Annotated in this window: 91 protein-coding genes and 12 pseudogenes (2 of these 103 running past the window's edge); 69 read left to right on the plus strand and 34 right to left on the minus strand. The window is 43.4% G+C overall.

Going from position 1 to position 115,343, the window contains the following annotated elements:
- The 7 genes from wecB to GFC28_RS14085 all read left to right on the plus strand — a co-directional run.
- Positions 1–410, plus strand: partial view of a non-hydrolyzing UDP-N-acetylglucosamine 2-epimerase gene (wecB, locus tag GFC28_RS14055; protein ID WP_044742430.1) — the 3' portion only. Its footprint begins 736 nt before the window's first position; only the last 410 of its 1,146 coding nucleotides appear in the window; its start codon lies beyond the left edge, outside the window; its stop codon occupies positions 408–410.
- 204 nt (positions 411–614) lie between these two features.
- Positions 615–1,010: a hypothetical protein gene (locus tag GFC28_RS14060; protein ID WP_044742431.1), complete on the plus strand. Its 396-nt coding sequence runs from the start codon at positions 615–617 to the stop codon at positions 1,008–1,010.
- Between the two features lie 361 nt (positions 1,011–1,371).
- Positions 1,372–2,706 (plus strand): UDP-glucose dehydrogenase family protein, encoded by a 1,335-nt coding sequence (locus GFC28_RS14065; protein ID WP_044742432.1) that lies wholly within the window; start codon positions 1,372–1,374, stop codon positions 2,704–2,706.
- Positions 2,707–2,819: 113 nt separating this feature from the next.
- Positions 2,820–4,127: a nucleotide sugar dehydrogenase gene (locus GFC28_RS14070; protein ID WP_044742433.1), complete on the plus strand. Its 1,308-nt coding sequence runs from the start codon at positions 2,820–2,822 to the stop codon at positions 4,125–4,127.
- An 11-nt stretch (positions 4,128–4,138) separates the two neighbouring features.
- Complete coding sequence (locus GFC28_RS14075) at positions 4,139–4,846, plus strand: WecB/TagA/CpsF family glycosyltransferase (protein WP_044742434.1); 708 nt, start codon at positions 4,139–4,141, stop codon at positions 4,844–4,846.
- Between the two features lie 10 nt (positions 4,847–4,856).
- Positions 4,857–6,380, plus strand: a complete 1,524-nt coding sequence (gene murJ, locus GFC28_RS14080; protein ID WP_044742435.1) for a murein biosynthesis integral membrane protein MurJ — start codon at positions 4,857–4,859, stop codon at positions 6,378–6,380.
- A gap of 14 nt (positions 6,381–6,394) precedes the next feature.
- Positions 6,395–7,663 (plus strand): oligosaccharide repeat unit polymerase, encoded by a 1,269-nt coding sequence (locus GFC28_RS14085; protein WP_044742436.1) that lies wholly within the window; start codon positions 6,395–6,397, stop codon positions 7,661–7,663.
- A 146-nt stretch (positions 7,664–7,809) separates the two neighbouring features.
- Here the strand turns inward: GFC28_RS14085 and GFC28_RS14090 are convergent, their stop codons facing one another.
- Together GFC28_RS14090 and secA2 are read right to left on the minus strand one after the other, a co-directional pair.
- Positions 7,810–8,703, minus strand: coding sequence for an accessory Sec system S-layer assembly protein (locus GFC28_RS14090; protein ID WP_044742437.1), 894 nt, complete (start codon positions 8,701–8,703; stop codon positions 7,810–7,812).
- A 2-nt stretch (positions 8,704–8,705) separates the two neighbouring features.
- On the minus strand, positions 8,706–11,069 hold the full coding sequence (gene secA2, locus GFC28_RS14095; protein ID WP_044742438.1) for an accessory Sec system translocase SecA2: 2,364 nt from the start codon (positions 11,067–11,069) through the stop codon (positions 8,706–8,708).
- Positions 11,070–11,303: 234 nt separating this feature from the next.
- On the opposite strand from secA2, the gene GFC28_RS14100 reads away from it, so the two are divergent.
- The 3 genes from GFC28_RS14100 to GFC28_RS14110 all read left to right on the plus strand — a co-directional run bounded on the left by GFC28_RS14100 (position 11,304) and on the right by GFC28_RS14110 (position 18,266).
- Entirely contained in the window at positions 11,304–14,762 is a 3,459-nt protein-coding gene (locus tag GFC28_RS14100) for a S8 family peptidase (protein ID WP_044742439.1), read from the plus strand.
- A gap of 285 nt (positions 14,763–15,047) precedes the next feature.
- Entirely contained in the window at positions 15,048–16,667 is a 1,620-nt protein-coding gene (locus GFC28_RS14105; RefSeq protein WP_044742440.1) for an S-layer homology domain-containing protein, read from the plus strand.
- Positions 16,668–16,805: 138 nt separating this feature from the next.
- On the plus strand, positions 16,806–18,266 hold the full coding sequence (locus tag GFC28_RS14110) for an S-layer homology domain-containing protein (protein ID WP_052660932.1): 1,461 nt from the start codon (positions 16,806–16,808) through the stop codon (positions 18,264–18,266).
- A 90-nt stretch (positions 18,267–18,356) separates the two neighbouring features.
- Here the strand turns inward: GFC28_RS14110 and GFC28_RS14115 are convergent, their stop codons facing one another.
- Positions 18,357–19,340 (minus strand): C40 family peptidase, encoded by a 984-nt coding sequence (locus tag GFC28_RS14115; RefSeq protein WP_044742441.1) that lies wholly within the window; start codon positions 19,338–19,340, stop codon positions 18,357–18,359.
- 431 nt (positions 19,341–19,771) lie between these two features.
- Between GFC28_RS14115 and GFC28_RS14120 the strand changes: the two genes are divergently transcribed.
- The 6 genes and pseudogenes from GFC28_RS14120 to istB (GFC28_RS18960) all read left to right on the plus strand — a co-directional run.
- The gene (locus tag GFC28_RS14120) at positions 19,772–23,320 is read left to right on the plus strand and encodes an S-layer homology domain-containing protein (RefSeq protein ID WP_052660933.1); all 3,549 of its coding nucleotides are present in this window, start codon (positions 19,772–19,774) and stop codon (positions 23,318–23,320) included.
- Positions 23,321–23,475: 155 nt separating this feature from the next.
- Entirely contained in the window at positions 23,476–23,664 is a 189-nt protein-coding gene (locus GFC28_RS14125) for a hypothetical protein (RefSeq protein ID WP_044742442.1), read from the plus strand.
- A gap of 38 nt (positions 23,665–23,702) precedes the next feature.
- Positions 23,703–24,969: pseudogene (gene istA / locus GFC28_RS14130) on the plus strand (IS21 family transposase).
- Complete coding sequence (gene istB, locus GFC28_RS14135; RefSeq protein ID WP_044741929.1) at positions 24,966–25,730, plus strand: IS21-like element helper ATPase IstB; 765 nt, start codon at positions 24,966–24,968, stop codon at positions 25,728–25,730. The pseudogene istA and the gene istB (GFC28_RS14135) overlap by 4 nt, the downstream one beginning before the upstream one ends.
- Before the next feature lie 229 nt (positions 25,731–25,959).
- Positions 25,960–27,099, plus strand: a pseudogene (locus tag GFC28_RS14145) (IS3 family transposase).
- 97 nt (positions 27,100–27,196) lie between these two features.
- Positions 27,197–27,843: pseudogene (gene istB, locus GFC28_RS18960) on the plus strand (IS21-like element helper ATPase IstB); the annotation flags it as partial.
- 180 nt (positions 27,844–28,023) lie between these two features.
- Here istB (GFC28_RS18960) and GFC28_RS14160 read toward each other — a convergent pair.
- The 4 genes from GFC28_RS14160 to GFC28_RS14175 form a co-directional block, all read right to left on the minus strand.
- On the minus strand, positions 28,024–29,298 hold the full coding sequence (locus GFC28_RS14160; protein WP_052661033.1) for an S-layer homology domain-containing protein: 1,275 nt from the start codon (positions 29,296–29,298) through the stop codon (positions 28,024–28,026).
- 494 nt (positions 29,299–29,792) lie between these two features.
- Entirely contained in the window at positions 29,793–32,168 is a 2,376-nt protein-coding gene (locus tag GFC28_RS14165; RefSeq protein ID WP_052661032.1) for an Ig-like domain-containing domain, read from the minus strand.
- 236 nt (positions 32,169–32,404) lie between these two features.
- On the minus strand, positions 32,405–32,938 hold the full coding sequence (locus GFC28_RS14170) for a hypothetical protein (RefSeq protein ID WP_044746341.1): 534 nt from the start codon (positions 32,936–32,938) through the stop codon (positions 32,405–32,407).
- Positions 32,939–32,953: 15 nt separating this feature from the next.
- Positions 32,954–33,808, minus strand: a complete 855-nt coding sequence (locus tag GFC28_RS14175; RefSeq protein ID WP_052661031.1) for a tyrosine-type recombinase/integrase — start codon at positions 33,806–33,808, stop codon at positions 32,954–32,956.
- Between the two features lie 906 nt (positions 33,809–34,714).
- On the opposite strand from GFC28_RS14175, the gene GFC28_RS14180 reads away from it, so the two are divergent.
- The 4 genes and pseudogenes from GFC28_RS14180 to GFC28_RS18965 form a co-directional block, all read left to right on the plus strand.
- Positions 34,715–35,728 carry a hypothetical protein gene (locus tag GFC28_RS14180; RefSeq protein WP_044746340.1) on the plus strand — a complete coding sequence of 338 codons (1,014 nt, stop codon included), beginning with the start codon at positions 34,715–34,717 and terminating at the stop codon, positions 35,726–35,728.
- An 822-nt stretch (positions 35,729–36,550) separates the two neighbouring features.
- Positions 36,551–37,159: a type IV toxin-antitoxin system AbiEi family antitoxin domain-containing protein gene (locus GFC28_RS14190; protein ID WP_044744381.1), complete on the plus strand. Its 609-nt coding sequence runs from the start codon at positions 36,551–36,553 to the stop codon at positions 37,157–37,159.
- Positions 37,159–38,004 carry a nucleotidyl transferase AbiEii/AbiGii toxin family protein gene (locus GFC28_RS19820; RefSeq protein WP_231883394.1) on the plus strand — a complete coding sequence of 282 codons (846 nt, stop codon included), beginning with the start codon at positions 37,159–37,161 and terminating at the stop codon, positions 38,002–38,004. The genes GFC28_RS14190 and GFC28_RS19820 overlap by 1 nt, the downstream gene beginning before the upstream one ends.
- Positions 38,005–38,190: 186 nt before the next feature.
- Positions 38,191–38,386, plus strand: a pseudogene (locus GFC28_RS18965) (ATP-binding protein); the annotation flags it as partial.
- Positions 38,387–38,853: 467 nt separating this feature from the next.
- On the opposite strand, the pseudogene GFC28_RS19535 reads toward GFC28_RS18965, so the two are convergent.
- Positions 38,854–39,268: pseudogene (locus tag GFC28_RS19535) on the minus strand (hypothetical protein).
- A 47-nt stretch (positions 39,269–39,315) separates the two neighbouring features.
- On the opposite strand from GFC28_RS19535, the pseudogene GFC28_RS18975 reads away from it, so the two are divergent.
- The 6 genes and pseudogenes from GFC28_RS18975 to GFC28_RS20005 all read left to right on the plus strand — a co-directional run.
- Positions 39,316–39,402 (plus strand): annotated as a pseudogene (locus tag GFC28_RS18975) (zinc-ribbon domain-containing protein); the annotation flags it as partial.
- 547 nt (positions 39,403–39,949) lie between these two features.
- Positions 39,950–40,540, plus strand: a pseudogene (locus GFC28_RS18980) (pre-toxin TG domain-containing protein); the annotation flags it as partial.
- A 502-nt stretch (positions 40,541–41,042) separates the two neighbouring features.
- Positions 41,043–41,351, plus strand: coding sequence for an AbrB/MazE/SpoVT family DNA-binding domain-containing protein (locus tag GFC28_RS14215; RefSeq protein WP_044744380.1), 309 nt, complete (start codon positions 41,043–41,045; stop codon positions 41,349–41,351).
- A complete protein-coding gene (locus GFC28_RS14220) occupies positions 41,351–41,737 on the plus strand; it encodes a type II toxin-antitoxin system PemK/MazF family toxin (RefSeq protein WP_044744379.1) in 387 nt (128 codons plus the stop codon). The genes GFC28_RS14215 and GFC28_RS14220 overlap by 1 nt, the downstream gene beginning before the upstream one ends.
- Positions 41,738–41,794: 57 nt before the next feature.
- Positions 41,795–42,115 (plus strand): hypothetical protein, encoded by a 321-nt coding sequence (locus GFC28_RS14225; protein ID WP_231883393.1) that lies wholly within the window; start codon positions 41,795–41,797, stop codon positions 42,113–42,115.
- Entirely contained in the window at positions 42,112–42,243 is a 132-nt protein-coding gene (locus GFC28_RS20005) for a hypothetical protein (RefSeq protein WP_255357525.1), read from the plus strand. The genes GFC28_RS14225 and GFC28_RS20005 overlap by 4 nt, the downstream gene beginning before the upstream one ends.
- Before the next feature lie 280 nt (positions 42,244–42,523).
- Here GFC28_RS20005 and GFC28_RS14235 read toward each other — a convergent pair.
- Positions 42,524–43,403, minus strand: a pseudogene (locus GFC28_RS14235) (Rpn family recombination-promoting nuclease/putative transposase).
- A gap of 108 nt (positions 43,404–43,511) precedes the next feature.
- On the minus strand, positions 43,512–44,150 hold the full coding sequence (locus tag GFC28_RS14240; protein ID WP_044744377.1) for a Bax inhibitor-1/YccA family protein: 639 nt from the start codon (positions 44,148–44,150) through the stop codon (positions 43,512–43,514).
- A gap of 107 nt (positions 44,151–44,257) precedes the next feature.
- Between GFC28_RS14240 and GFC28_RS14245 the strand changes: the two genes are divergently transcribed.
- Positions 44,258–44,614: a hypothetical protein gene (locus tag GFC28_RS14245; RefSeq protein ID WP_044744376.1), complete on the plus strand. Its 357-nt coding sequence runs from the start codon at positions 44,258–44,260 to the stop codon at positions 44,612–44,614.
- On the opposite strand, the gene glpK is transcribed toward GFC28_RS14245, so the two are convergent.
- The 7 genes from glpK to GFC28_RS20055 all read right to left on the minus strand — a co-directional run bounded on the left by glpK (position 44,607) and on the right by GFC28_RS20055 (position 51,799).
- Positions 44,607–46,097 carry a glycerol kinase GlpK gene (glpK, locus tag GFC28_RS14250; RefSeq protein ID WP_044744375.1) on the minus strand — a complete coding sequence of 497 codons (1,491 nt, stop codon included), beginning with the start codon at positions 46,095–46,097 and terminating at the stop codon, positions 44,607–44,609. The two genes, GFC28_RS14245 and glpK, sit on opposite strands and share 8 nt — an antisense overlap.
- Positions 46,098–46,141: 44 nt before the next feature.
- Positions 46,142–46,972: an MIP/aquaporin family protein gene (locus tag GFC28_RS14255; RefSeq protein ID WP_044744374.1), complete on the minus strand. Its 831-nt coding sequence runs from the start codon at positions 46,970–46,972 to the stop codon at positions 46,142–46,144.
- Between the two features lie 303 nt (positions 46,973–47,275).
- On the minus strand, positions 47,276–47,548 hold the full coding sequence (locus tag GFC28_RS14260) for an HPr family phosphocarrier protein (protein WP_044744373.1): 273 nt from the start codon (positions 47,546–47,548) through the stop codon (positions 47,276–47,278).
- A 24-nt stretch (positions 47,549–47,572) separates the two neighbouring features.
- Positions 47,573–47,965, minus strand: coding sequence for a dihydroxyacetone kinase phosphoryl donor subunit DhaM (gene dhaM / locus GFC28_RS14265; protein WP_044744372.1), 393 nt, complete (start codon positions 47,963–47,965; stop codon positions 47,573–47,575).
- 5 nt (positions 47,966–47,970) lie between these two features.
- Positions 47,971–48,591, minus strand: coding sequence for a dihydroxyacetone kinase subunit DhaL (dhaL, locus tag GFC28_RS14270; RefSeq protein WP_044744371.1), 621 nt, complete (start codon positions 48,589–48,591; stop codon positions 47,971–47,973).
- A gap of 48 nt (positions 48,592–48,639) precedes the next feature.
- On the minus strand, positions 48,640–49,635 hold the full coding sequence (gene dhaK, locus GFC28_RS14275) for a dihydroxyacetone kinase subunit DhaK (protein WP_044744370.1): 996 nt from the start codon (positions 49,633–49,635) through the stop codon (positions 48,640–48,642).
- Between the two features lie 118 nt (positions 49,636–49,753).
- Positions 49,754–51,799: a sigma 54-interacting transcriptional regulator gene (locus GFC28_RS20055; RefSeq protein WP_044744369.1), complete on the minus strand. Its 2,046-nt coding sequence runs from the start codon at positions 51,797–51,799 to the stop codon at positions 49,754–49,756.
- Between the two features lie 384 nt (positions 51,800–52,183).
- Here GFC28_RS20055 and GFC28_RS14290 point away from each other — a divergent pair, with 384 nt between their 5' ends.
- Positions 52,184–53,848, plus strand: coding sequence for a glycerol-3-phosphate dehydrogenase/oxidase (locus GFC28_RS14290; protein WP_044744367.1), 1,665 nt, complete (start codon positions 52,184–52,186; stop codon positions 53,846–53,848).
- A gap of 271 nt (positions 53,849–54,119) precedes the next feature.
- Here the strand turns inward: GFC28_RS14290 and GFC28_RS14295 are convergent, their stop codons facing one another.
- Complete coding sequence (locus GFC28_RS14295) at positions 54,120–55,028, minus strand: LysR family transcriptional regulator (RefSeq protein ID WP_044744366.1); 909 nt, start codon at positions 55,026–55,028, stop codon at positions 54,120–54,122.
- A 142-nt stretch (positions 55,029–55,170) separates the two neighbouring features.
- On the opposite strand from GFC28_RS14295, the gene GFC28_RS19840 reads away from it, so the two are divergent.
- The 8 genes from GFC28_RS19840 (at position 55,171) to GFC28_RS20300 (ending at position 62,441) form a co-directional block, all read left to right on the plus strand.
- Positions 55,171–55,380 carry a hypothetical protein gene (locus GFC28_RS19840; RefSeq protein ID WP_231883392.1) on the plus strand — a complete coding sequence of 70 codons (210 nt, stop codon included), beginning with the start codon at positions 55,171–55,173 and terminating at the stop codon, positions 55,378–55,380.
- A gap of 93 nt (positions 55,381–55,473) precedes the next feature.
- Positions 55,474–56,061 carry an aspartyl/asparaginyl beta-hydroxylase domain-containing protein gene (locus tag GFC28_RS14300; RefSeq protein ID WP_231883391.1) on the plus strand — a complete coding sequence of 196 codons (588 nt, stop codon included), beginning with the start codon at positions 55,474–55,476 and terminating at the stop codon, positions 56,059–56,061.
- 63 nt (positions 56,062–56,124) lie between these two features.
- Positions 56,125–57,036 (plus strand): DMT family transporter, encoded by a 912-nt coding sequence (locus tag GFC28_RS14305; RefSeq protein WP_052660991.1) that lies wholly within the window; start codon positions 56,125–56,127, stop codon positions 57,034–57,036.
- Between the two features lie 546 nt (positions 57,037–57,582).
- Positions 57,583–58,278 (plus strand): response regulator transcription factor, encoded by a 696-nt coding sequence (locus GFC28_RS14310; RefSeq protein WP_044744383.1) that lies wholly within the window; start codon positions 57,583–57,585, stop codon positions 58,276–58,278.
- Entirely contained in the window at positions 58,271–59,275 is a 1,005-nt protein-coding gene (locus GFC28_RS14315) for a sensor histidine kinase (RefSeq protein WP_044744365.1), read from the plus strand. Before GFC28_RS14310 ends, GFC28_RS14315 begins: the two co-directional genes overlap by 8 nt.
- Before the next feature lie 92 nt (positions 59,276–59,367).
- On the plus strand, positions 59,368–60,129 hold the full coding sequence (locus GFC28_RS14320) for an ABC transporter ATP-binding protein (RefSeq protein WP_044744364.1): 762 nt from the start codon (positions 59,368–59,370) through the stop codon (positions 60,127–60,129).
- Positions 60,119–62,053 (plus strand): FtsX-like permease family protein, encoded by a 1,935-nt coding sequence (locus GFC28_RS14325; RefSeq protein WP_044744363.1) that lies wholly within the window; start codon positions 60,119–60,121, stop codon positions 62,051–62,053. The genes GFC28_RS14320 and GFC28_RS14325 overlap by 11 nt, the downstream gene beginning before the upstream one ends.
- A gap of 232 nt (positions 62,054–62,285) precedes the next feature.
- Positions 62,286–62,441: an antibiotic biosynthesis monooxygenase family protein gene (locus tag GFC28_RS20300; protein ID WP_369818729.1), complete on the plus strand. Its 156-nt coding sequence runs from the start codon at positions 62,286–62,288 to the stop codon at positions 62,439–62,441.
- A 397-nt stretch (positions 62,442–62,838) separates the two neighbouring features.
- Here GFC28_RS20300 and GFC28_RS20015 read toward each other — a convergent pair.
- Positions 62,839–62,949, minus strand: a pseudogene (locus GFC28_RS20015) (transposase); the annotation flags it as partial.
- A gap of 3 nt (positions 62,950–62,952) precedes the next feature.
- Positions 62,953–63,108 (minus strand): annotated as a pseudogene (locus GFC28_RS19845) (ISL3 family transposase); the annotation flags it as partial.
- Between the two features lie 283 nt (positions 63,109–63,391).
- On the opposite strand from GFC28_RS19845, the gene GFC28_RS14340 reads away from it, so the two are divergent.
- Positions 63,392–63,574, plus strand: a complete 183-nt coding sequence (locus GFC28_RS14340) for a hypothetical protein (protein ID WP_044744361.1) — start codon at positions 63,392–63,394, stop codon at positions 63,572–63,574.
- Positions 63,575–63,594: 20 nt separating this feature from the next.
- On the opposite strand, the pseudogene GFC28_RS20305 reads toward GFC28_RS14340, so the two are convergent.
- The 3 genes and pseudogenes from GFC28_RS20305 to GFC28_RS14350 all read right to left on the minus strand — a co-directional run.
- Positions 63,595–63,774 (minus strand): annotated as a pseudogene (locus tag GFC28_RS20305) (helix-turn-helix domain-containing protein); the annotation flags it as partial.
- Positions 63,775–64,049: 275 nt separating this feature from the next.
- Complete coding sequence (locus GFC28_RS14345) at positions 64,050–64,394, minus strand: hypothetical protein (protein ID WP_044744360.1); 345 nt, start codon at positions 64,392–64,394, stop codon at positions 64,050–64,052.
- Positions 64,395–64,405: 11 nt separating this feature from the next.
- Positions 64,406–64,870 carry a DUF4879 domain-containing protein gene (locus tag GFC28_RS14350; protein ID WP_052660990.1) on the minus strand — a complete coding sequence of 155 codons (465 nt, stop codon included), beginning with the start codon at positions 64,868–64,870 and terminating at the stop codon, positions 64,406–64,408.
- Between the two features lie 1,073 nt (positions 64,871–65,943).
- Between GFC28_RS14350 and GFC28_RS14355 the strand changes: the two genes are divergently transcribed.
- Positions 65,944–66,933: a lipoate--protein ligase gene (locus tag GFC28_RS14355; RefSeq protein WP_044744359.1), complete on the plus strand. Its 990-nt coding sequence runs from the start codon at positions 65,944–65,946 to the stop codon at positions 66,931–66,933.
- A 216-nt stretch (positions 66,934–67,149) separates the two neighbouring features.
- On the opposite strand, the gene GFC28_RS14360 is transcribed toward GFC28_RS14355, so the two are convergent.
- Entirely contained in the window at positions 67,150–67,512 is a 363-nt protein-coding gene (locus GFC28_RS14360) for a DUF3221 domain-containing protein (protein ID WP_044744358.1), read from the minus strand.
- Between the two features lie 289 nt (positions 67,513–67,801).
- Here GFC28_RS14360 and GFC28_RS14365 point away from each other — a divergent pair, with 289 nt between their 5' ends.
- A complete protein-coding gene (locus tag GFC28_RS14365) occupies positions 67,802–68,302 on the plus strand; it encodes an LURP-one-related/scramblase family protein (RefSeq protein ID WP_044744357.1) in 501 nt (166 codons plus the stop codon).
- 375 nt (positions 68,303–68,677) lie between these two features.
- Here GFC28_RS14365 and GFC28_RS14370 read toward each other — a convergent pair whose 3' ends face one another.
- Positions 68,678–69,115 (minus strand): Fic family protein, encoded by a 438-nt coding sequence (locus tag GFC28_RS14370; RefSeq protein ID WP_082063723.1) that lies wholly within the window; start codon positions 69,113–69,115, stop codon positions 68,678–68,680.
- 352 nt (positions 69,116–69,467) lie between these two features.
- Positions 69,468–69,782 (minus strand): annotated as a pseudogene (locus tag GFC28_RS14375) (Fic family protein); the annotation flags it as partial.
- 340 nt (positions 69,783–70,122) lie between these two features.
- Between GFC28_RS14375 and GFC28_RS14380 the strand changes: the two are divergent.
- The 8 genes from GFC28_RS14380 to GFC28_RS14415 all read left to right on the plus strand — a co-directional run bounded on the left by GFC28_RS14380 (position 70,123) and on the right by GFC28_RS14415 (position 78,185).
- Positions 70,123–71,529: a cytochrome ubiquinol oxidase subunit I gene (locus GFC28_RS14380; protein ID WP_044742374.1), complete on the plus strand. Its 1,407-nt coding sequence runs from the start codon at positions 70,123–70,125 to the stop codon at positions 71,527–71,529.
- Positions 71,520–72,530, plus strand: a complete 1,011-nt coding sequence (gene cydB, locus GFC28_RS14385; RefSeq protein ID WP_044742375.1) for a cytochrome d ubiquinol oxidase subunit II — start codon at positions 71,520–71,522, stop codon at positions 72,528–72,530. Before GFC28_RS14380 ends, cydB begins: the two co-directional genes overlap by 10 nt.
- Positions 72,530–74,251: a thiol reductant ABC exporter subunit CydD gene (gene cydD / locus GFC28_RS14390; protein WP_044742376.1), complete on the plus strand. Its 1,722-nt coding sequence runs from the start codon at positions 72,530–72,532 to the stop codon at positions 74,249–74,251. The genes cydB and cydD overlap by 1 nt, the downstream gene beginning before the upstream one ends.
- Positions 74,248–75,972, plus strand: a complete 1,725-nt coding sequence (cydC, locus tag GFC28_RS14395) for a thiol reductant ABC exporter subunit CydC (RefSeq protein WP_044742377.1) — start codon at positions 74,248–74,250, stop codon at positions 75,970–75,972. The genes cydD and cydC overlap by 4 nt, the downstream gene beginning before the upstream one ends.
- Positions 75,973–76,310: 338 nt before the next feature.
- Positions 76,311–76,490 (plus strand): lipoprotein, encoded by a 180-nt coding sequence (locus tag GFC28_RS14400; protein WP_044742378.1) that lies wholly within the window; start codon positions 76,311–76,313, stop codon positions 76,488–76,490.
- A gap of 537 nt (positions 76,491–77,027) precedes the next feature.
- Complete coding sequence (locus tag GFC28_RS19850) at positions 77,028–77,189, plus strand: hypothetical protein (protein WP_231883389.1); 162 nt, start codon at positions 77,028–77,030, stop codon at positions 77,187–77,189.
- A 246-nt stretch (positions 77,190–77,435) separates the two neighbouring features.
- A complete protein-coding gene (locus GFC28_RS14410; RefSeq protein WP_044745035.1) occupies positions 77,436–77,633 on the plus strand; it encodes a hypothetical protein in 198 nt (65 codons plus the stop codon).
- 66 nt (positions 77,634–77,699) lie between these two features.
- The gene (locus GFC28_RS14415) at positions 77,700–78,185 is read left to right on the plus strand and encodes an MFS transporter (RefSeq protein ID WP_156487541.1); all 486 of its coding nucleotides are present in this window, start codon (positions 77,700–77,702) and stop codon (positions 78,183–78,185) included.
- Positions 78,186–78,351: 166 nt separating this feature from the next.
- Here GFC28_RS14415 and GFC28_RS14420 read toward each other — a convergent pair whose 3' ends face one another.
- Both GFC28_RS14420 and GFC28_RS14425 read right to left on the minus strand, forming a co-directional pair.
- Positions 78,352–78,984: a class D sortase gene (locus GFC28_RS14420; RefSeq protein ID WP_044745034.1), complete on the minus strand. Its 633-nt coding sequence runs from the start codon at positions 78,982–78,984 to the stop codon at positions 78,352–78,354.
- Position 78,985: 1 nt separating this feature from the next.
- Entirely contained in the window at positions 78,986–80,299 is a 1,314-nt protein-coding gene (locus GFC28_RS14425) for a processed acidic surface protein (protein ID WP_044745033.1), read from the minus strand.
- A 753-nt stretch (positions 80,300–81,052) separates the two neighbouring features.
- Between GFC28_RS14425 and GFC28_RS14430 the strand changes: the two genes are divergently transcribed.
- Positions 81,053–82,984: an S-layer homology domain-containing protein gene (locus tag GFC28_RS14430; protein ID WP_044745032.1), complete on the plus strand. Its 1,932-nt coding sequence runs from the start codon at positions 81,053–81,055 to the stop codon at positions 82,982–82,984.
- Between the two features lie 81 nt (positions 82,985–83,065).
- Here GFC28_RS14430 and GFC28_RS14435 read toward each other — a convergent pair whose 3' ends face one another.
- The 4 genes from GFC28_RS14435 to GFC28_RS14450 form a co-directional block, all read right to left on the minus strand.
- A complete protein-coding gene (locus tag GFC28_RS14435) occupies positions 83,066–83,983 on the minus strand; it encodes an S-layer homology domain-containing protein (RefSeq protein ID WP_044745031.1) in 918 nt (305 codons plus the stop codon).
- A 239-nt stretch (positions 83,984–84,222) separates the two neighbouring features.
- On the minus strand, positions 84,223–85,164 hold the full coding sequence (locus tag GFC28_RS14440; RefSeq protein ID WP_044745030.1) for an ABC transporter substrate-binding protein: 942 nt from the start codon (positions 85,162–85,164) through the stop codon (positions 84,223–84,225).
- Between the two features lie 1,604 nt (positions 85,165–86,768).
- On the minus strand, positions 86,769–87,977 hold the full coding sequence (locus GFC28_RS14445; protein WP_052661003.1) for a polysaccharide deacetylase family protein: 1,209 nt from the start codon (positions 87,975–87,977) through the stop codon (positions 86,769–86,771).
- Positions 87,978–88,195: 218 nt separating this feature from the next.
- Positions 88,196–91,150, minus strand: a complete 2,955-nt coding sequence (locus GFC28_RS14450) for an SH3 domain-containing protein (protein WP_231883388.1) — start codon at positions 91,148–91,150, stop codon at positions 88,196–88,198.
- Between the two features lie 584 nt (positions 91,151–91,734).
- Between GFC28_RS14450 and GFC28_RS14455 the strand changes: the two genes are divergently transcribed.
- The 8 genes from GFC28_RS14455 to GFC28_RS14490 all read left to right on the plus strand — a co-directional run bounded on the left by GFC28_RS14455 (position 91,735) and on the right by GFC28_RS14490 (position 101,933).
- The gene (locus GFC28_RS14455; protein WP_231883387.1) at positions 91,735–94,023 is read left to right on the plus strand and encodes a S8 family peptidase; all 2,289 of its coding nucleotides are present in this window, start codon (positions 91,735–91,737) and stop codon (positions 94,021–94,023) included.
- A 180-nt stretch (positions 94,024–94,203) separates the two neighbouring features.
- Positions 94,204–95,706: an N-acetylmuramoyl-L-alanine amidase gene (locus GFC28_RS14460; protein ID WP_231883386.1), complete on the plus strand. Its 1,503-nt coding sequence runs from the start codon at positions 94,204–94,206 to the stop codon at positions 95,704–95,706.
- A 149-nt stretch (positions 95,707–95,855) separates the two neighbouring features.
- On the plus strand, positions 95,856–97,010 hold the full coding sequence (locus tag GFC28_RS14465; RefSeq protein ID WP_044745028.1) for a polysaccharide pyruvyl transferase family protein: 1,155 nt from the start codon (positions 95,856–95,858) through the stop codon (positions 97,008–97,010).
- Positions 97,003–98,115 (plus strand): glycosyltransferase, encoded by a 1,113-nt coding sequence (locus tag GFC28_RS14470; RefSeq protein ID WP_231883385.1) that lies wholly within the window; start codon positions 97,003–97,005, stop codon positions 98,113–98,115. The genes GFC28_RS14465 and GFC28_RS14470 overlap by 8 nt, the downstream gene beginning before the upstream one ends.
- Complete coding sequence (gene pssD, locus GFC28_RS14475) at positions 98,108–98,593, plus strand: PssD/Cps14F family polysaccharide biosynthesis glycosyltransferase (protein ID WP_044745027.1); 486 nt, start codon at positions 98,108–98,110, stop codon at positions 98,591–98,593. The genes GFC28_RS14470 and pssD overlap by 8 nt, the downstream gene beginning before the upstream one ends.
- A complete protein-coding gene (pssE, locus tag GFC28_RS14480; protein WP_044745026.1) occupies positions 98,590–99,072 on the plus strand; it encodes a PssE/Cps14G family polysaccharide biosynthesis glycosyltransferase in 483 nt (160 codons plus the stop codon). The genes pssD and pssE overlap by 4 nt, the downstream gene beginning before the upstream one ends.
- A gap of 29 nt (positions 99,073–99,101) precedes the next feature.
- On the plus strand, positions 99,102–100,589 hold the full coding sequence (murJ, locus tag GFC28_RS14485) for a murein biosynthesis integral membrane protein MurJ (protein WP_044745025.1): 1,488 nt from the start codon (positions 99,102–99,104) through the stop codon (positions 100,587–100,589).
- A gap of 276 nt (positions 100,590–100,865) precedes the next feature.
- Entirely contained in the window at positions 100,866–101,933 is a 1,068-nt protein-coding gene (locus GFC28_RS14490; protein ID WP_044745024.1) for a glycosyltransferase family 4 protein, read from the plus strand.
- A gap of 43 nt (positions 101,934–101,976) precedes the next feature.
- On the opposite strand, the gene GFC28_RS14495 is transcribed toward GFC28_RS14490, so the two are convergent.
- Together GFC28_RS14495 and GFC28_RS14500 are read right to left on the minus strand one after the other, a co-directional pair.
- Positions 101,977–103,023: an LCP family protein gene (locus GFC28_RS14495; RefSeq protein WP_044745023.1), complete on the minus strand. Its 1,047-nt coding sequence runs from the start codon at positions 103,021–103,023 to the stop codon at positions 101,977–101,979.
- 44 nt (positions 103,024–103,067) lie between these two features.
- On the minus strand, positions 103,068–103,703 hold the full coding sequence (locus GFC28_RS14500) for a YigZ family protein (protein WP_044745022.1): 636 nt from the start codon (positions 103,701–103,703) through the stop codon (positions 103,068–103,070).
- Between the two features lie 259 nt (positions 103,704–103,962).
- Here GFC28_RS14500 and GFC28_RS14505 point away from each other — a divergent pair, with 259 nt between their 5' ends.
- From GFC28_RS14505 to flgK, 13 genes are all read left to right on the plus strand, one after another.
- Complete coding sequence (locus GFC28_RS14505; RefSeq protein WP_066329581.1) at positions 103,963–105,141, plus strand: sensor histidine kinase; 1,179 nt, start codon at positions 103,963–103,965, stop codon at positions 105,139–105,141.
- A complete protein-coding gene (locus tag GFC28_RS14510; protein WP_044746297.1) occupies positions 105,138–105,818 on the plus strand; it encodes a response regulator in 681 nt (226 codons plus the stop codon). The genes GFC28_RS14505 and GFC28_RS14510 overlap by 4 nt, the downstream gene beginning before the upstream one ends.
- 253 nt (positions 105,819–106,071) lie before the next feature.
- Positions 106,072–106,914, plus strand: a complete 843-nt coding sequence (locus GFC28_RS14515; RefSeq protein ID WP_044746304.1) for a DegV family protein — start codon at positions 106,072–106,074, stop codon at positions 106,912–106,914.
- Positions 106,915–106,976: 62 nt separating this feature from the next.
- Positions 106,977–107,150, plus strand: a complete 174-nt coding sequence (locus GFC28_RS19370; RefSeq protein ID WP_156487542.1) for a hypothetical protein — start codon at positions 106,977–106,979, stop codon at positions 107,148–107,150.
- A 157-nt stretch (positions 107,151–107,307) separates the two neighbouring features.
- Positions 107,308–108,810, plus strand: a complete 1,503-nt coding sequence (locus GFC28_RS14520) for an ATP-dependent helicase ComFA (RefSeq protein ID WP_044746296.1) — start codon at positions 107,308–107,310, stop codon at positions 108,808–108,810.
- Entirely contained in the window at positions 108,807–109,523 is a 717-nt protein-coding gene (locus GFC28_RS14525) for a ComF family protein (protein WP_044746295.1), read from the plus strand. The genes GFC28_RS14520 and GFC28_RS14525 overlap by 4 nt, the downstream gene beginning before the upstream one ends.
- A gap of 254 nt (positions 109,524–109,777) precedes the next feature.
- Complete coding sequence (locus tag GFC28_RS14535; RefSeq protein ID WP_044746294.1) at positions 109,778–111,574, plus strand: hypothetical protein; 1,797 nt, start codon at positions 109,778–109,780, stop codon at positions 111,572–111,574.
- Positions 111,571–111,828 carry a flagellar biosynthesis protein FlhB gene (locus tag GFC28_RS14540; RefSeq protein ID WP_044746293.1) on the plus strand — a complete coding sequence of 86 codons (258 nt, stop codon included), beginning with the start codon at positions 111,571–111,573 and terminating at the stop codon, positions 111,826–111,828. The genes GFC28_RS14535 and GFC28_RS14540 overlap by 4 nt, the downstream gene beginning before the upstream one ends.
- Positions 111,829–111,840: 12 nt before the next feature.
- Positions 111,841–112,281: a YaaR family protein gene (locus GFC28_RS14545; protein WP_044746303.1), complete on the plus strand. Its 441-nt coding sequence runs from the start codon at positions 111,841–111,843 to the stop codon at positions 112,279–112,281.
- A gap of 28 nt (positions 112,282–112,309) precedes the next feature.
- A complete protein-coding gene (locus tag GFC28_RS14550) occupies positions 112,310–112,729 on the plus strand; it encodes a TIGR03826 family flagellar region protein (protein WP_044746302.1) in 420 nt (139 codons plus the stop codon).
- Positions 112,730–112,968: 239 nt separating this feature from the next.
- Complete coding sequence (flgM, locus tag GFC28_RS14555; protein WP_044746292.1) at positions 112,969–113,238, plus strand: flagellar biosynthesis anti-sigma factor FlgM; 270 nt, start codon at positions 112,969–112,971, stop codon at positions 113,236–113,238.
- A gap of 54 nt (positions 113,239–113,292) precedes the next feature.
- A complete protein-coding gene (locus tag GFC28_RS14560; RefSeq protein ID WP_044746291.1) occupies positions 113,293–113,787 on the plus strand; it encodes a flagellar protein FlgN in 495 nt (164 codons plus the stop codon).
- A gap of 102 nt (positions 113,788–113,889) precedes the next feature.
- Positions 113,890–115,343, plus strand: partial view of a flagellar hook-associated protein FlgK gene (gene flgK, locus GFC28_RS14565; protein WP_044746290.1) — the 5' portion only. The gene runs 127 nt beyond the window's last position; only the first 1,454 of its 1,581 coding nucleotides appear in the window; the start codon lies at positions 113,890–113,892; the stop codon falls past the right edge of the window.

Raw genomic sequence — 115,343 nt, forward strand, 5'->3', positions numbered from 1 at the left:
CCGTCCGGGAAGTGGCGAACGAGATTCTCGGCCAAGATGACCGCATTCATTTGATTGAACCTTTAGGCGTCGTCGATTTTCATAATTTTGCGGCACGCTCGTTCTTGATTTTAACAGACTCCGGAGGGGTGCAGGAGGAAGCGCCGTCTCTTGGAGTGCCTGTGCTTGTGCTTCGCGATACGACCGAGCGCCCGGAAGGAATCGCAGCTGGAACGTTAAAGCTGGCTGGCACAAGCGAGGAAACGATTTATCAAATGGCGTTTGAGCTGCTGAACGATCCAGCGGCCTATGAACGGATGGCCAAAGCGGCCAATCCTTATGGAGATGGAAAAGCGTCCGAACGGATTGTCCAAGCGATTCTTTATCATTTCGGAAGAACGAATCAGCCTCCACAGCCGTTCAGCTGTTAAGCCAGCCATTCCCGCATCCGTGTCGAGCGAGACCATGGTGCGGGGATATTTTTCGTTGTTTATGTACAAAGTAATAAACAAATTCGTCATTCATTGGCAAGCAACGATCGAAAGAGGCCGTTGCCGCTTGGAAATCATTTCGATTGGTAAGGCTATATATACAATCATGTGACAGCACAAAAAAATTTTGGAGGTTTTTTCTTTATGCTAAAAAATCTTCCTCATGGAACAAAAATTAGCATTTCCCGTTCCATTGCTTTCGTTTTTGAAAAATATATGAATCAAATTCAGTGGCAGGAAGAACAGTTTGATCCGGCCGTCTTTATGCAGCACTGGCGGCAATATATTGAAAAACAAGCAGCTTGGTTCCATTCATTAGATGAAGAAATAAAGCAAAGCCCGTCCTTTCATCAAGAATTAGCCGCGAAAATTAATGAAATCATGGAAAAAGTCCTATCAGAAAAGCCGACTGAAGAGCAGTTGCAAACCATCGAGCAGTTGACAAAAGAGCTGCAAATAGAGGATATTCCCGTTTCTTGCAAGGCGGAAGCCAACTACTATATTGAACAGCTTCAAGAAAAGAAAAAGCAGCGCGTGTAACAAGAGAATGCTTTAGAGCACCTATTTCTTCACGTCACAGTCAGGACTAGGAACGATGAGGAGCCATCTATTTTTAATCCACTCGATTTTGGCAGGAGCATTTAGATATCGCAGTGTCAGTCAAAGGATGAACCGGCAAGCCGCCCAACGCATATGCTATAGCTATAATGGCTGTAGCTTTTTTTTGTGGAAAATGATAGATAGCGGATTTTTCATTTTCCTGTAACCTTTGTTTCAGAGAGGGTTTTTAAAAGTAAAATAATGGATGGGGTATGCGGATGACATGTATTTGCTTTCTTTTCCCCTTTGGTTATTATAGAATGAGGGATATGAGATGATGTCATCGTAGGAGGAACATAGTGTGAAAATCACTGTTACAGGTACAGGATATGTAGGCCTTGTTACGGGGGTTTGTCTTGCAGAAATCGGACATGATGTGATTTGTTATGATATTGATGAGCCGAAAGTGCAAATGATGAAGCAAGGAATCTCGCCGATATACGAACCTGGTTTAGACGCATTAATGAGAAAAAACATGGAGCAAGGTCGGCTTTTTTTTACAGCGGATGAAGAAATGGCGTATGGACAAGCTGATATTATTTATATTGCTGTTGGCACGCCAGAAAAAGAGGATGGCTCCGCTGATTTGACCTATGTGGAAGAAGCGGCGTTGGCTATTAGCCGTTATGTTCGCAAACGAGCGATTGTTGTCATCAAAAGCACCGTTCCGGTCGGTACGAATGATCGCATTCAAAGGATGATTCATGAACATAAAGCGGCGGAAGCGGATATTACCGTTGTTTCCAACCCGGAATTTTTGCGGGAAGGCTCCGCTATTTACGACATGTTTCACGGCGACCGCATTGTCATCGGCGCCAATGATCCTGAAGCTGCAACCGTGATCGCGGATATTAACAAACCGTTCGGCATCCCGATTATTCATACCGATATTCGCAGCGCAGAAATGATTAAATATGCCGCCAACGCATTTTTGGCGACGAAAATCAGCTTCATTAATGAAATCGCCAATATTTGCGAAAAGGTTGGCGCCAATATTGATGATGTTGCTTATGGAATTGGGCAGGATCACCGGATCGGGCCGCATTTTCTAAAAGCCGGCATCGGCTACGGAGGCTCATGCTTTCCAAAAGATACAAAAGCGCTTGTGCAGCTGGCGGGAAATCTCCAGTATCAGTTTGACCTGCTTGAAGCGGTCATTCACGTCAATAATAAACAGCAGTTATTATTATATACAAAAGCGAAAGAATTATTCGGTTCACTTGCAGGAAAAAAAGTAGCGGTTCTTGGGCTTTCCTTTAAGCCTAACACAGATGACATTCGCGAGGCTGCCTCGCTTGTTTTCATCCATCGATTGCTTGCCGATCAGGCACAAGTCACCGTGTATGATCCGATTGCAATGGAAAAAGCTAAAGCTATACTTGGAGATCAAGTGGTTTATGCGTCATCTGCTGCTGAGGCGCTGTGCGGCCAAGAAATTGCCTTTATTGCGACCGAGTGGGAGGAAATCAAAGCGCTGCCGTTTTCACTTTATGTGGAAAAAATGAAGGATCCAGTCATTTTTGATGGCCGGAACTGTTACGATATCAAAGAAGCGGAAAGATTTCCGCTCACCTATATCTCGATTGGAAGAAGGCCGATTGTGCAGGCTCCTTCTATGGAGGGCAGCAGAGGATAGGACAACGCCGCAAATGTTTAAAATTCGTTACAAATATATAATCGCAGTTTGTTTTTTGTTATAATAAAGTTTGATTGTAAAAAAGGTACTTCAGTAAAGGAGAAAGACTTCGTATGAGCAAAAAAATTTGTGTCATTGGATTAGGATATATTGGACTTCCAACAGCCGTCATGTTTGCCAATCATGGCTTGCAGGTACATGGTGTTGATATTAACGAAAAAGCAGTCAGCATGATTCAGAAAAAACAATTGCATATTGAAGAAAATGGATTGCAAGAGCGTCTTAATCAAGCGATAGACAGCGGAAAATTGACGGTTTCGACAACACCGGAAGAAGCCGATGTATTCATCATTGCCGTTCCTTCTCCGATTAATCCAGATAAAACAGCGAATTTAGATTATGTTCGCGCTGCTACTCAGTCGATCGTTCCTTATGTCCGCTCCGGAAATTTGGTCGTGCTGGAATCAACGGTACCGCCGCGCACGGTAGAGGATGTCATGCTGCCGATTTTACGGGAAACGGGTTTAGAAATCGGCACAGAGCTTTATGTTTCCCATTCCCCTGAACGCGTCATTCCAGGGAGAATTTTTGAGGAATTAACCAATAACGACCGCATTATCGGCGGCATCAATGAAGAATCAAGCCGTTTAACAGCTGAATTATACAAAACATTCGTAAAAGGAACGATCCATTTAACCGATGCGACAACGGCCGAAATGGTAAAGGTCATGGAAAATACGTATCGTGATGTCAACATTGCTTTTGCCAATGAACTAGCGAAAATCAGCGAAAAAATTGGCATTGATGTGTGGGAGGCGATTCGCTTAGCCAATTTTCATCCGCGCGTCAATATCCATTTTCCAGGGCCCGGCGTTGGCGGCCATTGCATCGCAGTCGATCCATGGTTCCTAGTAGAATTGCAGCCGGAATTAGCGAAAATGATTCACCTTTCCCGTCAGACGAACGACAGCATGCCAGAATACACCGCTTTGAAAATTAAGCAAATTTTAAATGAAAAAGGAATTAAGCACGGCCGAGTGGCAGTGTTCGGATTGGCGTTCAAAGGAAATGTGGACGATATGCGCGAAAGTCCATCGCTGGAGGTCATCCATCATTTAGAGCAGCTGGGAATCGACTACACAGCGTATGACCCGCATATTAAGGAGAATCAGTTAAGCCAGCAGACGCAGGAGCTGGAACAAGCGGTGGCGCATGCCGATATGATCGTTATTTTAACAGACCATCAAGAGTTTAAATATTTGCAGCCTGAGCAAGTAGGCGCTCACATGCGCACGTCCATTATTTTTGATACAAAACATTGTATCGAGCGCGGCCTCTGGGAGGAAAACGGATTTGACGTGCATGTGCTCGGAGATGCCAAACACCGCTCCAAGTATGAAAAGCATACCTTTTCTAATTAGGTGATTACAATATGAAAGAAAAGTTTTTAGGGATTGATGTTTGTACAGATACGTATGATCAGCTGGCTGCGAAGCTGTTAGAGGATATAAACCATAACCGCAAGTCTTTTATTGTGGCGATTAATCCGGAAAAAATTATGAAGGCGCAAGAAGACATGGAGCTTCGCGACCTTTTGAATAAGGCGACCTATCAAATTCCTGATGGCATTGGTGTGATTTTAGCCTCGATGATGAAAGGAGGGAAAATCCGCTCCCGTGTCACAGGTATTGATATGATGATGCGCCTTTGTAAAGAAGCCGCCCTCCATGGGAAAAAGGTCTTTTTATATGGCGCCAAACCTGGGGTGGCTGATGAGGCGAAGAAAAAGCTGGAGGAGCGGTTTCCTGGCATTCAAATTGTCGGCACGATGCACGGATACGAAAAGAACGAAAATGTGATTGTCAACGCGATTAATGCGTCCAATCCAGATATTTTATTTGTAGCGTTGGGGAGCCCGGCGCAGGAATACTGGATTGTGAAGCATATGGATTCGCTCGCCCCTAAAGTGTACCAAGGGGTGGGCGGATCGTTTGATGTCGTATCGGGCCGTTTGAAAAGGGCTCCGTTACTATTCCAAAAATTAGGGATGGAATGGTTCTATCGTCTGGTGAAGGAGCCTTGGCGTTGGAAACGACAGCTTGTCCTTCCGAAATTTCTAATTAAAGCCATTAGAGAGTAGAAGGGATTGTATGTCAAAGTTACGAGTAGCGAGCATCTTGTTTTTACTGTCTACATTTTTTTTGAAATTTTCGAGCATGCTGCGCGATATCGCCATCGCTCATTTATTCGGCGATTCCTATGTCGTCGACGCGTATATTGCTGCCATGACGATCCCTAATGCCATTATTTTGTTTATGTTGACAGGAATGAAGGATGCCTTTTTGCCTAGTTATTATAAATATGAAAAGCTAGGAAAAGGCTTTTCTCATTTAACGAATGTCGTCAAAGGGACCTTTTGGATTTCTTCGGTGATCGCTGTATGCGGAGCGGTTCTTTCACCGCTCCTTATTCGCTGGCTTTACCCAAGCTTTACAGGACATGGGGCGGAGATTGCCGTTTGGACAGCTGTCATTTACTTTCTATCGGTAGCGCTTGTCGGTGTGAACGCAGTCTATGAAGGCTATTTTGATTCACAAAAGAAGTTTTCGTTTTCAACATTTTCACAAACGATTGTCGTATTATGCACGATTGGTGGAGCCATTTTATTGTATCGGCAAATGGGGATTTATTCCGTTCCGTTTGGCTATTTTGTCGGCACCGTGCTTTCGTTCATCATCAAATTGGTGTACTTAAGGCCGCGCCGTTTTTTAATGTGGAGTCAGCCGGCGGATTGGCGGGAAATCTTGTCCTTCTATAAGGTATTTTTGCCGATCGGTCTGACGATTGCTGTCGGCCAGATTAATTTATTTATCGACACGTTATTTTCCGCAAGACTTGGAGAAGGGGTTGTTTCTAACTTAAACTATGCGTTCCGGCTTGTGAATATTCCACAGGCGATTTTTGGCGTGACCATTGCCACGCTCGTCTTCCCATTGCTTGCGGAAGCGAAAGTAAAAGAGGACATGCAGCTGTTTCGAACGGGAATTGAAAAAGGGCTGAACTATATGTTTTTGCTGCTTGCTCCGACCATTGCTGGAATGATTGTGCTGATGAGGGAATTGGTGCAGGTCGTCTATGAACGGGGAGCATTTACCGCCGCTGCGACCGCCCAGACAAGCGAATATGCGATCTTTTTCACGGGATCGGTGCTGTTTTATAGCATCCAAGCCGTCATTGCCAAAGGGTTTTATACGCTTGAAAAGGGCCATTACATCCTGCGGGCCGGCGTGGTATCCATCATCGCCAACGCGATTTTTAACGCGATTTTATCGAATGTGATCGGAGCGATCGGATTGGCTTTAGCGACCTCCTTGGTCGGATTTGTGTATTCTGCCATTACGTTTACGACTTTGTACAAGCTAGCAGGAGGGTTTAGCCTGAACGTCATTGGCAAAGAATACGCGAAGATCACGATGAGTACGCTTGTGATGTGCGCGGTTCTTCTCTTTGTTAAGCATGGCCTCCATGCGGATCACCTTTCCGTTGTTCCGTATTTAGTCATCATGATTATACTTGGAGCGGTCATTTATTTTCTGGCAGCTTGGCTCTTCCGAGTGGAATCATTTAAGGAAATTGTAGCGAAAGGGAGGATTAAACAAGTTTCTGATTCGTAGAAACTGAATTCGTTATGAAGCGTTTAGGAATATTGCAGAATTGGAATAACAAGATTGATACGTTTTCTCCTTATTTTTTCTTTCCGTTTATCTTAATCTTGTATTTTTTTGTTAGTTTATTTGATTTTGGGAAAATAGAGTATTTTGAAGTGAAAAAAAATGTTCTATGGCCCATTTTAGTCGGACTGGCGTCTTATTTAGCCGCCGTCTATTTCGTGCAGAGGCGAAACTGGTCGTTCCCTTCCTTCGGCTTGAAATTTCTGCGGGGAAAAACGACTTACTTCTTGTATGTGCTCGGATTGATCGGGCTTGTCAGCTATATGATTATGTTGTTTACCGGCCAAGTGGGGATCGCTGATGAGTCGGTCCGCCGCCACTTAGATCCGAAGCTGAACTTTTTAAGCTCTTTCTTATGGTTCGCGGTGTTGTTTTTAATTTGTGACCGCGTTGTCAAAGAAAAAGAGCTGACGCGCAGACGAAAGCAGATTTATGCGTTCGTGCTGTTTTTGATTCTTTGTCTATTGGTGCTGATGGGGTATCGCACACCGATTGCGATCATTTGCTTTACATGTTTAATCGTCATCCACTATACGATCAAACGAATTAAGATCTCTTGGTTGCTGGCTTTTTTATTTGTCGTCGGGCTTGCCTTGTCGCTTTTCGGCTTTTTCCGCATGGTGACAGAAGACCAGACGAAGCAATTTAATACGCATGAAGGGCCGGATGTGGAATTAAGCGAGAAAGAAATGAACCGCGATTTAATGCTTGTCCGCAAGATCAATGAAACGCCTAAGTGGGTGCGCGGATTAACGGAAGCCAGCGTCACCGGGAAAATTGTATTAAGCAAATTAATGGAATATACAGATGAGCATGGCTATTTATACGGCAAGCTCCATAAAGGCATTTTCTCGACCATTTTGCCGGGAGAGCAGCTGTCTCCGCGCATGGAAATTACGGAAATGGTCAATTCGATTACAGTGGAAACAGGAAAATATGTCACCCGTCCTGGGCGCACCACGACGCCGACCTTGCTTGGACAGTTTTATGTGGAAGGCGGTTATATCGCGATTATCATCGGATTTGCGCTATATGGAATCATTTTATCCATGCTGTACAATCAAATGAAGCAGTCTGGATTTAAGTCGTATTCCATTATTCCGTATGCGTTCATCACGACGATTTTTATGATTTCCATCCATACAGGCTTGCTTGATTTAGTGTTTTTACTAATGATTGGCTATGCGCTTGTGTCCGGTGGAATCGAAAGAAAACAAAACATTTGAAAAAACAATTGTTATATAAAACTACCGATGGTAAAATATACTTGAAAGAAATATATTATTTCCTTCTGTAGCAATATAATGCAAGGACCTCGGTTGGTAGCCTCAGAAAAAAAACCACCTGCTTTTTAGGTGGTTTTTTTCTGCGTTTATTGGCCGGAAGGAACGATGACCTTCCATGCGCGGAAATCCGGATTTTCCTTGACGACAAGCGCCTTAGGAAAAATAAAGGTCCACGGCTTGCTTGTATTGGCTTTTACTTCAAACTCTTGGAGCGTAAACGCTCCTTGGGCGACAAGATCTCCTGCCGCATCCTCCACTTGCAATGGCAGCTGCTGGATTCGGATGTTTTTATCGCTGCCGTTGCGAATGAGCAGCGTTGCATGGATATCACCGTTTTCAGCCTGTTGAATTTGCAGACCCATGAAATTGATCTCTCCCGGCTTTGGCGGTTGAATCGACTGGACGAGCGTTCGCAGTTTTTCTTTATCCTCATCAGCCAAGCTTTTCTCCCAGCTCTCCGATAAATCAAGAGAGTGGGCGGTTGGTTTGCGCAGTTCGAAGGCGATTTTCCAGTCGACCGCCGGCAGTTCGGCTACCCGCAGCGTCTCGCGCTCGAAAAAGAATTTCCAAGGCCGGCTGCTATGCGGCGGCAGCTCGCCCAGCTCCGCGAGCGGAAAGGTTTTGCGCGCCAGCATTTCCCCGTTCGGTCCGATCAAGAGCAGCGTAGTGTCGGAAAAGGAGATGGCTTTTGCCAAGCTGCTGCGCACAAATGCGGTAACGACATATCCTTTTTCCGTCTGCTTTAATTCAATGCCGGACAGGGAAATCTGGTTTTCCTTGAGCGGCTGCTGCTCATTGTTTAAAAATTGATAATAATAGCGCTCTTCGGCACTGATCGACCAGGATGGATGAATGGAAAGCTGCGGATGAATGTCTTGATCGGCCGAAGAGGTTTCGTCGGTGTCGAACAGCTCGCTGGAATCGACGACCGTATCCAATCCGTCTTGTTTAGATTTTCCTTTTCGAAAAAATGACAGCATGTTTATTGTCCCCCGTTTGTTTGGATTTTATCAGACACATAGTAAGCCAGCTGGCGGCAAGCATCACGCTCAATTTGCCGATACATATGCACAAATAATTCATATCCTTCCCGTTGAAACTGGCGAATCGGATCCTCTTGGCTATAATAGCGCAGCCCAATGCCCTCTTTCAGACGCTCCATCGCGTCGAGATGGTTGAGCCAATGATGGTCAATCGTGGAAAGAAGGAACGCCTTCAATTGCTGGTGCAGCCCGCGATCACTTTCAAACAGCTGAAGTGTTTCAATATAGGCTTCCGCCGCTTCGTTAGCGGTTTGTTTCACTTCTTCCACATCATCAGCAGGAGCGTTCCATTGCAGCTGAGATGTCGGAACGAGCTCCCGCAGCTGCGCCGCTAGCTGTTGCATGTTCCACTCCTCTGGATCGACTTCCATTGGACACATTTGTTCAATTTCATATGGAATATAGGAGCGAAGCATACGGACGGCAATCGAGAGCGAATCCTCTGTTTCCAGCGCTTGATTTCGCAATGTATAGATCGTGCTGCGCTGATCGTTCAACACATCATCAAGCTTGAGATTGTATTCGCGAATGGAGAAGCTGCTGCCCTCACAAATGCGTTGCACGCGATCGACAAACGCATGAATATCCTTGTCGAGAATCAGGCCATGTTCGTCCGTTTTCAGCTTCTTCTGCAGCTTTTCGACCTCTTCTTTGGCAAACCGGCGGAACATGTCATCCTCAAGAGAAATGAAAAATTGTGACCGTCCCGGATCGCCCTGACGCCCAGCCCGCCCTTTCAGCTGGTTGTCAATGCGCCGCGACTCATGCCGCTCCGTTCCGAGCACGAACAAGCCACCCAATTCCGCGACCCCTTCTCCAAGCATAATATCCGTTCCGCGTCCAGCCATATTCGTCGCAATCGTAATTTGCCCTTTCTGTCCGGCTAATGAAATCATTTGCACTTCCTGCTCAATCGTTTTCGCATTTAACAATTGAAACGGCAAATGTTCCTTTCGCAAATATTCCGCTACTTTTTCCGACTGCAAAATAGAAGTCGTCCCAATCAAAACCGGCTGTCCCGTTTCGTGAACGCGCTTCACTTCTTTGGCGACGGCGGTATATTTTTGCTCGATGGTCATAAAGACGCGATCCGGTTCATCGACGCGGATAACCGGTTTATTCGTCGGAATTTGCACGACGTCCATGCCGTATAACGTTTGGAATTCTTTTTCTTCCGTTTTGGCTGTTCCCGTCATGCCGGATAACACCGGGTAAAGCCGGAAATAATTTTGGATCGTGATCGATGCTTGCGTTTTATTTTCTTCCGTGAGCTCCAGTCCTTCCTTCGCTTCGATCGCCTGATGCAATCCATTGCTTAAGCTGCGTCCTTCCATTGGCCGTCCGGTGAACATATCGATCAAAAGGATTTTTCCATCCTTGACGATATAGTCGATGTCGCGGTGGAACAGGACATGGGCCCTGAGCGCCTGAATGATATAATGATACAGCGTTTGATGCTGCAAATCGTAAAGATTGTCGATGCCGAATCCTCGTTCAATTTTGGCGATGCCTTCTTCGGTTAAATTCGTCGCCTTCGTTTCTTCGTCGAAATAGTAATCGACATCTCGTTCCAACGATTTCACGATGCGCGCGCATAAATAGCTTAATTGCGAGCTCGTCTCCGTTTTGCCGGCGATGATAAGAGGTGTCTTCGCTTCGTCGATCAGCACGCTGTCGATTTCATCAATTATCGCGTAATGAAAGGGACGCTGCACCCGCTGTGACACATCGTAGACCATATTATCGCGCAAATAATCGAAACCGAACTCGCTGCCGATTCCGTATGTAATATCGGCGCGATAGGCTTTTTTCTTTTCTTCCCCATCCATCATCGGCAGATTCAATCCGACCGAAAGCCCTAAAAATTCATGAATTTGGCCGATCAGCTCGCGGTCGCGCTTCGCCAAATATTCGTTCACCGTAATCACGTGAACGCCCTTTCCTTCCAGTGCGCGCAAATAGCTTGGCAATGAAGCGACGAGCGTTTTTCCTTCACCTGTCGGCATTTCGGCGATGTTTCCTTCCGCAAGCACTAAACCGCCGATCAGCTGTACATCAAAATGGCGCATGCCCAGCACGCGTTTGCCGGCCTCGCGCACGACCGCAAACGCTTCCGCTTGAATGTCAAACACCGTTTTGCCATCCTGTAGCGATCGCTTAAAATAAGGCGTTTTGGCTTTTAATTCTTCATCAGATAAACGAGAAATCTCGTGTTCCAGTTCGTTAATGCGAGAAACGATTTGCTGATAGCTTTTCAGTCTCCGTTCATCGTAATTGACCAATCGTTTAATATAAGACAACATATTTGCAAGTCTCCTCCAAGCTTGTCGAATAGTCTCTCCATACAGTATAGCATCGTTCGTTTTTGGTTTCACCTGCGCGGAAAATATTTCTTCCTTTTTCTCTTATATGGATTATAATGTCATTATCAGGATAAATTTTTCAAACTATGAAACTTTTTCTTTGATCCGATCGTCTATAGAAACGTAGCTTCTTTTTTACGAGAAAAGAAGAGAATTTCCAGGGGGGAAATGCTAATGAAAAAATGGACAAAAACCGCACTTTCGGTTGGACTAGCCTCGATGGTCGTCCTGCCAAGCTTTGCCCAAGCTGCCGCAACACCGCCGCTTGAGCAATGGAAAAAGCAGCCGCGCCATGTGTTGAAAGCGCCGCTGGCTTACAAGCAGCTAGAACAAGCGCAAAAACAAATCAGCACCGATACGCTCATCGTCAAGTACAAAGAAAAAATCCCTGCGAGCGTTCACCGCAGCCTAGGCGCGAATGTGAAAAAGTCATTTCCAGCGCTTGGCTATGATGTGGTGACCGTGCAAAAAGGAAAGACGCTGCAGGAAGTGGCGAGAAACTATGCCCAGCTTAAGGCGGTGGCAAGCGTAACGCCGAGCTTTACATATCAAAAGCTTGGAACAAACGATCCGAAAAATGAAAAAATGTACCCGCTTTCTTTGCTGCAAATCGATAAAGCGCTCGAGCTTGCCGGAAAAAATAGCGTAACCGTCGCTGTCATTGATACAGGAATGGATATGAAGCATCCGGATTTACAAGCGCAGCTGCTTCCATCCTATAACGCAGTCAATCCGGCAAGTCCTGGCGTGAAGGACACCCATGGAACACACGTAGCGGGCATTATTGGCGCGGCCGCGAACAATGGCATCGGTGCGCATGGCATCAACCCAAATGTGAAAATTTTGCCGATTGATGTATTCAATGGCGGTTCAGGAGCGAGCGACTATACGATCGCCCAAGGAATTTTATACGCGATCGAAAAAGGCGCAAAAGTCATCAATATGAGCCTTGGCGGCTACTTTAGTTCACCGATTCTCGAAGAAGCGGTGGAAAAAGCGATCGCTGCCGGCGTAACGGTCGTTGCCGCCGCAGGAAACGACGCAACCGATCTATATTCCATTCCTGCCGCTTACGAAGGGGTGATCAGCGTCGGTGCATCAGACAGCAAAAAACAGTTGGCGGACTTTTCAAACTACGGTCCTTCCGTGGACATCGTCGCGCCTGGAGTGGATGTGTACAGCTCCATCTATGATCCGGCAAAAGGAGCTTCTTTCGCGGAGCTAAGCGGAACGTCGATGGCTTCTCCGGTTGTTGCCGGTGTGGCCTCGCTTATTTTGTCAAAACATCCAAACTTAAAGCCGTATCAGGTTGAAGCGATTTTAGAGCGGACGGCGACCGACTTAGGAGCGAAGGGGTATGATCTCAAATACGCGAACGGCCTCGTGAATCCAGTAGCCGCGCTGCAATACAATATCAAAAACTTGCCGACCAAACAAGAATGGACGGATGAAACGATTTTAGCGAAGGCTTCTCCGCTGCAATTGGGCACTGAGCCGTTAACGAAAAAAGGCAGCTTTACAACGCCTGATGAAATTCATTGGGTGAAAGTCAGCCTGAAAGCGGGCGAAAGCGTGCAATCCGTTCTGGATGGAGCGAGTGATTACGATTATAAGCTCATTCTTCGTTTCTATCCGGAAGGGAAAAAACAATCGGACAAGCCGATCAACGTCAATGCTACCCGCGCTGGCGAAACGGAAGGAAAGCTTTTCACAGCTGAGACGGACGGCACGCTTGTCATTGGGGTCAAGGATGTCAACGGTCACTATAGTTTGGAAGGAAAATCAAATTATACGCTGAAGCTGCAAAAGCTCGCACAGCTTCCGGGCGATGAAGCAACCAAAACAGAACCGTTCAACATCAGCCAATTCCCATTTGACAGCGGTTCATTAACGTTTGTTCCCGACAAGAACGCTCAAGAAGCCGATAAAGACTATTTCAAATTTACGGTTGCCGAGCCAACCATTGTGAAGTTTCAGCTTTCCGCTGTTCCAGGCGTTGATTCGGAGCTAAGCGTCTACCTTGCGGATGATTTAAATCGCTCCACGAACGCAACGAAACAGGAGCCGCCTATGCCGATTGTCGCGGCAAACAACAATGGAAGCGGAAAGGGAGAAACGCTGACGTTTGAAGCGCAGCCGGGGACGGAATTTGTGCTGGAAGCCTCCAGTGAGCCTGTCAATGACTTTTATTTCTATGATCCAATGAGCAGCGCCAATACAGGAAGCGGGCTGCCTGCTTCCGCGATCCCGTATCATGTCACGGCGGAGACAGTCAAACTGCCGGCCGATGAAGACGGCTATCCATCCTTTGATGATTCAGGGGAAAAGGGAGAAACACAAGAAGGCAAAGAAGCAGCGATCCAGCAGCAGCGCAGCCAAAATGCGAAGCGGCCGAACGACTTGATTATCGTGGAAGATGGGACATGGCGCTATTTTGAAAAAGAGGATATCCAAAAAATTAGAGAACAAGCCCTTCCTTACCATTTCGGCAGCCAGCAGTCCGGATATATTCAATTCAGCGATGATCGCGATTTTTATAAAGTGGCTGTGAACGCAACGGCGATTTATCAATTTACTTTTCATACGCCGGACGGAATGGCTCCGTGGGCGACGATCTATGAATATGATGCGAAGCAAAATGATTTATTGCCGATTGCCGAGTATTACGGCTATGACTATTTCACCGGCCAAAAAACGTCGGAATTCACAACCGTTCTAGAAAAAGGCAAGGAGTATTATTTATCGATTGCCAACGACCGCTACCAACCGGTTTCTGATCCATATACATTTACAGGGAAAAAACAAATGGATGCGCCAAAAGACGCCAATGAGAATAATAACGAGCCGATCCGCGCAACAGTGGTTCAGCCAAATAAAGCGGTAACCGGCAACTTTGTCCTTCCGAACGATACGGACATTTATTATTACAAACATCGCAAAGCCGATGAAGTCTTTTCTTTCTTTGCGCGCCCGAACAAGCTCGATCACGCGGAAAGCCTGCCAGCGGCGCTGCGCGGCACATTAATTCCGTACGTGACAGTGGTGGAAGATACTAACGGCAATATGAACATCGATGAAAGCGAAGCAGGAAAAGCGATCGATTTTTGGCCGACAGGCTGGAGCCCGCTGTACGATGTGAACGGTTCGTTTAAGGCGAAAAAAGACACGGGCTACTTCTTTATTACCAGCAGCATCCTTTGGGACGGCTTGTCACTGCAATCGTATCGCTTTGGCATCGAATCGTTCCAAGCCAAAGATGAAGATGCCGGATCTGTCGTGAAAAACAACGTGCCATCCAAGCCGCTCGGCTTCAAGAAGGAAGGCCGCGCCTATAAAGCAACCGGCTACTTAAACGCGGGTGTCGATTATGGCGATAAGGACTATTACACATTGACCGTGACAAAGGAAGGCGCATTTACGCTGAAATTAGACGGATCCAGCACATTCGATGGCATGATTTCCATCTATAACGAAAAAGGCGGACTTGTGCAAACAATCGATTATTACGGCGAAGGCGACAGCGAAGTGGCAACGGTGACGCTGAAAAAAGGAAAATATTATTTTGCGGTGGAGGATTCGTTCGCACGTCCGAATACCCAGCCGTACACACTGTCCATTTCCCCTCAAAAATAATCGATGAAAACGCGCTGATTCATTCAGCGCGTTTTTGTTAGAAATCGCAACAGCGGTTGATGTTTGGTGGACGCAGGCTGATAGGCATTTTTAAAACAAAAGTCCGCCAACGTCTATTTTTTGTTCGACTGACGAACGGCCATCATCCGAAAGTCCTGGCTAGGAAAGCTCATTTTGCTTGCTGACGTTTAGCCGTTACATAGCTAGGAAATCAATGGGTCACATTCTACTGGCAATCTATGATACTATAAAAAATAGAAAATATAGATAAGGGAGAAAAAGAGAATGCGTAAATATGCGGTCGCGGTTTTCTTACTTTTTGCGATGTTTCTTGTCGGCGGAAAAACAGCCGATGCCCATGTGATTGATTTAACGAACAAAGCGCAAATCCAAAGCTACGAAGATTTCTATCCACTAATTGCCCGCTACAAAGGAGCCAGCGGCGTAACGATCGAAAGCTACAGCAGCAAATGGCGCACAACGGCGCAGCTGAAGGCGCTGGAAGCGGAATTGCTCGCGAATAAGCACGGCCCTGAGCTGTCCCTGCTTGGAAAAGTGATGATTTTTCCTGATTATCCGGCGGGCGCCAATGTGCTTGGCCAATATTTGGCTGAATATCAAATCAGCGGCACAAAACTGTCGCTTTCGCCCAATCGCGTCATTCAGCTATACGGCGGCAATGAGTTCACGACCGTCGAGCAGCTGGCGACCACGCTATCCCATGAATACGGCCACCATTTTACTTATTATTATTTGATTAATAAAGAGCAGCTGCAGCCAAATGCCTGGCTTCGCTCGAAATACGCGGCTGCGCGCGAGCTGTTCCGCTATCCGTCTGTCCATGTCGATGACGACGGAGCGTATGAATGGTTGCTTCCTGAAATTTTAGCCGAGGATTATGTGCAACTATTCGGCTCCAGCCTTGCGCTAAAAGGACATATGCAAATGAATCCGGCGCTGCCGACTCCGTTCGAGCTGTCGGGAGTGGAAAATTACTGGCATCAGCAGTTGGGCAACGACTACACGGTTCAAGCGCCGCTCTCTCTTTTATTAACGGGATATGCAGCCGATACATTGGATCCTTCGTACCATCATTTGCGCCTCTATTTATACAGCCCGAAAACGAGCGCCTATATTAACGCGCAGGATGGAAAAGGCCGGTACGCTTCCGTCTATTTAGACACGCTTTCCAGCGGGGTGACGGAAAAATGGTACGACCCGCAAAAGCTGAGTGATGATGTTTCTTGGCTGTTCGAAAAGAACTGGAACGACAGCGTTTTATTCCGCGCCGTCCAACATGCGCAAAAAGGATTCAACCGCGGCTCGACCACGCTAAAAATCAACTATAGCAGCATCGACTCGGCGGTCCGCACCCGTCCGCTTTTCCCGGATCTTGAGGATGAAGAACTCAAGCAGGCGGTGCAGCGCCTATATGAGCGAAGCATCGTGACCGGCTATCCTGACGGAACCTTTCGCCCAAATGAAAAACTGCTTCGCCGCCATGCCGCGCGCATGATCGTAAAGGAGCTGGGGCTCAAGCTCCCAGAAGGCTATCAGCTCAAGGCGACCGACATGAAGCCGGGCGACGCCGGCTATGAAGACATGGCGATCGCTGAAGCTTACGGCCTATTGGGCCAAGACGGAAGGCTGCGGCCAAACGAGTATTTGACAAGGGCGCAAATGGCGGCTGTGCTCGTTCGCGCGTATGAAAATCTCTATCAAAAGCCGGCGGTGAACCATTCCTTTGCGGATGTTGCTCCGTCCTTTTGGGCTTATCAAGAGATCAATACGCTCGCCGATAATCAAATCACCGTCGCCAATCCATTCCGGCCGAACGAGTATGTCACACGAGGTCAAATGGCGCTATTTTTAAAACGAACCATCGACAAAAGACCTGCACCGTAGCCCCTATGCATCCATCGCAAAGACGAACGGAAAACCGGCATCCGTAGGCAAGCATCTGATTTAGACGTTGCCGAAGCGCATAGGCCAGCCGTTGCGCTGGCGATCTATGAATCTATAAAACCGAGGAGGAAAATAGAAATGAAACGTGCGTTCATCCAAATAGGCGCCGCTTTTAGCCTTTTGCTTGTTCCGCAAGCAGCCGCCCATGCCGAGTCCAGCGATCCGGTGAAGCCGGCCGCCGCTCTTGATGCGGTGAAGCAGCTGACAACGGCGGAAATCAAGCAGCGGCTGCATGAAGCGGCGGACCGCTATGGCATCCCGGGGGAAATTTTAAAGGCGATGGCTTATGTCGAAACGGGCATGAAGCAATTTGACGAAAACGGCAACCCGATTGTGACAAGCGATGGCGGCATCGGCATCATGCAGGTGACATTAACGGATGAGGAAATGCGGGCAAGAAACATCGATAAAGAAAAGCTGTTGTACGACACGGAATACAATATCGACATCGGCGCGCAAATTTTAAAGGAGAAATGGGGCTGGGCAGGCACGCGAATTCCGAAAATCAATGACCAAAACCCGGATATAATCGAGAATTGGTATTTTGCGGTGATGGCCTATAACGGTTTATCGAAGCGCAACGACCCGAACTTGCCGCATGATCAAAAACCGTACCAAGACCGGGTGTTTGATGTGATTCGCGACCATAGTCTTGTCGATGTGAAAAGGATTCCCCGCTTTCAGGCCGAGTATTCGGATGAAAACCAGCCGGATATTATGTACTTTCCTGTGAAACAATATCACTGGCCGCAGCTGGATACGAAGACAACCCAGCATTACCATGCGGGAGACAAGCTATATACATGGAACAGCCAAGCATCGTACTCCAACATCCGCAATGGAGTCGATGGCCCGATTATTCTCAAAGCGCCTCACTATACGCCGCTTGAAATCGTCGGCGGCCCTTATGAATCAGCGGCCAATCCGGCAAATCATTATGTCTTTTACCGCGTAAAGGGCAATGGAATCGACGGCTATGTCGCTTCCTCGAATGTAGTGAAAGCCGATGTGAAAATCTTTTCCGATCTATCGGATCGCGAGGTCGTCTCAGCTGTGACCTATCTTTATCTAAAGAACGTGATTACCGGGTATGAGGATGGGACCTTTCGCCCAAATGACCGGCTGCTTCGCCGCCATGCCGCAAAAATGCTCGTCAATGAGCTAGGCTTGGAGCTTCCTAAAGGCTATGTTCCAAAGGCGAAGGATATGAAGCCGAGTGATCCTGGCTATAAAGAAATGGTCATTGCCGAAGCCTATGGACTCATGGGCCAAGACGGAAGGCTGCGGCCAAACGAGTATTTGACAAGGGCGCAAATGGCTTCGATTTTAGTTCGCGCCTATCGCGCTTATTACGATGCGCCGAAAACGCAGAAAGCCTTTAAAGATGTGCCGCTCCATTTCTGGAACTACAATGATATTAACACGCTCGCTTATAACGGCATTACCGTCGTGGACACCTTCCGCCCGAATGAAAACGTCACGCGAGGGCAATTTGCTTTATTTTTAAAGCGCACGCTCGACAAAAAGCAAGAACAATAAAAAGAGGCTGAGTCCAAAGGTCATGAAAAAATGACGTTTGGACCCAGCCTCATCTGCCTTTTTGAAAAGAACAACGCGGCCGTTTGCCGCTTATTCGTGAGCCGCGCGATAGAGGAAGACGGCAAACTGCGCGCGCGTGACGGTATCTTCAGGACGGAACGTGCCGTCTTCATATCCGGTCGTAATGCCCGAAGCAGCGAGCGCCTGAATATCCTTATAAGCCCAAAACGAAGGCGAGACATCGGTGAAGGACTGATCGACAGCCGGCTGCTTTAAGTCAAATACTCTTGTCAAGATGGCCGCCAGCTGGGCGCGCGTCAATGTTTCTTCAGGACGGAAGCTGCCGCCGCTGCCGGTAATATAGCCTTTTTTCTGCATGGCGTTAACCGCCCCGACCGCCCAATGCTCCAAAGGCACATCGCGGAAAATGGCGGAACGGTTCGAAAGGTCGAGCTGTAAATATTCCCCTAGGTATGAAGCGACCTCCGCGCGGGTGATCGGTTCGTTCGGCTTAAAGTAGCTGTTTTCATACCCGAGGATCAGCCCGTCCTCGGAAAGCGTGCGAATTTCCTCATAGGCCCAATACGAGCTTGGAATGTCTTGAAACCGTCCCGGCTGCAAGCGATACGCGAGCACCCGCTTGGCGCCGACATATCGTTTTCCCCAATAATACGGATCATTCACCGAGGAAACCATAACCCCTTTCGAGGACGCGGAATGGATAAATTGGCCGTCGCCTATGTATATTCCTGCATGGGACACGCCGCTGCCGCTGGTGTTGAAAAAGACGAGATCCCCGGTGCGCAAATCGCTTTTCTTCACGCTTGTCCCCATGCGGTACATCTCCGTTGTCGTTCGTGGAACGTCAATGCCGAGCGAACTGTACACATGGCGGATAAAGCCGGAGCAATCGAAGCCTTTCGCCGTCGTGCCGCCCCATTGATACGGAACGCCGATGTATTTCTTGGAGGCGGGAATAATTTTGTCATAATTCACCGCCGCGTGCGCCGGAGAATGGCCCATCCACCAAACACCCCCGCACATGAGCATCGCCAAAAGCAACTTCCGTCGCATATCGACATATCCCCCCTGATGCATAAAAAATTCTCCGAATTTTGTCACTATTGGTAGTCTAACATATTCAGCTTTTTGCGGACTTTACATTTTTGTAACAAATTTTAAGTCATGAAACAGAGTGAAAAGTCATAAAGTAATCGTGTTGGAAAAGGAGGAAAGAAGTGGAGATGAGAAAAAGACAAATTTTTATGAAAAAACCTTGCATAACATGAGATTTTTAGTAGAATATTAGCTAGAGAGATAGAAATTTGTCCATTTTTTGTGTGGAATATAGGAACACATTGACAAATGGCTTATTAAAAACTATACTAGTAATTGTTTGGTAACTAAATTTAAGAGTATTGGGGAAACATATAGAGAAAGCGGTCTCTTAAATTTAGTTTAAAATAATTATAGAAACAACTATAACAAGGGAGGAAATAATACAGATGGCTTACCAACCAAAGTCTTACCGTAAATTTTTGGCTGGCTCTGTGTCTGCTGCGTTAGTAGCGACAGCAGTTGGCCCAGTCGTAGCAAGCGCTGCGTCCTTCAGCGATGTAAACCCTAACGACTCTCATGCTGCAAACATTGAGAAATTAGTCGAAAAAGGATACATCAAAGGCTACGAAGACGGCACATTCAAACCGTACAACAACGTTACACGCGGTCAAGTAGCGAAAATTTTCGCTCGCATTTTAAAAGATAACGGCTTCCAAGTTCCAGCCGACAAAAAAGCGTTCGACGATGTTCCTGTTGACGCAAAAGACCAAGAATTAGTCGAAGCGGCTGCCATCGTGAAAGCGGCAGGCGTGATGACTGGAAACGAAGGCAAATTAAATCCAACTCAAACGATGACTCGCCAACAAATGGCGAAAGTGCTTGTAGAAGCATTCGACTTAACAAAACCAGCAGACTTCACATCTAAAATCACAGACTTAGACAAAGCGGACGAATGGGCTCGCGACTACATCAAAACATTAGAAGCAAACGGCGTAACAGTTGTAACAGAGTACAATCCAAAAGGAACGGTCACTCGCGCAGCGTTCGCTTCATTCGTCGTTCGTGCGTTGGAAGCATCTTCTCAAACAACAGCACAAGACATCCAAGGCGTTCAATATGTTGACCAAAACACATTAGAAGTGACATTCAACGGCGAATTGAAAGATGTGAAGAAAGAAGACTTCGCGATTGAAGGCGTTGAAATCGACTCTGTTTCAATCAAAGCAGCAGCAGCTGAAGAAGCAAAAACAACAGTTGTTGTGATCAAAACAAAAACTCCTTTAGAAGAAGGTAAATCTTACACAATCTCTTACAAAGGCCAAACAACTGACAAAACAAAAGTTGACGTGCCTGTTGTAACTCCTAAAGTTGAGAGTGTAAGTGCGAATAACCTTAAAACTGTAAAAGTTACATTTAACAAAGCATTAAACCCTGATGCTTTAGGCACTATCCAAATTAAGGATGCTAATAACAATACAGTAACATTAGATTCTACACAAGGTACTAAGCTTTCTGCTGATGGTAAAGTGTTATCAATTACTGCATCAGGTTTATTTACTCAAGGAGCAGAGTATTCTTTAAAAATCGAAGGTGCTAAAACTGTAGATGGTAAAGAAGTAACTGCTTACGACGGTAAATTCACAGCTCTTGATACAACAGTACCAGTTGTTGAAAGTGCAACAATTACTTCACCTAAAACTATTGAGATTGCATTCTCTGAACCGGTAACAAGCAGCCTATTCACATCTGGTATCGATGCTTTTGCTGGTGTATTAACAAACCTAGTTCAAATTGACGGTGTCAATGCATATGTAGATGACATCAGCTTTGACTATGCAACAAACAAAATGCAATTGAAACTGAACACAGCTCTTACTGCTGGTGAGCATACAATTAAAGTAATGGGCTTTAAAGACCATGCTGGATTCCCTGTGGAAGCTAAAGAATTTAAATCATCTTTAGCAGCTGATACAGCAGCTCCAACTGTAACAAGTGTTCAAGTTCTACAATATAACAAAGTACGAGTAACTTTTGATGAAGTTGTTAGCACACCTGTAGCTGCAAACTTTACTATCTCTGTTGGTGGCACTAACTACACTGTAACTCAAGTGGATGCTGTGGCTGGCGACCAAAAATCATACGATTTAACAGTATCTCCAGACCTTGGATTAGGTGCAGTAGTTGACGCTACATTAAAATACAAAAATATCAAAGACTTCTATAATAACGAAGTAACAACAGAGAAAACATTCAGCTTTAAAGCTAGCGATGAAACAACAGCTCCAACTGTAGTTTCTCATACTTTAAACAGCGATAATACAGTTGAACTTACGTTCTCTGAAGATGTCGAAGGTTTACAAGCAGCTGATTTTGAGCTTCTAGACAAAGATAATAAAGTAGTAACAGGTGGAGTTACAAACGTTCAGGCAAAAACTATTAACAACGTTGTTAGCAAAAAAGTTTACACTGTAACTCTTGCAAGCAGTGTGAATGCTGGTTCTAACTATACGTTAAAACTTAAGAAAGATAGTGTTAACGACTTCTCAATCCGTAAAAACACTAACGCTGAACAAACATTTGCTTTATCAACTAAAGACTTGGTAAAACCAAATGTATCTGCTGTTCTTCAAACACTTGAAAATGCTAATACAACTGTTAATACAGATACAGATGCATTAGATACTAAGTTAGTTATTTACTTTGATGAAGCAATGGATAAAACTACTCTTGAAAATAAAGCAAACTATCTAATCAACAATGCACCAATTGGTTCTAACGTTACAGTTACACCAGCTCAAGATGGGAAATCTGTAACTCTTGTGATTAACAGAACAGCTCCAGAGACACAACAAAACTTTACTGCTGGTGGAAACGCTACTATCAAAGTATTAAACTTAAAAGATGTTGCTGGTAACTTAGTTGATGATTTCAACGTAGATTTAACAGTAAATAACTATTCTTCAACTACTAACATTATCAGCGATGTGCAATTAGTTGCGAAAAACCAAATTAAGATTGTGCCTAACGCAGGACATGTTATTTCTGCTGTTGACTTAAATGATATTCAAGTAGTTGACAACGATAGCCAAACTGTATATGCGCAAGCTACTCGTGTAGTTTCTTATAACTCTACTGATGGTTCTGTAACTGTAGAATTAAGCCGCAACTTAGGCTCTGACGTTTCAGCAGCTACAGCTATTGGAACTGATATTGCAGTTGGTGATTCTTTACGTGTTAAATTTACTGGCGATGCAGTAACAAATGCACAAGGACAAACTCAAGCATTAACTGCTGATAATGGCACTGCATTCTATGATGCAACAATTACAGATAAAGTAAAACCATCTCTAGTTGTTACTGATACTGACAATGATGGATTAATTGATGTAAATGATACGAACAACACAATTACTCTAACATTTGATGAAAATGTTTATGCTTCGACTGCTGAGCTTGAAGCAGCTTTAGTAATCAAAGACAAAGACGGTAAACGTCTAGGAACTAGTGCGTACGATGTAACTGTTGATACAGATACAAACGCTCCTCATTCAAAAACAGTGGTAATTACTTTATTGCCAGGTGCAACTGAGTATGTTGGTAACTACACTATTACTCTTTCTGATAACGTATCGTTGAAAGATATTGCTGGCAACTTAGCTAATGACATTGCTACTGTAACAACTGAGAGCTTAACTGTTGAATCACAGGCATCTGCTGATGCAGCTGCTGTTGCTGCTGCTAAAGCGGCATTAGCAATTGGTTATGCTACTGGTGATTCAGCTAATAGTGTAACTCAAAACTTAACTTTACCAACTACATCTAATGGAGCTACTATCACTTGGGCGTCTGACAATCCTTCAGTTGTTGCTACTGATGGTAAAGTAACTCGTCCAGCTACTGGGCAACCAAATGCTACAGTTACTCTAACAGCAACTATTACAAAAGGTTCTGCAACAGATACTAAAACATTTACTGTTACTGTTAAGGCACAATAAGCATAATGTTAAAATGAGATAGATAGGTGCTGTCACTGCCATAATTTTGTCGAAAAGCTCTGTAGAGAGAAAACTCTACGGGGCTTTTCTTGTGTAGACGCAATTTTATCGAATGGTACAATAATGAAGTAGGATAATGAATGGGGGTATACATAATGAAATTAAAGATATGGTTCAGCCTATTCCTAGTGTTACTGTTGGCGGTTGGTTGCTCAGCAAACGAAGAAAAGAAAGCGAATGAACCAAAGAAGGAAGAAACAACGGTAAAAAATGAGCAAACTGTAATCACCGGTGATAAAATCCCCAATAACAGCGGTTTAAAATTCCCCAAAAATAACAGATAATCGTTTCGAAACAACATCTTAAATGGAGTGGAGAAACGATGCTGAAGGTAGGGGAGTTTTTTATGATTCGAGAGTTATATCAGAAAGGCTGGACTCAAACAGCGATTGCCAAAGAAACAGGTTTTGATCGGAAAACCATTCGTAAGTATCTAAAGGGGGACAAGCTTCCAGAGCGTAAAATCAGTGAGAAAAAAAGAAAAAGCAAACTAGATCCTTATAAAAGCTATCTTCTTCAACGAATACAAGAAGGTACGACGAATTGTGTTGTTCTCTTTGAGGAGATCCAAGCGATGGGATACACTGGCAAGATGACGATATTAAGAGATTTTGTTCGACCGTATCGAGAACAGCCAAAGAAACAAGCTACCTTACGGTATGAAACACCACCAGGCAAACAAGCTCAAATGGACTGGGCCTATGTGGGAAAGTACTTGGTGGATGGTCAATATCAAGATATTTATGCTTTCGTGATGGTACTTGGTTATTCCCGAATGAAGTATGTGGAGTTTACGACCAATATGAATGTAGAAACATTAATGAAATGTCATATGAACGCATTTGCTTACTTTAACGGCATTCCTGAACAGATTCTTTATGACAATATGAAAACCGTTGTTCTGAAACATAGTCCCATCGAAATTCGATTTAACCGGACGTTCGAGGATTTTCTAGCGTATTACGGTATTGTTCCAAAAGCATGTCGGCCGGCCGAAACGTCCACAAACAAAGGGAAAAGTAGAAAGAGTGGTAAAGTATTTGAAAGATAATTTCTTTCAGCGAAAACACGAACCTACTCTCTATGCATTAAATGAAGCTGTTCGTACATGGCTGGATCAAGTGGCCAATCGAAAGCCGAATCAAACGACGAATGAACCGCCAATTCAACGTTTGGAACAGGAACAGAAGTTCCTTCAAGCATGGGGAGTCAAACCATTATTCCCGACATGTCGCTGGGAGACACGAGAGGTAAGTCGAGATTGTTTTGTTTCATACAGAGGAAAAAAATATTCCGTTCCGTATCGCTATGCAGGACAGGTTGTAAAAGTGAAAGAAACTCTCGACCATCATATCGAGATTTATGATGAACAGGAGTGTATTGCCAAACATCCGATTTTGACAGGAAAAGCAACTGCTCATATTCAAATGGAACATTATGAGGGCTTACATACAAAAGAAAAAGGACAGAGAAGAAAAGGCGTTCAAGGTTTGGCGACCAACGACCTTTCTTCTTCTGCCCCATCTCCTAAAGTAGAACAACGCCCTCTCGCTGCTTACGCAGCATTGGAAGAAGGTGAGACTGTATGATGAACGAGCTGTTAATCGAACGCTTAAAAAAGCTTGGTTGGCACCACACAGCCCACCAACTAGATAGTTTATTAGAAGACGCTTCTAGAGATAATGTATCATATTCTGAGTTTCTAAACACTATTGTTTTACAAGAAATTGAATATCAAGAGTCTCAACAACTAGAAAAGCGAATGAAACGAGCCAAATTACCTTCTATCAAAACGATTCATGACTTTGATTTTTCCTTTCAACCGAGTATCAGTGAAAAGAGAGTCAAAGAAACGCTGACCTGTCGGTTTATTGCCAACGGGGAAAATCGAATCTTACTAGGCCCACCGGGTGTTGGAAAAACGCATTTAGCGATCTCCTTTGCGGTGGAAGCTATCACTCAAGGGTATACCGCTTTATTTTTAACCGCAGACGATGTAGTGGCTGAATGCCGAAAGGCAAACGAAAAAGGGACTCTCCAGCGATTAGTGAATCGTTGGAGTCGTCCAGATGTACTCATTATGGATGAGGTCGGTTACTTTCCTTTTGATGAGCTAACGGCGAATGTCTTTTTTCAGGTCGTATCGAAACGATATGAACAAGGCTCTATGATCCTCACATCGAATAAATCCTATCTCGAATGGGGGAAAGTATTCGGTGATGATGTACTAGCGACAGCGATTTTAGATCGCCTATTACATCACGCTATTACCTTTAATATCAAAGGTGTTTCTTATCGTCTACGAGAAAAGAAAAAAGCAGGAGTTTATCCTGCCCAGTTGCCTAATTAAACGTTCATAATGGGGAATTTCATTTCGTTGAAATTGGGGAATTTTAAATCGTTATTGACACGTATATTTTGAAGCTTTGTTCATAACCAGATGGATTCTTTTGGTTTTGATATTTTTTAAATGTTACTTTCCTTCCATTCGGGCAAATAAAACAATCATCTTGCTCACAATATACAATGAACCCATAGAGTGCGACACAAGGAGGAGATAAATAAGTTATACTGAAGCTATGGAAAAACGGAATCGATACACCGCAGAATTTAAGACGAAGGTGGTCATGGAAGTGCTGAGAGAAGAGCAGACAGTGAATGAGATTGCTGGGAAGTACGAAATTAGTCCGGTGATGCTAAGCCGGTGGAAGGCGGAGTTTGTGGAGCGTGCCTCCATGGTGTTCGGCCGTGAAACCAAAGAAGCCGAGAAAATGAAAAGAAACTACGAGGAGAAGCAAGGACAATTAGAAAAACTGGTTGGTCAACTGACGCTAGAGGTCAGTTGGCTCAAAAAAAAATCTGGCCTCTAAGGTATCGACAAGAGATCGGGAAGCGATGGTGGAACGAGATCATCCAAAAATCAGCATCAAGCGTCAGGCGGAGCTCTTGAGTATCCAAGTATCCATCGCACGAATGTGTATCGGCAGCGGGAGCCGAGGCAAGAAACGCCGGAGAATGTACAGCTGATGCATGAGATTGACAAGTTGTATACCAAACATCCGTTTTTTGGCTACAGGCGGATGACCAGCAAATTGCAGGAACAGGGATGGCGCGTCAATCGCAAGCGCGTTCAGCGGCTTATGCGCGTGATGGGAATCGAAGTGATCTACCCGAGCCCGAACCTGAGCAAACGGTACCATGCCCAGTATATCCGTCCCTACCTGCTGCGCGGGTTGAAGATTGATCGTCCGAACCAGGTCTGGGGCATTGATATTACGTATCTACGGATGGGTAAAGGCTTCATGTATCTGTTTGTGATCATTGACTGGTACAGCCGCAAAATCATCGATTACGAGCTTTCCAGCACGTTGGAGAAGGCGTTCGTGCTGACGTGCCTGAAACGGGCACTGGGGCGCTGTCAGCCCGAGATTATGAACAGCGATCAGGGCAGTCATTTTACGAATCAGGATTACTTGGACTTGTTGATCAAGCACAACGTAAACGTATCGATGGATGGCAAAGGCCGGGCACGGGATAACAGCCGTACGGAACGCTTCTTTCGTTCGCTCAAATATGAGGAAATCTATCTGAATGAGTATGAGAACCCTCGGGCGCTTCGCAAGGCGATTACAGCTTATCTACGCTTTTACCATACCGAACGCCCCCATCAGGCGTTGGGTTACGCCAAGCCGGCAGATGTGTATGCGCGGACTGCTTAACGGCATCCGCTCCCCATTACAATTGAAGGAGGACTTAACTTATTTTTTCCGAAATTGTGTCTTGACAATGGGGGGCATTACACAATACCAGACAGCAGAAGATTTCTTATATCATGCACTAGTGCAAGAAATGGAAGATCGAGAAGTACGAGCTAAAGCGAATCGGATACGATCTGCAAATTTCCCTGAAAAGAAACTATTAACTGAATTAGAGATTGAGAGATTACCGCAAAATGCGGCCTCTCGCCTCCCACATTTAAAGAAATTAGACTTCATTCAAAAAAACAAAACGTCTTACTAATTGGGTCACCTGGAACCGGAAAAACCCATATAGCAATAGGTTTAGGGATTGAAGCTTGTTTGGCAGGATATAAAGTGTTTTTTACAACGGTAGCATCTCTAGTAAACCAATTAAAAGAGAGCCGTTCTGAAAGAACGTTACGTTCATTTGAACTGAAGTTTGAAAAATATGATTTAATAATTATTGATGAATTAGGTTATATCTCCTTTGATAAAGAAGGAGCCGAGTTATTATTTACCCACCTTTCTCTACGGGCAGGACGGGCATCCACCATCGTTACGAGTAATTTATCATTCGATCGATGGGAAGAAATATTTCATGATCCAGTTTTAACAGCTGCTTTAACGGACCGACTAACACATCGAGCCTACATGGTGGACATGGTAGGACCATCTTATCGAATATTAGATACAAAAGAATGGTTGGAAAATAGTCAGGTTTAAGTGGCTCCGTTTTTAATTAATAAATGGCTCAATTTTTACTTGCGAAATACAATTTTATACTGTCTACTTTTCGGATCGCTATGCACAGGTACCGTACCAATATGAAAAGAACAAACCTATTTATTAAAAACGAAAAAGCCCCGCGGAAATGCACACGGAGCTTTTGGGTATTATTTAATCTCAGTATGTTGAAGGTATATAATCGGAATCAATCGCTCTGCACATAAAAACTGAAAATTGTGCTCTAGTTACAGATAGATTCGGCTTATAAGTTCCGTCGCTATATCCCGTAGTAACGCCGTTAGCTGCTAATCTTTGAATGTAGCTATAAGCCCAATGGGTCTTAGGCACATCTTTAAAGCTACCATTATACTGCCCCTGTAAACGATAGGCATTGACTAACATGCGTGCCATATCGTCTCTTTTCAGCGGCTGTTCTGGATAAAAATATTCTCCTTTTGGATAAATCCCTTCATCAACTAGTGTCGCAATTTCTTTATAAGCCCAATATGTTTTAGGTACATCCTTAAACTTTGGATCAGGGTGATTCTCTGTGTTTAATCCCAATGATCTGACCAACATTACTGCAGCTTGTGCCCTTTTCACGGAGTCATTTGGCTTAAACATGCTATGAGCATATCCTTTAATAATGGTTAAATCAGATAAGTAGTTGATTTCTTTTACAGCCCAAAAATCTATTGGCACATCCTTAAATTTTCTAGTAGCAATTTCAATATCATAATAATTCTCTTCATACACACTACTAACCTTTAAATAGTATTGTCCAGCTGGTAATTGCAATTGCCAAATGTCATCATCTAGATATTTTGATGTAACTTCTCGCCCGGAAAAATCTAATATACTCACAGATTTGCTTGCTGAATAAGGCGTAGTTAAACGAATCCCAATAACTTGGTTTTCCAGTAACTCGAATTGATAAATATCATATTCCCATCTACCATAACCATAATATTTCTTATTTAAAGAAATGGGGTTGGCTTGCGTGATCGTATCATTTGGCTCTTGTTCGAATGTGCCTTGCTTCATTGCAGTTAAATCAAGTTGATATGATATATTATCCCATGTAGACGCATCAACTGAAAGGAAATACTTCCCTTTTTTTAAACCTATAGTTTTATTCAAATTCTTAGTATAGCCTATGTTGAAAGAAAACAATTCATTTCGGTCCTCATCGTATATTTCAATAGTCGCAGAACTAGTAGCCTCAAACTGAATATTAATTTTTTGGTAATCATCAACTTGGAAATAATAGTAATGAATTCCTCCATCATTTATATAATTTTGCTCAGAAGCATGGGCTTCATTCCCATTTTTGATGAAAGGAAGTTCTTGCGCCAAATAAAAATCAGTTGGTTCTTCCCCCATAGCAAAGGAAGACAAGGGAGAAAACAAAAAAGCCATTACAGCTATGAAAGATAAAATCACAGATTTCATAATACTCCTTCTCTCCTCCACAAAAGTTGATAAAAACGTACTATTGCAATCCTACTAGAAAGTGAATGCAAATCTAGCAATCAATCCCCCTTTGGTAACGAAATACAAAATATCGTATATTTTTCCTTAATGATAGTATAAAACTTTTTTTTTACAAATTGTTACAAAATATTTCGACATCTTTCGATAAAAAAGATTGGAGAACAATCTTATCAACTAAGCTTATAATGATAGGATCATTGAGTGGTATTCTTAAAGAAAGTACTACAACCAAGCCACGCATATACAAATACAGTCGATTGTAGCAAAATAGGATTTTATAGTAACAGAATGAATGATTTGAACGAACTATTTGGCCGACATCTAACCCATCTTGTTGTTCTGTATTATTTTGAGAAATTGATAAGCACGTAGTCCAAAAAAGAAAAGCCCCACAGAGAAAAATCTCTACAGAGCTTTCTATAAACACACAAATAATCACCATTAAATTAAGATTATTCCTCAGCAGGAACAGTTAGATTTACTGTTACATCTTTAGTGAATCCATTCTTAGATACTGTAAATACTACGTCACCAGTAGCCTCTTGTTGATCTTGAGTTACCAGACCATCAGCCGCAATTGCAGAGTTATTTGTCGACTTAAGTGTAACTGTGTATCCTTGAGCAACAAGTCCTTGAGCAATGGTTACCACATTCTTGCCTGTGGTTAAACCATCACCTTCAACAGCAGTTTTAGTAATTTTGGCAGCTTCTGCGTTAACAGCTGCTTGTAAAGCACCTTGTGCAGCAACTGCTGTTAATGCATCTTGGGAAGCCTTAACGTTACGAGCTGTATCCTCCACTGGACCTACCAAAGCCACTTTAGGAGTTGCAGCTAAGTCGTTAGTTGTTTTCTCTTCAACTTTAATAGTTACAACACTACCGTTTACAGATACTTCTTTAACAGTGTAACCCTCAACAGTGAAGTCAGAATCGTTTACAGATGGTACATATAAGTTTTCGCTGAATGTTACTTCAAATGTGTCAACGAAGTTGTCTCCATCTGTTTCTTTTGCTACAACAGCTGTCATTTCTGGTGCAAACTTGTCAGCAACTGTTACACCATTAGTACCTAAGTCTACTGGTGCACCGAAGCTGTTCTTAGCATCAACGTTAGAAGCTGCTGTTCTTATTTTTACGTTTTCAACATTTGTTGGAATATCGTTAGTAGTAGTTAAAGTAACTACAGACTTACCATCTACTACTTCATTTGAAAGTCCACCAGCCGGAGCCCAAGCACCATTATTAACGCTAACTTCGAAGTCATCTGCTTGTGCACCTGTGATAACTTCTTTGAAGTAAAGTTTAACTGTATTTTTACCAGTTGCTTCTGCTTTGTCAAATAATGGAGCAGAAACAGCAGATGGAACTTTAACATCTGTAGAAGCTGCAGCAATTGGGTTACCAGCAGCGTCAACAACACGTAACACTTGAAGTGTTGCTCCCGCTGGAGTTTGTTGAGCTGTTGTTTCAGCATTTGTGAAGTCAAGGATTACTGCTTTGTTTCCGTCTACTGCTGTTACAGTTACTTTGCTATCTAACGCAGCGCCGTTGAATAAGTAGTTAAGTTTGTTTTCAATAGAAGCTTTATCCATTACTTCACTGAACACAATCTTAACTTTCTTATTAGATAATAGTTGTGCTTGAGTACCATCTGTATTGCTATCTAAGTCAGAAACTGTAGGAGGTACAACATCCTTAACAGCTACTGTTGTTGTGTAATCAGCAAGTTTATTTTCATTGATAGAAGTATCTTTTACATTTTTAATAGTTAATGTATAAGCACCACCATTTAATACTGGTGTAGTAAGAGTGTACGTTTTGTTATCAATCTTCGCTACAGAAGTTGGGTTAATCGTATTACCTGCTGCATCTTTAAGTGTGTAGTTAGCTAATACATCTCCACCAGTTACATCTTCGCTGAATGTTACTTTAATTTGAGTATTTGAAACAGCCTCAACTTTTGTTACTGTTGGAGCTACTGTGTCCACAGTTATATTACCAGTGATTGTTTGAGCAGGTACTTTGTTACCCCAGAGGTCAGCAATTTGAGTACCTTTCTCGTCAGCATAGCTTAAGAATAATTTGAACGGACCTTCTGGAAGTGGATTAGTAAAGTTTAATGTAAGTTCTCTACCATTTAAAGTTTTAGTTGCTTTATATGCAGCAACACCTTTGTAAGTATGATAAAATTCAACGTTTGCATCTTCAACATTCGCTACATCTTCGTTAAATTCAAGGACAATTTTGTTAGGAGATGCAGATTTAACCACTACAGTCGGAGCTACTGTGTCTGTCGCGAATGTAAATTCTTTAACTGCTTCCTCAACTTTGAAACCAGCGTAGTCAGCACCGTCTTTTACTTTTAGTTTATGAGTACCTGAAGCTGGTTGAGTACCAAGAGTTAATACTGCCTCATCAGAACCTGCAGTAAACGCTACATTTACAATAGCAATTGTTCCATCATCCAATGTGAAAGTTGGAACTGTTGAAAGAACTTCAGAGAATTTTACCTTTAACGTCTTAGGTCCAATTGCTTCAACACTAGTAACCGTTGGAGCTGTTACGTCTAAGAATTTAACGGATGTAGTAGTTTTGCCAATCACTTCACCGCGTACAGTTTTTACATTTTCAATTGTTAAATCTGCAGTTTGTTGTTGAGCAGCACCGTTGATTGTTAAAATAACTTCTTTACCGTTCGCTTTAGCAGAAACTACTGTTAAGCCACTAGCAGTTGGGAATGTATAGTTACCAAGAGTCTCAGCAGTTGCTACATCTACATCTTTATTGAATTTAACTTTAACTTGCTTAAGGTTAATCGCACTTACCAAACAACCCCTCTTTCCCATCCCTCCAGCGGTTTAAAGTCAAGTCATATCAAGGTTTTCCGGCAGGAGGTGAATGATGATGTTGCTATTTTGCTCGTATCTTCTGGCGATCTTATCTTGATCGTAGGGCATCTGCTGAACAGATAGCTGCATATGATGGAATACAACTGAATACACAGGGAGGAACGGAATATAGCCCATTTTGCGTCAAAAGACGATGCGGCCGGAAGCGGCTTGTTTTATACGTTGGTGTGAAATTGGCTGATAAAGTAGTCCAATGCTAAGCACATGACTTGGGTTTGGGTCAGGTTGGTTTGTTCTCTGAACGTTTGGAGCTTCTCGTATAATTCAATCGGCAACCTCACGGAAGTGGTATAGGAAGCCTTTTTTGTATAGGCAAATTCCTGCGCTTTTTGCCAAAGGTTGTACGATGGCTGGGTATTCGGACGCGGGAACGGTTCTTGATTCTCAATGAAATCAAGGAGCTTGTTGGATTGCTGGAGAAGGCGAATGACTTCGGCGTTTTCCAGTAAATCCAGCGGGTTGAATGCTTCCGGGCCGGAAGTGTCCATCGCTTGCTCTGTTTTGGGAGAAGGGGGATGGTCGGGAATATAGTTATGCAGATGAGCATCCCAGCGATAGTTCATTTTGGTCATAAACCGCGACAGGCTTCGCGGGTTGGAGTAGCCGACTTCCATCGCGATTTCTTTGGCTTCTTTTTTCTCTGCATACATGGCGATGATTTTTTTGATTTTCTCTTCTTTTTTTGTCATCTTCCTCATCCTCCATTACAATTTTTCCACCGCCTCTTGCAGCTCTTCGCTCAACAGATGCAAATAGATTTCTGTCGTTCGCAAGGAGCTGTGGCCAAGCAATTGCTGGATTTTATATAAATCAATTCCCTTGCGAAGCAGATTTGTCGCAAAGCTATGCCGGAACGTATGGCAGGTCACCTGCTTATCCCAGCCGATCTCGGCGACGAGTTCATGGATTAAATACCGCGCATAAGAGGAGGAGAGCCTGCCTGTTTTTTTGGTGCTAAATAGAAAGGGGCTGTCGCTTCCTCTGAGATGGCGAATATAAAACGATAGCTCTTTTTTTAGTTTCGGATGCAACGGGCACATTCGCTCCCTTCGGCCTTTACCAAATAGTGTGATTTGATTTTTTTCAAAATGGATGTCAGATAGCTGCAGGCGGCATAACTCGCTAATGCGGGCTCCCGTATAATACAAGGTGTAAATTAATGTTTTCGTCAGGCCATGAGCGTGCTGGAATAATTCTTCGATTTCCGTCTCCGTTAATGGCTGTCTTTCTTGGCGAATGGATGGGAATGGCGCGACTTTTTCACATGGATTCGCCGTGATGTTTCCTTCGCGTATTAAGTATTTCATAAATGAGCTGAGAGAATACAAATGTCGCTTTCGGCTGGCATCGGCAAAATTTCGTTGTTCTTTTAAATAGTACAAATAACGTTCAATCATTTTATGATCAATGGGCTCAATCGTGGGAATGCAATCATATTCGTCAGCCATCCAATCGTTAAAGCTGCATAGATCTTTTTCATATCCCTTGATCGTTTCCTGACTTCTATTGAGCATGGGGAGATAATGATGAATAAATTCGTGAATATGCTTTAATAACAAATGGTCTCCTCCTCTATGCTGACAATCTTGACTGTTCCACCTTTGCATGTGCGCCATGGATTCATTTGCGTGTTGGAAAATGATAAGTGGAAAAGGGGCCGTGATAATTCTTTCTTCTCTGGACTCTGTCAATGGCTCGCTTCGTAAACGCTGCCATTGTTTTCTTTTGGGACTATCGTCTTTCTCCTAGGTGCTAGCTAGAGCTGTGTGCGCCTTCATGATGAGGAAGCGAGCTTTTGTTGGCTATGGGATTTCTCTTGGGTTATGCATAAAATTATGAAGGGATCGTGACGCTTTCGGTTTTGCGCGACAATAAAAAAGCGGGTTTAGTTTCTTAAAGGATGGTGAGTGAGACGCGGTGTTTCACGTAAAGATGATGCCTCTCTTGCGTCCAAGAATGATTGAAGTGCTAAGCTCTCATGCCGCTTTTTCAGTGTTGACCCAATGGCTCTTGTCCTGATTATGGCTATTCACAGGCTAAGAGTGTAGAGTTATTATAACAAATTTTTAATGCTGATGCTTGATAGAGGCATCTCAAAGGCGCAAATGTTGTTCCTTTGTTTCGTTTTACCTATATAGAAAATTGCGAGGGGCAGAGGAACTGAAGATTGTTTCTCTGTCTTTTTATATTGGAATATGAGTCTGGCATTTTGTGGAATTTGTCGAAGAATAAGTAATTGTCTGTGAATAAAGAAAGGGGTACAATAGACATACAGAACTAACGTTTGGTTTTAGGGGAATAATGAATGGGCATTTCAAATTTTATTGGGGAACAGCGGTTGTTTGTAGAGGGTTATTAACACAACACTCAATCAGTAATGATTGGCATGATCGAAAGGAACTATTAGATCATTTGAGCTATCTGTCTATATGAAAATAAAGAAAGGAATAATGGGATTATGAAGGATGGAGAGTATAGACAGAGTGTCGCGGTTGGGGGCGACACTCACTTTATTTGGAAGTGTAGTCTGGATTACATTAAAAACCTCTTTTACGATATGGTTTCAAACTTTTACTAGTTTTGTCTATTTGAAGATTATTTTCGGAATCGAACATTGGCTTACTTTGATTTTATTGGTAAGTGCTGTGATTCTTTCTTTTAGGGTTATAAGTTACGTTTGGCTGGAATTAATAACTTTTAAAGTTTTTAATGATCCAGAGGATGGAAAAGAAGCTATAAAACGTGCTAATAAAGCTTTTGATGCTATCTTTAAATCTATAACATTCTGTGGAAAATTCATGCTATTTGTTATGTTTTTGGTTCTTGCTATTAATACTTTTTTTTGGATTGGTGTCATAATAGGAGCTGTATTGTTTTTAATACTTTATGTAGATTCACGTATTATGAGAAAAAAAATTTCTAAACAGATAAAGGTTTTAGTAAATAAAATTGTTAATTTAAAAATATTTAATAATTTTTTTATTTTCTTATATCTGTTTATTCTGACTGTTTTCCCAAGCTTCTATTTAACATTATATTCCTTGGAAAAAGAAAAAGAAGTAATGTTAAAATTTAGTGAAAATCAAAAGGTGAATGTTGATTTAAAACTAAAGAATTATCGAGATGTTACTGTAAAAATTAACATTCGTCGTGAGTGTAAAAAAGATGTTTCTATTGATGTGAAACAAAAAGATTTTTTTACGAGCGCAACTAAGGTTATGGAAAATGATGGTTCATCAGATCATTATATTCGCTTTCTCAGAGATTTGTTTGTTAAGCTTAATTTAGATAAATCTACAGATTTTATGTACTATAAAACAGCAATAGGCCAGTCTTTGAGTGATGGTGTAAACGATGTTAGTGTAGAAGTTTATTCAGATAAGAGTATCTATACACCGGTTGTTACATTTGAAACAAATATTATAAAGAAACATAATGATATAGAGATTATGCAAAAAAATTTTCATCTAAAAAATTAAAGTTTGAGGAATGTGGTTTCTTAGGACTTGAAAGATGGTGTTGCCATTGCTTTAGTAATTATAATAGCCTTTCCATCTCCTTTCGGGGAATAGGAGTGATTTTAGTTTCGCTGCCTTTTAAATAGTTACGGGCGACCTGTCTGTTTACTGACTTAATCAATTACGACTAGCAAAGCGAAGAGTGATAAGTACGCAATAAATAGGAGGGAGGGACGGCACTAAATGATAATAACTTTGTCTTCGTTTTTTGAGATAGATTCCGTCACGCCTCGTAGTTTGCCAAGTGAGGTAAACAGAAGAGAGAACAAAAGCCGATATGGGTGCCTAATCGGTTTTGTTCCATCGTTTGCCGCAGAAATTGGAGCATCCTTTCTATTCAAAGAAACAAATGGCTATTTTGTTTTGAAAAAGAATAGGCAGGTATCCAAGCGTCAACCTTTTGTAACCGACGAGAAAAATGGAACCGTTTTCGCTAAATAAGAGTGAACACTTTTCTGGAAATTCCAGCGTAATCCCTATCACTTGACATGGAGCCTCCAAAGGGATGATTTTGTTCGAATGGTGATACATGGGGATAATTCTCTAGAGACAAAGCAATCATGCTTCTCCCTCGATATTATGGGGTGTCACAGTTTCAAGAGTGCAATCGTTCGTAATTATGTATGAATATAATAGCAGAAATTTTACTAAGCGTCGGCACAAAATAATAAGTGTATACGTTAAAATAAAAAAAGGGATATTATAAATAATCGAGAATTAGTTTATTAAACGTTTGCAATTAATGATAAATGCCGACCTTTAAGTGAAAAGAGTGGTGATAACATGAATAAAGAAGTAAGCAAGATAATAAAAGATATTTTTGTGCGTCAAAAGGGATTTGCGAAGACAGAAGACTTAACCAGAGAAGGAGTGAGCCATTATTATATTCGAAAGTTCGAGCAAAATGGAGAAATAATTAGGATAAAACGTGGACTTTACCGTTATGCTGAATTTGAAAATGATCAAAATGAGGAAGTGGTTGAAGTATCAAAATTGATCCCGAATGGTGTTCTTTGTCTTTTGTCGGCGTTGTCTTTTTATGAGTTAACAACTTATAACCCGTGGGAGTACCAAATTGCTATTGAAAGAAAATCAAGAAAACCCAGTTTACCTGATTATCCACCAATTAAAATTTTCTACTTTTCAAAAAAGCAGTTTGAATATGGAATTGAAGAAGTGGAGGTAGGCGGCCATAAAATAAGCATTTATAATCGTGAAAAAACGATTTGTGATATTATTCGATACAGAGAAAAAATAGGAATCGATTTAATGAAAGAAGGTTTGCGAAATTATTTACAAAGTCCTGAAAAAAATATAAATAAATTGGTGGAATGCGCTGAGAAAATGCGCATCAAGACCGTTTTATTAAAATACTTAGAGGTGCTTGTATAATGGGAAATGTTAAAAATATACCCTCTTCAGTTAGTGAAAGACTAAAGAATATTGCCAAACAAAATGGAAAAAACTTTGATTTAATTTTATTATTGTATTTTCAAGAAAGGTTACTATATCGACTTTCCATTTCTAATTATCGGGATAAATTTGTTCTAAAAGGCGGTCTCTTTTTATTTTCCTTAACACAATTTAAATCTAGACCAACAAAAGATATTGACTTTTTAGCCAAACAAATTTCGAATGATATACAATATATTAAGGCTGCGTTTGAGTCAATTTGTGCTTTAACCGTTGAAGAAGATGGAGTCGAATTTGATGTAAACGGCATTACTGCTGAACGAATCAAAGAGGATGCTGATTATGAAGGGGTACGTATCAAAATTCCAGCATCACTTGGTAGAATGAAAAAACAATTACAACTGGATATTGGGTTTGGTGACGTAATTATCCCAAAACCGCGAGATATACAGTATCCTTCCCTTGGAAGAGTGACACCGATGCAGTATTTGCTTTTTTATGAAACGACGAAGCAAGAAAATGATGGAACAAAAAACGAGCATCCGCGTCATATCGCTTATTATGGAAAAGTAAAGGAAATCATTTATGACATTCAGCCAGGCGACTACATGCATATTCCTGAACTACAACCTTTAATGAACGATCCGAAGTTTTGGGATGAAATTCGCACGTGGGAAACGACGAATGTGGTTCTTTTACGTGAAGTGGGAACATTCGCGAATCCTCTTCCGCTGAAAAATGGTTTAGAGGCGAGATACTTAGTGAACAAAACAACAACTTTGCCTTTGTTAAGAAATGCAACGTATATTGACGAACTATATTAAGTCTCATCTTTCTCAATCCCCTGCATTATGATTGTAAATGGTACAAATGAAGTTGTTATTACTGGCGCAGAAGCTGGGGATACTTTCACAGTAACTTACTTGTTAGATGGTAAAGCAGCAACGGTTAAGTTGACTGTTACTGCTGAATAATTTAAAAACCGCTGCTTTGTTTTGGGGTGCGGGCCTGTCATCATCCGAAATGAAATGGCAGAGTTTACGAAAAAGACATTGGATATGCTTCGTCAGCCGTTAGAGACAGGAAAAGTGACGATGAGCCGCGTTGCTTCCACAGCCACTTATCCTGCTCATTTTATTCTGATTGGGGCGATGAATCCATGTCCAATGTGGATATTTAGGATCAAGAACGCGCTATTGCCCCTGTATATATGTACCCAAACTCTTTCCCAGCCCCATTTATGAACACAGATATATGAGTTGATTATTTTTCAGGAACAAAAGACGAACAGAGACAAAAGTATATGGAATTTGTCAAAGGAACCAATTTCGCTTCTACAAGCGGCTTGTAATCAGTCGCGCGTATGCGTTTTAAAAGGCAGATCTCCTCTTCCCTTCAGCGGTTGCATCAATCCTCAAAAAAGAAACAGAGCGCCATCAGATTCTTGGCGATCCGTACCCGCCACACGTTGAAATGTAATGCCAAAAGGCCCCTCGCAGGGAATGGCTGCGTAGCTTTTTCGTCTCATACATTTCCATAAGGAGGGAAAGGAATAGGAGAGATGTGGGAATGCGTTCAAGAAAAAGGAAGGGGATGAAGCTATGGCACGTTTTCGAAGTATCGTAGGAAAGAAATGGATGTTGTAACTAACAACGCTTGTTCGCTTTTAGAAATCAGAAAGTGATTTCCCGAATAATAATGGTTTCCAGTTCTTTATCGAATCCGTGTTTTTCTCTTCGAAAAGCCTTCTCAAAAGCATCAGGGTTTTTTATTAATTTCACTTTATCAAAGATAAACAGGAAAAGATGATCGGCTTCATAATGAAAGGAATCTGAGCCTAATTCTTCCCTTAATTTACGTTCCGTCATGTTTTCCCTTGTACATTTCACCTCTATTACAATTCATGTCATACCTGACGGAAGCATAACCGGCAGCATCTACCACCTCTAATCTAGCATCTGGAAATATGGGGCGGATGAGCGAATATAGCATCCGCTGAACATCATGCTCATTTTCGATTTTAGTCTTATCTAACTCTTCCTTATTATGTGTGAAAATGATGGTCGGAAATTTCCTTATTGTCGGCATATAATAATAAGTGCATGTATTAAGGTGAAAAAGAGGGGGGGTATTGCGCTAAATGTGGAAATCGAACTAATTCTAATGACAAATTTTGCAGCAACTGCGGAGCTTCTATATGGCCTCGGTCTAATAAATTATAATTGAGCACGAAATATTTATATTTGAAATGCCTGTATAAAGTTACAAGTAAAAAGAGCAAGTTTAAGCACATTGTATTTACCCAGTAATGGAGCAAGAGCATGTGGCAAAACGCATAATGGATGCAAAATACGCACAAAAAGCCCAAAAAGCCCATAAATCGAAGGGAAGCTTGATTTTTCTGCTATCAAGTGAATCGTGTTATCTTGTGTGATAGCTACAATCAACGGAAAGGATGCGTAATGTCACCAAGTGGCTTGGCTCTTTTGAAACAAGCCAGTCACCATTCATTCCAAACACCAATAGTTAAGGACTTTTGGATTATTTGTCAGGTGAAAATTAGGTATATATAATGAATGATTGATGATAAAAATCGTTATAACATTATCATTTATCCTCATTTTACTTATGTTACCATCTATAAAAAAGATAGATGGGGGAGTGAGTCAACATGCATACAGGAAAACGGAAGATGGTCATACCTTTCGATCGAGAACGAAGCGAAACATCAGCGGAATGGTTCAAACCAACGGGGGAGCTGTACAGACGATGATCCGGCTGAAACCGGATGAGTTAGAGGAGATCGCCCAGCATATTTCGGATGCCGAAGATGCTTGCGAGCGGGCGCGGACGACCTTGTCGTGGGAGCTTTCTTCTCTCGCGATGAACCTTCCTAGCGTAAGTATGCCCGCGATCGAAGGGTTGCGGGATGAACTCGTTCATTGGCTACAACGTTATGAAGACAAACTGAATGAAGCGGAAGAACTGCTGCACCGCACCGCCGCGGCGATGCGCCAGGTGGACCAGACGCTCGCCGACAATATGAAAGAGCTCGGCTTGGAGCTTCTCGGCTAGTATGATGGGCAGCGGGTGCTCGGCGAGTACGACCCGGTTACGGGCGAACGCCTGTCGGTTGGAGATCGGTTGCTGGCGGGCGGAATGCTGCGGTTGTCGATTGTCCCTCCAGCGAAGGGAATCGGAATGGCGGGAAAAGCGGGGATTACAGGGACTAAAGCGATAGATGTATCTAAAATGAAACACGTGGTACGCGATGATACAATGAAATCAGTTTTTCAGACGATTGATTCCCAAGTTGTCAAAGCGCCACTTGCAGAAACGGCTCGCCTGTTTAAGAAGCAATAGGGCGAGTTGGTAGAGAGCGTTTCTGTTGTTGGACGGCATATGTCGGAGTCGGGCGGGGATGAATGAAGCGAAAGATGCATCTCTCAACATGATAAAGAAAGTGGAGTAAGGGTTGGTGTCTGTCACTGCTCGAATAGAGGCGCAGGATTTCATCGGAAAACCGCTCGTAAGCTTGTTGAATTATGATAAAGGATGAGTCATATGCATTGCCCACATGAACAAAAACGAGTTTGTCTGATTTTTTATATAGATGCTTTAGATTCTCCTTGAAGATCCTGCCTTTTTTGTTATGGCAAAGCTTTATGCATCATTTCGCAGTTCAATGTTTGTAACGATACTGGTTGATATATGCTTTTGAGTCTGAAAAAAGCATTTTTCATTCATCGATTCAAATGATCTCCTTTGCGGCGAGAATATTGGTTTGGCGAAAAATCAGGGGTATCCTTTTTCAGAAGAATGTATATACTATGTATATACATTTCAGATTGGGGGTGATATAATGAACGCGAAGGAACATTTAGAAAGCAAAATCAACCAAAGTAAAGGAGGGGACTACATGTCTACAGTTGTTGCTCAAAAATGGGGAAACAGTTTGGGCATTCGTATCCCAAAAGATGTTGCTGATCAAATAGGGATCAAACAAGGTTCCGAAATGGAATTAAACGTGATTGGAAATGAAGGGATCATCACATTAAAGCCAAAAAGAACACGGAAGAAATACACATTGGAAGAACTGCTATCACAGATTACACCTGAAAATCGGCACGAGGAAATTGATTTTGGGGTAGAAGGGCGTGAATTGATTTAATGCCAGCAGACGTACCAGAGAGAGGCGATTTCGTTGTTTTAAACTTCCATCCACAAGCTGGTCATGAGCAGGCCGGGAGAAGGAATGCTATTGTTTTATCGCCTAAAGAATTCAATCAAGCAACAGGATTTATCGTTGTTTGTCCGATGACCAATCAAAAGAAGGGTTATCCCTTCGAAGTAGATTTACCAAAAGAAGGAATATCCCTTGATGGCGATGGCTATCCAATAACAGGGGTAGTTTTAACGGATCAAATTAAATCATTGGATTGGAAAGCTCGTAATCTAACAATTTTAAAGAAGTATAATCCAGAAGATGCACAAATTGAAGAAATAGATAGAATCATTGATGAATGCCTAGCGAAAATAGAAACATATCTGACTTGACATCACCCGTTCTTTTTCAGAAAGGGCTATTTTTTGTCCTTTAAACATTCATGGGTGATGGAACGTACGGGTATTAAGAAGCAAGCTTATTATAATTTCTTAAAAGGCGAAGGAAATGTGGAGGAGTATGTTGCAAAGACCAATAAGCTATTCTGCATTAAGGATCTGTTCTTTTTTTACAAGGCAGATATGGAATTCAAAGAAAAAACGTTTGGCCGTAGCCGAGCTGATTCATTTATGAATTATGTGGCACTTTCGTTTCACGGTACAGTGGACGAAGAATTAAAAAAGGGGATGCATCTTTTTAGTGAATTTGTTGAACGGATCGATGTTTTAAAATCAGTCACAAATTCGGAAAATCCAAGGGGGAGTCCTTGATTACAAAAGATAATCTTGAAATGATTTTAGAGCCTAACAAAACACATTTGTCGAAAATGAAAAAGGCAATGGACCGTATTTACTCTCTCAGAGATCCTCTTGCTCATGTAAAGCCGCTTATTTTATAAAAACTGATCTTTACGAGCACGCAAATGTATTGCAGTTTCCGATTCAACATGCTAACTATGGTGGGCTTGTGTATGACTATAACGGTCTATAACGGTGATTATTATGTCCATATTAACACCGCACAGCGAGAATATACGAAAATTTCATGTGGGCGCACGAGTTTTATCATTTCTTTTTTGACAGAGATAAAAGCTTCCTTAAATAAGGACGTTCGCTCCCGCATCCTCTTTTCATTTCTCTTTTCCCGATCTTCGAAAAACTTCGGGACGTGACGAGCATCTATCTCAACTTCTCAATCTCCTCCAAAGACAGCTCCGTCAGTTCATGAATCGCTTGGATGTCCATATCCTTTGGTAAGCATTTTTTTCGCGATGTGGCGTTTTTCTTGTTGCCATCCTTGCGTAATCTTCGCTCCACGCCTTCTTTCCATTCTTTCTCTAGCGCCTTTTTCTCGTACGAAATGATCAATTCCAACACTTGTTCTTTTTCTTTTGTTTCCATTTCATTCACCTCGTTTCATAATTGCTGTTCTTCTTCGTCTGATAGGTTGACATATGTCTCAAAAAAGCCGATTAACAATCGTTGCTTTGCTTTGTCCCATTCCATACGCACCATTATACGTAAAAATTGTTTCTTTAGCTCTTACTCGTTCATTTTCAGCATACCCCATTCTGCTTAACAACGCAGCAGCGGTTGGATTGTTATGGCGAATGTAATCACGCCCATTTTGTTTACACAACTCAACGGTGAAAAAGTGAAAATCCATGATTTTTCCAAACGGAAATTGAAGTGTAAAGTCTGAAGGTTCATGACGAAGGGAGTCGTAGCTCAACACCGCAATGGGGACAATAGGCTTGCGATGTTTTTCAAACAAGCGGCTAAAATAAATAAACATTCGTTCTGGAAAAGAAGGTTGTACGTAGCTTTGATTTGCAATATGGACGATGATGAGACGATCTTCTCCTTTCCGTTTCGTCTCTGCCAGTATATCGACATGATATTTCTCCCCCGCCGTCCCATCGGTGAACAGCTCCTCCAACAAAAACGATGCATGCTCGAAGTCTATATACTCATACATGTGCGGGAAAAAGAGAAGAATCAACTCTTCAAAAAAAGTCGTGATCAATTCCTTAAACAATCGGTCATGATCAACCGTCATATATGCTTTCGACAAGATGGACAACACTCCTGCTTTGGAAATGAAAAAGAAGAGAGTCCTTCGACTCTCTGTTTCTAGGTTCGAAAAACTTTAGATGGTGACAGGCACTTAGTCTTCGTCGCTGGCGAAGAAACGTAAAATATAGATGAACAAATTAATGAAGTCGAGATAGATGTTAACGACGATCATAGGGATGTCTGCTTCGCTAAACCCGTGGCGGGCAAGCCGGTTGATGTCATAAATCGTAAAGCCGAGAAAAATCAAAATGCCTAAAGCGGCAATGCCCATTTGTCCGACGCTTGAAAACGGAATAAACCACTGGACGATGAGTAAGCCGAGCAATGCGAATGCCCCAAGCGTGAGAAAGCCGCCGAGGAATGAAAAATCTTCTTTCGTTTTCGCGGCGTAAAGAGCAACGCCAGAAAAGGAAATGACCGCTAAAGCAAACGCTTTAAAGATGGCTGCCGCCCCAATAATGGAAACGTAGTAACCGATGACCGGAGCCAACGTGGCGCCTGAAACGAACATAAACGCGAACATTAGCGGGTAGCCCACCACTTTTTGGCGCCGTGAAAAGATCATCACAAGCAGCAAAATGACTTCAAGAATGTAAAGCGGCAAATACCAAGCGGTGGAAATGGATTGCCCCACATACAGCCCGCCTGTCGCTACGGCTAATGCGGCTAAAAAGGCAACAGCTAGCTTAGCAACAGGGCTGCGCGACGGATAAACGACAGATGAGTTCATGTTCCTATCTCTCCTCGCATAAAAATCATCAGCAGATGTTTCTTTTAGTGTAGCAAACCTGACTTTTTTTGTCACTGCCTGATGTCGCGCCTGCGAAGGAGCAGTGGATGAAATCACCGCCTTTCCAACAAATCAGGTGGTTTATGGAAAAAGAAGGAGGCATTATCGCACTTCTTTTTGCGCTTATCGCCATGATGAACAGCGTAAAAAATAAAGCGAAAAGCTATGTCTATTTTTTCGCGGCTTGGCGCTGGGAATTGTTGCGCTTTTGGTGTTCAGGTTTATCCATTATGGATGCCAATGCTTTAGGGCAAAAGAAAAACCCTATAGAAGTGAGGAGAGGGCAGATGGTCAAGCTGCTATGGAGCAAATATCAAAAATGGAACGTAATCCATGGAAACGTATACAGTATAAGCGCCGCTCCCAAGAAGCGATCAAGGGAGTGGCGCGGTCTGTTTATTTAAAGGCCATCGCCGCTTTGACGGCTTTTTTCCATCCTGCATAGCATGCGTTTCGGGTTTCTTCACTCATCGTTGGGGTGAATGTCCGGTCGATGTTCCATTGTTGCGCGATTTCGTCTTGGTCCTTCCAATATCCTATCGCCAAGCCAGCTAAATAGGCCGCTCCAAGCGCGGTCGTTTCGTTGACGACCGGGCGTTCCACCGGTACGCCGAGCATATCGCTTTGGAATTGCATGAGAAAGTTATTTTTTACTGCGCCGCCATCCACGCGCAACGCTTTCAAAGAAATGCCTGAATCCGCTTCCATAGCCGTGAGCACATCTTTTGTTTGATAGGCGAGGGACTCTAGCGTAGCGCGAATCAAATGTTCTTTTTGCGTTCCCCGTGTCAATCCAAAGATCGCTCCTCTCACATCGCTGTCCCAATACGGGGTTCCTAGCCCAACAAAGGCTGGTACCATATACACGCCTTCTGTGGAGGTGACGCGTTCGGCATATTGCTCGCTGTCAGCCGCGTTTTTGAACATGCGCAACCCGTCTCTTAGCCATTGAATGGCAGAGCCTGCGACAAAAATACTTCCTTCCAGCGCATATTCCACTTTGCCGTTAAGTCCCCAAGCGATCGTGGTCAGTAGCCCGTGCTGGGACGCAACCGCTTTTTCGCCGGTGTTCATCAGCATAAAGCAACCTGTTCCGTACGTATTTTTCGCCATTCCTGCTTCATAGCACGCTTGGCCGAATAAGGCGGCCTGCTGGTCGCCGGCTGCTCCCGCAATCGGAATTTCTTGTCCGAAGAAATGATACGGCACGGTATAGGCATAAATGTCAGAAGATGGCCGCACTTCTGGAAGCATGGACTTCGGTACGGTTAATAAGTCTAACAGTTCATCATCCCATTTCCGTTCATGGATATTGAATAACAAGGTTCGAGAAGCGTTAGAATAATCTGTGACGTGTGCTTTTCCGCCCGAGAGCTTCCAGATGAGCCACGTATCAATCGTTCCGAATAACAGTTCTCCTCGCTCCGCTTTTTCTCTGGCTCCTTCCACATGATCCAAGATCCATTTGATTTTGGTGCCGGAAAAGTAGGCATCAATAAGCAGCCCTGTTTTTTGGCGAAAGGTATCATCAAGTCCTTTAGCCTTTAACTCCTCGCAAATGTCTGCAGTTTGCCGTGATTGCCAAACAATGGCGTTATAGATCGGCTGCCCGGTATTTTTGTCCCAAACCACTGTAGTTTCGCGCTGATTCGTAATGCCGATACCGGCGATTTGCTCCGGCTTGATTCCAGATTCGGACAAGGAAGTGGCGATGACTGATAAGATGGAGCCCCAAATTTCATTGGCATTATGCTCAACCCAGCCTGGTTTTGGAAAATATTGTGTAAATTCTTTTTGCGACAGATGAACGATTTCTCCTTGTTTGTTAAAGATGATGGCACGTGAGCTCGTTGTTCCTTGGTCAAGAGCTAAAATATAAGTTTCCATTTTCTTCACCTCATTCATTTATTTAATATTTAATTATTATTTTTTTAGCTTGATACTTTCGTATTCTTATAGAATTTGCCGCTTTTTTGTTCTTTATTGCCGACTAGCGCTGCTGCTATGATAGCCGCAACCACGATGGTGAAAATCCAAAAGGCAGGGGTGCTGTCTCCTTTAAAAGCCCATTGATAAAATAACGCTCCATAAATGCCTCCAATGATCGGCCCGACGACAGGGATCCACGCATAGCCCCAGTTGGAGCTTCCTTTGCCTGGAATCGGCAAAAGGAAATGGGCAATTCGCGGGCCTAAGTCCCGGGCTGGATTGATGGCATATCCTGTTGTCCCGCCTAAGGAGAGCCCGATGGCCACAATGAGAAAGCCCACGATAAACGGATTGATTCCGTCCGCGAATCGATTCGCTCCAAGCGACAGCAAGCCAAGCAGCAAAATAAACGTGCCGATGACTTCGCTTAAAAGATTGGCCGCCGGATTTTTGATGGCTGGATCGGTGGAGAATACCCCTAGTTTGGCCCCAGGGTCGTCGGTCGCTTTCCAGTGAGGCAGGTAATGCAAATACACGACGACGGCGCCGATAAAGGCTCCGATCATTTGAGCGGCAAGGTAAGCGGGTACATCGCTCCAAGGAAACTCCCCGATCGCCGCTAATCCGATGGTCACTGCCGGATTCAGATGGGCGCCGCTAACTTGGCCGACAGCGTATACAGCCATGGCTACGGCAAGTCCCCATCCCATCGTAATGACAATCCAGCCGGAATTTTCGGCTTTTGATTTTTTGAGGACCACGCCGCCGACTACGCCACCTCCAAAAATAATCAATATCATGGTACCAATAAGTTCGCCAAAAAACGCAGACATTCCTATTTCCTCCTTTTCTTTTGGTATGGTCGTCTTTTGTGAGGAGATAGCTGTTTTAGCTCATAAAAAAGATCCACAGCAACTCCCCCACGCGCCTGCAGTGAAGCAGACTGCTGTAGGGAATGACTGTGGATCTCCATTTCTCCGTCACAACTATTAACTTAGTTTCAGCTTACGATAAAAAGAAAGCGTTGTCAATTCTTTTTTTGAATTGTTAGATTATTTTTGTGACATACGGATAAAATGGAGCCACATCATCATCAGATTATGAAGTTTTGCTGCTGCGGTGATACCAACGCTTCGTTATCGCAGAGTAGATTCATTGCCCGGTTGGAGAAAAGAAGCGATAAACGTCCATGCTTCTTGCTCATCCTCCCCATCGACCATCACTTTGATGGTTTGCCCTTCGGAGATGGCCGCACTCATCAGATGAAGAATGCTTTTTGCATTAATTCGTTGTTGGCCGATCACAAGCTCCAGCTTGCTTTGATATTGGCTGGCTTGTTGGACAAGCTGGGCTGCTGGTCGGGCATGGAGCCCGTTTTCAATGGTGACAGTCACTTCTTTTTCGATCATTGGGTTCACTCCTCAAATGTTTGGCTAGCGATGAATTTTCACAAGCTCCTTTGCACTTTCGCTCGCGCGGACGACTTCTGCCAACGAGCTGCCTAAGCCGGCCGCCACGACCGCTGCATAGGCTCCTTCTACGAGAGGGGCGTCGGCTATCCTGATGTTTTCGTGCGGCTCCAGCATTTCAAGGGCCATTTCCGCATTGATGAGTGCGCTCCCTAAATCAAATAAGACTACAACGCCTTTTTCAGAATAGACAGATTCAATCGCTGTTTGGATGTCAAATGCATTGGTTCCGATCCCGCCTTCCGCCCCTCCGGCGATGGCGATCGGTACGTCAGGCTGAACTTGGCTCAGCAGTTTTTTTAACCCGCTGACAATTTCATAGCTGTGCGAGATTAAGACAAGGCTGACATATTTCATGGGGTTTACTCTCCTTTTTCGAATGATTCGGCTAAAGAAGCAAATAATAAATAGGATGAAACGGCTCCGGGATCAAGATGGCCGACAGACCGCTTTCCTAAATAAGCCGCCCGGCCTTTTTTTGCTTCCAGCTCTTTCGTATCTTCCATTTTTTCTTTCGATAAATCCACCAATTCGTTTGCACGAATCGTTTCATGGCTTTTCATCCACGCGATGACCGGATCCCACACATCGATCATCGTCTTGTCTCCGACTTGTGCCTTTCCCCGCATTTTGAGCCCGTCCAAGGCGGCTGAGAACGCCGCAACGAAAGCGTTCCTATCCGCTTCTTTTCGGTCTTTAAGAACAAGGGAAGCTTTCATGAAAGCCGTTCCATATAATGGGCCTGAAGCTCCGCCTACCTTCGCAATGAGCGTCATGCCGACATCTTTAAACAACGAACCGAGGTCGTCATAGTGGCTGTCTGCGATTTTGTTGGCCGCTTCTTGAAGTCCCCGCGCCATATTCAAACCGTGATCTCCATCGCCAATGGCTTGATCCAGTTCCGTTAAATACGCTTTATTTTCTTGAATTTTGTCGTTCAACCGTTTGATCCATTTTTTCGCTTGTTCTACATTCCATAACATGTTGGATCTCCCTCCTTTTTAGCGGCGGCTGATCAAAAAGCAAAGCCGTTATTTTTTGAAAGCAATGGTGTCCGCTTGCGCATCGAGCAGTTCGCTGAGCTGGTCGTCTAATTTTAATAATGAGATGGAGCAGCCGGCCATTTCGAGCGAGGTCATAAATTCGCCGACGAACGTTTCGTGTATATGAATGCGCTTTTCTCTTAAAATCTCGGAAACTTTTTTATGGATAATATACAGTTCCATTAACGGCGTGGCGCCTAAGCCGTTGATCATGACCGCCACCTTGTCGTGTTCCTTCAACGGCAAGTCCTCGAGAATGTTGTTGAGAAGGATTTGGGCGATTTCATCCGCCGATTGGATGGAGGTTTTTTCGATGCCGGGCTCTCCATGGATTCCCATGCCGATTTCGATCTCATTTTCACCCAGTTCAAATCCCGGTTTTCCAGCTGCGGGGACGGTGCAAGGAGTTAGGGCCATTCCCATGGATCGCACATTTTCCACTGCTTTCTTTGCGACCGCTTCCACTTCTGCGAGCGTGGCCCCTTGCTCCGCTAGAGCACCGGCGATTTTGTGGACGAACACGGTACCGGCGATACCCCGTCGACCTGTTGTGTATGTGCTATTTTCTACCGCCACATCGTCATTTACCACCACTTTTGCGACTTGGATTCCTTCTGCTTCCGCCATTTCCGCCGCCATTTCAAAATTCATCATGTCTCCGGTGTAATTTTTGATAATGAGCAACACGCCTTTTCCGCTATCGACCGCTTGGATCGCTGCCAAAATTTGATCGGGGGTGGGGGACGTGAACACTTCACCGCAAACGGCTCCATCAAGCATGCCTTTGCCGACATATCCAGCGTGCGCCGGCTCGTGACCGCTTCCGCCGCCGCTGATTATGCCGACTTTCCCGGAAACTGGAGCGCCTTTTCTAATCATGACATTCGTGTCTGGCAATCTTTTTAGTTTATTGGAATGGGCTTCTACCATTCCTGCCAGCATGTCATCGACTACTTGGTTCGGATCATTGATTAATTTTTTCATAGACTTACCTCCTCTGAGTGATTTCTTTATTTTATAATTGCAAAAATCATGCCAAAAATGAAAACGCTTTATTATAGCGTTTTTCATTATGGAATGACGAATGCGTTGGGAAAAAATATCAATTTGTTTGATACTTTTTCCCAATCAAATGTTCCAGACCGTATTCTCTTATTTTTTTGGCGGCCGTTTTATGAGTGATTCCCAGCGCTTGGGCCAGCTGGTTATAGCTCGGATAATACTGGCAGGCAAAAGCAAAAATTTGTTTTTCATATTCTTTGAAGGGCCGTACTTCGTGGCCCCAATCGATTGCCTGTTTCTCAGGTTTGTTTTGCTGTTCATGGCATGAAGGGTGGGAGATGTAGTAAGGCAAATCCTTGCAACGCAAAATATCGTCATCTGCGAGATTAAAGAGCCGTTCAATCACATTTTGCAATTCTCGAATATTCCCTGGCCAGTGGTAGCTAAGCAGAGCTTCCATGAATCCTTTTTCATAGCCCTTGATATTTTTTCCCAAACGCTCATTCAGTTGCTGACGAAACGCTTCTACTAAGAGGGGAATATCTTCTTTTCTCGCCCTTAAAGGGGGGAGATGAATCGGCACGACATGGAGCCGATAATAAAGATCTTCGCGAAACCGCCCCTCGTCCACCATTTTTTTTAGATCGTGGTTGGTCGCGGCAATCACGCGAACATCCAATGGAATCGGCGCATATCCCCCGATTCGTTCCACTTCCTTTTCCTGCAGCACACGTAAAATTTTGGCTTGCAAATCCAAGCTTAAATCACCAATTTCATCTAAAAAAATCGTCCCTTTATGAGCGAGTTCAAATTTTCCGCGGTGGGTTTTATACGCCCCGGTAAAGGCTCCTTTTTCATAGCCGAACAGCTCGCTTTCCATTAAATGAGGAGGGATGGCCGCGCAATTCACGCGAACTAATAGATGGTTCTTTCTAGAGCTGGCCTCATGGATCGCTTTCGCAACGAGTTCTTTTCCTGTGCCGCTTTCACCTGTGATGATGACCGTTGAATCGGTTTTTGCCGCCTTTGCCGCGATCGTTAACGATTCTTTAAGGATCTCGCTATTTCCGATGATTTGGTGAAAGGCTTCATGAATCCCTTGGTGTTTCGCCAGCTCTGACTCTAGGTATTTCGTTTTTTGCTCCATGAGATCAATTTTGTCAAGAAGTGTTCGAATATCATCGAAAGGAGTCAGCGTGGCGACTGCTCCGCGAAATGCGCCGTCTACAAACACCGGATTGATTTTCGTGATATAACTAGATTGTTGGTTTACTTGGATGAGCTTTACTAGCTGCTTTTCGGCTTTTTTCACATGGTTCCATTCATGCGGGCCGATGATCGATTGAATGTGGGGCTCGCCTTCGATCTTTTTTAGCAAAGCGTTCATTTCCTCATTCGTGTAGATCAACGTCCCATTTTCATCTGTTAATCCGATCAAATCCGAGACCGATTTTAGAACGAGATGCAACCGTTGCTGCAGCTCTTTTACTTCATTTAATTCTTTGCTGATTTTCTCGATGGTTGATATATCTTGAAAAATCGCGACGGCTCCAATCACTTTTCCATTAAACATAATCGGGGAGCGGGTGGTCAGCAGCGTATGATGATGGATCGTTTGTTTTCTCGATAATTCCGTTTTTCCCGTCTTTAGCACTTCATGCAGTCGGGAATGGGGGATGACTTCGTCCGCGCGCTGATTGATCAGCTCATGAGGATTGGTTTGCAAAAGCTGGGCTGCCCGCGCGTTGACGTAAGTAATGATATTGTCGCTATTGACCACGATGATTCCATTCGGTAAAGCTGAGATGGCTTCATGAAGGGTAAGGGAATTTTCCATGAGAAGACGATCGGTTTCCGATTGCTGCGAGTCTTCAAGATCCGTTGGCGCGAAAAAGCTTTGAATTTGCTGGACGATCGAATCGTCAAGTTTTTCGGCAACATGCAGGATAAATTCCTCTCCTTGGCCGATCTTTAAGGATACTAAAGAGAGTAGATTGTTCACCTGCACTTTTTGATCGCGATAAAGAACGTACGTCTTTTTCAGTGTTTCTTGATTCGGAAGCAAGTTTTGAAGCAGCGAAATGAACGCGGCCGCCATTCGGACGTGAAGGCCGTTCTTTTTATGGACGGTGAGTTTTAGAAACATTTTATTTCCTCCTTATGGATATTTTAACAGAGCGGCTTTTAAAGCCCGCATTTTTCCATGTTTTTATCATGCAAGGTGTTGGGAAAAGCGAGAAAGACTGGAGAAATCCTTCTTATCTCCATTATACGACAAAGGAGGGTGCCTGGCATCGAAACGTGAAGGGAGAGGAATCTATGCGCTGGGTCGCGGATATAGATGGAAAAAATTCATCGTATTTACATGCAAAAAATTTTTCAGAAATCGAAAAATATGATACAATACATACAAAGTTAATATTCGGTTGGAGACAAGGAGAGACCACATAACATTGCGTCTGTAAAAGGAGCGTAGTGTGTATGTGGTCTCTTTTTTTCAACTTTTGACGGATCATAGGAGGAATCATTCATGAAGAAACCTGTATTTGCACAGCAAAGACAAGAAATTTTAAGAGAGGTCGCAGGCAAAACCTTCGATGTCATCATTATTGGCGGCGGCATTACCGGCGCGGGGATTGCGCTCGATGCAACGACAAGAGGAATGAGTGCCGTTTTATTTGAGATGCAGGATTTTGCCGCTGGAACCTCCAGTCGTTCCACGAAGCTGGTGCATGGAGGGCTCCGTTATTTAAAGCAGCTGGAGGTGAAGCTCGTCGCTGAAGTGGGGAAAGAACGCGCGATTGTTTATGAAAACGGGCCGCATGTGACTTCGCCTGAATGGATGCTGCTGCCGATTTATAAAGGAGGAACCTTTGGTAAATGGAGCACCTCGATTGGACTAAGAATATACGATTATCTGGCGGATGTGAAAAAAAGCGAACGAAGAACGATGTTGACGGCGTCGCAAACGATGGAGAAGGAACCGCTCTTAAAGCGAGAAGGATTATTAGGCGGGGGATATTATGTCGAGTATCGAACAGACGACGCACGCTTGACGATTGAAGTGATGAAAAAGGCGGTCGAATGCGGCGCCAAAGCGCTCAATTATGCCAAGGTCAATGCGTTTATTTATGAGAAGGGGAAAGCTGTAGGGGTAAGCGTAGTGGATCAAATCACCGGAGAGTCCTATCAGGTTTTCGCGAAGAAAATCATCAACGCCACTGGCCCTTGGGTCGATACTTTGCGGGAAAAAGATCACAGCTTGAAAGGAAAGCATCTGATTTTGTCAAAAGGCATTCACTTAGTGTTTGACAAAAGCCGTTTTCCATTAAAACAAGCGATCTATTTTGATACATCTGACGGCAGAATGGTGTTTGCCATTCCGCGTGATGGAAAAACATATGTTGGCACAACGGATACGTTTTATGAGGGGGATTTGGCCCATCCGAAAATGACCGTGGAGGATCGCGATTATCTCCTTCGGGCGATTCATGATATGTTTCCAACGGTCGGCATTACCGCGGAAGATGTTGAATCCAGCTGGGCTGGACTCAGACCGTTGATTCATGAGGTAGGGAAAAGCCCGTCGGAAATCTCCCGAAAAGATGAGATTTGGACAGCAGATTCAGGTGTGATCACGATCGCCGGCGGAAAATTAACGGGATACCGCAAAATGGCGGAAACGATTGTGGATCGGGTCGCTCAATTGCTAAAAGAAGAGGAAAACGCCAGCTTTTCCCCTTGCCAAACGAAAAAGCTGCCCATTTCCGGGGGCGATTTCGGAGGCTCCGCCCATATGGAAGCGTTTGTAGTCAAAAAAGCCGAGCAGGGAGAAAAGGCGGGACTTTCGAGAAAACAGGCCGAACGATTGGCTCGCTTATATGGCACAAATGTAGACCGGGTGTTTGAATTAGCCGTTCAATTAAAGAAAGAAGCGGCCGAGCTTCAATTGCCGGTCGATGTGTTGGCTTCCCTTCAATATGGCCTGGAGGAAGAGATGGTTGTCAAACCGGAAGACTTCTTTATTCGAAGAACGGGAGCATTATTTTTCAATATTCATTTCGTTCGTCAATGGAAGGAATCGGTGATTCACTATATGGCGAAAACCTTGGAATGGAGTGAAGCGGAACAACACCGGTATCAAAAAGAATTAGAAACATATTTGCATGATGCCGTCACACCTGTTCAAATATGATACTTGCCATCTCTGAAAGGATGTCGAGCCGGCATCCAAGGAAGCCTTGTAGAGCGCTTTTCTCTATAAGGCTTCTTTCGTCTTTTGGCGGTTGGATGACCAAACAACACTACATCCCGACAAGTTCATTGATCCGGATGTATCCTGTTGGTCGTTGTGTAACGAAGGCAAGTCAGTCTCCTTGCCTTCGACTGTAGAAAAAATAGGAATCTATTTTTGGATGAACGATAATTTCAATATTCTAGTGGCTATTAAGATAGACGGTGATGAACTAAGTCATCTCGAGATTCCATTTGCTAGCATGCTTCCTCAAAAGGGTTAGAAATGTTCGCATCGAAGGCGAGAGCCACTTATCTTTATGATAAGACAAATAAACAGATAAATTTTCACTGGATGGCAAAGGTTGAGCATGCATGAATCCCTTACTTATTTCTTGACTGACTGTGCTATACGGTAATAATCCTATACCGAAGCCACACATTATACACTGCTTAATAGCATCTATGCTCCAAAATTCAATGCTAGATTGCTTCCAATATTCTGGTGATGTATCTGGAATATTTTCCATAATGATCCTTTCAAAGATTGCGCGATAACTGCATTCTTTCTCGGTTAATAAAAACACTTGTCCTTTCAATGAATGTAATTCATTCAGTTTAATGGGTTTGGCTGAAATAAGTGCCATCGTCTCGTCACATAACTTTTCCAAAATAATGTGATTGTCTTCATTTTTATCCTTCTCGATTACTAACGCTAGATCAACATTCCCTGTACTTAAATCTGTTCGCCAATTGATTGGGTCCAAATGTTGCAATTGAATTTCAATGCCTGGAAAGTCCTCTTTCAGCTCTTTTAAAAGCGGAGGTAATCTATAGATTAAAAGAGCTTCAGGTGCTGTAATCCTTAATTGACCTCTTATTTCCCCCTGCTCTCCTACAGCTTCTTTTAAATTTCCGAAAGCATTTAGTATCTGAATGGCATAGGGCAATAGCTTTTTACCTGCTTCCGTTAATAACACCTTTTTGCCTATCCTATCAAAAATGGGGGCCCCTAGTTCATCTTCTATTGCTTTTATATGAAAAGTTACAGTTGATTGGGAATAATTAAGAAGCTCTGCGGCTTTGGAAAAATTTCCTGTTTGGATAATGGCTTTAAAGGTATTCAGATGTCTAATTTCCATAAACCCTCACACCTCTTATTGAAAAATTCGATAATTATATTTTAAATCACTAAATTTACTAATTCATGAAAAATTTATAAAATTGTATTGGAAATTTGTTCTTTTAAAAATAGTATATCTTTTATTTGAAGGAGGAAGTACTATGGCTTCTTATATTTTAGGCAAGATTAATATTGATGATGAAAAATTAAAAAGAGATTTAGAAATTCACAATGAATTTCCTAAGATTGCTGAAGAGTATGACGAATTTGGTACAGGATTTTGGCAAAATTGCACCTTGTGGAGTTGGACTAGTGATGAATTAAATACAATGTATAAAGACTATGATTACCCAATTCAACAAACACGATAGGGTAAGGCTCTAACATATATTGACGAATTAATTAGAGAAAATTTCACATTCAATAATCTGAAAATGGTTAGAACGAGAAATCTAATTGATGGTATGGTTATTCCGCATAAAGACTTTGTAGAATTAGAGAGATCAAAAGATCAATATTTTAGAGTTTTTATACCATTAGAAGATAATGAGTATGCTTTTCACTCAGATGAAGAAAATGTATTTCAAATGAAAAAAGGAGAAGTTTGGTTTTTAGATGCCGCGATTGTCCATGCTGATATTAATTTTTCCAATAAGAGCAGAATTTTCCTATGTTTAGATTATGCTTTTCCCGGCCCCTTTAGTCCTAAGGATGTCTTTATAAATGATAGTGTATACAATCCAAATCTTGATCCAACAATTATTAAGAGAGAAGAGGTATCCAGTGATTTTAAGGAATCGCTTGTAACGTCTTTATCTAAAGTGATTTCTAAATACAACTTTAGGGATATTGTTTTTCTTCTTTCAAAAATTCACTTCTATAAGAATATATCCGTTTCAGACTGCTATGACTGGTTAGTAGAAATAACAGAAAAATCTGGTGATTCTTCTGTTTATAATAAGGCTATCAATTTGCGAAGATTTTTAGTTGAAGAACGTAAACTTGGTGAAAGATTTTCATTTAACTTCTCAGAATCTGAACAATTAGTCTGAAAAAGTAAAGAGCTTTGGATTTATTTCCAAAGCTCTTTATTTAAAAAATAAGAGGGATGAAAAATGAATGAATCATTCAAAATTTTAGTGAATGCACGAATGAAAAAATCTACAAAGGGTACAAGTTCGTTAGGGAAGAATGCTATCCCTTGGTTATTTGTTTTTATGTGGAGTAGTGGGGCAATTTTTGTAGAATTTGGTTTACATGATGCCGATCCATTTATTTTCCTTTTTTTCCGATTATTCATCTCATCACTTCTTTTTTGGATAACAATGTTTATATTACGAACTCCTTTACCAACAACTTCAACAGAGTGGCTATATATGATGTTTACTGGGTTATGCATGCAAGCAGGTTATCAAACATTTTACTTTTTAGCTTTGGATTACAAGGTTTCTCCTGGGCTTCTCACCATAATACTTGGTGCACAACCTATTCTTACTACATTTATTTCAAAAGAAAAAAGTAATATCACTCAATGGCTTGGGCTTTTTATTGGAATAATGGGTCTTGTTCTTGTAGTAATCGATCATACAGCGATCAACAGATTTTCCAAGATAGGCTTGGTTAGTTCATTTCTTTCACTTATTTGTATTACAGGTGGAACCATATTACAAAAATCTATACAAGCTAATCAAATATCCAATATGGCTATCCAATATACATCTGGAACCATTTTTTTCTCCATTTTATTGTACTTTTTTGATCAAAAAATTAATTGGACCCCTATGTTTGTATTCTCTCTATTTTGGATGGTGTTCGTTATTTCTGTCGGGGCAACCCTGTTGCTTTATCAGATGATAAAAAAGGGAAATCTCACAAATGTAACAAGCTTATTTTACTGTGTGCCACCTATAACAGTGATATTTGATTTTTTTGTATTCAAAAATAGTTTAACCATGTTGAGTATAAGTGGCATGCTTTTAATTGTGTTAGGAATGATTCTTGTTAACAGGAAGGGAAAGTGGTTGTAGCCCACTCGACCAGCCTAAATCAAGAAAATCTTTTTAGCAATCCACTGAGAAGTCTCCTACCTCTAAACGGGGTGAAGAGGGGGCATTGATTTCGGAGGCCAATCCATTTGTGAATGATCTAGATCCAACGAGAAGATGGAGCATAGGGCTTATTCAAAAGCGGCTTCTGCTTTTGTAGCGGCTATCCGTTCTATCTTCTCGTGGTATCGATATAAACAAGCTTGTCAGTCGACTAAAAAACGATAAAAAGGCTGGCTTCTATCGAAAAAATTCCTCTGTATGATAAGGGGGGGTTCATTCGGCACTTTATGTGAAGAGTTCTCACAGAACCTTGATTTGATCCTGTCATCAGTTTCCCCTCCTTCTTTCAATAAGAGTGATTTGATGATCGGCTTTAGCAATCGCTCACCCCATACGAAACCCATTTCATGTTCATTGAAAAATCAGGTATAATAAAAACAAATGTGATGAATCCGGCAGATCATCCAATGAATAGGAAACATGGTGCTGGAATGTCGAAGATCGGCGGAAAAGCGTGGTGAAAACATGTTTAAAATTTTGCTTATTGAAGACGATCTCACCCTCTTTCAAGAAATAAAAGAACGGTTGACGCAATGGACATACGAGGTGCGGGGCATTCGCGATTTTGGAAAAGTGATGGAGGAATGTTCTGCTTTTAAACCGGATTTAGTCATCATTGATATTCAGCTGCCCAAATTTGATGGGTTTCACTGGTGCCGCATGATCCGTTCCCATTCGAATGTGCCGATTTTGTTTTTATCGTCACGGGACCATCCGACCGATATGGTGATGTCGATGCGGCTTGGGGCGGATGATTTTATCCAAAAGCCGTTTCATTTTGATGTGCTGATTGCGAAAATACAAGCGATCCTTCGCAGAGTATATAATTATAGCACCGATCAAATAAAGTTGAAAACGTGGTGCGGCGCGACGATCGACTATGAAAAAAATACCGTTACCAACGATCAAGGCACGATGGAATTAACTAAAAATGAAATATTGATCCTTAAACACTTGCTTCATAAGAAAAACAAAATTGTCACCCGGACCGAATTGATTAAGCAGCTATGGGAAGACGAGCGTTTTGTCAGCGACAATACATTAACGGTGAATGTCAACCGTTTGCGGAAAAAGCTGGATGAACTTGGCTTGGGCCGCTTGATTGAAACGAAAGTCGGACAGGGCTATATGGCAAAGGAAGAGGCCGCTATCGATGATTAAAAAATATATCATGGAAAGAAAAAGCTGGATCTTTTTCTTTTTATTTATGCAGCTATTTATCCTTTTTGTCTCTTATCTTGATGCCGCGATCTCATTGCGGTCTGCCTTTTATATAGTCTTTTTATTGACGATCATGTTGATCCTTTTTGTGATCGTCCGCTATAAAAAAGAAACCAAGTTTTATAAAAGCTTAGAAGAATGGGAAAGCGATCTTGACCTCTCAAACGTTCTCCATGCCGAAAGCCCTTTTGAAAAAATGGTGGAATCCACGCTCGTCAACCAAACGAACTTGCTGAAGCAGTCCGCTTGGGAGAATCGGGTCTCCTTAGAAGAGGAGAAGGATGAGCTGCTATCATGGATCCATGAAGTAAAAACCCCGCTGACCGCTATGCATTTAATCATTGAACGGGTAGAGGAGGAGAAAATTAAATCGCAGCTGTCATACGAGTGGCTGCGCATTCATATGCTGCTTGACCAGCAGCTCCATCAGAAGCGGATTCCTTTTATGGAAAACGATTTATACATCGAACATGTCGAGCTGAAACCGCTTATTTTTAAAGAGATTAAAGCGCTGCAATCATGGTGTATGCAAAAAGGAATCGGCTTTGACATCGAGCTGGAGGTTCCTTCCGTTCTGAGCGATGCGAAATGGCTTTCTTTTATCATTCGGCAAATCTTAACCAACGCCGTGAAATACAGCGAATCATCCGATATCGTCATCAAAAGCTCGATGCAGAAGGGCCATGTCCAATTAGAAATTCGGGATTTTGGCCGCGGCATTGATCCGAAAGATTTGCCGCGCATTTTCGATAAAGGATTCACATCGACGACGGCGCATCAAGATCAAGCGGCTACGGGCATGGGGTTATATTTGGCGAAAAAAGCCGCCGAACCATTGCTCATCGATATCGACGTCCAATCGCAGCTCCATGAGGGGACGACTTTCACGATCACGTTCCCGGAAAAAAATGAATTTGTCCGCATCACAGGCATGTGACAAAATTGTCACATGCTTTTTCGATTTGTTCGGCCAATCGAAGGAAAAAAACAACCAGGTGGATTAACATAGAAAACGAGGGGGGAAGCAACATGATCATTTTAGAAGCATCCAACATTTACAAAAGCTATGGAAATAAATTTAATAAACAAGAGGTGTTAAAAGGACTCGATATTCGCGTAGAAAAAGGGGAATTTCTCAGCATTATGGGACCTTCGGGCTCCGGAAAAACAACGCTGCTCAATGTTCTTTCTTCCATTGATCGGGTCAGTCAAGGAATGATTAAAATTGAAGGCAAAGATATTGTCGGCATGAAGGAAAAACAGCTGGCGGAATTCCGCAAAAACCATTTAGGATTCATTTTTCAGGAATACAACTTGCTGGATACCTTGACCGTAAAGGAAAATGTTCTACTGCCTCTATCGATTACGAAAACGCCCAAAAAAGAGGCGGAGCAAAAATTTGCTGAACTGGCGACAGAGCTGGGCATTTATGAGATCAAAGATAAATATCCAAACGAAATTTCCGGCGGGCAAAAGCAGCGCACTTCAGCGGCGCGGGCCTTTATTCATGAACCGAGCATTATTTTTGCCGATGAACCGACAGGCGCTCTCGATTCCAAATCGGCATCCGATTTGTTAAATAAGCTGCAGCATTTAAATCGGAAGAGAAAAGCCACGATTGTGATGGTCACTCATGATCCGGTCGCCGCCAGCTTCTCAAGCAGGGTCATTTTTATCAAAGACGGCCAGGTGTATACGCAATTAAACAAAGGAAATGAAACGCGGCAAGCCTTCTTTCACGACATTATGAAAACCCAAGGCGTGTTAGGCGGGGTGCAGCATGAGCATTAATCAACTTATCTTTCGCAGCTTGAGAAAAAATTTGAAAAATTACTATTTGTACGTGTTTGCTTTAATTTTTGCCGTTGCGCTTTATTTCTCTTTTGTGACATTGCAATATGATCCGGCCTTGAATGAGATGAAAGGAACGGTAAAAGGAGCCGCTGCCATTCGGGCCGCTTCCGTGCTGCTTATTGCCATTGTCGGTGTTTTTCTCTTCTATGCTAATGCCATTTTCATCAAGCGGCGGAGCAAAGAAATCGGTTTATTTCAGTTAATCGGCATGACGAAGGGAAAAATTTCCCGCATGTTGACGGCTGAAAACTTTATCCTTTATTACAGCTCTCTCATCATTGGCATTTTTATTGGATTTGCCAGTTCCAAGCTTTTGCTGATGATTTTGTTTAAAGTGACGAATATCGAAGCCATCGCCACTTTGTCTTTTTCCGAAAAAGCGTTGGTACAAACGCTGGTTGTGTTTAGTGTGATTTATCTGTTCATTATGCTGATGAACCGCTGGTTTATCCAAAAGCAGACCATTTTGTCTTTATTTCGCGTAACGTCCACGACAGAAGTAAAAAAAGTATCGGTTTTGGAAATGCTCATCGGAATTTTTGGTCTCGTATTGATACTGACAGGCTATTATGTGTCATCCAAATTATTTGATGGCGATTTTGCCACGATCAATGAGCTTTTCCTAGCGATGGCCTTTATATTAGGATCTGTCATTATCGGCACCTACTTCTTTTTCAAGGGAACGGTCAGCTTTCTTTTTTATCTCCTTCGCAAAAGAAAAGGAGGATACTTAAATATTGGCGAAGTATTGTCGCTTTCGTCTTTAATGTTCCGCATGAAATCCAATGCTTTGCTGCTGACGATTATTACAACGGTGTCCGCCCTTGCCATTGGGCTGCTGTCCTTAAGTTATATTTCCTACTATTCAGCAGGACAGACGGCTCGAAATACCGTGGCTGCCGATTTTTCTTTTATGAATCAAGAAGATGCCAAACGCTTCACGGAGGCTCTCAAGGAGAAAGGCATTCCGTATAAAGAAAAAGTGATCGACGTGATTCAGGTGAAGGCGGATCTCACCTCCATTCTCGAGAATGTGGATTCGAGCATCTTAAATGTGGATCTAGCAGCCATGCCGATGCCGGTCATTCGCGACAGCGATGTGGAAACGATCGATTTGCCGCCGGATCAAACGCTGTTTACCGGTTATCAAGATTATCTCGCTCAATTTATGCCGTTTAAAAAATCGGGGCAGATCCAGTTAAAAGGAAAGCACGAAGGGATCAAGCTGCGTTATTTGGGACTGGAAAAAACCTATTATATTTCTTATCGTTTCACATACGGCTTTCCGACGGTCATTGTGGATAAAACGATTTTCGAACGGCTAAAAAAGGACATCGATCCGAAAATCCAAAAGGAGTCCACGGTTTATATCGGAATTTATATTTCCGATGAAGAAAAAGTAGAAAAAGCGGACGACATGTTTCAAACGATGAATTTCCATGCTCCAGCCGATTCCCGGCTCGCCATCATCAGCAACCAGAAGTATCAATTTGGGCTGATCATGTTTATTGTCGCCTTTTTAGGATTAACCTTTTTGATCACATCAGGCTGCATTCTTTATTTTAAACAAATGGATGAAGGTCAAGACGAGCAACCGAATTATACGATTTTAAGAAAGCTTGGTTTTACGCAAGGCGATTTGCTTTCGGGCATTCAAGGAAAGCAGTTATTCAACTTTGGCATTCCTTTAATCTTGGGATTGTCCCACAGCTATTTCGCCGTCCGCTCCGGCTGGTTCTTTTTTGGCACCGAGCTTTGGATGCCGATGCTGACCGTCATGCTCGTCTATACGGCGTTATACTCGATTTTCGGCATCCTGTCCGTTCTTTATTATAAAAAGATGATTAAAGAAGCGTTGTAAGATGAACAAACAGGCGTTCGCACCCTTCGGAGGGCCAACGCCTGTTGTTGGTTTTCGGATCACTTTTTGAAAGAGGTGAACGAACGAATTGAAAAAATCCCTCATCAACCCATTATAGCTGTTGGAGACAGCAAAGGCCCTCGGAAGGATGAGACAACGGCGGAATCGTGAACGTCTGCGACTGTGCGATTTCTGCTCATGCAATAAAGGAATAAAAGGAGTGAGTAAAAAGATGTTTATTCAAATAAGACGAATCACAGTGGCAGAAGGATATACAGAACAGGTTGTGAACCAATTCAGCCAGCCGGGAATGATTGAACAGCAAGAAGGATTGGTAGATTTGAAAATATTAGTGAAAAAAGGCGGCGAGGTGATGCTGGTTGCCTAGGAGTCAGAGGAGCATTGGAAAATGTGAGAGAAAAGCGATGCCCATATTGCCGCACATCAAGCAAGCAGAAATCAGCCCAAACCGGATTTTATCCTCCATATGGAAGTCAGTCACTACGAAGTAAAATCCATCAGAAAAAGGGGCGTAACAGTGATGGATCCTCTATGGTCTTATAAAGCTCAGCTTTTATAGGGCTTTTTTGTTTTGGGCGCATAAACATAATCCAATATGGCCTAAAAATGGGCTATGTATTGGAGTGGAAAGGCTGTCATTTTTTTAAGAGTTTTTAGGAATAAATATACTATTTGAGTTAAATGTGGTTCATCACCAAAAGATGTGCTTGCGTCTACCATTGAATTGCGGTAGACGTTTCTAACCGAATACACAATGCCAATCGTTAGATATTTCTGTATCCATACCCCTGACGTTTGAGCCACTTGATTTTGTTATTCATCCCTTCCGTTCTCCCATTCGAATAAGGCAACAAAATACACGAAATGATTTCTTCTCAAAAAATCCCGATTTTTTGGGCATCGCCATGCATCCATTGCTTCTTTTTTCGAGCCATTCTTGTCGTGCGTTGCAAGCAGATCAGACATAAAAAACATGGTTCGGGAAGAGAAAGTTCAAACATCCAGCGTTCTCTTTCGTTTCGCTCATTTTGAATCGAAAAATCTGGTCAATCGATGAGTTCTTTGATGAACGGAGAACACATGCAAATTTTCCTCCAATGGTTTGGACATGCTTACCATACAGGAACATTCGTTTTTTAGTACTATCTATTTTCTTCATACACGCCTCCCCAAAAATATCAAGCGAAATTCGAGGTGATTAATCCAAATTTTATATATTATAAGATGTAAAATATGTGGATTTTTTGATTATTAAAATCAATAGTTTTTAGGCATCGGCACTGTCCTTGAATCAAATACGTGAGAGGGGAAGAGAAGGTGAAGGCAGCGAAGAAATACATGATTATGTTCATTTTAATTTTGCTTATAAACGTAATTACGGTCATCATGTTATATTTTCAAAACGAGCAATTAACAGAAAACCAGAGAGAGTTAAAAGAGTTACAGGTTCAATTGAAGGATGTAAATGATGGTGTGAAGCAACTGTTAGAACAACAGTAGGGGAGTGGAACGGGTGCCTGTCACTTGTCGAATGGATTCTTGTTTGCATGTTTTCCCCGTTGATCGCTAAGAGATTCTCCATTACGATACTTTTTTACCCATCCCTTTACTTGAGTACAGCTTGGAATTCCCAATTTCTTCGCAATCTCTTGATAGCTCATTCCCTCATTCTCATCCATGTGAATCGCTCTTTGTTTGAATTCCTCCGTATAATGGTGAAATGTTTATCCTTTTCGTGCCATAAAAAATCCCCTCCAAGTATAGTGGAACACCCAACGATTAAAAATGGGCTTTTTACACTGTCTACTTAAAGGGGATAATATCAGGTAAGGGCAATTTCATGAAATGAATATTCATTACAGACCAGCATTTTTCGATATGTGATGTCATTTCTAATAATGAAAGCTTTTTTCTAATTAACTTTTGCATCACCAATGTCTAATGGTTATTATATAAAAAAAAATGTAAATCCCTCTTATGCTTTTGTATCAATTTTATTTATTAAAGTTTCATCCTTGTCGACAAGGCCTAATTGAAATGCCTTGGATATAACATCTTTTACTTTTAATGTAAATTCAGGATCTTTACTATAATTCATTTGTATTTGAAGTGCGTCTCTATGAAATTTAGACATTTCCCCGGCGTTTTCCTTGCTTACAACTTTATTTTGATTCAAAAGTTCGTTAAATTGCTCAAAAGAAATATCTTTCGATTTTCCACCAACAAATTCAGTTCCATCCTTTATGCTTTTTTGGAATTTGGCAAATAATGTCAATCGAGTATAAGCAGCGAAATTTGGGTCATTTGGTTTGATTTGCATTTTTTTACCTCCTATTTATTAACTGTAATAAATAGATTATCATAAATTGTATTATTAGGTGGATAATAATTATTTGCTGATACAGTAAACGTGCCCGATGAAACTGCCGAAAGTGGGATACCTATATATTTTATGGTCCCTATAACGATATTGTTTGAATTCGTTACATAATCATCTGGTAATGCCTGGAATGTACTAGATGTGATATTATTACCGTTGTTATATATTCTTAATGTACCAGCTTGAATGGTTCCTTCAACATAGACTGCAATATATCCATTTTCGCCACTCATCGGTATACTAGCAGATTGTTGGTTAAAACCGATTTTTTCCCAATTTCCATTTTCTCCGTCTGATGTTACTCCAATAAATTGAATGTTTGTTAACGCTGGGGCTGGAGCTGCATGTGCTGTTCCACTAAACATAAATGGAATAGCTAGTAAACTTACTAAGAATACGGATAGTACCTTTTTCATAAATATTTCCTCCCCTTTATAGTTTTTTCAATAATCAACTATAATTATTTTACACGAAAAATTTAAAAAATTTAACCTTTTGTACTAAAAAAAGGGAAAAGGTACTATGTTTATGTTTTGTTAATTCTTTGAAAATTTAATCTCTAATAATTCCAATAAAAGCTCATGAAGGGCTGCATCCATATGTTTAATAGAGTTGTAGTTTGCAAAGTTTTGGATAAAAGTTTTTGATTCTAACACCATACTGACAGGAAAAACATTTCATCCGGATATGAATAGGACTACGTTGTTAGTCTGTTCTGCCCACTATTCCGCTTTCCTGAATGCCCTATCTTTTTTGATCCATGATTTTATTTACGGATCCATAAAAATTGGGCTCAACTTATCAATCCACTAACAAAACCAATCCATTTTCAAGTTCCTCTTTCATCAGAAATTTTTTAATCATTTATACAATCTTTCCCTTTTCTGAAAACAACAACAGGTTAAAAAATAACACGATGAACGCGGCTAGGTGGGGGTTCCTAAGGTCTTAAGGCAAGTATAAAAAGCAGACAGTCACAACGACACAAACATTCAGACAGATACCTGTCACTTGTCGAAAAGGTAGAGTAAAAAGCACCATATCAATGGCGATTTCGTATATAAGTTTTACTTCCTATTTGTTAGTTGGATATTTGGGAGATATGATCAATATACGTTTTATTTATCTTGCTTTATCCATTATTATTATCTTAGGTGGAACGTTCTCAATGATTTCTATTTATTTACTAAAAATATATAATAGGCAGAACTTAAACATGACGATCAAGTAGTGGTATCGTGTTGTACGATATGGCCCGAAACCGGGGTTTGTCCAAGAATGGTCATCCCCGTAAGCCCGTCATATCCCTTTAGCATAAGGATCACCATCGTGTGAGCAGGGCCTATTCTGCCCCATGTTTCACATCATCCGCCGAGAAGCCTTCCACCTCTAAACGGAGCAGAGGAGGGGAGTGTTGTCGAAGAATTTTTTGTCCCCTGAAAAGCTAGGGAACCTTGATATCACCATATTTCTAGAGGGAGGATGTCCCATGTTATTTATAGATAATAAAGGAATCACAGATCCAACCGTTAACTTGGCTATTGAAGAATACGCTTTAAAACATTTAGATATTAATGAAACGTATTTATTATTCTACATAAACGAGCCGTCGATCATTATTGGCAAAAATCAAAATACGATTGAAGAAATTAATACGGAGTATGTGGAGAAAAATAACATTAAAGTGGTTAGAAGACTTTCAGGTGGCGGAGCGGTTTATCATGATTTCGGAAATTTGAACTTTAGTTTTATTACCAAAGATGATGGAGAAAGTTTTCATAACTTCAGAAAATTTACGGAACCGGTGATCCGCGCTTTAAAAAAGCTTGGGGTCAATGCTGAACTCAGTGGCCGTAACGATATTGTCGTAGATGGAAGGAAAATTTCCGGAAATGCGCAATTTTCGACGAGAGGACGAATGTTTAGCCACGGAACATTAATGCTTCATTCAGAGATTGACCATGTGGTATCTGCACTCAAAGTGAAAAAAGAGAAAATCGAATCGAAAGGAATTAAATCCATTCGAAGCCGTGTGGCCAACATTTCTGAATTTCTTGATCAAAAAATAACGATGGATGAGTTTAAAACATTATTGCTGCAATATATTTTTGAGGGGAAAGAGCCCATTCCCGAATATCAGTTGACAGAAAAAGATTGGGAAGAAATTCATCGCCTTTCGGAGAGAAGATACAAAAATTGGGATTGGAACTATGGGAAATCGCCGAAATTTAATTTGCAGCATTCGCAAAGATTCCCGATTGGCTCCATTGATGTTCGTCTTGAAGTGAATAAAGGCATGATTGAAAACTGCAAAATTTATGGAGACTTCTTTGGTGTTGGGGATGTCAAAGAGATTGAAGAACGATTAACAGGAATAAAATATGAAAAAGCTGAAATTGAAAAAGCGCTCAATGGGATAGATGTTAAACATTATTTTGGCAATATATCATTGGAGGATTTTTTACAAATTGTATATTGATTTGTTGTTTAAGGGGCTGGCCAAAAAGTGGACAGCCCCGCTGATAAGGTAGAGCATGGGATGTTCGTAATGATCCTTTAGCAAACTATGCCCAAAACCGCAAAGAATAGAAGTATAAGTATGACTGATAAAAGTACAGCCCTCCATTTCTTTTTCAAAATGGCTCTCCCTCCGTTGCAACAAGCGGCTATCATCCCTCGATTTCTTTACAATAGTTCACTTGTCTATCACCTGAATCTTTTCTGCCCCAACCTGCAAAATTTTCGACTCTTGTACAGGCGGGGCATACCAAACTCTAATTTTTTGACCAACATTTATCTTCTGATAATCTTTCTCATGAACATAAAATAAAAAACTATCGTGATGAGCTGCATATGTCAATATTTCGTCCTCGGACATACGGCGTATATCTTCTTTTGTCATATCTTGAATAACCAATAGCCTTTTACCGTTATACTCTTTCTTTAGCGCTACATACCCCTCAAATAAAACAAAATCAGACCGTTTTCTTCCTGTTTCCTCATTATCACAAGAAATGAATAATAATGGTATAAAAAAACAAATAATTAATTTTTTCACAGTTACCTCCTAACCAAGAACGAAGGTGGCATTCTGTATGTTTGTGAACCTTTTTAGCCGGGAATCATTGGCTACAGTGCTGGTGGAAATCAAACTGCAGATCTGTGTGCATTTTTAATTTCCATTTCATACATTTTCTATTTTATAATAAAAGTTTTATATGATTAAAGATGATTCTGTGAAATATGGAAATGTTGTAAAATAAAAGTATGTTTCTCTTTGTTTTGAACTTACAATGAGTATCTTGATGGTGGCAATAGCGAATGGTCTATTTGGGGGAGGATGGATAATGAGACGACTTTTTATCAAGCAGAAGCTATTTAGTATGGGTGAAAAATTTACAATCAAAGATCATACGGAAAAAGATGTTTATTACGTGGAAGGCAGTTTTATGAAAATTCCTAAAACGTTTTCAATCCGGAATGCAAGTGGAGAAGAAGTAGCTCTTATTACGAAAAAAACGTTCAGTTTTTTACCGAAGTTTTTTGTAGAGGTGAATGGTCAAGAAGTCTTAACAATAAGAAAAGATTTTTCTATTTTAAAACCGCGCTATACGATTGATGCAGCCAATATTGAAGTTCGTGGTAATTGGTGGGAAATGGACTTTCAAGTTTTGCGGCAGGGGAAGGTTGTCGGCTATGTTAGTAAGAAGTGGTTTACTTGGGGGGATAGTTACGAAGTTCAAATATTGGATGAAGAGATGGAAAAGATCATCGTCGCCATTGTCATTGCTATTGATTGTGTAAAAGCTGACCAAGCTAATGCTTCCACCATTCATACTAGTTCTTAAAAGGAAAGCCTGCTACGTGGGAACGGGTGCCTGTCACTTGTCGAAAATCATGTAGAACCCCTCCAGCTGCTTAAAATACGGCTGGAGGGGGGGATAGGAACGGACTGTTGCGTAGAAAGAACTTGAACCCCCATGCAACATCAGTCAAATCGGAATTTTTCTACCTGATCAAAAATGAATCATAGGGCTGACTCATCATCTTAAAATATTTTTAACAACTGGTAGATCCGCTGCCCTCGTTGTTTACAACGAAGCGGCTTTGTTTTTTGATATGTCTGAAGTGTGATGATGTTTTCGTTAGGCTGAAATCGCCTGCGCCTTTTCCTGCAAATAATCGACGAATGACAGGCCCTGTCCCTTTCCCCTCGTTTTTATTTATTCTTCTATTCCTAAAGCCTGGAGGTAATGTGTCAAACTTTCCTCTGCACATTTGGTCACCAGTTCGGTAAAAGGCTCCAATTCCCCTTCTACACTTGCTTTTTCTAACGATTCATAATACTTTAAGCGATGTTCAGGGCTTGCCTTAATAATCGCAGGAGGGTATCCATGGTGCATGAGTATAAAGTTCATCATCAAACGTGCGGTTCGTCCGTTCCCATCCGCAAAAGGATGGATATAGACAAGCCGAAAGTGAAGCTTTGCAGCTAATGGGACGGGATGAAGCGCGGTCTTATTTTGTTCATACCAAGAAAATAAATGATTCATTTCCTCTTGGACATTTAAAAAATGAACAGGATGATGAACGCTTCCTGAGATGCCTACATGATGTGTTCCGTGTTTCCCTGCATTTTCATTGTCAATATTTTTTAACATTCTTCAGTCGAGAAGTCTCCCACTTCTAAATCTTGCGAAGCTTGATGAAAGTGGGAGATGAATCGACTTCGGACAAGGACAGGCTTTTGCCTGTTCAATTGTCTGACCCTGTGGTAAAATAAACCTATGTCGTTCTTTCATAACTGGATATAGGAGGTTGCATGGAGAAAATAAAATGCGAAAACCAAGCTGATCCTTCCATGCGTAAAATATCCAAGGTACAAAAGAACTCCGAATTGTCGGACATCTAGGGTTGGAACGACCCGAAGTCACGCTCAGGGAGACGAAAGGCGGCTTTCGTCGTGGAACTGAGAAGCTCCCACTTCAAGCTTTAGCTAAGTGGTGAGTAGTTCACGACTAAGTAATGAATTTGTTTCAAAACCCATTCTGTCAGCGGTTCTTTTTTTGATACCAGCTCTTCGACGAAATCAATCGCCTCAGCATGGTTAATCGCTTCAAAATGTTCTTTTAATTTTTTTCCTCCAATCGTAATCCCTTCTTCTACCACCATTTTTGTTTCCAACAAATTCAATGTATTTCCTTCCATAGCGTTAGAATTGTAAATCCATTCAATACGGAATACTTCGCGTAAGTTTTTTACCAAACTAGGCGGTAGCGGTCTTTGAGCATCCAGTTTTGCCTTTAATTCATTTATTTTTTGAAACATGCCTTTCACCTCTTGATAGGAATCGCAATGGCGAATATGTTGATATACCGCTTTAATTATACTTTATGTTTATTGAGTAAAATATTAAAGTATATTTTGCATTTTAATAGTTAATATCAAAAAACAGAGGGTGAATGCCTGTCACTTGTCGAGAGCGGACAAAAGAGGGGCAACGAAATGTTTGTTCACTATGTCACAAATTCTCTACATATTTGTCACAAATCAGTCAACGTCCTTTAACAAAAGGCACATCGTTTTTCATTACAATAGTATGTGAAAGGTTGAACAATATTTTCACCGTATGATTAGGGGTAACATGCATCGAGGAGGGAAAGCTACGATGTCTGAACTGTTTTTAGCTCGGCTTCAATTTGGCGCAACCACGATTTTTCACTTTTTGTTTGTTCCGTTATCCATCGGTTTAGCTTTTATGGTTGCACTGATGGAAACATTTTATGTGGTGAAAAATCAAGAGATTTATAAAAAAATGGCGAAGTTTTGGGGGCATTTGTTTTTGATTAATTTCGCGGTTGGGGTGGTAACGGGAATTATTCAAGAGTTTCAGTTTGGAATGAACTGGTCAGAGTATTCGCGCTTTGTTGGGGATGTGTTCGGCGCTCCTTTGGCCATTGAAGGGCTGCTCGCTTTCTTTATGGAGTCGACGTTTATCGGTTTATGGATTTTTGGTTGGGGGCGTCTATCCAAGAAAATCCATTTATTGTGCATTTGGCTTGTTTCCATTGGAACGATGCTTTCGGCTCTTTGGATTTTGGCCGCAAACTCGTTTATGCAGGAACCTGTTGGCATCGTCATTCGGAATGGACGGGCTGAAATGAACGATTTCTTTGCTTTATTACGAAATCCACAATTATTAGTGGAATATCCGCACGTGATTTTTGGATCATTGGCGACAGGCGCTTTCTTCATTGGCGGCGTGAGCGCGTATAAATTATTGAAGCGGCAAGAAGTAGAGTTTTTCCAGAAGTCGTTTCAAATGGCGATGGTCGTTGCTTTGATTTCCGGACTCGGCGTGGCGTTTAGTGGACATGCCCAAGCGCAGCATTTAATGGAATCCCAGCCAATGAAAATGGCCGCAAGCGAAGGGCTGTGGCAGGACAGCGGCGATCCGGCGGCTTGGACGATTTTTGCCCTTATTGATGTGGAAAACCAAAAAAATAGCTTGGAGCTATCGATTCCGTATGCGTTAAGCTATCTTGCTTATGAGAAGTTTGAAGGCAAGGTGCCGGGAATGCTCACCTTGCAAAAGGAATATGAAGCAAAATACGGACCGGGCAACTATATTCCGCCGGTGAAAACGACGTTTTGGAGCTTCCGCATCATGGCGGGCGCAGGGCTGTTGATGATTGTGATGGCCGCGTTCGGCTTATGGTGGAATTTCCGGGAGACGCTAATGAAAAAATCAGCCTTTTTAAAGATCATGGTGGCCTTGATTGCCTTTCCATTTATCGCGAATACGGCGGGCTGGATTATGACAGAAATCGGCCGTCAGCCATGGACCGTTTTTGGATTGATGACGACAGCTCAATCGATTTCGCCAAATGTGTCTGTCGGCTCATTATTGTTCTCGTTCATTGCCTTTACCACGATTTATCTTATTTTGGCCATCGTGCTCATTTATCTGTTTGTGCGAGAAATTAAAAAAGGAGCCGGGCATCATGATGAACAGAAGGAAAGCGATCTTTCCGTGGATCCTTTTGAAAAGGAGGCCGTTCAAGGATGGCGTTAAATGAATTATGGTTTATTTTAGTTGCTGTCTTATTTATCGGATTCTTTTTTCTGGAAGGCTTCGACTTTGGTGTGGGAATGGCTGGACGGTTTCTTGGAAAAAATGATGTCGAACGACGCATCATGATCAATACGATCGGGCCATTCTGGGATGCCAATGAAGTGTGGCTTTTAACAGGGGGAGGAGCGATTTTTGCCGCGTTCCCTCATTGGTATGCGACGATGTTTAGCGGCTATTATATTCCGTTTGTCTTTGTCCTGCTTGCGTTGATTGGCCGCGGAGTCGCCTTTGAATTCAGAGGAAAGGTCGATCATCCAAGCTGGAAACAAACGTGGGATTGGATTATTTTCTTTGGAAGCATTCTCCCTCCGTTCCTCTTTGGCGTCTTATTTTCCAGCATATTAAGAGGAATGCCGATCGATCAATCGATGACACTGCACGCGGAGTTTTCCGATTATGTGAATATTTATACGGTAACGGGCGGCGTCGCGGTCACGCTTTTATGCTTCTTGCACGGGCTGCTCTTTCTGACTCTCAAAACAGTGGGAGACTTACAAATGCGCGCCCGCAAGCTTGCCCAAAAAATGATCTATGCTGTTCTTGCGGCGCTTGTGGTTTTTGTTGGCCTCTCTTATACAGAGACAGATTTATTCACGTACCGCGGCGAGGTGACCGTGCCGCTCGTAGCCCTTGTTGTTGTCTCATATGGATTGGTCATCCTATTTTCCAAAAAAGGCCGCGATGGCTGGACCTTTGCGATGAGCGGTCTTGGGATTGCTTTAACCGTCGGAGCGATCTTTGCCGGATTGTTCCCGCGCGTCATGATCAGCTCGATTTCAAGCGCCTATGATTTAACCATTTATAATGCCGCTTCCGGCGCTTATTCGTTAAAGGTGATGACGATTGTCGCGGTCACGCTGCTGCCGTTTGTTCTTGGCTATCAAATATGGAGCTATTATGTGTTTCGTAAGCGTGTAGATGGGAAGGACATGGTCTATTAATGAAAAAAGAGCTGCTTGCCTTTGAAGGAATGAAACGAATCCTTGCGCTGCTTTTTGGTTTCACGGTGGTTCAAGGAGTGTCCATCATTCTGCAAGCCAAATGGCTTGCGGAGGTGGTCACTCGTTTGTTTCAGCAAGAGGCGTTTCAAGAGGTATATGAAACGCTACTCTTATTTATTGGCGCCTTTCTTATGCGGCATTTCTTGCAGCATGTGAAGCAAAAAATGGTGTACGAGTACTCTGTAAAGCTTGGCGCCCATCTCCGAAAAGAGGTGCTTGATGCGCTGTTTCATTTAGGGCCAAAGGTGGCCAGACGGCTTGGAACAGGGAGCGCCGTCACCCTGCTGCAAGAAGGAGTTTCGCAATTTAAACAGTATCTCTCTCTTTTTCTGCCGAAAATGGTGAATATGGCGATCATTCCCGCGATGGTCTGGCTTTATGTTCTGCTTATGGACCGGACATCGGCCGTCATCTTAATGGTGACGCTGCCATTATTGGTGATTTTTATGATTTTGCTTGGTTTAGCCGCTAAGAAAAAGGCCGATAAACAGTGGAAGGTGTACCGGGTGCTCGCTAACCACTTTGTTGATTCGCTGCGGGGATTGGAAACATTAAAATATTTAGGACGCAGCCAAGCGCATACCCAAAATATTCAAAGCGTCAGCGAACGGTACCGAAAGGCGACGATGGGAACGTTAAAAATCGCTTTTCTGTCATCGTTTGCGCTCGATTTTTTTACGATGCTCTCGGTGGCGACGGTGGCCGTGTTTTTAGGACTTCGCTTAGTTGACGGGGAGATGACCCTCTGGCCTGCTTTAACCATTCTTATTTTAGCGCCGGAATACTTTCTGCCCGTTCGGGAAATTGGAGCAGATTATCACGCGACGTTAAACGGACAGGAAGCGGGAAGAAAGCTGAAGGAAATCGTGGACTTGCCTCGATTTAGAGAAGAAGGGACCTGCAAGCTGGAGCGCTGGAATCATCAACAGGAGCTTCAATTGAACGAGATTACGGTTCGGCATGAAGAGGGCGGTCCGCCGTCATTAAAAGGTGTGACGCTCTCTGTAAAAGGATTTCAAAAGATTGGCATCGTTGGTGAAAGCGGTGCGGGAAAGTCGACATTGATTGATGTAATGGGGGGATTTGTCCAGGCGCAGGAGGGGACGATTCAGATCGGCGGACAGGAAATGACGCATTTGCAAAAAAAGGACTGGCAAAGCCAGCTTCTTTATATTCCGCAGCACCCGTATATTTTTCACGATACGCTATGGAACAATCTGACCTTTTATCAGCCCCATGCGACGGCAGAAGAAGTGCGGACGGCGGTGGAGAAGGCTGGATTGGGTGAGCTTGTGCAAAGGCTTCCGAACGGTCTCCATGAAAAGATTGGCGAGGGAGGTCGGGCGTTAAGCGGAGGGGAAGCGCAGCGAGTGGCTTTAGCCAGAGCTTTTTTAGGAAACCGCCCCATTTTACTGCTTGATGAACCGACCGCCCATTTAGACGTGGAGACGGAATTGGATATCAAGGAAAAAATGCTGGAGCTGTTTTGCGGCAAGCTGGTGTTTTTGGCTACTCACCGCCTCCATTGGATGCCCCATATGGATCATATTTATTTTTTGAAGGACGGGGAAATTGTTGAAGAAGGAACGCATCAGCAATTAATGGAACGAAAAGGGCATTATTATCAAATGGCCAAGGCGCATTGGGGGGATCAGGCGTGAAAACGAAGGACTGGTTGCTTCCTTATTTGAAAGAGAATAAACGGATGCTGGGATTTGTCATTTTTTTCGGGGTGCTTACGATTTTTTCATCCGCCTTTTTAATGTTTACGTCGGGGTTTTTGATTTCGAAGGCGGCGACACGCCCTGAAAATTTATTAATGATTTATGTGCCGATTGTAGCGGTTCGGACTTTTGGGATTACAAGAGCGGTTTCGCGTTATATAGAGCGATTAGTCGGCCATGATGTCGTGCTCCGTATTGTGACAAAGATGCGGCTGCGCGTGTACCAGCTCGTGGAGCCGAACGTGCTATCTTCGTTTGCGAAAAAGAAAACCGGGGAAGTGCTGGGGATTTTGGCGGAAGATATTGAACGGCTGCAAGATCTTTATTTAAAAACGGTCTTTCCTATGCTTGCGACTCTTTTGATGTATGGGCTATCCATCGCGGCGCTTGGCTGGTTTTCATGGCCTTTTGCTCTCTTGATGGCCTTTTACGCTGGTGTTTTGTTGCTTCTTTTTCCGCTTGTCTCGCTTCTTGTGACGAAGGCAAAGGTGCAAGCGATGAAAGCGGGGCGCCATCGGCTATATGAACGACTGACCGATGCGGTGATGGGAATCAGCGACTGGCAGTTTAGCGGCCGCCAACATGATTTTATTCAAGAATATGAACGCGAGGAAGAAGCCCTCTCTCAAGATGAGCGGCAGCGCATGCGTTTTGTGAGATGGCGCAACACGGCGGCTCAAGGGGTGGTCGCTTTGATGGTGGTGTCCATGCTGCGTTGGACGGCGGAACAAACGGCGCAGGGCGAATTGGCACCGGTGATGATCGCCGCTTTTGTCCTTGTGATTTTTCCGCTTACTGAGGCGTTTTTGCCAATATCCGATGCGCTGAGCGAGATTCCGGCTTATCAGGACTCGTTTGGGCGCCTGTCCCGTCTTGCCAAAGATCAAAAAGAACCAAAACTTTCGCTTCATCAGGATATCCCACGGATCGCTGCGGATGGCGGGGTCACGCTTGAATTGCGCCATGTTTCGTTTCATTATGACCATACGGAGCAGACGTTAGACGATATTTCCTTTACGATTAGACCAGGGGAAAAGCTGGCGCTGCTTGGACCGAGCGGAGCGGGGAAATCGACCATCCTGAAGCTTATTGAAGGAGCGGTGTCGCCAACGGCTGGCCAGGTGGTGTTGAATGGCGTTCCTACAACCAGCTTGGGCGTTGATATCGCCAAATGGGTGGCGGTGTTAAATCAAAAGCCGCATTTATTTGATACGACCATCCGAAATAATATTCGATTAGGAAGGGAAGACGCAACGGACGAAGAGATTGTTTGGGCAGCTAAGCAGGTGAAATTGCATGATTATATTCAATCTCTCCCGCTTGGATATGACACGCCGCTGCTGGAAACGGGGGTCCGTTTTTCAGGAGGGCAAAGACAGCGGATCGCTCTTGCGAGAATTCTTTTGCAAGATGCGCCCATCGTCGTTTTAGACGAGCCGACCATCGGATTGGATCCGATGACGGAGAAAGAGCTGATGCTGACCATATTTGAGGTGTTAAAAGACAAATCGGTTTTATGGATCACGCACCATCTCGCCTTTATTCATATGGTGGATGATGTGTTGTTTTTGGATCGCGGGAAGCTTCAGCTGCACGGCACGCACGAGCAATTATTAAAGACAAGCGAACGCTACAAGCGGTTGTATGCGATGAGATAGCTGGTGCCTCACTTCTCTAGATGCTGGAATCAGGAGTTGCAGTCCCTTTTTTATGCTTGAGCTTGAACAAGGAGAGCAGTCCCCTTTATAGCGGCGAGCTCTTCTTTTTTGTTTGCGCTAGCCGCTAATCGAACCGAAACATCTGAACTTTGCGGCAGAAAAAGGAGTTTATTCCATATGCCTGCTTTCTTGAACGATGAATAGTTCTGAAGGATTGACAGTCCATATTTACCAAATTATACTACGTTTAGATGATTGATATGGAATTCCGATGATGGTTGAGAGGGTTTGTTCCGGCTTAGCTGTCTTGCATATCGCAGATCTATTAGGGGGACGAGATGAAAAAATGGTTCATTTTTATCACAAGCCTGCTTTTATTATCAGCCTGCAGTCAACCACCTCATTTTGACTCACCGATTTATTCTGGAGAAGCATTAACCATCGGCATCGTTGGAGAGCCACCGAACGTTCGCGAAAAAACATTTCCTTTATTCCCTTGTCGATGGAGGATGTGTTAAAGAAAAATTTTCAAAATGTTGATGCTGTATTGATTCATAAACGCTATGTGAACTACTCACCACTTAGCTAAAGCTTGAAGTGGGAGCTTCTCAGTTCCACGACGAAAGCCGCCTTTCGTCTCCCTGAGCGTGACTTCGGGTCGTTCCAACCCTAGATGTCCGACAATTCGGAGTTCTTTTGTACCTTGGATATTTTACGCATGGAAGGATCCGCTTGGTTTTCGCATTTTATTTTCTCCATGCAACCTCCTATATCCAGTTATGAAAGAACGACATAGGTTTATTTTACCACAGGGTCAGACAATTGAACAGGCAAAAGCCTGTCCTTGTCCGAAGTCGATTCATCTCCCACTTTCATCAAGCTTCGCAAGATTTAGAAGTGGGAGACTTCTCGACTGAAGAATGTTAAAAGAAGCGGCCAAGCCGCCGTATGCTGACATTTATTTGCAATCTCCTGTTCCGTTTGTATTTATTGAATCAGAGAAAGTGTATTTGGCGTTTGTCGATCGTGAATGAAGCGATGAAAAGGCGCATCAAATGAAATCGGGCGATTATTTTATCGGCTTCTATAAAGACACCTATTTTGGTGTAGGACTTTACAATCATATAAAAAATGAGAAAACGATCCAAGATGGCTATTCAAGGCTGTTTGCGCTGCTGGAGCGCGCCAAACATACCGGAAAGATCATCGTCCAATAACTATTGGATCGAAACGGAAACGAAAAAGGGGGGAATACAAAAGCCTCTTTGAAGAACCAGCTAACGATTGTATGGATAGAATGTTCATCATTTGCAACGATTAAGATGACTGCTAGCGCGACAGCTTTTGATCCCCCAAGCGGTTACGGGCTGGCATGATGAAAGAGCAAGGGAATATGGCAAGTCGTCCAATTTAAATATTCTCCCACGTTTTCTATCATTACTAAGAAAAATGGGGGATCTTATTTGAACATAGAACGGCATTTTCTAGCGCTGATGCTGGGCCAATCATTGGCCAATATTGGTGATGTGCTTTATATTGTCGGTGTGATGGCGACGATTTACCGCATGACGGAATCAGCTGACGCAAGGCTGGCAAACGATTGCTGCGATACCGGCATTAAAAACGATTGCGGTCATGGAATGTTTAGAAACGGTTTCTAGCTCTGTTTGGATTGCTGCCATATTAATGGTGTACGTACAAGAGATGTTAAACGTGCAGGAAATATGGTGGGGGTATCTAAACAGCGCTTCCTTGATTGGCCTGATGCTCGGCAGCTTATTATGCGTAAAATTTCCTTTATTTTATGGGTGGACCGGCGACGGGCAGCGTTGATGGCATGGAGTTCGCTTGTGTCTGGCATGGCGACGATTGGGGTAGGGATGACACGAATTCCGGTGCTGGCGCTTATTTTATCGGCTGTCATTGGCTGCTTTAGCCAATTGAAGCAAATTCCACAACAAACACTGATTCAAACGAGTGTTCCAAAGGAACAATTGGCTGCTGTCTATACTTCAATTGGAACAATATCCACCGCTATATTTGGAATTTCCTCTTTGATTGGATGGCTTTCCGATACGTTCGGTGCCTCCATCGTGTTTGTTTTTTCAGGGCTATTGCTTTTGCCGGTCAGCGTCATCGCTTATGCGAAGTCATCATTATGGAGGAAGACGCAGCGACAGGACGGACGAAGAGGCGACATGGAAAAGGAATAGGGAGTTGCCATGCGCTTGAAATAGGAGTGGATCGCATAGCAGACCGCGTTGTTTCGTACGACCCTTCATTTAGCGCAAGCAAGAAAAAACCGGAGCAGCTGTTTCCACATGCGGAATGGCCGCTCCGGTTTTACATAGGCTAACGAAGAATAAAGCCGCTGTTTTTTCATGCAGATCGTGCTTTGTTTGTTGGCGGAACCCTCATGTTTTTTTCTGTTTTCACAAGATTGGCGACAAGTACATATCGTTTTGGAGCCGCTCCAATATAGTGAAACGGATAGCAAGTGGAAACGGTCAACGTAGCTTTTGGTTTTGGCACAATGACGGTCCGGTCATTGGCGTCGACAATCCGCACTTTGCGGACTTTATAAGTAAACTCACCAGCTTCGGTTTTGACAATGAGGATATCTCCTTTTCCCACGTCACCAAGCCTGCGAAAGACGGTGTCGCGATGGCCAGCAAGCACACAGTTGTCTGGCTCACCGGGAAGGACGCTTCCAGCGTAATGGCCGACGCCCTTCTCAAGTTCGTCTTCGTTCGTGCCGTGATAAATCGGCAATGCGGCGTTTAGCTTGGGAATGAGAAGCTCCCCCATTTGCTCTCCAGTTTTTGGAGGATGACGGTAGACGACATGTGCGGCTTTGGCCGATACAGCTGGTTTTGCGTCTGCTGTTTTGGTTGGGATCGGTTTAGAGGCATGAATGCCTTTTTCCCATTTGTATCCATAGAATAAGATCAACAAAAGACCAGCCGTCATCAGGATGATGCCGAAAAAGCGGGTGATGGTTCGTTTTCGCATTTTATTTGCTGTCTGCTCCTTTTCGAGCTCGGAATAAAAAGGCTCCAATGGCCACAAGAGCAACGCCAGCTAGCATGTTTGCCGCATAAGGAGCAGCCGTTTTTGGCAGCTTGGCTCCTGTTTCCGTTCTTTTGACTGGTTTTGGTTTAAGTTGTTTTTGGATTTGTATCACCTTTCCGCCTTGTTTCACATCATTTCCGACTTCTTCAAATAGATCGGAATTGAACATATCGGCTGTCAACACAAAATCAGCAAGCATTTCTCCTTGCTTGTTGTAAATTTCGATGAGAAGGTCATAGCCATTGGTCGATTCAAGAGTCAGCAATGACGATAAGCTTAATGGTTTTTTCTCGCCAGCTTTTGTTAGGTAAAATTGAACATCCAGCTCAAACAGGTCAAGCATGTCATGAAGAACATCGGCAATTTCCGCTAATTGAGCAGGAGACAATTCGGTTGCGCTTGTAAAATCGTACGCGCCAATGGCGGCTAAGCGTTCTCCGATTTCCTCCATTTTGCTTGCGAATTGTGGATCTTCAAGATTTAACGACCCAAAATGATTGTACAATTTTTCCAATTCGTCATTTGTCAGACCAAGCTCATCCAAGTCAGGCATTAGATAATCCACGACAGCCATTGCCAGCTCTTCGACAGTCGTATAATGGCTTAATGAATCACCGTGAGCGGCTAAAAGCTTCTCCAGCTGCTGCTTCGTTAAACCAAGCCCGCTTAAAAATTCATTTAACGCTTCTTCAGTAAGCGGAGTGAGGCTTTGATAATAGTCTACGGCATCTGCTAAATCCCCAATGGAGCTGTAATCTTCTAAAGATTCTCCATGTTTTTTTAACAGTGTCAGCAATTGATCTTTTGTCATATGGCGTTCTTGCAAAAATTGGTTTAATCTTTCATCTGTAATTGGAGTCGAATAGTCATGGAAAAATTCGACATAATCAGCCAGCTCGTTGTAAAATTTAAACACATCGGTGATTGGTTGATTTGGTTCGAGTTCACCATTGTCAATCAGCATTTGTTTAAGTTCGTCTTCGGTCATTCCGTATTCGTTCAGCAATTGCGCCAAGTTCTCTTCTGTCAGCGCATCACCGAGCTCAGCGCGGAGTTCGTCGACGCTGTCAAAATCATCAAGCGTATAATCGTAAGAGTCTGCTAAGTATTCCTCCAATTCTTCGACTGTCATGCCGATTTCATTCAAATAGCTTTGCAGCTCTGGATCGCGGGAATCCATGGCAAAAGCAGAAACAGGACATGCCGCGATGGCGAGCGATGTAGCCAAAGCGAAAGGAATGAATTTTTTTCTCATGTGTAAGTAACCCCCTACGTTGTTGTAATGATTACGTGATAAGTATAAACGAACGCAAAATGTTCTGAAATCTAAAAAAATGTAACATTAATGTAATTAAATTGAAATTATGTATAATTAATTATTTTGAAGAAAGTCGAAGTTAATAAAAATAGCGCAACGGTACCTGCCAGATGGTGATGCAGATAGAAAATCGCAATCAACAAGATGCTTTCATCAATTTGAAGAATAGCCGGCATGGGGAAGAAGGCTGTGAAATCATCCTGTATGAATATCACGTACACACCGAAAGTTGGCGGGAGAGGTTCATCTGCGAGAAAGACAGCACAAGAACATATGTTACCATAGTGGGGATGATGAATCAATAAGAAATGGTGGGAATGCTCTGCTTTCAGGTTTTTTGACTTCGGCTTGTTGCTTTCCGAAGCCGATTCGTTCCATCCACAAGCTGCCCCCTATCATTTTTCACAAGTGTTGATGATTATTATTTTACTAAAAATATGGAATGATTGAGCTAGACACCAAGCAATGTCAATGGGCTTTTATTAGATCATCAACACACCTGATCATTTTTTGTGAAAATGAACAAATCCTTCCCTATTTCCTTTGTGGGGAATGTTTTTCTTAATAGCTGGGACATATTGATTCATATGTTTTCACCCCTATCATGAAATTGGTATGATTCGTTAAGTTTTGACAAATTTGGACGATATAAATAAATGTAAGAGAGAGTTGAAGAGGGAGGGGAATAGAATGAATAAAGGTTTGCGGCATGTTGTTTTTGTATGGTTGGCTGCCTTGATCTATATGGGATTTTGGCAGGCTGGACACGTGCAAGCGGAGGAAAACGTGCGCGTCGGCCTCGTTGTTTCACAGCTCAGCGAAAGCTATGCTTTCATTGAAAGGGCGGGCGGTTATTCCAACGGGACTTATATTCAGCCAAAGCTGATCGGATCGTCGATTAAAAATAAACGAATCAAAGCCCAGTTATTGCTTGAAGAATTAGGATATCAGGTGGAACGCGTCCATGATGCGCAGTTAAGCGATCCAAAGCAACTGGCGAAATTTGATGTGCTGTTTTTCCCGAATACCGTCATGATGTCAAGACAGCAACGTCAAGCAGTGAAGGAATATATCAAAAATGGCGGCGGAGCGATTTTTGCGTTTGCCATGGCGAGGAATGACAGCGCACGTTATCCGTATAAAGAGACAGATTTGGATGTAACTCCGGTGATTTACGAGACGAAAACATGGATTTGGGAATGGGACAATTTGAGCGAGGTCTTTCAATCCGCCTTTGTGAACGATGTAGCCCTTGGCAACTTTACGATCAAAGCGGCAGGAAGCCACCCCATTGTCACAAATACGTTAAAACGATTAGGAAAGACAAGCCTGCTTCTTGAAAATCGCCGCTTCGGCAAGTACCAGCCGACATGGGTTGAAATCATAAAGCCTTATTCTAATAATCGTTATGCTACCCCCATTTTGCAGTATGAGACGATCGGTTATTCCTCTGTGCCCGAGCATACACCTCCTAAGACAGGAGCGGCTTATGCGATTGAATACGGAAAAGGGAAAGCGGTTTGGTTTGGATTTCAGCTATTGGATTATATAACGGTCGATGAGCGTCTATCTCATGAGTGGGAGGAAAAGAATCCTGCTGGACGGCTGGAGGTCAAAGGGAAAGCATGGGATGATTTGAATGGCGGTGAAGATTTAAAAACGTTGGTCAATGAGAGTGTTCGCTGGGCAGCGCAGCCATTAGCTGTATCGCACCCAATCGACCGTAAAGTAGCGATGACATTAACCGATGTCCGGGCCTATCCGCGTCAGAGCGATTATGTTGTATATGGCACAATGAAAGCCAAGAACAACGGAAATGTGATTTCGCGCGGGACGATGCGAGTCGAGCTAACCGATCCTTCAGGAAAAGTGAGAGCCTCTTATGAAAAGTATGTAGTGGGTCTTGTACCAAAAGGAGATAGCTACCCAGAAAAATTTGCGTTCACACTTCCGAAAAATACCCCTGTAGGAAGCTATAAGCTAACGGCTTCCTATCGCGCAGGCAGAAATGCTCAAAGCGGAGTAAAAACGGCCGGCTATACGACCATGATTTCAATTAAAGATCCTAAAAAGAGCGCTTCAGTCCTTCCTATGGCTCCATTTAAAGATGTGCCGACGCGTTATTGGGCAAAGGCGGACATTGAGAATTTAGTAAGCTTAGGAGGCATTACAGGATATAAGGATGGAACATTTAAAACGGAAGCGCCTGTTAGCCGTCTACAAGCCGCTGCCATGATTGTCCGTTCGCTTGGATTAAGCACAAAAAATCGGCCGAATCCGCAACTGCAAGATGTCAAACCGGGACAATACGGGTATGAAATCATTGCAACTGTTATCGATGAGGGGATTTTTAGCGGCTCCAACGGGCGTTTTCATCCAGAAGCTCCTTTAACGAGAGAGCAGATGGCGAAAATTTTAGTGAATGCGTATCATCTGACCGGAGAAGATGACGTTCGCTTTCAAGATATTGACTCGACGCAATGGTCAAGGCCGTACATTGCCACATTGTTAGCGAATCAAGTGACCAAGGCTAGCGGACTTTTTCGTCCATATGAACGAACGACCCGTGCGCAGTTTGCGGCCTTTGTCAATCGTTCATTGCAGGCGGTCGACAAAGGATAAAATCGTTGGCGAGAAGGCGGCGAAAGCCTTTTGCTTCCGACGATAAAAGAGCGCCTTCAAGGGCGCTCTTTTATCGTTCGGTTATTTTTTTGTAATAGTGGTTTGAGCGTATAGGGTGATATTAGTTAAATTCGTTGCTGGATCCAACGTATCATAGAAATTGGCAGATGGGAAGTTAAGTTCGAGCTGTTTCGACTGTTTGGCATTTAAATAAACTTCGTTTGACTCGAATTCAAACAATCCGCTAGCAATCCATTCGCCATTGCTGGTTACCAATACAAGCGAATCGTTGACCTCAACAGGATAAGAGAAGTTGTTTTTCGCTTCCACTGTAAGAGTTAAGCTACCATCTTCTTCGAAATGATAGCTGACGGCTTTTAGCAATACAGCCTGCTTAAACGAGTCATCTAGTACTCTTGCCATGAATGCGGAAAACTGTGAACGCTTCAAAGGAGCATTTGGACGGTACGTATTATCGGAATATCCTGTTGTAATGTTGTTATCAACAAGGCAAGAAACATAATCGTACAGCCAGCTTTCGACATCAACATCGTCAAATTCTGAGCCGAAGGCATAATCTAAATGATAGGCTTCAGCAAGGATTTTGGCCATTTGTCCTCTTGTTAACGTGTCCCAAGGCTTGAAATAGCCGTTGCTTCCTGTCATGATACCTTCGTCTGCAAGTGTTGCTGCATACTCATATCCGTAATCGCCTGGTTTAAGATCTTTGAAATTAGGATTTGGGCGGTTTTTTGTATCGAGCCCTAATGCTTTCACTAACATTTCAGCAGCTTGCATGCGCTTAATGGAGTCCTCCGGAAGGAACTTTCCATTTTTCCCGTTGATAATTTTTTTGCTGGCTAAATAGTTGATTTCATTATAGGCCCAGTAGCTGGAATTGACATCGGAAAATGAACCAGCTGCGGATGTGAGATTTGCCGGCAACACGAATGCCGCGGCTAGACAAAATAACAATGCGCGAAGAAATAAACGTTTCATTTTGACCCCCTGTGTAATCTTTAGATATATTTGTCGAATTTCATTATAAAGAGAAGCTGAGAGTTTGAAAAGAGTAAGAATTTATTGGAAAATAAATAGGAATGTTCATAGATTGCGATTTTTCATGCCCATTCATCGATTCATTACAGAAAATACATAAAGACTTTGAACATGCCATAAAGGATGTTCTCAAGACTGTTTCCAAAGTTGGTCTGCATAAAGTGTGTGAAAACATTTTATTATTTGCTGAGCATCGGTACAGCGGCTTTTAAGAAATTCGTTTTGCTCCACGCTGTGCCGCCTTGTGCCAGCGGATCCACCACGTTGACGAACACTTTCTTATTTTTCACCGCCTTGATATTTTTCCAAATCGGATTTTTTTGCAGTTGCTTCAAGGCTTCCGTCTTATTCTTGTTTTCGTCTGTCGAGAATTGAATAAAGATATAATCCGGGTTCATGGCACTGAATTTCTCCAGAGAGATCACTTCCTGAGATTTCGCCTTTTTAATCTCGTTCGGCACCGTCAATCCTAAATCTCTATACAACGTAGGGTTGAAAAACACATCCTTATTATAAATCATCATGTTGCCATTTCTAATTCGGATCGCCACCACTTTTTTCCCTTTCAGCTTCGTGCCTAACTTTTTCTTAGCCGTTGCCAGTTGAGTTTTGTAGCTTTTGATGATGCTCTCGGCCTGTTGTTTCTTCCCCGTTAATGTAGCCAGCAGCCGTAAATTGGCTTCCCAATCTGTCGAAATGTGGGAGACGGGAATGGTAGTAGAAATCTTTTGCAATTTGTTCAGCACATCTTTCGGGAATTTGGTCGAGGCTAAAATCACATCTGGTTTTAGCTTGACGATGGCCTCCAAGTTAGGTTGGGTTTTTTCACCAATGGATACCGTAGAACCGGTAATTTTTTTGAACATGCTTGGAAACTTACCGCCAACCGTGATGCCCCCAGCAGGCTTTACGTTTAGCACAAGGGCATCTTCCATCGTTTCCATGCTTCCGGTGATCACGATTCGTTTCGCGGGCACAGGAACGGTATATGTCTTCCCAAGATATTTAATTTTGGTCGTCTTGCTGGTCGCTGCCGCCGCTGGCGATTGCACTCCGCCAAGGGCTAAGAGCGCGATAAGTAGAGCAATAAAGCTACGATAAAGCCACTTCCGTTTTTTCATAAATGAGCCCCCCTGTTTTATAATGATAATGATTATCATTAATAATTATAAGTGGGTCTTTTCACTCATCCATAGACAGGATCCAGAAGTTATTTTGGACAAACTCCATAAAACAGCGGCAACGTTACCTTTTTTGTCCTCGTCACCTTGGATGGATGTAGACGTAACAGGATGGCTGGTATGGAAGTTTTTATAGGACTTTTTGCATATTTTTCATATATAAGTGCTTAATGATTGCAGTATTGGGGCCATTGGCGAATGAGCTAGATCGAATAAGAAGATGGAACATAGGGCCGACTCAAAAAGCAGAATTTGATTTTTTCGATGATTGGGGGCAAATCACGGGCTTTCCTCGGTCACATCTAAGCGCCATACGCACATTCAACTAAAGAGTCATTTCACTCCGCTATATAAATTGAAACGTGTTGCAACACGTATAAGCACATAAATTGGAAATTATATACAGTTGTGATTCATTCAATCCCAAGGGATGAACACTTACATGATTTTCATAAAATATGTAACATCATCCATCGAAAAGTCTCCCACCTCTAAATGGAGTGGAGGAGGATTTGTTCCCTAAGAGCGGTTGATGATCAGTTCTTTGCTTTGTCCGACTGAAGAAGGATTCTAAAGGAGCAATGTAGAATATGTCATGTATGTAACAACATGGACAATAAAGAATAAACTTCTATTGCTTTCGGATGATTGGGGCAACAAATTGTCAACAAGGATTATCTTTAGCGAGCGCACAAGCAAGACCTATGTAGCCATGCTGTCTTGCCCCATGACAGATATAAGCAGGTGTAGTGAGAAAATGAGGCACAGCGAACGAGAAAAACGTGTTTAATATTGAAAAAAATGAGGAATAATGTTCATATGAAGGAAAGGTTATGGCATTCTAGAAAAAAATTACGACATAATTCGACAAAATATTCTTTTTTCAGTAAAATATATAGACAAAATTCGACAAAATTTTTATAATGTAATTACGGTAAGATTTTGGTGGGTAAACCATTGATGAGGCTACCAACTGAAGTTCATGGTTACCCAACAGCTTTTCGCCAGGCGAATATGCCTGGTCTTTTTTTATTTTTATGAATCAACGCTGACTGAATAATGATGATTTTTGTCGAAAGAAAGATGTTGACTTATATTATAGATGTATGATAAAAAAGGTCCATTGCCGACCACATTTTTAATGTATATTATGGGGCGAGTAGCTTCTATGTAGAGGTTATTATCAAACAATGACCGCTTTGTACTTTGGCATACAGAAGCAGATTTTTCGACAATCGGCAAGTCCGCCTTGATCTGTCTTCTGTCATCATATACATCATCTTTGTTCAAATAGAGTGTCAATGGTGTCCATCATCAAGAAAATGAAGAAATATGTCGGTTTTGTCGAATTTTGTGTCTAACCCCTAAAGGCGATACCGAGATTTTACTTCCTGTACGGCAAATGGTCATTGTTAAAATGGAATAAATGGCTTAGAAAATGGTTTCAGTGACATGGATTCTTCGCAACAGTAAAAAAGGCTTCTTGTGCCGCCGCATGATTTTCGCGTTGGTTATGACGGTGAGTGCGGCAGGCCAAAAAGCCTCTATTCGACCACTTGAATGACTTTTTTAAACTCGTCGAGCGTCATGTCTGGAGTGATGCCATGGCGCTTTAATTGATATGGATCATCGCCAGGCTTCACAGTCCCGATCTTCGTTGTGAAGGCTAGTGTAAACCCTGTTTGTTTTAATATGCCGATCGTTTCCGGCTTATACTGGCCAAACGGATACGTAAAATAAGTCGTTCCATGAAGCAACTGCCGGCTTTTCAGTAAATCTGTTTTTACAGTCGCTGCTGGCACTTTAACCAAATTGCCAATGCCGTCTTTGCCGCGATTATGCAGAGCGTGCGTATGGCTCGCAAATTCGAACACATCGCCCATTTTCGCAATCTCCTTCCAGTTCAAGAACTGATAATCATCAGGGTTAAATGGCTTCAACGGACGGCTGTTTCGGCTTGTGATTAAAAAGGCAGCTGCGTGCAGTCCGTATTTTTTAAGCACTGGATAGGCATACACGTAATTGGTTTTTAATCCATCATCAAAATGAATCATAATGCTTTTAGCAGGCAAGTCCTTTTTCCCTTTAACAAAGTCTTCAAGATCATGAAGAGTGATCGTATGGTAGCCATCATCATGCAGCAATTTCATTTGTTTGGAAAATTCCTCATAGCTTACCACTGTCGGATTATGATATTTTCGATTTTCTTTTTCTTTTAAGATATGATGATAGACAATAATAGGCACCTCAGTGGCTAATCCGGCTACCTGCTTTTTATGAATATAGGCGGTAGTGCCGGCAAACATGATTTGATACCAATCTCCATGGGTTGCGATCACTTGAACAGGCGTATTTTTATAAAGGACGCCGATCGGCTGGCCGAAGCGGGGTGCTTGATAGACCCAGATGTTTTCTTTTGGACGAACCGTTTGAATCGCTTTTGGTGATGCGAGCGGTGAAAGAGTAAACGAACGATTCAGCTCTTTCACTCGCTGTTGATAAATATAGTATGGCTTGCCGCCAATTTCAGTCACATACCAATTTTTGTTGTATTGTATCGCATAAAAAGGCTGATTTTTATACAATTTCCCGGCTGGTTCAAGCCGACCGTGAACTTTACGACAAAAAAACGTACGATCGTCTGTCGCTTCGATCTTTTTCTCAAAATGCTGCGGAATCCAGCGGGCGGCTGCGACTACGATAGCAAGAAGGGCCATACAGATCGCTGCCACTATATAAGATATTCGCTTCATAGAAATCTTCTACCTCCACTTATGTGTAGCGCCATAGGAATGGGGACTCCTCCCATTTTCCTGACGCGAATGTGTTGACAAACCTCGAAATCACGTCGCTTCTAGGGCTATTGAGCGACTTTTCAATCCGTGAAACTTGCTGTTTTAGAAGCAGCAGAAAAAGCCAGTGGAGAAAATCGGCACGATTTTCTCCACTGGTTTCATTTTCAATTTCTTCTTTATTTGCTTGACTGGTATACAGGGATATCGAAAATTAATGTATAGTTATCGATCAAATCATACAAGCGGCTAATATTGGACACTTGCTTGACGGCCCAGCCGATATCGGTTGCATATTGATGGGTTCCCGGATTGGCTGGATTCCATCTCATTTTATACAGCGTGTCTTGTTTATAGGTTGGATTGCTGATATATTGGCTGGCGATGTATTGAGCGCCTCCAATAATCGCAGCCTCTGGAGTAAACCAGCCCTGTTTATAGGCGTATTCAGCCCCGCATGTATTCGGACAACTGTCATAAGCGCCAATGCCGTACATATTATAGACCGTTTTTGGAGTGACAGGCTTGCCGTCGACTTTATCGACTAAGATGCCATTCGCCAAAGCGGAAGTTCCGTTCCCTGTTTCCAATAAAGAGTGTGAGATGAGATAAATTTCATTGATATGGTACTGTTTCGCTGCCTCGACAAATGCTTGGCCTTTGCCTGATAAGATGCCCTTGTTGGCTAAAATTTTGTTGTTAATATCGCTGACAGGAACACCGGCTGTTTCTGATAATACAAGAAACTGAAAATACTCCTTGCTGTCGCGACTAAAGCGGCTTGGATCGAGGTAAGAAAGCACATCCGCTTGTTTGGCATTTTTCCAAGGGCCAAAGTCGATTTCGTACCAATCGCCCACCTTCGCTTTAATGTTAACGACAGCTCCTTGCTTTAATGTTCCCACAATCCAGTAAGTTTCTCCGGCTCCTTCCCGTACGTTCAAGGTAGTGGCGGTAACCGTTCCTTTTGTTGGGAACGTTGTGGCGTTTTGTACTTGAACGTAGGCAGAGTGGACATATGATTTTTGGTTTCTGTATAGATCGGTTTGCGGATTTTTCGTCATCTGAATAGTCAGCATCTCATCAAGCGTTAAGTGATACTGTGTGTAACGCAAAATCGGGCCGACTTGAATGTCATTTTTTAAAACATATCCAATTCGCCCTGACAGATCAATGACGACAGCGTCTGTTTCATCACGAATGATCGGATAGCTTTGTCCCTGCTTAAGGATGGCAAAGCGGACGAGGCTGCCGGTTGATTTGTCATACACAGGCACATCAGCGAGCGTGAAGAACGTTTGGTTTAGCGGCTGAAGTCCTTGGTTTTCATTTTTTACATTGATTTGGAATGGAGGTCTTGTCGACTCTTTCCAAACATATCCGAATTTTTGCCCATATTTGATCTTATGCCAATTTCCTCCGTCGCTCACCCGCGGGAAGACTTGTCCCTTTTCCAAGTAAGCAACCGGCACGAGCGCTCCTGTACTGTTATCGTAGACCGTAACGCGATCTTCGATCACTTCGAAATAACGGTCGGTCGTTTTGAACGGAAGCTTGACGCTGCTTTTATGGACATATCCAGCTCGTCCTGATACATCAACCATGTACCAATTGCCGCTGTCCTTCAAAATCGGATATTTCACGCCTTTTTGAATGGTCGCAAATTTCACAAGACTTCCTGACGAATTGTCATATACAGCTGTATCCGCGATGGTCGTAAAATATTGCGAAGTCGGCGCTAACGAATTTAAGTTTTTGATACTTGCGCTTGTAGCAGGCTCTGTGGATTGCTTTAACACATATCCATAGCCGCTGCCATACTTGATCTGATGCCAGTTTGCGCCGTAATCTTTCACTCTTGGAAACACTTGTCCTTTTTCAAGCGTGCCCACCTGTACGAGCTGCCCAGTGCTATTGTCATAGACTGGTAGAGGGCCATTCACGACTAAGAAGTAGCGGTCGCTGCTTTTAAAATCGACATGCACGAGACTTTTATGGATATAAGCGATTCTTCCGGAAATTGAAATTTCATACCAATTGCCGTAGTCTCGAATAATCGGATAGGACAGCCCCTTCTGGATCGTAGCGATTTGAATCAGTGAGCCAGTGGAATTGTCATAGACTGAGGCATCGGCTGTTGTCGTGAAAGTGCTTGCGCCGCCCGTCTGTGTGCTAGTTTTTAAGTTTGCGGAGCTGACGGGAATGGTGCTGCTTTTTAATACATAAGCGGTTTTAGAACCGAATTGGATTTCATGCCAGTTCGCGCCGTAATCCTTTATTCTTGGAAACACTTGCCCCTTCTCCAAGGTGCCAACTTGAACGAGCTTACCCGTGCTGTTGTCGTAGACAGGCAATTTGTCGACTGTGACTTGGAAGTATTTGATGCTGGCAGTAAACGCCGTTGTTTGTACAGCAGTCGTTGCTACAGATGCACGCGGTTGACTTGTTTGTCCAGACTCTGCCGGCTTGCTTGCTGGTGTTGTTTCTGTTGGCTGGCTTGAAGGAGCTTCGTTTAAGTTGCTTGAACTTTCCGAATCTGTTGAATCGGTTGAGTTTTTCGGATCTGTTGATGTCGTGGAATCAGCTTCGGATGGCTGATGATCGCTTGGCTGCTCCGTTTTTGTAATCGAAGCGGTTTTTTGAATATAAGCTAGTTGGCTTCCGATCACGACTTGAAAGGCTTCGTCCGTTTCTTGGAAGATGGGATAGGTGTCGCCTGGAAGTAAATATCCAATCACTTCTCCGTTTTGCGAATAAACGGCCGATTTCTCCTGAATTTGCACATACGAGTCATTAGTGTTATCAGAATCGTATGAGTAATCATCAGGCGACGGAGGATCGATGTGTTGTGTATACACTACATCGACATAAGCTAATTCCTTTCCCCACTGAAAATAAACGTGTTCTCCTTCTATCTTGGCAACTTTGACAATCGCTCCTTTGGCTAACTCGCCTATAGGCGGAGTGTCTTCACTTTCCTTTACAGCTGTTCCGTCTTGCACGACCTGTATGTATGGAGCGGGTGGTTCAGAACTATCTGTCGCTGCCGACGCATAAATAGAAGGTGAAGCATAGGAAATAAGCAGCAATAACACAGCAACTACACTATAAAGTTTTTTGAATTTCACAAACATCTCAATCCCCCAGTAAAATTATGTAAGATTTATAGTGATACAAAACAAATTATATCATTTTTCCCAATAAAATGACATAGTTCGATGGGGCTATCTCACGATAATTGGAATTTAATAGATAAAAAGTTACCAAAATTCCCTAGTATGATCCTACATTTACATCTTCTTGAGATTTGCGCTGATATCATAGTGAAGAATGTTTGTCGACCATCTGGGGCCATGTGTTTAGAGTTCTTTGGCAAATATATGGAATTGGTTGTAGAACGGTTTTCATATACGCTATAATGAGGGGACCAATGGTGTTTTAACGTATTGGAGCATGTTTGCTAGAAAGTGTATACAACAAAGTAACGAGTGCTAGAAAAATAGACGATTCAAGCTAGGTAACGAAAATCATAACTTCTTCATAAGGATGTTTATGAAGGGGATGGAATTTGCATTATAGGAGAAAAAAACGCGGTGAGCGGCTGCTTTTGTTCGAGATTTACTTGCAGAAGAGAGGCGTCTTCCATAAACCAAAAAGGAAGGGATCACTCATGGAGAATGGGCGATCCCTTATTGATCATATGAGGACGGTGAACAGTGTGAACAGAAAACTCATCCTTGGTTTTTTTGCTGTTATTCTTTTTTTTGTTTTCAATGGGTCCTATGCTCACGGCCAAGCGTTATCAGAGTGGCTGATTTATTTTCGTACGCAAGACGACTATTTGCAATTTCTTCAGACGTATCAAAGCCGAGTGGAAGATACCGGAAGCTCTTTTGTGGTCAAAGCGCGTTTTAGCAGCGATGAAATCAAAGCAGTTGAACAATTGCCTATCGTATCAAGGGTAGAGCCTAACTACCAGAAAACGCTGGCTGAAACAACGACTTTTAATGATCCCTTCTTCTTTCAACAATGGGGACTGCGAACGGTAGGTGCAGAGGTGATTGCGCCGTCACGAGACGGGCAAAACCTTTTAGATGGTCGGGAAGTCATTGTGCAGAATCAATCATTTACATATGAGGAGCAGCCGTTATCAGCTTCAAGCTTTTCTTTTTTATTGAATGGCGTGAAATTATCGCGGTTATCGCTGGAAATGGATCACGTGGAGGGAAACTGGCGGCTTGAGGTGAAAGATGGGCAAGGCAATGAGCTGGCAGCGAATGAAGGGAATACGGCTCAACTGGACGTGCTGCTGCCCCAAAATCGTACGTACGATACGATCCATATTTTGATTCAAACGAATGGCTGGTCCAAGCAGCCGATCGTGAAGAAAGCGGTCGCTGTTAACCATGTGACGGTCGCGGTGATTGATACAGGCGTTTCGGTTCACGAAGATTTTTGCGGAAATGTTCTTTATAGCTTAGGAAAAGATTATGTGGATGGAGACGGGATGGCGGTAGATGAGAACGGACATGGCACTCATGTGGCTGGAATTATTGCTGCTTGCCCGAACAACGGAAAAGGAATCGTTGGCGCAGCCGGGTCCGCCCCTGTTGATATTCTTCCTTTAAAAGTGCTCGATGCGCAAGGGACTGGCGGAGATTTTGAAATTGCCCAAGCGGTGAATGATGCTGTTGCTATGGGAGCCAATGTGATTAATTTTAGTTTAGCGGGGAAAGGGAAGACGCTTGTTTTAGAGCAAGCGATTTCTCAGGCACTTTTGAACGGTATCCCTGTTGTCGCTGCCGCGGGTAATTGGGGAACATCGCTGCAGGATATTTATCCTGCCTCCTATCCAGGCGTGATAACGGTTGCGGCTATTGATGAAAAAGGCGGCGTATTGCCTTATTCGGATTACGGATGGGAAGTGGATGTCAGTGCACCTGGGGCCAATATTATCAGTACCTTTCTAAATGATACCTATAAATCGTTAAGCGGCACTTCTATGGCAACGCCATTTGTTACAAGCGAGGTAGCTATGCTGAAAGCGGAGCATCCAGAGCTGGATGTGATCCAGATTCGTAAGATGCTCTCGGAAACAGCCTTCGATATAGGGGAAAAAGGCTATGATATCCATTCTGGCTATGGAACCATTCAGATCGCTAAGGCGCTGCAGGCCTCGCCGAAAGCGGCACTAGATTGGCTCACCATCAAAAATGGACAGCAACTGAATTTCTCTCAGTCACAGCTTCTTGGCGTATCGGATGGGCTCGTCGGGAAAAATGTATATATTTGGTTGGACGATCAGTTGATTTTAAAGAAAAAGGCAGATCGCACATGGATTTCAGTGACGCTGCCGGATATTCGATCAGGAAGGAACGAAAAAACGTTAAAGGTGATCGCAGTGGATGACGCAGGTACGATTTTAGCAACTGACGAACGGTTGATAAAAACGGCGGACTCGTCTTCGGCATCGTTTTCGGATGTGCCTGCTTCATTTTGGGCTTATCAAGAAATTCAGCGAGCCTACCAACAAAAGCTTATTAACGGTTTTACAGACGGCACGTTTCGGCCAAACCAATCGTTATCAAGACGGCATGCAGTGATGATGATGAACAGGCTGTTTCATTGGCCGCTTCATCATATTCAGCCGCCATTTGCTGATGTGCCGATCGATTTGGCAGGAGCGCTTTCGATTTATGCTGCATACGACCAGCGAGTAGTAACGGGCTATAGCAATGGAAGTTTTGCTCCCGAAAAGCTTGTGACGAGAGCGCAAATGGCGGTTATGCTGGCGCGTGCATTAAAGCTGAGCGAGCATTCATTTAGCGGGACGCCTTATCCTTTTAAAGACCTTTCTGATCCGGGTCATTTTGCTTATGATGCCGTTCAACAACTGGCGGACAAAGGCATTATTTCTAAGCAAGACTATTTTCGTCCTAATGAATATTTAACTCGCGCCCAATTTGCTGCATTGCTGATAAGGGCCTCTGATTATCTACAAAAATAGAAGAATCCTATCGATTCTTCTATTATTTATTTTTCGACATTTTTGCGTCATTTATTGTCAAATGAGGGTTGAAGTTTTGGACATAGTTTCATAGAATGAAACATAGAGTGGAAAAATATAGCTGTCACATTCAGTTTGAGATGGAATATAACACCAAAAATCAGGAAGGAGAGGGATTCATTGCGTTTTTTGTTAATGGCTCTGGCGTTCATTGTTATGTCGCTGCCTTTTGCGGCAAATGCTTATGCGGCTGAGCAAAACGACGAGTTATTAAAAATTGAAGATTTTAATCAGGCTCCCCCCGATCAGACAGCTGCTCACGCTGCTTCGTTTGCAATTGCTTCCTCAGGCGCGGTTTTTTCCGATGTACCTGAAGGCTATTGGGCAAAAGAGGAAATTGAATTTTTGTATCAGCGTTCGATCATTCAAGGATATCAGCAAGGCAGCCAATTGCAGTTTCGTCCGTTGGATTCTTTGACGAGGGCGCAAGCGGCCAAAATGCTGATGCTCGCGATTGGTGAAAAGGAACCAACTACCATTCAAGTCAAGTTTAAAGATGTTCCATCAAGCCATTGGGCGGCTCGCTGGATTAGCCTTGCGGCGCAAAAAGGCATTTTCACAGGATACGACGACGGCTCCTTTCACCCTAATGATAAATTGAAACGGTCGCAAATGAGCAAAGTGCTCGCTCTTACTTTTTCACTTTCTAATCCTCCGGCCAATGCGAAAAAACCATTTACTGATGTTAGCTCAAGCTACTGGGCTTATTCCTATATAACGAAGCTTTATTACAATGGAATTTCCAATGGAAGCGGAAATAAATTTATGCCGGAATCCTATATTTCCAGAGATCAGTTTTCTGCCTTTTTGGCGCGGGCGATGAGCGATCAGTTTCGTTTGCCGGTGAGCAGCGCGGATGAAGGTACGGTCATCGCGAAAGGAAAAGTCACCGCCCAAACGTTAAATGTTCGTTCATCTGGATCGACGAACGCTTCGGTTGTAGGCCAGCTCAGCAACGGAACCATTGTAAATGTTTATAGTATTCAAGGCTATTGGGCGAAAATTTCATACGGAAACTTGCGCGGCTATGTACATAAATCATACTTAAAATTGCAGAATGTAAGCGGCAGCGTGTTGGCTGGGCGGATTATTACAGTGGATGCGGGACACGGCGGAACAGACCCGGGAACGATCGGAAATGGCGCCAACGAAAAAGACATCGTTCTATCTGTTGCGAAAAAGCTGAAGCAGAAGTTGGAAGCGGCGGGTGCCAAGGTCATCATGACAAGAGAGAGCGATACGTATCCGACATTGGAAGAACGGGTCAATATCGCTAAGCAAAATTATGCGGAGCTGTTTATCAGCATCCATGTAAACTCTGCAAGCCCGTCAGCAAAAGGAACGGAAACGTACTATGATACTTCGACGAATCCGAATGGATATGAAAGCTATTTATTAGCGAAGGAAGTTCAGGCGCAAATTGTGGCTAATGCGAATATGGTGGACCGCAAAGTCAAGGATGAAGCCTTTTATGTCATCCGTAACAATACCGTCCCTAGCATTCTTGTTGAATTAGGGTTTATTTCGAATACCGAAGATGTCAAAAAACTCACTTCCGACCAATTTCAGAATATTTTCGCTGAATCCATTTATAATGGAATTGTGCAGTACTATAAAAAATAAGACAAATGGGGGCTTTCGATGATTAGCCCCCATTGTTTTTTGCTAGATGAAAAATTGATATAATGGAATCGTGATAAAGGCTTTTACCTATGAGTGAACGATAGTATAATGTAAAAGTTGAATAAATAATAAGTTAAAGGTGCTTTGTTATGAAAATAGGGATTATTGGTAATTACGGACATCATAATAATGGCGACGAAGCAATTTTGATGGGGATTCTCAAGCAATTGACGGAAGAATTGGCGATCAGCAAAACGGATATCGTCATTTTTAGCCATAATCCTGAAAATACAGAGGAACGGTATGGAGTCCGAGCCATTCCGCTTCTTTCGCGAAAAAAAAGCCTTCTGCTTACCATTTTAGCTACCCTTAAGGCTAATTATTTGCGGATGAAGGAACTGGATGTGCTGATCATTGGCGGCGGCGGTTTATTAATGGATTTATATAAACGAGATGCACCGTTGTATGCAACGCTCGGCATGCTAGGACATTACGCCGGATGCAAGGTCGTGATTTATGGAGTAGGTGCAGGGCCGATCCGTACAAAGGCAGGTGCTTTTTTTATTAAACAGCTGCTGAAAAAGGCCCAGCAAATTTCTGTAAGAGATGAGAGCTCAAGGAAACTGCTTCAATCGCTCCAAGTAAAAAAAGAGATTGAGGTTATTGGCGATCCAGCTCTATTTTTAGCACGTTCATCGAAAAAAATGCAGCGAGATTCGGTTCGCCAAATTGCTGTGACAGCTGTTCCGTACTACAGCTCCCAATATTGGCCGACGACAGATGAACAGAAGTATCAGCAATATATTTCAGGCATGGCGCAAAATTTAGATGAACTCATTCGTCAAAAAGGGGTTCATATTACATTTTTTTCGACAAAATATCCCCAAGATGTGCAAGTAACAAAAGACATTGCCTCTTTCATGCAATATCGCGATAAGGTCGTCATTATCGATCAAAATTTATATCCGAGTGAGATTTTATCGCTTTGTGAGTCGCATGATCTCGTGATTGGGACAAGGCTGCACTCTCTTATTTTAGGAATCGCTGCGAAAACTCCGGTGATTGGTGTCGGGTATCACCCGAAGGTCCAGCATTTTCTGACTGCTATTCAGCAGCTTGATCGCTATATTGCGATCGAGAAATTAGCACAAGATGATCAGTTGATGCTGCAAATGGTCAATGAAATCGAAAAGAATTGGCCGGAAGTCCAGCAGCGTATCGAGTTGATATCTGAGAATATGAAAAACGAGGCCGAGAAGGGAATACAACTGTTGCAGAGGATAATAGGTGAGAAGCATGTCTAATCGAAAAGTATTAGTGCTTAGCAATATGTATCCGACTGAAAAGGCAAAAGCTTTTGGGATTTTTGTAAAAAATCAAGTCGTCGCTTTACAGAAGGCGGGATTGGATGTTGATGTCATGGCTGTCACCAATCCAAGTATGAAAAAACAAGCGGTTCTGATCAAATATCTGGTTTGGCTGTTGAAAGTGCTGATTCATGCGGTGGTTCGTGGAAGACGGTATGATGTCGTTCATGTCCATTATGTTTTTCCGACAGGCATATTAGGCCTTTTGTATAGAAAGCTTTGGAAAACGAGATTCATTGTGACGGCGCATGGCGGAGATATTGAACGAATGGCGCATAAAAGTAAGAGAATTTGGCAATGGACAAAATATATTCTTCAGGAAGCTGATCACGTGATTGCGGTAGGACCGAAGCTTTATGAAGAGATTCATGAGCAATTTGGCGTGGCGAAAGAGAAAATTTCGATTATTAATATGGGAGTCAATCGCGAAGTGTTTCAGCCGATGAACAAACAAGAGGCGCGCAAGCTGTGCGGAATAGCCGACGATGTGATTCCTGTTTTATATGTCGGCAACATGATTGAGCAAAAAGGGCTGCTTGAGCTTGTTGATGCATTTGCTATGCTGAAGCAGGAGTATCCGAACGCCAATCTCTATATGATTGGCCAGAAAAAAGATGGAGCGTTTTATCAACGGCTTTTGCAGCGAATGGAACAAAGCGGTGCGCAGGATATTCATATGCTGGATGCGATGAATCAATCAGAGCTAGCCATGTGGATGTCGGCGGCTGAAGTGTTTGTGCTGCCTTCCCATTTGGAAGGATTCGGGCTTGTTGCTTTAGAAGCGATGTCTTGCCATACGCCGGTGGTCGGTAGCGATGTCGGCGGACTTTCTTATTTATTGAGCGGCGGTGCCGGTATATTGGTCGAGCCCCGTAACAAGGAATCATTATATGAAGGAATAAAAACAGTGCTTAGCGATGCGAAAATGAGGGAACAATTAATTCAAAAAGGTGAGCTTCGCGCTCAAGAGAACGATGGAAAGCGAATCGTTGAACGAGTGATTCAACTTTATTCACCTCCGGAGGGAGTACGGGATGCGTAGAAAAAACAAAGACAGAAAAAAGGTGCTATTTATTGCTTCCCTTGGAGGGCATTTAACGCAATTGTTGCAATTAAAGCCTCTTTTTTCTGCGTACGATTATCATATTGTAACGGAAAAATCGGTCATCACGAAAGAATTGAGCAAACAGTATAAGATTTCTTTTTTAATGTATGGAGCAAGGAATTATCCGTTCCGATATATTTTTAAATTTTCCTATAATGTCATCATGTCTTTATATTATTTTCTTCGCGAAAAGCCGGATGTTGTGGTGACAACAGGCGCTCATACGGCCGTGCCCATGTGTTATATTGCTAAGTTGTTTGGCAAAAAAGTCATTTTTATCGAGAGCTTTGCGAAAACCACGACTCCGACGATTTCAGGAAAATTGGTGTATCCAATTGCTGATTTATTCATTGTGCAGTGGGAAACAATGAAAAAACATTACCCGAAAGCGGTTTATGGAGGTTCGATCTATTGATTTTTGTTGTGTTGGGAACTCATGAGCTGCCTTTTACGAGGCTGTTGCGGGAAGTAGAAAAGCAAATTATCTCTGGAAATATTAAAGAAGAAGTGATTGTGCAGCAAGGGCATACGCCTTATGAATCGCCACATATGAACATGATGACATTTACAAGCTATGAGGAAATGGAACGGCTGTATCGGGAAGCGAGCATGATTATTACTCATGGAGGAACAGGATCCATTACGACAGGGGCAAAAATGGGCAAGAAAATGATTGCTGCCCCTCGTCTCATGAAATATGGAGAGCACAACGATGACCATCAGCTGGAAATCGTGCAGCAGTTTGAAAAGACGGGACACATTTTAGCGTGGTATGAAAATGAAGATTTCAGCGAAGTACTGAAAAAAGCCAAGCAGTTTGAACCTGTTCCGTTTGTCAGTGGAAATGATGAAATTATCTCTATTGTTCGTTCATTTATTGATAAGCATGCATAAATGAAAGCAGAGATTCGGCAGGTGAGGTTGTGAGTACAAAACGTTTTTTTCAATTGATTGGAGTAGTCACCATTGTCAATGTGCTTTCGCGTTTTTTAGGTTTTGTTCGAGAAGCCGTCATCGGTTATCAATTTGGCACGTCATCGCTTGCCGATAGCGTCATTTTAGCCTATACCATTCCTAATTTTGTCTACTCCGTGCTGGGAGGGGCTGTAGCGACTGCTTATATTAGCGTATATAGCAAAATGGATCGTGACATCCATAAGCAGCGGTTTCACGATGTCATTTTCACGTATTTGCTCCTGTTTTGCGTTGGATTAACAAGCTTGTTTATGATTTTATCAAAGCAGGTGGTCCAACTCTTTTTTAATGGGCTCCATCCGTCTGAAGTGGCGATGACATCGAAATTGTTTTTCATGATGGCTCCCGCAACCCTTTTTCTTGTTTTTTCGATGTGGTTTTCCGGCATTTTGAATGTGCGCGGCCAATTTTATAGCGCCTCGTTTGCCACATTGGCCAACAATGCTTTTTTTATTTTCATCGCCGTCCTCCTTTATCCGGCCATCGGCGTATATGCTTATGGATGGGGAGCGACAGTCAGCGCTGCGATCATGGTGGCTGTGCTCGTTTATTATATGCATAAGAGCGGCGTGTTCTGTTTCCGTCTTCGTTTTCATGTTTCGGAAAAGGAATACGTGCTTCGCATGCTTAAGATCGCTATGCCTGTTTTATTGGGCGGAGCGACTCTACAATTTTATTTTTTTATCCAGCGCATGTTTGCTTCGCGACTGGATGACGGGTATGTCGCTGCGCTGAACTATGCCTCGAAGCTTGTTCAGCTTCCGCAAATGATTTTAATGACAGCGGCGACGACGGTGATCTATCCGCTGCTCGCTAAAAAGACGGCTGAACAGGATTATGAAGGAATTTCGCAAATCTTTTTCAAAGGTCTGCGTTTGCTCATCATGTTTATTGTGCCTGTTTCTGTCTTTGTTTATGTATATGCCGCACCGATTGTAAAAATCATTTTTGAGTACGGATCGTTTACGGCGCAGTCGACGTCTATGACGGCGGAGATGCTGAAAATCTTTGTGATCGGCATGTTTGCCCATGCAGCGAATCTGTTTGTCACGCGCTTTTTTTATGCGATGGAGAAATCGTTCGCGCCAGTCGCCACAGGGATCGTGGCTGTTTTTGGTGTCAATATTGCGATCATTTCCTTTTTTATTGACCAATATGGAGCGTCCTCCATCGCCTGGGGAACGACGATTAGCGCTTTATTCCAATTCTTTTCCTTGCTCGTTCTTGTCACGCGTCAGTTAAAGCTGCGAATGGATACAGGAGCGCTATGGGGAAAATTGCTCCTGTCTCTTTTCATCGTGACGGCCGTCGTTTGGCTGAGCCGCTTATGGATTCATACCGGCTATGATTTACTTGATTTATGTCTTGCGGGCTGCTTATTTGCCGTGACTGCCTATGCTCTTTTTCGAACCGCGGGCTTGCTTTCGCGAGGATAAGGCTTTTTTTAAAAAACCTTCAGCTTGTCGACTTTGTCGACAAGCTGATTTTTTTTTGCGTTATCTGTCGATTCTTGGGATTTAAATGATATATAATGGGGTTATACTCGCGAACATCCGCGAAGTCACTAGATTTTAAGAAATTTTTTGTTTATGTCATAGATTGAATATGCTATAATCGACGCTGTGGGCTTTTGTACTGAGAAATTTGGCAATGAACGGTTTTGGTTTGAATGTGACATTAATGGTTATCCTAGGACATAGGGGAGGGTTCCCATGTTATATCTATACTTAACGATGCTTATATGCTTTGCGTTATCCGTTATTTTTACTCCATTTGTGAAAAAATTGGCTTTTCTTGTAGGAGCCACAGATAAACCGAATCAACGAAAAGTGCACCAAAAAATTATGCCGCGTTTAGGAGGGCTGGCGATTTATGTCAGCACCATGATTGGATATTTGATTTTACGGCCTTGGAATGAAGATTCGCTTTATATTTTATTAGGCAGTCTGATCATTGTGGCCGTTGGGATCTTGGATGATATCTACGAACTGCCGGCTAAAGTGAAGTTTTTAGGCCAATTCGTTGCCGCCTTTATCGTGGTTGTCATTGCCGGTGTACAAGTGACCTTTATTAATTTGCCATTCGGCGGGCAATTGCATTTTGGAATGTTAAGCATACCGATTTCGATTTTATGGATTGTGGGAATTACGAATGCGATCAACCTCATTGACGGGCTAGATGGCTTGGCAGCCGGTGTCTCAGCGATTGCTTTAATCACGATTTCTGGAATGGCGTTGATTATGGGAGACTGGTTCGTCACTTCGATGGGATTGATTATTTTAGCGAGCACCTTGGGATTTTTGCTGTACAATTTTCATCCGGCAAAGATCTTTATGGGAGATACAGGGGCGCTCTTTTTAGGATATATGATTTCCGTATTGTCACTGTTAGGCTTTAAAAACGTTACGTTTATCTCGTTTGTCGTGCCGGTGTTAATTCTCGGTGTGCCGATTTCGGATACATTTTTTGCTATCATTCGCCGCATTGTGAAAAAGCAGCCGCTTTCGGCTCCTGATAAATCTCATTTGCATCACTGTCTGCTCCGGCTCGGATACAGCCATCGGGAGACCGTGCTGATTATTTACGGCATGAGCGCCGTTTTTGGTCTGCTGGCGATCATTTTATCGCAGGCCGCTGTTTGGGTATCGATGATTATATTGGTTGTCGTGCTGCTTGCCCTTGAGATTATTGCGGAGAAGATCGGTTTAGTGGATGCGAATTATCGCCCCATTTTGAAAATCATGCGCGTGATTCGCTACGCGAATGGAAAACAAAATTAAAAAAACCGCCTTGCTTTTATGCAAGGCGGTTTTTTGCGTTTGTTTATGGTTGTCCGTCGTCATCAGCGTGATCTGTTTGGTTGCTGGCTTCTGGATCGCTGTTGTCCGTAGAAGTAGTATCCAGCCCTTGCAAATGATTTTTCAGCTCTTGAGAGATCTCTTCGACAGACTGTTCGTCGAGCTTATAATAGTAAACTCCGTCAATGTAATCATCGGTTCCTTTTAAGTGAAGGGATTCAATATTAAGCTTTCCTTCGCTGCTTGTTGCATAATAAATCAGCGATTTCATTTCATCAAACGTTAAGTTCGTTTTCATATTGTCTCCGATCGCTTCTAACAGATCATCATATTTGGTAATCGAACGGACGCTGCTTGCTTTTTTTATAATGGCTTTTAAAATTTCTTGCTGGCGCTTTCCGCGCTCGATATCGTTATCAAGCTTTCTTGTTCTCGCAAGAGCCAGCGCTTGCTCGCCATTTAATGTTTGCCATCCTTTTTTCAGAACAATCGCATTATGATGGTCTTCGGAGTCTTTTTCTTTAAGATTATATGGCACTTCTACTTCAATTCCGCCTAAGGCGTCCACCACGTCCATAAAAGCATAGAAGTTCATTTTGACATAGTAGTCAATTTGAATATCAAACAGCTGCTCAACCGTTTCAATGGTTCCTTTTACGCCGCCAAAGGCGTGGGCGTGGGTGATTTTATCCCGTCTTTCCTCTGACGGAATATATACATACGAGTCACGCGGAATACTTACTAATTTGACAGATTTCTTTTTGGCATCGAATGTCGCTAGCATTAACGCATCTGAGCGTGTATCGCTTTTGAAGTTTCGCGAACGGCTGTCATCAATGCCGATAAACAAGATGGAGAAATTATCAATTTTCAGGTTTGGGCGATCTTGGTCTCGTCCTTTGATCTCCTCATACGATTTATTGATCACAGATTCCGCCTTATGCATAAGGAACGAAGCGTAGCAAGTAGCTCCCAGCACAAGCAGCAAAATAGGCGTCAATATCCATAATAATATGCGCTTTCTGCGCTTTTTCTTTTTTTGCTTTTTACGATAGGTTCGTTTATTGGTCATTGATTGTTCTCCTCTTCTTTTTTCTAAGAGTGGTGAAAGGGAGGCTAAGAAATGGTCGTTTCCATATAGGTGACTTCCCCTTCTTGAATGTCCGCCCTTGCATTGGTTAAATCGGTGAGCCATTCGCAAAACGGCTGCTTGTTGTTTTCTTCGACAAATACCTCGATTTCGACATGATCTAGATAGTGAATGGCTTTCACATCATAAATGGAGGAGCGAAGGGCATTCTCCACTTTGCCAAGCCAATTGTAATCGATCGCAACATGCATAATGCGCATGAGGCGGCGTTCAACAATTTCCGCTGCTTTCAGCCCTTCGGATACCGCTTTGCTGTAAGCGCGGACGAGACCGCCGGCTCCAAGCTTAATGCCGCCAAAATAGCGAGTCACAACGACAACGGTGTCCTTTAGTCCTTTTTTCTTAAGCACTTCGAGCATCGGAACACCAGCCGTGCCGCTCGGTTCACCGTCATCATTCGCTTTTTGGATGTGGTCATGCTCGCCGATTAAATAAGCAGAGCAGTTATGCGTCGCATCCCAATGCTTTTTTTTGATTGTTTGAATGAACTGAGTCGCTTCCTCTTCCGTTGTTGCCCGATTGGCATAACAAATGAATCGCGATTTTTCGATCACGATTTCACTTTCTCCATATCCTTTTACGGTATAATATTTATGCAGCAATGATGAAACACCTCACGATCATGCGGCACGCTGTTGCATATGTTTTTATTACCAATTCAATTTTTGGCGATAAGTTGCGTGAAACATGCTATACTTAAAAAAACAAGTATGTGCCGTCGCCTACCGGTCGGGAACAGGTAGCGAAAAAGCATCTTTTTCTATTATAAATCGACAGCTTTTTTCCTTCAAATAAAACTTTTCGTTAGAAAAATTTGTATGATCTCTTGATACTTTTTTGTATAAGCACGGAGGATTTCGTATGTCTTTGCCAAAAAAATTAAATGCGAAGGAATTAGATAAAATTGTCGAAAAAATGGTAAAAACGGTTCATCATAGCAAAGATGAAATTTTTCAGATCGGCGAACGGTCCCGCCATGAGTATGAGCATTTGATCAAGGAGCTAGAGGAAACAAAAACGCAAGTCAGCCTGATTATCAATGAAGCAGATCGACTGGAGGTGCAGGCGCGTCTGGCGAGACAGCGCTTATCAGAGGTGAACCGCCATTTTTCACGCTATTCCGAAATGGAAATCCGCGAGGCTTATGAAATCGCGCACGAGCTGCAAATGAAGCTGACGATGATTCGCGAGCAAGAAAGGCAGCTGCGGCTGCGGCGCGATGAATTGGAACGGCGTTTAGCCGCGCTAAAAGAAACCATTGAACGCGCCGATCATTTAATTGGACAAATCACTGTTGTCCTGAATTATTTGAACAGCGACTTTCGCCAAGTGGGCGAGTTTATAGAAGGGGCCAAACAAAAACAGGAGTTCGGTTTAAGGATTATCGAAGCTCAAGAAGAGGAACGCCGCCGCTTATCGCGGGAGATTCACGACGGTCCTGCCCAAATGCTCGCCCATGTGATGATGCGCTCGGATTTAATGGAGCGGATTATTCGACAACGCAGTGTCGATGAAGCGGTTCAAGAATTGCGGGATTTTAAAAAAATGGTACGTTCTGCACTTTACGAAGTGAGAAGAATTATTTATGATTTAAGACCAATGGCGCTTGATGATCTGGGCTTAATACCTACCCTCCGTAAATATTTGCAAAATGTTGAGGAGTATAACCAGCAAACGAAAATTTCTTTTGTACATATTGGGGAGGAAAAACGATTGCCTGCCCATTTTGAGGTGGCGATTTTTCGCCTTGTCCAAGAATCGGTGCAAAACGCACTGAAGCATGCGGAGGCATCTGAGATTCAAGTGAAGGTAGAAATGAAGCAGCAGTATCTTTTCCTAATGATTAAAGATAATGGAAAAGGATTTGATGTGAAGAAAAAGAAGGAAAATTCCTTTGGATTGATTGGGATGAAGGAACGAGTAGAATTATTGGAAGGAACGATGAATATCCGTTCACAAATGGGTGTGGGAACAACCGTGTTTATTCAAATTCCGCTGTTAGAAACGACACAAACAAGAAGGGAGAGGATCGATCAATGAAAACACGCATCGTTATTATTGATGACCATCAATTATTTCGCGAAGGAGTCAAGCGGATTTTAGAATTCGAAGGACAATTTGAGGTAGTAGCTGAGGGAGCGGATGGCAGTGATGCGCTCGAGTTGGTGCAAAAGCATCAGCCGGATATCGTGATTATGGATATTAACATGCCGAATACGAATGGAGTGGAAGCGACGCGGCAGCTGGTGGAAACGTACCCTGACACAAAGGTGGTGGTCCTTTCCATTCACGATGATGAAAATTATGTGATGCATGCGCTGAAAACAGGCGCAACAGGCTATTTATTAAAGGATATGGATGCGGATACATTGATAGAAGCGGTCAAGGTCGTAGCAGAAGGCGGATCTTATTTACATCCGCGCGTGACGCATAATTTAATTCAAGAATACCGCCGCCTCGCCGCAGGAACGAGCCAGAAGGTCGAAAAAACATCGCGCGAGGTATGTCTGCCGCTGCATTTGTTAACGCGCCGGGAGTGTGAGGTGCTGCAGCTTCTTGCGGACGGTAAAAGCAACCGCGGCATTGGCGAGGCGTTGTTTATAAGTGAAAAAACGGTGAAAAATCATGTCAGCAATATTCTCCAAAAACTAAATGTGAATGACCGTACACAAGCGGTTGTTGTGGCGATCAAAAACGGATGGGTGGAGGTTCGCTGAGCGCCAAGGCTGTCGAGAATTCGGCAGCCTTTTTTTGTAATGAAATCCATCCTTTTTTCCGCTACAATGGAGGTAAGGAAGACGGGCTGATCATCCACATGCAGACCGTTTCCATTCGCTCATGCCGATGGGGACAAACTGAAAGAACAGGCTAGTCAAATGAGAAAGGTCCTGCATGAGCGAATTGGTGCAGCGTATCCGCTGTGACGATGGATCAGCAAAGGCCATAATCAAAATAAGGAAGGTATGAATGATGAGGACAGCGATTGTCACGGATAGTACGGCATATATTCCGAAAGACGTGCGCGAAGCATTGCACATTTATATGATTCCATTAAGCGTTTCCTTTGGCAATGAAGCCTATCGGGAAGAAGTGGATATTCATGCGGAGCCATTTTTCGAAGAAGTGAGGCAGCATAAACATTTGCCGACAACATCGCAGCCGTCGATCGGCGCATTTGTTGAGCTGTTTGAAACGCTGGCCAAGCAATATGACGCGGTGGTAAGCATTCATTTATCAAGCGGCATAAGCGGTACGTATCAAGGGGCGTTAACGGCAGCAGGCATGGTAGAAGGCCTTCAGGTGTACGCGTATGACTCGGAGATCAGCTGCATGGCACAAGGCTTTTATGCGATGGAGGCCGCTGAAATGGCGCTGGCGGGCAAGCATCCCCAAGAGATTATTGCCCGCCTGGACGAAATCAAAACCTCGTTGCGCGCGTATTTTATGGTGGATGACTTAATCCATTTGCAGCGCGGCGGACGGCTGAGCAGTGCCCAAGCGTTTATCGGCAGCCTTTTACAGGTGAAACCGCTGCTTCATTTTCAAAACAAAGTCATTGTGCCGTTTGAAAAAATCCGTACGCGCAAAAAAGCGATCAAGCGGATCGAGGAGCTGCTCGCCGAGGATGCCAAGCTCGGAGTGCCCCTGAAAGCGGCGATTATCCATGCGAACCGCTTGGAGGAAGCGGAGGCGTGGAAGCAGGAGCTGGCGCAAACCTATCCGAATGTGGAATTTTTGATCAGCTATTTCGGCCCGGTCATTGGGACGCATCTCGGCGAAGGCGCGCTCGGGCTCACTTGGTATCGCCCATAAAGAGCTTCATCATCATGGAACGGGACATCAAGTCCCTTATCTAAACGGATGGGACCGTCCACATGCCAATCGCCAAGCCGTCGATCGGCGGCATCAGCGGGAAACCGAAAAAGCATCAATGCTGCCGAAGCAAGCAGTACGGACCGCTTCAGAATGTTGATAAACGCTTTCATTTTGCGGCGCGGGCTCATGAACGTTTGGGTTCCGTTCGCGTCTTCACTCGGCTGCGTTCCTGATCTGCTAAGCGTTTTGATGCAACCGACGCAATCCATAAAGAAAGGCTGTTAAAATGGTTGAAGCCAAAGTCTACTGTGGGCTTTGTCTTCAACCGAAAACCGTCAGTCCCGCTTTTTTTAGGCAACGATTCGCCAAAATGAATCATGGAGGGATAAAATGCGTTTTGTGTTTGAACAGGGCAAATGGCTTCCAGAAGCGCTGGCAAAGGAAAAGCATAAAGACCGCCGGCCGATTAGCCGTCTGCCCGATCTCCCTTCTTGCGAGAAAAACCCCGAATTTCTCTTTTCTCCTACTCTTCTTGCCTTTCTTGAAGGCAAACAGCTTCTCATAGATGACCTCCCTTTTTCACTGGAACAGATTCAGGCCCATTATGAAAATGGTTATTTGCGTTATCAAAAAGGCATTACTCAAACCGAGCGCGGCGGTTATCGCTGTGAACGATGCGGAAATGAGCGCGCCCATCTTTTTGCCTCCTTTCACTGCGCCCGCTGTGAAGAGAGCTGTACGTATTGCCGGCAATGCTTGATGATGGGAAGGGTGAGCGAATGTACTCCGCTTGTCGTTTCTTGTGTGAGCCCAAAGCGAATCGCTTATGACCGTCCGCTTGTTTGGAGCGGCAAACTTTCCCATGCCCAGCAAGCGGCGGCGGAAGCGGTCAAGCAAGCCATAGACCGCCATGATGAATTAACGGTCTGGGCTGTTTGTGGGGCGGGGAAGACAGAAGTGCTTTTTCCCGGCATCGCCCATGCCCTAGAGCGCGGCAGACGCGTCTGCATCGCTACCCCCAGAATGGATGTCGTATTAGAACTGGCTCCGCGCTTCAAGCAGGCGTTTCCAACGGTTCCTGTCATTGCTTTATATGGCGGAAGCGAGGATCGTTTCAAACAGGCCCCTCTTGTCATGGCGACCACGCATCAGCTGCTTCGTTTTTATCGCGCGTTTGATGTCATGATCATCGACGAAGTCGATGCTTTTCCTTACTCTGTGGAGCCGATGCTGCAATATGCAGCTGCCAAAGCCCGCTGTGAACCGTCCGCTTTGATTTATTTAACAGCGACTCCCCATCCAGCATGGCAACGGGAAATTCAAAAGAACAAGCGAATGGCGGCGACAATTCCGGCACGCTATCACGGCTATCCTCTCCCGGTTCCTGCTTTTGAATGGTGTGGCCATTGGCGGAAGCAAGTGCAAAAAGGAAAGCTCCCCCGCAATGTGCTGGCCTGGGCAAATGAGAGAATCCAAAAAGGGAGACCAGCCCTGCTATTTGTTCCGCATATTGCCCTGCTGCAGCAGGTTGTGCAAATACTTAAGCAGCTGGATGCGCGGATCGAGGGGGTCCACGCCGAGGAGAGCGCCCGTAAGGAAAAAGTGCACGCTTTTCGTCAAGGAGCGATTCCGCTTCTCGTCACGACGACGATTTTAGAACGCGGCGTGACGATTCCTCGCCTCGATGTGGCGGTATTAGGAGCCGAGGATGACCTATTTACAGAGGGCGCGCTTGTCCAAATTGCCGGAAGGGTGGGACGAAGCGCCCTGCATCCAAACGGAGACGTCCGCTTTTTTCATTACGGAAAAACAAAAGCGATGGTCGCCGCGAAACGGCAGATCGTTCGCATGAACCGTCTGGCTCAAGAAAGGGGGCTATTAAAGAGTCCATGAGCGAACATTGTTTGTTGTGCCATCGGCGTTATGCGCAGCGAATGAGTTGGAGACATTTGTTGATGTTGAAACAGACAGATGTGCTTTGCCATGAATGCCGCCGCTCTTTTGCCCTTATTGCTGGCGATCTATGCGAATGCTGCGGTCGGCCGTTTGACCGCGTTGACGAATCGTATCGGCAAGGGGAATTATGTGCCGATTGCGTCCGCTGGAAGCGTGACAACGCATGGCGCGGTGTGTTAACGAAAAATCGATCTGTATACGTGTACGATGCTTTTATGAAAGAGGTGATTGCCCGCTGGAAGTTTCGTGGGGACTATGCGCTCGTTGAAGCGTTTCGCACTGATATGTGCCGTGAATTTTTCTGCCACTTTCCGCGCGATTCACTCCTCGTCCCGATCCCGCTAAGTTCCGCACGTTTATACGAAAGAGGCTTTAATCAGGCAAAAGCGCTTGCCGAATTGCTCGGCTGTCCGATTTTAGACGCATTAGAACGATTCGATTCCGCAAAGCAGTCAAAAAAATCAAGGCATGAGCGGCTTGAAACGGATCGTGTTTTTCACTTGCGTTCGGATGTATTGCTGCCCGCCGGTGCTTCTATCGTGCTGATCGATGATATTTATACGACAGGAACGACAGTCCGCCATGCGGCTCGAATGCTGCGGGAAGCGGGCGCTGCCGCCGTTTCCTCTTTTACCCTCGCGAGGTCGTAATTTGATTGGATTGGCTCATAAACATTCATCGTGATTTGCCGATATAAAAGGTAGCAAAACATGAGTGTTGATGATTCGCTTTTGTGTGAGAATCCGATTGCTTTGACCAATGCGATAAATGAATGGCCGCGTTGCTGCACAAGACTGCTGCTCTTTCATGGTTGGCGTTTTGTGCACGAAGAGGCGCGTTTTCATGGAATAAGACTGTTCATTAATATGCTTGAGCATAGATCAGAGAGCGGAGTGTGAAAACCATGCAAATTTATCATGATTGGATGGTGCAGACATCCATCGCTTCCCAGGATGGAACGGCCCCGCTCAAAGAAGGGGATACCGTTTTTGTGGCCATCAAGGAAAAAGTCAGCGCAAGTGAGGCGATTGTGACGATCAAAGGACAGGATCGCTATGTCCGCTTTCAAGGGGACATCCCAGACAAGGAAAAGCTCGTTGTCCAAATCACGGGAATGGATCGTGATGTTCTTGAAGTTAAAGCGGTTTCGCCCTCGGCAGCCGCTCAAGCGATGGCCGGAAATTCGTTGGCTCCAATCGAACAGCTGCTAAGAAAGCAAGGCTTGTTTCTGACCCAGGCAGAGCGGGCGGCTCTCAAAAGCTTCTTGGAAAAAACAAAAGGAACGATGGATGAAAAGCTGGAAACGATTCAAGCTCTCGCCAGCAAAAAGCTTCCGTTGACGTCCCTTCATATGCAAGCGGTTCATGAAGCGCTGCACGGAGAGCCGCTAGGTGATCTGTTGATGGAGCTCATGGAGGAGACGACGGAGTCACCAGCAGTGAAAGAGACAAGCCCGGAGCCTCCAAGTGACCAAAAAAACGGAACGGCTGCCGAAAACACATCAAGCTGGATCGGAAATGAAACCGATTCAGGCACCAATATGGAAACGGTTCAATGGACGTACGGCCATGAGGAATGGTTCAGCGGAATCACGCCGCAAGCAAAGGAGCTTGTCGTGCGAACCGTCACGGAAAAAATGGCGCAAGCAACGGGCGAGTTTCAAAGCTGGCAGCGGGAGATCGGCCAAAAGCTGGAGCAAACAGCGTCCATATTGACCGCCCGTTCGACTCAGGTCCGTTCGCAAGCAAGGATGTCGATCGAAGCGGCTGTTTATACGCTTGATCGCATGATTTTGCGCGGAGAATGCATGATGTTTGCCGATATGGGAACGGAAAAACAGCTTCTTCAGGCAAGCGCAAAGCTGGCAGAAGCGAAGCAATTGATTTCAGCTGGAAAATGGAGCGATGCCGCATCCATCGTTCAGGAGGTAAGGCAGACGGTCTCCTCCCTCCGTTTTCAACCAGCGGATGTCAAGATTCAGCGCTTTGTCTCGGAGATGCAGGCCTCTCCATCTGCTTCCGTGTCTAATCAGCCGCTCGCTGGGCAAATAGGACGGCTGCTTCCGGCAGCAGCGGATGACTTTTCCGCCCGAGGGATATTTGAGCAGCTGCGCTTATTGGGGATGCATCATGAAAAAGAAATCGCGCAGGCCGTGATGACCCAAACCGGACCGCTGCCAAGCAAAAACATGAAGTCCCTGCTCCTCAGCGCCGGAGAGGGGGGGTACGGCACAGCTTCGCAGGCAGAGCGGGCGGTCTTAAATCTGACAGGCCAGCAGCTATTGAGCCGGTTTGAGGCAAAAAGCCACACGCAAACTATGGTATATCAGCTCCCACTGATGATGCGAGATCAAATGGAAACCGTTCACGTCTATTTGAATTCGCGCAATGAGGACGGAAAGTTAGATTGGCAAAATTGCAGCTTATATTTTTTATTGGATACGGAACAATACGGAAAAATCGGATTGCTGCTGCAAGCTGCGGAACGCAACTTAGCGATTACGGTCAAGACCGATCATGAGCAAGTGGAAAGCGCGCTCAAGCCGCTCATGGAAGCCGCTAAGGAGCATTTAAATGAAATCGGCTACCATGTAACGAAAATGACCTTTGCGAAAATGACGGAGTCAGCGGTTTCTTCCTCTTTACAAACTCCGTCCGCAAGTGAGAAACTTCAAGAGAAAGGTTATGATATAACGGTATGAAGCATCCATATGAAACATATGCTTCGGCATTAAGCCGCTACGAAGAAGAAGCAGAGCGTCTATTGGAAACTCTTGAGCCAAGCGGAAAAATGGGAAAAGAAATGATCGAGCACGCTGAAAAGCAAGGTATTCCCATTCAAAAAGATGCCACTCTTGTCGAGCATTTAGCCGACCCGCAGCAGCGTGTTCCTTCCCAGCTTTATGCGGTGATCGGAGAAATTTTGCGCGTCATAAAGAACATAGAACAGAAATAGAGGCGATGTATGGTGGAAGTCCAAAAAGTGACAAAGCCGAATATGATCAAGACAACTCAGCCAAAGGAAACGGTTCCTTCTGCCTCCGTATCCTTTGCTGAGGTGATGGCCAAAAAGCAGGATGATTTAGTGTATGAGCGATTCCAGCAGCTTGTCCAGCAAATTGCCGACCAAGGAAAAGTATTGGCTGAATCGCATTCAGTTGAGGATTTGCGGAAATACAAAAAGCTAGTCAAAACCTTATTGGACGATGCAGTCAAGCATGGCTTGCAGCTGTCCGAACAGCGCAGCTTCAGCTGGAATGGGCGCCAGCGCTTATATAAGCTCGTCAAAGAGGTGGATCAAAAGCTACTCGACTTAACGAATCAAGTATTGCAAAATGAAAAGGATGGGATGGGGATTTTACGCGCCATTGGCGAAATTCAAGGGCTAATTATCAATGTTTACACGTAAATGAGCGAAGGATTGGGGGATGGCGACAGTGAATCTAGAAAATTGCCCGAATTGCGGCCGATTATTTGTCAAAAATCAGTTTCGTGATATTTGCGACCTATGCTATCGAGAGGAAGAAAAAGAGTTTACGAAGGTGTATAACTATATGCGAAAGCGGGAAAACCGCATGGCGACACTGTCGGAGGTAGTGGAAGCAACCGGTGTGTCCGAGCGCCTGATTATGAAATTTATTAAATCGGGACGGCTCCAGCTCGCCAACTTTCCGAATTTAGGCTACCCTTGCAGCCGCTGCGGCACGATCATTCGCGAAGGCAAGCTTTGTGTTTCGTGTAAACAAGACCTCAGCCAGCAAGTGGAGCAGCTGCAAAAAGAAGAAACAAAAAAGGAAGAGAGCAGCCGGCCGACGACCGTATATTATACAAAAAAAGACGATCCAAAAGACTTCTAAATCTAGCCGCTTTTATCTAGAGAAAATCCTGTTAAGCGGACGGAGCCGATTTGGTAGCTTCAAAGCGACAGGGGCGGTTTGATTATTGTTCAAGTCGCCCTGTAAGAGCATGAAGTTTTTTGTCTCTTCTTTGTTTGGCGGATAAGGAACTTCTCAGGCCATCTATTAAAACATCGAGAATCGTTGCCGATAATATAAGTAAGAAGCAACGAATCGGACGAAGAAAAGGAGGGTTGTCCGTGCGCATCAACCAGAACAATATCTCGTCACCGGGAGTTCATTCCTATAGACATTATGCGAACCAAGAGATTCAGAACGGTAAGACTGGCAAAAAGCGGGATCAAGTCGAGATTTCCGCAGAAGCGAAGGAATTACAGCAGCATCCCCAATGGCAGATCGAACGGGAAAATAAGGTGCGTCAGTTGAAAGAACAGGTACAGTCCGGCACCTATAAAATCGATGCCCATGCGGTGGCTAAAAGCATCTATGACTACTATGCCCGATCATGAGGCACAGAGCCCAACAACGAACGGAAAGCGGAGTTTTAGGAGAGGAGGGGTTTCATGTCTGCCGCGCCGCTGATTCATTTATTAGACGAATATGTGCAGGTGCATAAGCATTTGCTGCATTCAGCCCACAAAAAAACAGACGTGTTAAAAAAAGGAGATATGGAAGCCCTAAAGACGATCATCCAGGATGAGCAGAAACATATTTTTTTGATCAGCCAATTAGAAAAAAAGCGAAGCGACATGATCGCCGCGCTTTTTCCTCGCTCCAGCGCAGCGGAAGAGCCGCCGACATTGGCCGCTTGCATCGAGAGGGCCGCTGAACCGGAGCGGAGCGAGCTAAAAAAACGGCAGGAAGAGCTATCAAAGGCCGTTCGAGAGCTGAAGGAAGCGAATGAGCTCAACCAGCAGCTCGTCCAGCAATCGCTTCAATTTGTTCATATGACCTTGGATTTGCTTTTGCCGCAAACGCCCGAAATCAACTACCAGAATCCCCATTCTGCTGCTTCGGGATACGAAGGCGGCCGTTCGGTGTTTGACTCAAAAGCATAAGCGGATCAGATTTCGCGCTTCTCAAGCGCTTGGCTGATTCGAATCTCGAGTATAGCCCCCGCAAAGCTTCGGAGCGGGGCTTCAAGGAGTGGAGAAAAGACAATGGGTTCAACCTTTCAAGGATTGGAAATCGCCAAACGCGGCATGTCGACGCAGCAAATGGCGTTATACGTCACAGGAAATAATATTGCCAACGCCAACACGCCAGGCTATTCGCGCCAACGCGTCAATTTTACCGAAACGGAGCCGTATCCGCCAGCCTCGATGAACCGCCCGCAAATTCCTGGACAGATGGGGACCGGGGTCGAAGCCGGCTCGATCCAGCGCGTGCGGGAGAAGTTTTTAGATCTGCAGTACAGAGACGAGGCAACGAAATTGGGATATTGGAGCACCCGTTCTGATGCCATTGCGAAGATGGAAGATATTATGAACGAGCCAAGTGATTTTGGGCTAGGAAAAGTAATGTCCCAGTTTTGGCAGTCATTGCAGGATTTAAGCACAAATCCCGAAAATGAGGGCGCTCGTGCTGCTGTTCGTCAAAGAGGAGTAGCGGTGGCAGAATCTTTTCGGTATCTTTCGAATTCCCTTTCGAAAATCCGCACGGATTTAGGACAAGAAATTAAAACAGGATTGCTTGAAGTGAACTCCATTTTAAAACAAATTAGTGAATTAAATGACCAAATTAAAGCAATTGAACCAAACGGTTATTTACCGAATGATCTTTATGACAAACGTGATGCTCTTGTGGATGAATTATCAAAATTCATCAATGTAAAGGTGGATACAGTTCCTTCAGGTGGCAATTCTCTTGATATTGCTGAAGGAATTTATGAAATTTCTATGGTGAATGGTGATGGATCTTTAATGAAAATTGTCACACAAAACGGACTTTCCTCTTTCTCAGTGGATCCTGCTGTTTCAGGCGATCCCACCAATCCCGACGGATATATTTCACATATCCAAATTACTGATGAACAGGGAAATACCTCCTCTCTCTTGCCTGATCAAATAGCATCTGGACGAATGAAGGCGTTAATTGAGATGTATGGCTATGGCACAGGCCCCGACAATATAAAAGGGTACTATCCGGATATGCTGGCGGATTTAGATAAAATGGCTTATTCGTTTGTTACTATGTTTAATTCACAGCATCAAGCTGGGTTTGATTTAGAGGGAGCTGCTGGAGAAGATTTCTTTAAAACGTCAATCGGATCTCCTCCAGAGAAAGGGGCAGCGGCTACTATTGAAGTATCTGCTAGCATTATGGCGAATTTATCAAAAATTGCTGCTTCTTCTAAATCTGGAGAAACCGGTAACGGAAGCAATGCTCTTTACTTAGCAATGATTAAGGACATCCAAATTGCAAGCGGAAGTGCTACCCTTCCAAGCGGAGATACGATTAGTGTTCCGATTAACGGGGGAACCGTACAAACGTTTTATCAAGGGCTTATTGGAAAGCTTGGTGTAGATGGTCAGCAAGCGAAACGCATGGAGACCAATGCGGAAACGCTAGTTTTGTCGGTTGAGAATAATCGGCAGTCGGTAAGCTCAGTATC

The organism is Anoxybacillus sp. B2M1 (assembly GCF_001634265.1).
Classification (GTDB): domain Bacteria; phylum Bacillota; class Bacilli; order Bacillales; family Anoxybacillaceae; genus Anoxybacteroides; species Anoxybacteroides rupiense.

Coding starts and splice junctions, on each gene's coding strand:
- GFC28_RS14060 (WP_044742431.1), top strand. CDS start 615: ATGCTAAAAAATCTTCCTCATGGAACAAAAATTAGCATTTCCCGTTCC.
- GFC28_RS14070 (WP_044742433.1), top strand. CDS start 2,820: ATGAGCAAAAAAATTTGTGTCATTGGATTAGGATATATTGGACTTCCA.
- GFC28_RS14075 (WP_044742434.1), top strand. CDS start 4,139: ATGAAAGAAAAGTTTTTAGGGATTGATGTTTGTACAGATACGTATGAT.
- murJ (WP_044742435.1), top strand. CDS start 4,857: ATGTCAAAGTTACGAGTAGCGAGCATCTTGTTTTTACTGTCTACATTT.
- GFC28_RS14085 (WP_044742436.1), top strand. CDS start 6,395: ATGAAGCGTTTAGGAATATTGCAGAATTGGAATAACAAGATTGATACG.
- GFC28_RS14090 (WP_044742437.1), bottom strand. CDS start 8,703: ATGCTGTCATTTTTTCGAAAAGGAAAATCTAAACAAGACGGATTGGAT.
- secA2 (WP_044742438.1), bottom strand. CDS start 11,069: ATGTTGTCTTATATTAAACGATTGGTCAATTACGATGAACGGAGACTG.
- GFC28_RS14100 (WP_044742439.1), top strand. CDS start 11,304: ATGAAAAAATGGACAAAAACCGCACTTTCGGTTGGACTAGCCTCGATG.
- GFC28_RS14105 (WP_044742440.1), top strand. CDS start 15,048: ATGCGTAAATATGCGGTCGCGGTTTTCTTACTTTTTGCGATGTTTCTT.
- GFC28_RS14110 (WP_052660932.1), top strand. CDS start 16,806: ATGAAACGTGCGTTCATCCAAATAGGCGCCGCTTTTAGCCTTTTGCTT.
- GFC28_RS14115 (WP_044742441.1), bottom strand. CDS start 19,340: ATGCGACGGAAGTTGCTTTTGGCGATGCTCATGTGCGGGGGTGTTTGG.
- GFC28_RS14120 (WP_052660933.1), top strand. CDS start 19,772: ATGGCTTACCAACCAAAGTCTTACCGTAAATTTTTGGCTGGCTCTGTG.
- GFC28_RS14125 (WP_044742442.1), top strand. CDS start 23,476: ATGAAATTAAAGATATGGTTCAGCCTATTCCTAGTGTTACTGTTGGCG.
- istB (WP_044741929.1), top strand. CDS start 24,966: ATGATGAACGAGCTGTTAATCGAACGCTTAAAAAAGCTTGGTTGGCAC.
- GFC28_RS14160 (WP_052661033.1), bottom strand. CDS start 29,298: ATGAAATCTGTGATTTTATCTTTCATAGCTGTAATGGCTTTTTTGTTT.
- GFC28_RS14170 (WP_044746341.1), bottom strand. CDS start 32,938: ATGACAAAAAAAGAAGAGAAAATCAAAAAAATCATCGCCATGTATGCA.
- GFC28_RS14180 (WP_044746340.1), top strand. CDS start 34,715: ATGGAGAGTATAGACAGAGTGTCGCGGTTGGGGGCGACACTCACTTTA.
- GFC28_RS14190 (WP_044744381.1), top strand. CDS start 36,551: ATGAATAAAGAAGTAAGCAAGATAATAAAAGATATTTTTGTGCGTCAA.
- GFC28_RS19820 (WP_231883394.1), top strand. CDS start 37,159: ATGGGAAATGTTAAAAATATACCCTCTTCAGTTAGTGAAAGACTAAAG.
- GFC28_RS14215 (WP_044744380.1), top strand. CDS start 41,043: ATGAACGCGAAGGAACATTTAGAAAGCAAAATCAACCAAAGTAAAGGA.
- GFC28_RS14220 (WP_044744379.1), top strand. CDS start 41,351: ATGCCAGCAGACGTACCAGAGAGAGGCGATTTCGTTGTTTTAAACTTC.
- GFC28_RS14225 (WP_231883393.1), top strand. CDS start 41,795: ATGGAACGTACGGGTATTAAGAAGCAAGCTTATTATAATTTCTTAAAA.
- GFC28_RS14240 (WP_044744377.1), bottom strand. CDS start 44,150: ATGAACTCATCTGTCGTTTATCCGTCGCGCAGCCCTGTTGCTAAGCTA.
- GFC28_RS14245 (WP_044744376.1), top strand. CDS start 44,258: ATGAAATCACCGCCTTTCCAACAAATCAGGTGGTTTATGGAAAAAGAA.
- glpK (WP_044744375.1), bottom strand. CDS start 46,097: ATGGAAACTTATATTTTAGCTCTTGACCAAGGAACAACGAGCTCACGT.
- GFC28_RS14255 (WP_044744374.1), bottom strand. CDS start 46,972: ATGTCTGCGTTTTTTGGCGAACTTATTGGTACCATGATATTGATTATT.
- GFC28_RS14260 (WP_044744373.1), bottom strand. CDS start 47,548: ATGATCGAAAAAGAAGTGACTGTCACCATTGAAAACGGGCTCCATGCC.
- dhaM (WP_044744372.1), bottom strand. CDS start 47,965: ATGAAATATGTCAGCCTTGTCTTAATCTCGCACAGCTATGAAATTGTC.
- dhaL (WP_044744371.1), bottom strand. CDS start 48,591: ATGTTATGGAATGTAGAACAAGCGAAAAAATGGATCAAACGGTTGAAC.
- dhaK (WP_044744370.1), bottom strand. CDS start 49,635: ATGAAAAAATTAATCAATGATCCGAACCAAGTAGTCGATGACATGCTG.
- GFC28_RS20055 (WP_044744369.1), bottom strand. CDS start 51,799: ATGTTTCTAAAACTCACCGTCCATAAAAAGAACGGCCTTCACGTCCGA.
- GFC28_RS14290 (WP_044744367.1), top strand. CDS start 52,184: ATGAAGAAACCTGTATTTGCACAGCAAAGACAAGAAATTTTAAGAGAG.
- GFC28_RS14295 (WP_044744366.1), bottom strand. CDS start 55,028: ATGGAAATTAGACATCTGAATACCTTTAAAGCCATTATCCAAACAGGA.
- GFC28_RS19840 (WP_231883392.1), top strand. CDS start 55,171: ATGGCTTCTTATATTTTAGGCAAGATTAATATTGATGATGAAAAATTA.
- GFC28_RS14300 (WP_231883391.1), top strand. CDS start 55,474: ATGGTTATTCCGCATAAAGACTTTGTAGAATTAGAGAGATCAAAAGAT.
- GFC28_RS14305 (WP_052660991.1), top strand. CDS start 56,125: ATGAATGAATCATTCAAAATTTTAGTGAATGCACGAATGAAAAAATCT.
- GFC28_RS14310 (WP_044744383.1), top strand. CDS start 57,583: ATGTTTAAAATTTTGCTTATTGAAGACGATCTCACCCTCTTTCAAGAA.
- GFC28_RS14315 (WP_044744365.1), top strand. CDS start 58,271: ATGATTAAAAAATATATCATGGAAAGAAAAAGCTGGATCTTTTTCTTT.
- GFC28_RS14320 (WP_044744364.1), top strand. CDS start 59,368: ATGATCATTTTAGAAGCATCCAACATTTACAAAAGCTATGGAAATAAA.
- GFC28_RS14325 (WP_044744363.1), top strand. CDS start 60,119: ATGAGCATTAATCAACTTATCTTTCGCAGCTTGAGAAAAAATTTGAAA.
- GFC28_RS20300 (WP_369818729.1), top strand. CDS start 62,286: ATGTTTATTCAAATAAGACGAATCACAGTGGCAGAAGGATATACAGAA.
- GFC28_RS14345 (WP_044744360.1), bottom strand. CDS start 64,394: ATGCAAATCAAACCAAATGACCCAAATTTCGCTGCTTATACTCGATTG.
- GFC28_RS14350 (WP_052660990.1), bottom strand. CDS start 64,870: ATGAAAAAGGTACTATCCGTATTCTTAGTAAGTTTACTAGCTATTCCA.
- GFC28_RS14355 (WP_044744359.1), top strand. CDS start 65,944: ATGTTATTTATAGATAATAAAGGAATCACAGATCCAACCGTTAACTTG.
- GFC28_RS14365 (WP_044744357.1), top strand. CDS start 67,802: ATGAGACGACTTTTTATCAAGCAGAAGCTATTTAGTATGGGTGAAAAA.
- GFC28_RS14370 (WP_082063723.1), bottom strand. CDS start 69,115: ATGTTAAAAAATATTGACAATGAAAATGCAGGGAAACACGGAACACAT.
- GFC28_RS14380 (WP_044742374.1), top strand. CDS start 70,123: ATGTCTGAACTGTTTTTAGCTCGGCTTCAATTTGGCGCAACCACGATT.
- cydB (WP_044742375.1), top strand. CDS start 71,520: ATGGCGTTAAATGAATTATGGTTTATTTTAGTTGCTGTCTTATTTATC.
- cydD (WP_044742376.1), top strand. CDS start 72,530: ATGAAAAAAGAGCTGCTTGCCTTTGAAGGAATGAAACGAATCCTTGCG.
- GFC28_RS14400 (WP_044742378.1), top strand. CDS start 76,311: ATGAAAAAATGGTTCATTTTTATCACAAGCCTGCTTTTATTATCAGCC.
- GFC28_RS19850 (WP_231883389.1), top strand. CDS start 77,028: ATGAAATCGGGCGATTATTTTATCGGCTTCTATAAAGACACCTATTTT.
- GFC28_RS14420 (WP_044745034.1), bottom strand. CDS start 78,984: ATGCGAAAACGAACCATCACCCGCTTTTTCGGCATCATCCTGATGACG.
- GFC28_RS14425 (WP_044745033.1), bottom strand. CDS start 80,299: ATGAGAAAAAAATTCATTCCTTTCGCTTTGGCTACATCGCTCGCCATC.
- GFC28_RS14430 (WP_044745032.1), top strand. CDS start 81,053: ATGAATAAAGGTTTGCGGCATGTTGTTTTTGTATGGTTGGCTGCCTTG.
- GFC28_RS14435 (WP_044745031.1), bottom strand. CDS start 83,983: ATGAAACGTTTATTTCTTCGCGCATTGTTATTTTGTCTAGCCGCGGCA.
- GFC28_RS14440 (WP_044745030.1), bottom strand. CDS start 85,164: ATGAAAAAACGGAAGTGGCTTTATCGTAGCTTTATTGCTCTACTTATC.
- GFC28_RS14445 (WP_052661003.1), bottom strand. CDS start 87,977: ATGAAGCGAATATCTTATATAGTGGCAGCGATCTGTATGGCCCTTCTT.
- GFC28_RS14450 (WP_231883388.1), bottom strand. CDS start 91,150: ATGTTTGTGAAATTCAAAAAACTTTATAGTGTAGTTGCTGTGTTATTG.
- GFC28_RS14465 (WP_044745028.1), top strand. CDS start 95,856: ATGAAAATAGGGATTATTGGTAATTACGGACATCATAATAATGGCGAC.
- GFC28_RS14470 (WP_231883385.1), top strand. CDS start 97,003: ATGTCTAATCGAAAAGTATTAGTGCTTAGCAATATGTATCCGACTGAA.
- pssD (WP_044745027.1), top strand. CDS start 98,108: ATGCGTAGAAAAAACAAAGACAGAAAAAAGGTGCTATTTATTGCTTCC.
- GFC28_RS14490 (WP_044745024.1), top strand. CDS start 100,866: ATGTTATATCTATACTTAACGATGCTTATATGCTTTGCGTTATCCGTT.
- GFC28_RS14495 (WP_044745023.1), bottom strand. CDS start 103,023: ATGACCAATAAACGAACCTATCGTAAAAAGCAAAAAAAGAAAAAGCGC.
- GFC28_RS14505 (WP_066329581.1), top strand. CDS start 103,963: ATGTCTTTGCCAAAAAAATTAAATGCGAAGGAATTAGATAAAATTGTC.
- GFC28_RS14510 (WP_044746297.1), top strand. CDS start 105,138: ATGAAAACACGCATCGTTATTATTGATGACCATCAATTATTTCGCGAA.
- GFC28_RS14515 (WP_044746304.1), top strand. CDS start 106,072: ATGAGGACAGCGATTGTCACGGATAGTACGGCATATATTCCGAAAGAC.
- GFC28_RS19370 (WP_156487542.1), top strand. CDS start 106,977: ATGCCAATCGCCAAGCCGTCGATCGGCGGCATCAGCGGGAAACCGAAA.
- GFC28_RS14520 (WP_044746296.1), top strand. CDS start 107,308: ATGCGTTTTGTGTTTGAACAGGGCAAATGGCTTCCAGAAGCGCTGGCA.
- GFC28_RS14525 (WP_044746295.1), top strand. CDS start 108,807: ATGAGCGAACATTGTTTGTTGTGCCATCGGCGTTATGCGCAGCGAATG.
- GFC28_RS14535 (WP_044746294.1), top strand. CDS start 109,778: ATGCAAATTTATCATGATTGGATGGTGCAGACATCCATCGCTTCCCAG.
- GFC28_RS14540 (WP_044746293.1), top strand. CDS start 111,571: ATGAAGCATCCATATGAAACATATGCTTCGGCATTAAGCCGCTACGAA.
- GFC28_RS14560 (WP_044746291.1), top strand. CDS start 113,293: ATGTCTGCCGCGCCGCTGATTCATTTATTAGACGAATATGTGCAGGTG.